At 51.0% G+C, this 114,088-nt stretch carries 115 protein-coding genes, 1 tRNA gene, 1 other RNA gene and 1 riboswitch (1 of these 118 only partly in view); of the genes, 65 read left to right on the forward strand and 52 right to left on the reverse strand.

What is annotated here, in order from left to right; translation table 11 throughout:
• Nucleotides 1-704 carry the 5' portion of a LysR family transcriptional regulator gene (locus DVH26_RS09200; protein ID WP_239633399.1) on the reverse strand. The gene continues 193 nt to the left of window position 1, outside the view, so only the first 704 of its 897 coding nucleotides appear in the window; its start codon is at nt 702-704; its stop codon lies beyond the left edge, outside the window.
• Between the two features lie 150 nt (nt 705-854).
• On the opposite strand from DVH26_RS09200, the gene thrC reads away from it, so the two are divergent.
• The 6 genes from thrC (at nt 855) to DVH26_RS09230 (ending at nt 5,785) form a co-directional block, all read left to right on the forward strand.
• Nucleotides 855-2,141 carry a threonine synthase gene (gene thrC, locus DVH26_RS09205; RefSeq protein ID WP_239633400.1) on the forward strand — a complete coding sequence of 429 codons (1,287 nt, stop codon included), beginning with the start codon at nt 855-857 and terminating at the stop codon, nt 2,139-2,141.
• A gap of 78 nt (nt 2,142-2,219) precedes the next feature.
• Nucleotides 2,220-2,522, forward strand: coding sequence for an iron-sulfur cluster assembly accessory protein (locus DVH26_RS09210; RefSeq protein ID WP_239633401.1), 303 nt, complete (start codon nt 2,220-2,222; stop codon nt 2,520-2,522).
• Between the two features lie 33 nt (nt 2,523-2,555).
• Complete coding sequence (locus DVH26_RS09215; protein ID WP_239633402.1) at nt 2,556-2,783, forward strand: YuzB family protein; 228 nt, start codon at nt 2,556-2,558, stop codon at nt 2,781-2,783.
• Nucleotides 2,784-2,991: 208 nt separating this feature from the next.
• Complete coding sequence (locus DVH26_RS09220) at nt 2,992-4,215, forward strand: MDR family MFS transporter (RefSeq protein WP_239633403.1); 1,224 nt, start codon at nt 2,992-2,994, stop codon at nt 4,213-4,215.
• 82 nt (nt 4,216-4,297) lie between these two features.
• A riboswitch (cyclic di-GMP riboswitch) is annotated at nt 4,298-4,390 on the forward strand.
• Nucleotides 4,391-4,487: 97 nt separating this feature from the next.
• Nucleotides 4,488-4,787 (forward strand): hypothetical protein, encoded by a 300-nt coding sequence (locus DVH26_RS09225; protein ID WP_239633404.1) that lies wholly within the window; start codon nt 4,488-4,490, stop codon nt 4,785-4,787.
• Nucleotides 4,788-4,972: 185 nt separating this feature from the next.
• Entirely contained in the window at nt 4,973-5,785 is an 813-nt protein-coding gene (locus tag DVH26_RS09230) for a DUF2935 domain-containing protein (RefSeq protein ID WP_239633405.1), read from the forward strand.
• Between the two features lie 121 nt (nt 5,786-5,906).
• Here the strand turns inward: DVH26_RS09230 and DVH26_RS09235 are convergent, their stop codons facing one another.
• The gene (locus DVH26_RS09235) at nt 5,907-6,791 is read right to left on the reverse strand and encodes a LysR family transcriptional regulator (RefSeq protein ID WP_239633406.1); all 885 of its coding nucleotides are present in this window, start codon (nt 6,789-6,791) and stop codon (nt 5,907-5,909) included.
• A 182-nt stretch (nt 6,792-6,973) separates the two neighbouring features.
• Here DVH26_RS09235 and DVH26_RS09240 point away from each other — a divergent pair, with 182 nt between their 5' ends.
• Nucleotides 6,974-8,254: an adenylosuccinate synthase gene (locus DVH26_RS09240; RefSeq protein ID WP_239633407.1), complete on the forward strand. Its 1,281-nt coding sequence runs from the start codon at nt 6,974-6,976 to the stop codon at nt 8,252-8,254.
• Nucleotides 8,255-8,506: 252 nt separating this feature from the next.
• Here DVH26_RS09240 and DVH26_RS09245 read toward each other — a convergent pair whose 3' ends face one another.
• A complete protein-coding gene (locus tag DVH26_RS09245) occupies nt 8,507-9,685 on the reverse strand; it encodes a THUMP domain-containing class I SAM-dependent RNA methyltransferase (protein WP_239633408.1) in 1,179 nt (392 codons plus the stop codon).
• A 586-nt stretch (nt 9,686-10,271) separates the two neighbouring features.
• Here DVH26_RS09245 and DVH26_RS09250 point away from each other — a divergent pair.
• Nucleotides 10,272-10,907 (forward strand): O-methyltransferase, encoded by a 636-nt coding sequence (locus DVH26_RS09250; protein ID WP_239633409.1) that lies wholly within the window; start codon nt 10,272-10,274, stop codon nt 10,905-10,907.
• Between the two features lie 828 nt (nt 10,908-11,735).
• Here DVH26_RS09250 and DVH26_RS09255 read toward each other — a convergent pair.
• From DVH26_RS09255 to DVH26_RS09265, 3 genes are all read right to left on the reverse strand, one after another.
• Nucleotides 11,736-11,918, reverse strand: coding sequence for a hypothetical protein (locus DVH26_RS09255; RefSeq protein ID WP_239633410.1), 183 nt, complete (start codon nt 11,916-11,918; stop codon nt 11,736-11,738).
• A 40-nt stretch (nt 11,919-11,958) separates the two neighbouring features.
• Entirely contained in the window at nt 11,959-13,173 is a 1,215-nt protein-coding gene (locus tag DVH26_RS09260) for an MFS transporter (protein WP_239633411.1), read from the reverse strand.
• Nucleotides 13,174-13,305: 132 nt separating this feature from the next.
• Nucleotides 13,306-14,064, reverse strand: a complete 759-nt coding sequence (locus DVH26_RS09265) for a metallophosphoesterase family protein (protein ID WP_239633412.1) — start codon at nt 14,062-14,064, stop codon at nt 13,306-13,308.
• A gap of 549 nt (nt 14,065-14,613) precedes the next feature.
• Here DVH26_RS09265 and DVH26_RS09270 point away from each other — a divergent pair.
• From DVH26_RS09270 to DVH26_RS09280, 3 genes are all read left to right on the forward strand, one after another.
• Complete coding sequence (locus DVH26_RS09270) at nt 14,614-16,098, forward strand: CapA family protein (protein ID WP_239635325.1); 1,485 nt, start codon at nt 14,614-14,616, stop codon at nt 16,096-16,098.
• 80 nt (nt 16,099-16,178) lie between these two features.
• Nucleotides 16,179-16,802, forward strand: coding sequence for a fumarylacetoacetate hydrolase family protein (locus tag DVH26_RS09275; RefSeq protein ID WP_239635326.1), 624 nt, complete (start codon nt 16,179-16,181; stop codon nt 16,800-16,802).
• A 210-nt stretch (nt 16,803-17,012) separates the two neighbouring features.
• Entirely contained in the window at nt 17,013-18,998 is a 1,986-nt protein-coding gene (locus DVH26_RS09280; protein ID WP_239633413.1) for an ATP-dependent DNA helicase, read from the forward strand.
• Between the two features lie 99 nt (nt 18,999-19,097).
• Here DVH26_RS09280 and DVH26_RS09285 read toward each other — a convergent pair whose 3' ends face one another.
• On the reverse strand, nt 19,098-20,270 hold the full coding sequence (locus tag DVH26_RS09285) for an HD domain-containing phosphohydrolase (RefSeq protein ID WP_239633414.1): 1,173 nt from the start codon (nt 20,268-20,270) through the stop codon (nt 19,098-19,100).
• 101 nt (nt 20,271-20,371) lie between these two features.
• Here DVH26_RS09285 and DVH26_RS09290 point away from each other — a divergent pair, with 101 nt between their 5' ends.
• A complete protein-coding gene (locus DVH26_RS09290; protein ID WP_239633415.1) occupies nt 20,372-21,184 on the forward strand; it encodes a DUF92 domain-containing protein in 813 nt (270 codons plus the stop codon).
• 364 nt (nt 21,185-21,548) lie between these two features.
• Here the strand turns inward: DVH26_RS09290 and DVH26_RS09295 are convergent, their stop codons facing one another.
• The 6 genes from DVH26_RS09295 to DVH26_RS09320 all read right to left on the reverse strand — a co-directional run bounded on the left by DVH26_RS09295 (nt 21,549) and on the right by DVH26_RS09320 (nt 29,810).
• Nucleotides 21,549-24,032, reverse strand: a complete 2,484-nt coding sequence (locus DVH26_RS09295) for a beta-propeller domain-containing protein (RefSeq protein ID WP_239633416.1) — start codon at nt 24,030-24,032, stop codon at nt 21,549-21,551.
• Between the two features lie 123 nt (nt 24,033-24,155).
• Nucleotides 24,156-25,487: a sensor domain-containing diguanylate cyclase gene (locus tag DVH26_RS09300; RefSeq protein ID WP_239633417.1), complete on the reverse strand. Its 1,332-nt coding sequence runs from the start codon at nt 25,485-25,487 to the stop codon at nt 24,156-24,158.
• Between the two features lie 405 nt (nt 25,488-25,892).
• The gene (gene pepF / locus DVH26_RS09305) at nt 25,893-27,683 is read right to left on the reverse strand and encodes an oligoendopeptidase F (RefSeq protein WP_239633418.1); all 1,791 of its coding nucleotides are present in this window, start codon (nt 27,681-27,683) and stop codon (nt 25,893-25,895) included.
• A gap of 393 nt (nt 27,684-28,076) precedes the next feature.
• On the reverse strand, nt 28,077-28,268 hold the full coding sequence (locus DVH26_RS09310; RefSeq protein ID WP_239633419.1) for a hypothetical protein: 192 nt from the start codon (nt 28,266-28,268) through the stop codon (nt 28,077-28,079).
• Nucleotides 28,269-28,485: 217 nt separating this feature from the next.
• On the reverse strand, nt 28,486-29,283 hold the full coding sequence (locus tag DVH26_RS09315; RefSeq protein WP_239633420.1) for a TerC family protein: 798 nt from the start codon (nt 29,281-29,283) through the stop codon (nt 28,486-28,488).
• 293 nt (nt 29,284-29,576) lie between these two features.
• Nucleotides 29,577-29,810, reverse strand: a complete 234-nt coding sequence (locus DVH26_RS09320) for a hypothetical protein (RefSeq protein WP_239633421.1) — start codon at nt 29,808-29,810, stop codon at nt 29,577-29,579.
• Between the two features lie 206 nt (nt 29,811-30,016).
• Between DVH26_RS09320 and DVH26_RS09325 the strand changes: the two genes are divergently transcribed.
• Together DVH26_RS09325 and DVH26_RS09330 are read left to right on the forward strand one after the other, a co-directional pair.
• Nucleotides 30,017-30,718, forward strand: coding sequence for a class I SAM-dependent methyltransferase (locus tag DVH26_RS09325; RefSeq protein WP_239633422.1), 702 nt, complete (start codon nt 30,017-30,019; stop codon nt 30,716-30,718).
• A 109-nt stretch (nt 30,719-30,827) separates the two neighbouring features.
• Nucleotides 30,828-31,025 carry a cold shock domain-containing protein gene (locus DVH26_RS09330; RefSeq protein ID WP_028547888.1) on the forward strand — a complete coding sequence of 66 codons (198 nt, stop codon included), beginning with the start codon at nt 30,828-30,830 and terminating at the stop codon, nt 31,023-31,025.
• Nucleotides 31,026-31,268: 243 nt separating this feature from the next.
• On the opposite strand, the gene DVH26_RS09335 is transcribed toward DVH26_RS09330, so the two are convergent.
• From DVH26_RS09335 to DVH26_RS09360, 6 genes are all read right to left on the reverse strand, one after another.
• On the reverse strand, nt 31,269-31,916 hold the full coding sequence (locus DVH26_RS09335) for a nitroreductase family protein (RefSeq protein WP_239633423.1): 648 nt from the start codon (nt 31,914-31,916) through the stop codon (nt 31,269-31,271).
• 105 nt (nt 31,917-32,021) lie between these two features.
• On the reverse strand, nt 32,022-33,128 hold the full coding sequence (locus DVH26_RS09340) for an efflux RND transporter periplasmic adaptor subunit (RefSeq protein WP_239633424.1): 1,107 nt from the start codon (nt 33,126-33,128) through the stop codon (nt 32,022-32,024).
• A gap of 14 nt (nt 33,129-33,142) precedes the next feature.
• On the reverse strand, nt 33,143-34,534 hold the full coding sequence (locus tag DVH26_RS09345) for an ABC transporter permease (RefSeq protein WP_239633425.1): 1,392 nt from the start codon (nt 34,532-34,534) through the stop codon (nt 33,143-33,145).
• On the reverse strand, nt 34,531-35,223 hold the full coding sequence (locus DVH26_RS09350; protein WP_239633426.1) for an ABC transporter ATP-binding protein: 693 nt from the start codon (nt 35,221-35,223) through the stop codon (nt 34,531-34,533). Before DVH26_RS09350 ends, DVH26_RS09345 begins: the two co-directional genes overlap by 4 nt.
• Nucleotides 35,224-35,460: 237 nt before the next feature.
• Complete coding sequence (locus DVH26_RS09355; RefSeq protein ID WP_239633427.1) at nt 35,461-36,627, reverse strand: MFS transporter; 1,167 nt, start codon at nt 36,625-36,627, stop codon at nt 35,461-35,463.
• 14 nt (nt 36,628-36,641) lie between these two features.
• Nucleotides 36,642-37,976, reverse strand: coding sequence for a multi antimicrobial extrusion protein MatE (locus tag DVH26_RS09360; protein WP_239633428.1), 1,335 nt, complete (start codon nt 37,974-37,976; stop codon nt 36,642-36,644).
• 238 nt (nt 37,977-38,214) lie between these two features.
• Between DVH26_RS09360 and DVH26_RS09365 the strand changes: the two genes are divergently transcribed.
• The 4 genes from DVH26_RS09365 to pfkA all read left to right on the forward strand — a co-directional run bounded on the left by DVH26_RS09365 (nt 38,215) and on the right by pfkA (nt 41,404).
• Nucleotides 38,215-38,532, forward strand: a complete 318-nt coding sequence (locus DVH26_RS09365; RefSeq protein ID WP_239633429.1) for a hypothetical protein — start codon at nt 38,215-38,217, stop codon at nt 38,530-38,532.
• A gap of 198 nt (nt 38,533-38,730) precedes the next feature.
• The gene (locus tag DVH26_RS09370) at nt 38,731-39,327 is read left to right on the forward strand and encodes a hypothetical protein (protein ID WP_239633430.1); all 597 of its coding nucleotides are present in this window, start codon (nt 38,731-38,733) and stop codon (nt 39,325-39,327) included.
• A gap of 43 nt (nt 39,328-39,370) precedes the next feature.
• Nucleotides 39,371-40,396: a tetraprenyl-beta-curcumene synthase family protein gene (locus DVH26_RS09375; RefSeq protein ID WP_239635327.1), complete on the forward strand. Its 1,026-nt coding sequence runs from the start codon at nt 39,371-39,373 to the stop codon at nt 40,394-40,396.
• Between the two features lie 42 nt (nt 40,397-40,438).
• Nucleotides 40,439-41,404, forward strand: coding sequence for a 6-phosphofructokinase (gene pfkA, locus DVH26_RS09380; protein ID WP_239633431.1), 966 nt, complete (start codon nt 40,439-40,441; stop codon nt 41,402-41,404).
• Nucleotides 41,405-41,521: 117 nt separating this feature from the next.
• Here the strand turns inward: pfkA and DVH26_RS09385 are convergent, their stop codons facing one another.
• On the reverse strand, nt 41,522-41,968 hold the full coding sequence (locus DVH26_RS09385; RefSeq protein ID WP_239633432.1) for a peroxiredoxin: 447 nt from the start codon (nt 41,966-41,968) through the stop codon (nt 41,522-41,524).
• 217 nt (nt 41,969-42,185) lie between these two features.
• On the opposite strand from DVH26_RS09385, the gene DVH26_RS09390 reads away from it, so the two are divergent.
• Together DVH26_RS09390 and DVH26_RS09395 are read left to right on the forward strand one after the other, a co-directional pair.
• Nucleotides 42,186-42,719 (forward strand): NADPH-dependent FMN reductase, encoded by a 534-nt coding sequence (locus DVH26_RS09390; protein ID WP_239633433.1) that lies wholly within the window; start codon nt 42,186-42,188, stop codon nt 42,717-42,719.
• A 29-nt stretch (nt 42,720-42,748) separates the two neighbouring features.
• Nucleotides 42,749-43,423 (forward strand): uracil-DNA glycosylase, encoded by a 675-nt coding sequence (locus DVH26_RS09395; protein WP_239633434.1) that lies wholly within the window; start codon nt 42,749-42,751, stop codon nt 43,421-43,423.
• 66 nt (nt 43,424-43,489) lie between these two features.
• Here DVH26_RS09395 and DVH26_RS09400 read toward each other — a convergent pair whose 3' ends face one another.
• Nucleotides 43,490-44,668, reverse strand: coding sequence for a putative glycoside hydrolase (locus tag DVH26_RS09400; RefSeq protein WP_239633435.1), 1,179 nt, complete (start codon nt 44,666-44,668; stop codon nt 43,490-43,492).
• Nucleotides 44,669-44,802: 134 nt separating this feature from the next.
• On the opposite strand from DVH26_RS09400, the gene DVH26_RS09405 reads away from it, so the two are divergent.
• Nucleotides 44,803-45,963 carry an MFS transporter gene (locus DVH26_RS09405; protein ID WP_239633436.1) on the forward strand — a complete coding sequence of 387 codons (1,161 nt, stop codon included), beginning with the start codon at nt 44,803-44,805 and terminating at the stop codon, nt 45,961-45,963.
• A gap of 66 nt (nt 45,964-46,029) precedes the next feature.
• On the opposite strand, the gene tatA is transcribed toward DVH26_RS09405, so the two are convergent.
• The 5 genes from tatA to DVH26_RS09430 all read right to left on the reverse strand — a co-directional run bounded on the left by tatA (nt 46,030) and on the right by DVH26_RS09430 (nt 49,133).
• On the reverse strand, nt 46,030-46,275 hold the full coding sequence (gene tatA, locus DVH26_RS09410) for a twin-arginine translocase TatA/TatE family subunit (protein ID WP_239633437.1): 246 nt from the start codon (nt 46,273-46,275) through the stop codon (nt 46,030-46,032).
• A 115-nt stretch (nt 46,276-46,390) separates the two neighbouring features.
• Nucleotides 46,391-46,585 carry a hypothetical protein gene (locus DVH26_RS09415; RefSeq protein ID WP_028547871.1) on the reverse strand — a complete coding sequence of 65 codons (195 nt, stop codon included), beginning with the start codon at nt 46,583-46,585 and terminating at the stop codon, nt 46,391-46,393.
• Nucleotides 46,586-46,755: 170 nt separating this feature from the next.
• Entirely contained in the window at nt 46,756-47,580 is an 825-nt protein-coding gene (locus DVH26_RS09420; protein ID WP_239633438.1) for a YitT family protein, read from the reverse strand.
• A 182-nt stretch (nt 47,581-47,762) separates the two neighbouring features.
• The gene (locus tag DVH26_RS09425; RefSeq protein ID WP_239633439.1) at nt 47,763-48,560 is read right to left on the reverse strand and encodes a DUF4247 domain-containing protein; all 798 of its coding nucleotides are present in this window, start codon (nt 48,558-48,560) and stop codon (nt 47,763-47,765) included.
• A 39-nt stretch (nt 48,561-48,599) separates the two neighbouring features.
• Nucleotides 48,600-49,133 (reverse strand): DUF4178 domain-containing protein, encoded by a 534-nt coding sequence (locus DVH26_RS09430; protein ID WP_239633440.1) that lies wholly within the window; start codon nt 49,131-49,133, stop codon nt 48,600-48,602.
• Nucleotides 49,134-49,409: 276 nt separating this feature from the next.
• On the opposite strand from DVH26_RS09430, the gene cshA reads away from it, so the two are divergent.
• From cshA to ssrS, 3 genes are all read left to right on the forward strand, one after another.
• A complete protein-coding gene (cshA, locus tag DVH26_RS09435; protein ID WP_275590463.1) occupies nt 49,410-51,014 on the forward strand; it encodes a degradosome RNA helicase CshA in 1,605 nt (534 codons plus the stop codon).
• A 337-nt stretch (nt 51,015-51,351) separates the two neighbouring features.
• A complete protein-coding gene (locus DVH26_RS09440) occupies nt 51,352-52,248 on the forward strand; it encodes a YesL family protein (protein ID WP_239633441.1) in 897 nt (298 codons plus the stop codon).
• Nucleotides 52,249-52,325: 77 nt separating this feature from the next.
• A non-coding RNA gene (ssrS, locus tag DVH26_RS09445) (6S RNA) lies at nt 52,326-52,506 on the forward strand.
• 139 nt (nt 52,507-52,645) lie between these two features.
• On the opposite strand, the gene xylB is transcribed toward ssrS, so the two are convergent.
• The gene (gene xylB, locus DVH26_RS09450) at nt 52,646-54,175 is read right to left on the reverse strand and encodes a xylulokinase (protein ID WP_239633442.1); all 1,530 of its coding nucleotides are present in this window, start codon (nt 54,173-54,175) and stop codon (nt 52,646-52,648) included.
• A 163-nt stretch (nt 54,176-54,338) separates the two neighbouring features.
• Between xylB and DVH26_RS09455 the strand changes: the two genes are divergently transcribed.
• Both DVH26_RS09455 and DVH26_RS09460 read left to right on the forward strand, forming a co-directional pair.
• Entirely contained in the window at nt 54,339-55,526 is a 1,188-nt protein-coding gene (locus DVH26_RS09455; protein WP_239633443.1) for an ROK family transcriptional regulator, read from the forward strand.
• A 397-nt stretch (nt 55,527-55,923) separates the two neighbouring features.
• The gene (locus DVH26_RS09460; RefSeq protein WP_239633444.1) at nt 55,924-56,313 is read left to right on the forward strand and encodes a DUF1499 domain-containing protein; all 390 of its coding nucleotides are present in this window, start codon (nt 55,924-55,926) and stop codon (nt 56,311-56,313) included.
• Between the two features lie 72 nt (nt 56,314-56,385).
• On the opposite strand, the gene tpx is transcribed toward DVH26_RS09460, so the two are convergent.
• Nucleotides 56,386-56,901 (reverse strand): thiol peroxidase, encoded by a 516-nt coding sequence (gene tpx, locus DVH26_RS09465; protein WP_239633445.1) that lies wholly within the window; start codon nt 56,899-56,901, stop codon nt 56,386-56,388.
• Nucleotides 56,902-57,001: 100 nt separating this feature from the next.
• On the opposite strand from tpx, the gene gltC reads away from it, so the two are divergent.
• Complete coding sequence (gltC, locus tag DVH26_RS09470) at nt 57,002-57,895, forward strand: glutamate biosynthesis transcriptional regulator GltC (protein WP_239633446.1); 894 nt, start codon at nt 57,002-57,004, stop codon at nt 57,893-57,895.
• A gap of 66 nt (nt 57,896-57,961) precedes the next feature.
• On the opposite strand, the gene DVH26_RS09475 is transcribed toward gltC, so the two are convergent.
• Both DVH26_RS09475 and DVH26_RS09480 read right to left on the reverse strand, forming a co-directional pair.
• Nucleotides 57,962-58,648 carry a zinc metallopeptidase gene (locus tag DVH26_RS09475; protein ID WP_239633447.1) on the reverse strand — a complete coding sequence of 229 codons (687 nt, stop codon included), beginning with the start codon at nt 58,646-58,648 and terminating at the stop codon, nt 57,962-57,964.
• A gap of 20 nt (nt 58,649-58,668) precedes the next feature.
• Nucleotides 58,669-59,100, reverse strand: a complete 432-nt coding sequence (locus DVH26_RS09480; protein WP_239633448.1) for a MerR family transcriptional regulator — start codon at nt 59,098-59,100, stop codon at nt 58,669-58,671.
• Nucleotides 59,101-59,543: 443 nt separating this feature from the next.
• On the opposite strand from DVH26_RS09480, the gene DVH26_RS09485 reads away from it, so the two are divergent.
• Genes DVH26_RS09485 through DVH26_RS09495 form a run of 3 tightly spaced genes read left to right on the forward strand, consistent with a single transcriptional unit; the run spans nt 59,544 to nt 62,854 of the window.
• Nucleotides 59,544-60,941 carry an ammonium transporter gene (locus DVH26_RS09485; RefSeq protein ID WP_239633449.1) on the forward strand — a complete coding sequence of 466 codons (1,398 nt, stop codon included), beginning with the start codon at nt 59,544-59,546 and terminating at the stop codon, nt 60,939-60,941.
• Nucleotides 60,942-60,987: 46 nt separating this feature from the next.
• Nucleotides 60,988-62,067, forward strand: a complete 1,080-nt coding sequence (locus tag DVH26_RS09490) for a DUF294 nucleotidyltransferase-like domain-containing protein (RefSeq protein WP_239633450.1) — start codon at nt 60,988-60,990, stop codon at nt 62,065-62,067.
• 49 nt (nt 62,068-62,116) lie between these two features.
• On the forward strand, nt 62,117-62,854 hold the full coding sequence (locus tag DVH26_RS09495) for an exonuclease domain-containing protein (protein ID WP_239633451.1): 738 nt from the start codon (nt 62,117-62,119) through the stop codon (nt 62,852-62,854).
• A gap of 27 nt (nt 62,855-62,881) precedes the next feature.
• On the opposite strand, the gene DVH26_RS09500 is transcribed toward DVH26_RS09495, so the two are convergent.
• Together DVH26_RS09500 and DVH26_RS09505 are read right to left on the reverse strand one after the other, a co-directional pair.
• Nucleotides 62,882-63,352, reverse strand: coding sequence for a M67 family metallopeptidase (locus DVH26_RS09500; protein WP_239633452.1), 471 nt, complete (start codon nt 63,350-63,352; stop codon nt 62,882-62,884).
• A gap of 62 nt (nt 63,353-63,414) precedes the next feature.
• Complete coding sequence (locus DVH26_RS09505) at nt 63,415-64,725, reverse strand: MFS transporter (protein WP_239633453.1); 1,311 nt, start codon at nt 64,723-64,725, stop codon at nt 63,415-63,417.
• A 182-nt stretch (nt 64,726-64,907) separates the two neighbouring features.
• Between DVH26_RS09505 and DVH26_RS09510 the strand changes: the two genes are divergently transcribed.
• Nucleotides 64,908-65,444, forward strand: a complete 537-nt coding sequence (locus DVH26_RS09510) for a TlpA family protein disulfide reductase (protein WP_239633454.1) — start codon at nt 64,908-64,910, stop codon at nt 65,442-65,444.
• Between the two features lie 85 nt (nt 65,445-65,529).
• Here DVH26_RS09510 and cimA read toward each other — a convergent pair whose 3' ends face one another.
• Entirely contained in the window at nt 65,530-67,149 is a 1,620-nt protein-coding gene (cimA, locus tag DVH26_RS09515) for a citramalate synthase (protein ID WP_239633455.1), read from the reverse strand.
• 253 nt (nt 67,150-67,402) lie between these two features.
• Between cimA and DVH26_RS09520 the strand changes: the two genes are divergently transcribed.
• The 8 genes from DVH26_RS09520 (at nt 67,403) to DVH26_RS09555 (ending at nt 78,127) form a co-directional block, all read left to right on the forward strand.
• The gene (locus DVH26_RS09520) at nt 67,403-68,698 is read left to right on the forward strand and encodes a DNA polymerase IV (protein WP_239633456.1); all 1,296 of its coding nucleotides are present in this window, start codon (nt 67,403-67,405) and stop codon (nt 68,696-68,698) included.
• Nucleotides 68,695-69,207: a molybdopterin-guanine dinucleotide biosynthesis protein B gene (gene mobB / locus DVH26_RS09525; protein WP_239633457.1), complete on the forward strand. Its 513-nt coding sequence runs from the start codon at nt 68,695-68,697 to the stop codon at nt 69,205-69,207. The genes DVH26_RS09520 and mobB overlap by 4 nt, the downstream gene beginning before the upstream one ends.
• A gap of 104 nt (nt 69,208-69,311) precedes the next feature.
• On the forward strand, nt 69,312-69,545 hold the full coding sequence (locus DVH26_RS09530) for a ferredoxin (RefSeq protein WP_126141398.1): 234 nt from the start codon (nt 69,312-69,314) through the stop codon (nt 69,543-69,545).
• Nucleotides 69,546-69,772: 227 nt separating this feature from the next.
• Nucleotides 69,773-71,605, forward strand: coding sequence for a CHASE2 domain-containing protein (locus tag DVH26_RS09535; protein ID WP_239633458.1), 1,833 nt, complete (start codon nt 69,773-69,775; stop codon nt 71,603-71,605).
• Between the two features lie 84 nt (nt 71,606-71,689).
• Entirely contained in the window at nt 71,690-74,050 is a 2,361-nt protein-coding gene (locus DVH26_RS09540) for a FecR family protein (RefSeq protein WP_239633459.1), read from the forward strand.
• A gap of 28 nt (nt 74,051-74,078) precedes the next feature.
• Complete coding sequence (locus DVH26_RS09545; RefSeq protein ID WP_239633460.1) at nt 74,079-75,698, forward strand: stalk domain-containing protein; 1,620 nt, start codon at nt 74,079-74,081, stop codon at nt 75,696-75,698.
• A 141-nt stretch (nt 75,699-75,839) separates the two neighbouring features.
• Complete coding sequence (locus DVH26_RS09550; RefSeq protein WP_239633461.1) at nt 75,840-76,577, forward strand: HD-GYP domain-containing protein; 738 nt, start codon at nt 75,840-75,842, stop codon at nt 76,575-76,577.
• Nucleotides 76,578-76,675: 98 nt separating this feature from the next.
• Nucleotides 76,676-78,127 (forward strand): L,D-transpeptidase family protein, encoded by a 1,452-nt coding sequence (locus DVH26_RS09555; RefSeq protein ID WP_239633462.1) that lies wholly within the window; start codon nt 76,676-76,678, stop codon nt 78,125-78,127.
• A gap of 74 nt (nt 78,128-78,201) precedes the next feature.
• Here DVH26_RS09555 and DVH26_RS09560 read toward each other — a convergent pair whose 3' ends face one another.
• A complete protein-coding gene (locus DVH26_RS09560; RefSeq protein WP_239633463.1) occupies nt 78,202-78,339 on the reverse strand; it encodes a hypothetical protein in 138 nt (45 codons plus the stop codon).
• A 161-nt stretch (nt 78,340-78,500) separates the two neighbouring features.
• Here DVH26_RS09560 and DVH26_RS09565 point away from each other — a divergent pair, with 161 nt between their 5' ends.
• From DVH26_RS09565 to DVH26_RS09580, 4 genes are all read left to right on the forward strand, one after another.
• A complete protein-coding gene (locus DVH26_RS09565; RefSeq protein ID WP_239633464.1) occupies nt 78,501-79,601 on the forward strand; it encodes a quinone-dependent dihydroorotate dehydrogenase in 1,101 nt (366 codons plus the stop codon).
• A gap of 19 nt (nt 79,602-79,620) precedes the next feature.
• Nucleotides 79,621-80,424, forward strand: coding sequence for a GTP diphosphokinase (yjbM, locus tag DVH26_RS09570; RefSeq protein ID WP_239633465.1), 804 nt, complete (start codon nt 79,621-79,623; stop codon nt 80,422-80,424).
• Nucleotides 80,425-80,436: 12 nt separating this feature from the next.
• Entirely contained in the window at nt 80,437-80,868 is a 432-nt protein-coding gene (locus DVH26_RS09575; protein WP_239633466.1) for a DUF309 domain-containing protein, read from the forward strand.
• Nucleotides 80,869-81,058: 190 nt separating this feature from the next.
• A complete protein-coding gene (locus DVH26_RS09580) occupies nt 81,059-82,387 on the forward strand; it encodes an ABC transporter substrate-binding protein (RefSeq protein ID WP_239633467.1) in 1,329 nt (442 codons plus the stop codon).
• 75 nt (nt 82,388-82,462) lie between these two features.
• Here the strand turns inward: DVH26_RS09580 and DVH26_RS09585 are convergent, their stop codons facing one another.
• Entirely contained in the window at nt 82,463-82,972 is a 510-nt protein-coding gene (locus DVH26_RS09585; protein WP_239633468.1) for a thioredoxin family protein, read from the reverse strand.
• 183 nt (nt 82,973-83,155) lie between these two features.
• On the opposite strand from DVH26_RS09585, the gene DVH26_RS09590 reads away from it, so the two are divergent.
• The 3 genes from DVH26_RS09590 to DVH26_RS09600 all read left to right on the forward strand — a co-directional run bounded on the left by DVH26_RS09590 (nt 83,156) and on the right by DVH26_RS09600 (nt 87,038).
• Nucleotides 83,156-84,778, forward strand: coding sequence for a hypothetical protein (locus DVH26_RS09590; RefSeq protein WP_239633469.1), 1,623 nt, complete (start codon nt 83,156-83,158; stop codon nt 84,776-84,778).
• A 66-nt stretch (nt 84,779-84,844) separates the two neighbouring features.
• On the forward strand, nt 84,845-86,296 hold the full coding sequence (locus tag DVH26_RS09595; RefSeq protein WP_481857581.1) for an RsmB/NOP family class I SAM-dependent RNA methyltransferase: 1,452 nt from the start codon (nt 84,845-84,847) through the stop codon (nt 86,294-86,296).
• Nucleotide 86,297: 1 nt separating this feature from the next.
• A complete protein-coding gene (locus DVH26_RS09600; RefSeq protein WP_239633471.1) occupies nt 86,298-87,038 on the forward strand; it encodes a pseudouridine synthase in 741 nt (246 codons plus the stop codon).
• 119 nt (nt 87,039-87,157) lie between these two features.
• Here DVH26_RS09600 and DVH26_RS09605 read toward each other — a convergent pair whose 3' ends face one another.
• A complete protein-coding gene (locus DVH26_RS09605) occupies nt 87,158-87,256 on the reverse strand; it encodes a YjcZ family sporulation protein (RefSeq protein WP_345774046.1) in 99 nt (32 codons plus the stop codon).
• A gap of 242 nt (nt 87,257-87,498) precedes the next feature.
• On the opposite strand from DVH26_RS09605, the gene DVH26_RS09610 reads away from it, so the two are divergent.
• The gene (locus DVH26_RS09610; RefSeq protein ID WP_239633473.1) at nt 87,499-88,593 is read left to right on the forward strand and encodes a hypothetical protein; all 1,095 of its coding nucleotides are present in this window, start codon (nt 87,499-87,501) and stop codon (nt 88,591-88,593) included.
• A 124-nt stretch (nt 88,594-88,717) separates the two neighbouring features.
• Here DVH26_RS09610 and DVH26_RS09615 read toward each other — a convergent pair whose 3' ends face one another.
• Complete coding sequence (locus tag DVH26_RS09615) at nt 88,718-90,103, reverse strand: RsmF rRNA methyltransferase first C-terminal domain-containing protein (RefSeq protein ID WP_239633474.1); 1,386 nt, start codon at nt 90,101-90,103, stop codon at nt 88,718-88,720.
• 144 nt (nt 90,104-90,247) lie between these two features.
• Here DVH26_RS09615 and queD point away from each other — a divergent pair, with 144 nt between their 5' ends.
• Genes queD through queC form a run of 3 tightly spaced genes read left to right on the forward strand, consistent with a single transcriptional unit; the run spans nt 90,248 to nt 92,158 of the window.
• The gene (gene queD, locus DVH26_RS09620) at nt 90,248-90,727 is read left to right on the forward strand and encodes a 6-carboxytetrahydropterin synthase QueD (protein WP_239633475.1); all 480 of its coding nucleotides are present in this window, start codon (nt 90,248-90,250) and stop codon (nt 90,725-90,727) included.
• Nucleotides 90,711-91,400 carry a 7-carboxy-7-deazaguanine synthase QueE gene (locus DVH26_RS09625; protein ID WP_239633476.1) on the forward strand — a complete coding sequence of 230 codons (690 nt, stop codon included), beginning with the start codon at nt 90,711-90,713 and terminating at the stop codon, nt 91,398-91,400. Before queD ends, DVH26_RS09625 begins: the two co-directional genes overlap by 17 nt.
• Before the next feature lie 50 nt (nt 91,401-91,450).
• Nucleotides 91,451-92,158, forward strand: a complete 708-nt coding sequence (queC, locus tag DVH26_RS09630) for a 7-cyano-7-deazaguanine synthase QueC (protein ID WP_239633477.1) — start codon at nt 91,451-91,453, stop codon at nt 92,156-92,158.
• Nucleotides 92,159-92,402: 244 nt separating this feature from the next.
• On the opposite strand, the gene DVH26_RS09635 is transcribed toward queC, so the two are convergent.
• On the reverse strand, nt 92,403-92,837 hold the full coding sequence (locus DVH26_RS09635) for a helix-turn-helix domain-containing protein (RefSeq protein WP_239633478.1): 435 nt from the start codon (nt 92,835-92,837) through the stop codon (nt 92,403-92,405).
• Between the two features lie 173 nt (nt 92,838-93,010).
• On the opposite strand from DVH26_RS09635, the gene DVH26_RS09640 reads away from it, so the two are divergent.
• On the forward strand, nt 93,011-93,217 hold the full coding sequence (locus DVH26_RS09640; RefSeq protein ID WP_239633479.1) for a helix-turn-helix domain-containing protein: 207 nt from the start codon (nt 93,011-93,013) through the stop codon (nt 93,215-93,217).
• Between the two features lie 97 nt (nt 93,218-93,314).
• Here the strand turns inward: DVH26_RS09640 and DVH26_RS09645 are convergent, their stop codons facing one another.
• A complete protein-coding gene (locus tag DVH26_RS09645; RefSeq protein ID WP_239633480.1) occupies nt 93,315-94,460 on the reverse strand; it encodes a GGDEF domain-containing protein in 1,146 nt (381 codons plus the stop codon).
• Nucleotides 94,461-94,739: 279 nt separating this feature from the next.
• The gene (locus tag DVH26_RS09650; protein WP_239633481.1) at nt 94,740-95,021 is read right to left on the reverse strand and encodes a hypothetical protein; all 282 of its coding nucleotides are present in this window, start codon (nt 95,019-95,021) and stop codon (nt 94,740-94,742) included.
• Between the two features lie 57 nt (nt 95,022-95,078).
• On the opposite strand from DVH26_RS09650, the gene DVH26_RS09655 reads away from it, so the two are divergent.
• From DVH26_RS09655 to DVH26_RS09665, 3 genes are all read left to right on the forward strand, one after another.
• Nucleotides 95,079-95,864 carry an alpha/beta fold hydrolase gene (locus tag DVH26_RS09655; protein WP_239633482.1) on the forward strand — a complete coding sequence of 262 codons (786 nt, stop codon included), beginning with the start codon at nt 95,079-95,081 and terminating at the stop codon, nt 95,862-95,864.
• Nucleotides 95,839-96,429, forward strand: a complete 591-nt coding sequence (locus tag DVH26_RS09660) for a TetR/AcrR family transcriptional regulator (protein WP_239633483.1) — start codon at nt 95,839-95,841, stop codon at nt 96,427-96,429. The genes DVH26_RS09655 and DVH26_RS09660 overlap by 26 nt, the downstream gene beginning before the upstream one ends.
• A 335-nt stretch (nt 96,430-96,764) precedes the next feature.
• Nucleotides 96,765-97,895: a glycosyltransferase family 4 protein gene (locus DVH26_RS09665; RefSeq protein ID WP_239633484.1), complete on the forward strand. Its 1,131-nt coding sequence runs from the start codon at nt 96,765-96,767 to the stop codon at nt 97,893-97,895.
• Between the two features lie 135 nt (nt 97,896-98,030).
• Here DVH26_RS09665 and DVH26_RS09670 read toward each other — a convergent pair whose 3' ends face one another.
• Both DVH26_RS09670 and DVH26_RS09675 read right to left on the reverse strand, forming a co-directional pair.
• Nucleotides 98,031-98,966 carry a DMT family transporter gene (locus DVH26_RS09670; protein ID WP_239633485.1) on the reverse strand — a complete coding sequence of 312 codons (936 nt, stop codon included), beginning with the start codon at nt 98,964-98,966 and terminating at the stop codon, nt 98,031-98,033.
• A 182-nt stretch (nt 98,967-99,148) separates the two neighbouring features.
• Nucleotides 99,149-99,910, reverse strand: coding sequence for a glucose 1-dehydrogenase (locus DVH26_RS09675; RefSeq protein ID WP_239633486.1), 762 nt, complete (start codon nt 99,908-99,910; stop codon nt 99,149-99,151).
• A gap of 87 nt (nt 99,911-99,997) precedes the next feature.
• Between DVH26_RS09675 and DVH26_RS09680 the strand changes: the two genes are divergently transcribed.
• Nucleotides 99,998-100,285: a hypothetical protein gene (locus DVH26_RS09680; RefSeq protein ID WP_239633487.1), complete on the forward strand. Its 288-nt coding sequence runs from the start codon at nt 99,998-100,000 to the stop codon at nt 100,283-100,285.
• A gap of 31 nt (nt 100,286-100,316) precedes the next feature.
• Entirely contained in the window at nt 100,317-100,745 is a 429-nt protein-coding gene (locus DVH26_RS09685) for a hypothetical protein (RefSeq protein WP_239633488.1), read from the forward strand.
• Here the strand turns inward: DVH26_RS09685 and DVH26_RS09690 are convergent.
• On the reverse strand, nt 100,656-101,708 hold the full coding sequence (locus DVH26_RS09690) for a YkvI family membrane protein (RefSeq protein WP_239635329.1): 1,053 nt from the start codon (nt 101,706-101,708) through the stop codon (nt 100,656-100,658). The genes DVH26_RS09685 and DVH26_RS09690 overlap by 90 nt on opposite strands.
• 169 nt (nt 101,709-101,877) lie before the next feature.
• On the opposite strand from DVH26_RS09690, the gene DVH26_RS09695 reads away from it, so the two are divergent.
• Entirely contained in the window at nt 101,878-102,498 is a 621-nt protein-coding gene (locus DVH26_RS09695) for a DedA family protein (protein WP_239635330.1), read from the forward strand.
• Nucleotides 102,499-102,580: 82 nt separating this feature from the next.
• Here DVH26_RS09695 and DVH26_RS09700 read toward each other — a convergent pair whose 3' ends face one another.
• A complete protein-coding gene (locus tag DVH26_RS09700; RefSeq protein ID WP_239633489.1) occupies nt 102,581-103,288 on the reverse strand; it encodes a DUF4309 domain-containing protein in 708 nt (235 codons plus the stop codon).
• A gap of 333 nt (nt 103,289-103,621) precedes the next feature.
• Here DVH26_RS09700 and DVH26_RS09705 point away from each other — a divergent pair, with 333 nt between their 5' ends.
• Entirely contained in the window at nt 103,622-104,194 is a 573-nt protein-coding gene (locus tag DVH26_RS09705; protein ID WP_239633490.1) for a xanthine phosphoribosyltransferase, read from the forward strand.
• Between the two features lie 94 nt (nt 104,195-104,288).
• On the forward strand, nt 104,289-104,612 hold the full coding sequence (locus DVH26_RS09710; protein WP_239633491.1) for a hypothetical protein: 324 nt from the start codon (nt 104,289-104,291) through the stop codon (nt 104,610-104,612).
• A gap of 113 nt (nt 104,613-104,725) precedes the next feature.
• Here DVH26_RS09710 and DVH26_RS09715 read toward each other — a convergent pair whose 3' ends face one another.
• Nucleotides 104,726-105,037, reverse strand: coding sequence for a hypothetical protein (locus DVH26_RS09715; protein ID WP_239633492.1), 312 nt, complete (start codon nt 105,035-105,037; stop codon nt 104,726-104,728).
• 182 nt (nt 105,038-105,219) lie between these two features.
• On the opposite strand from DVH26_RS09715, the gene DVH26_RS09720 reads away from it, so the two are divergent.
• Both DVH26_RS09720 and DVH26_RS09725 read left to right on the forward strand, forming a co-directional pair.
• Nucleotides 105,220-105,447 (forward strand): hypothetical protein, encoded by a 228-nt coding sequence (locus DVH26_RS09720; RefSeq protein WP_239633493.1) that lies wholly within the window; start codon nt 105,220-105,222, stop codon nt 105,445-105,447.
• Nucleotides 105,444-106,169 (forward strand): adenosylcobinamide amidohydrolase, encoded by a 726-nt coding sequence (locus tag DVH26_RS09725; protein WP_239633494.1) that lies wholly within the window; start codon nt 105,444-105,446, stop codon nt 106,167-106,169. The genes DVH26_RS09720 and DVH26_RS09725 overlap by 4 nt, the downstream gene beginning before the upstream one ends.
• Here the strand turns inward: DVH26_RS09725 and DVH26_RS09730 are convergent.
• The 3 genes from DVH26_RS09730 to DVH26_RS09740 all read right to left on the reverse strand — a co-directional run bounded on the left by DVH26_RS09730 (nt 106,152) and on the right by DVH26_RS09740 (nt 106,923).
• Nucleotides 106,152-106,454: a hypothetical protein gene (locus DVH26_RS09730; RefSeq protein WP_239633495.1), complete on the reverse strand. Its 303-nt coding sequence runs from the start codon at nt 106,452-106,454 to the stop codon at nt 106,152-106,154. The two genes, DVH26_RS09725 and DVH26_RS09730, sit on opposite strands and share 18 nt — an antisense overlap.
• Before the next feature lie 21 nt (nt 106,455-106,475).
• Nucleotides 106,476-106,622 carry a hypothetical protein gene (locus DVH26_RS09735; RefSeq protein WP_239633496.1) on the reverse strand — a complete coding sequence of 49 codons (147 nt, stop codon included), beginning with the start codon at nt 106,620-106,622 and terminating at the stop codon, nt 106,476-106,478.
• 154 nt (nt 106,623-106,776) lie between these two features.
• Nucleotides 106,777-106,923, reverse strand: coding sequence for a hypothetical protein (locus tag DVH26_RS09740; RefSeq protein ID WP_239633497.1), 147 nt, complete (start codon nt 106,921-106,923; stop codon nt 106,777-106,779).
• A gap of 142 nt (nt 106,924-107,065) precedes the next feature.
• On the opposite strand from DVH26_RS09740, the gene DVH26_RS09745 reads away from it, so the two are divergent.
• Nucleotides 107,066-107,275 carry a hypothetical protein gene (locus tag DVH26_RS09745; protein ID WP_239633498.1) on the forward strand — a complete coding sequence of 70 codons (210 nt, stop codon included), beginning with the start codon at nt 107,066-107,068 and terminating at the stop codon, nt 107,273-107,275.
• Between the two features lie 19 nt (nt 107,276-107,294).
• Here DVH26_RS09745 and DVH26_RS09750 read toward each other — a convergent pair whose 3' ends face one another.
• Nucleotides 107,295-107,516: a hypothetical protein gene (locus DVH26_RS09750; RefSeq protein ID WP_239633499.1), complete on the reverse strand. Its 222-nt coding sequence runs from the start codon at nt 107,514-107,516 to the stop codon at nt 107,295-107,297.
• A gap of 331 nt (nt 107,517-107,847) precedes the next feature.
• Between DVH26_RS09750 and DVH26_RS09755 the strand changes: the two genes are divergently transcribed.
• Nucleotides 107,848-107,935 (forward strand) — tRNA-Leu (locus DVH26_RS09755).
• Between the two features lie 79 nt (nt 107,936-108,014).
• Entirely contained in the window at nt 108,015-108,500 is a 486-nt protein-coding gene (locus DVH26_RS09760; RefSeq protein ID WP_239633500.1) for a GNAT family N-acetyltransferase, read from the forward strand.
• A 293-nt stretch (nt 108,501-108,793) separates the two neighbouring features.
• Here the strand turns inward: DVH26_RS09760 and DVH26_RS09765 are convergent, their stop codons facing one another.
• From DVH26_RS09765 to DVH26_RS09775, 3 genes are read right to left on the reverse strand one after another with little or no spacing between them, the layout of a single operon-like run.
• On the reverse strand, nt 108,794-110,197 hold the full coding sequence (locus tag DVH26_RS09765) for a sensor histidine kinase (RefSeq protein WP_239633501.1): 1,404 nt from the start codon (nt 110,195-110,197) through the stop codon (nt 108,794-108,796).
• Nucleotides 110,194-110,898 carry a response regulator transcription factor gene (locus DVH26_RS09770; protein ID WP_239633502.1) on the reverse strand — a complete coding sequence of 235 codons (705 nt, stop codon included), beginning with the start codon at nt 110,896-110,898 and terminating at the stop codon, nt 110,194-110,196. The genes DVH26_RS09765 and DVH26_RS09770 overlap by 4 nt, the downstream gene beginning before the upstream one ends.
• Nucleotides 110,891-112,165 (reverse strand): FG-GAP repeat domain-containing protein, encoded by a 1,275-nt coding sequence (locus DVH26_RS09775; RefSeq protein ID WP_239633503.1) that lies wholly within the window; start codon nt 112,163-112,165, stop codon nt 110,891-110,893. The genes DVH26_RS09770 and DVH26_RS09775 overlap by 8 nt, the downstream gene beginning before the upstream one ends.
• A 215-nt stretch (nt 112,166-112,380) precedes the next feature.
• Here DVH26_RS09775 and DVH26_RS09780 point away from each other — a divergent pair, with 215 nt between their 5' ends.
• Nucleotides 112,381-114,078: a methyl-accepting chemotaxis protein gene (locus DVH26_RS09780; RefSeq protein ID WP_239633504.1), complete on the forward strand. Its 1,698-nt coding sequence runs from the start codon at nt 112,381-112,383 to the stop codon at nt 114,076-114,078.
• The last annotated feature ends 10 nt before the right edge of the window (nt 114,079-114,088 follow it).

Raw genomic sequence — 114,088 nt, forward strand, 5'->3', positions numbered from 1 at the left:
CCCGCCATCACGGCCCGAATCGTCTCGTTCAGCCCGTTAAACTGCAGACCGACGCGCGGAGGCTCCAAATGATGGAGCTGGCATAGCGCGAACAGCATGTCCCGGGAGGAGCTCCCCTCCTCGCGCAAAATGAAGGGCTCCCGCATCATCTCGGGAAGTCCGATATGGGCTCCGGCAAGCCGGTGACCGGCAGGTACGACGAACCACAGCTCATCCTCCAGAAGCTCCTCGCGGACGATGCCTCGCGGAGCTTCCTTGCTTCCTCCCATAAAAGCAAGATCCGCTTCGTAATGCAGCAGCTTGTCATAAGCGGAGGCGGAGTTCACCGTCATGACGGTAGGCATGGTTTGCTCATTCCGCTGCTTGAAGGCGGCCAGCCATACGGGCAGCAAATGGTTGGCAGGGAGATACGTCGCGGCAAGGGTCAGTCGGCCGTGGATCCCGTCCCTGTAGTCGATAAGTCTTCGGTCCATTTCCTTCTCCAGAGCGAACATGCGCTCGGCGTAACCGTACAGCAGCTCGCCGGCATCGGTTAAATGGAGGCTTCTTCCCTGCGACGCGAACAGCGTTAAGCCGAGCTCCTGCTCCAGGTTACGGATTTGCGCCGTTACAGCCGGCTGGCTGATGTGCAGCGCCTCGGCCGCCCGGGTGACTCCGCCACGGGTCGCGGTCTCATAAAACAATTTCAATGCATGCAAATTCATGAACCCACACCACCTTCGTTCTCATGGAAACATAAATTTAATTTATATAAATCAAAAATATATATATTTGTTTGATGTATCGTTGTCTTTTATTGTAAGGGGTAAGCAGAACGTATTCAAATGACTTTCTAGCAAGGATGGTGCTTACTCATGAAATTTCAATGCACGGAATGCGGTACCGAGATACCGATGGATCAAGCAAGAAACCCTTTCCTCTGCACATGCGGCGGATTATTGGACATCGTGCACGACTTTCGCGCGTTGGACGGCGAACGGCTTAGAAGGCTGTTCGACAGCAGGCTGTCCGAACGGATGACGCCGTATGCCAGCGGGGTTTGGCGCTATAAGGAGCTCATTCATCCCCTTCTTCCCGAAGAGGATATGACGACAAAGTTCGAAGGAAATACCGGTTTGTACGATTCCGCACCGGCCGCCAGATATACCGGCATTCGCCGGCTGCTGCTCAAAGCGCAAAGCGAAAATCCGAGCGGCTCTTTCAAGGATAACGGCATGGCCGTCGCCGTATCCCATGGCCGTTCTCTCGGCTACACGAAATTTACGTGCACGTCGACCGGCAACACATCCTCGTCGCTCGCGATGTATGCGGCTCTTGCCGGATGTGCATCTTACGTATTCTTGCCGAGCCGCAGCATCTCGATGAACAAAGTGCTGCAAACCTTGGCCTACGGTGCCAAGCTCATCTCTTTTGACGGTACGTACGATGCCGGTATCCGGTTCAGTGAACGCCATAGCGAAGCCCTCGGTCTCTATGTATGCAATTCGATCAATCCGTTTCGGATCGAGGGCCAGAAAAGCATCGTTTACGAAATCGCCCATCAGCTGCGCTGGCGGCTGCCGGATTGGATTGTTGTGCCTGGCGGGGCATTGAGCAATGCAACGGCTCTAGGGAAGGGGCTGCGGGACTTGTTGGAGCTCGGATTCATTGACAAGCTGCCGCGGGTCGCCATAGTTCAAGCGGAGGGAGCAAGCCCGTTTCACCGGATGGTATCGTCAGGCCGTCAAGAGCTGATTCCCGAGCCGAATCCGTCAACGGTCGCCTCGGCGCTCAATATCGGCAACCCGCCCAGCTGGAAAAAGGCGCTCTTATACACAATAGAGCAAACGAACGGGGTTACGATATCCGTCTCGGATGAGGAGATCATGGATGCCAAAGCGTGCGTCGACCAGTGCGGCATCGGCTGCGAGCCTGCTTCCGCGGCTTCGGTTGCAGGGTTGCGGAAGCTGGTTGACCAAGGGGTAATAGATCGCGAGGAGACAGCTGTATGCGTATTGACGGGCAATATGCTCAAGGACACGACATCGATTCACGACTACCACCTGGGGCCGGATACGAAGGGCCGCTGGGCGAATCCGATTGTAACGGGCGAGTTGGATTTGAATATCGTCGAGCGTCTAGTACATCACAATTCTTATTAACGGCGGCTTGCGGGTTGCTTTCCCGGACAGGTTTCTTTACAATAAGGAGAAAACCTACAGTGGGAGATGTCACCGACAATGAACTGCAAAATTTCGCGCAATGCGGCCAAAATGCTGTTGGCTGAACTGGAAAAAGAAGAGAACAAAGAATTGAAGCTCCGCGTTTATATTACACACAGCCACGGAGACCACGCCCACTATGGCATGAGCTTGGACACTCCGACGGAAGAGGATGAAGTGGTAAGCACGGACAAAGGCATCGACGTGATTTTGAAAAAAGACGAGCCGCTGCTGGACGGAGTACGCATCGACTATTTCTATACGCCGGAAGAAGGCTTCGCCGTAACCAATCCTAGCAAGGGCAATCACGGGGACCACTAAGCCGTTTTGCGATAGGAAAGGATTTGGTTTACTATGGCGAACGATATTCGCGTCTGCGATAAATGCAAGCATATGAAAATGAAGACGGCTGTACCGAAGCTTCAGAAGCTGGCTCCCGGTACGGAGATCAAGATCGGCTGCAAATCGTACTGCGGACCTTGCTCGCGGTTTGCATTTATCTTCATTAACGGAAGGTATGTAACCGGAGCTACGGAAGACGAAGCTATCGAGAAAGCGGCGAAATATATCAAAAAATCGTGATTCAGCGTTGATACGACGAATCCACGACAGAAACCGAGAAGCCTGGCGCAAGCAGCCGGGCTTTTTTTTGTGTAAAGATAAGGGAAGCGGCTAACTTTTTTGTAAAGACAAAAGCAGCGGTATGCAGTATAATGGGGAAATCTTTTTATTTATTTACCTATGGTAAATAAAACGGACGTACTAGATTTACCGTAAAGGGGCACACCGTATGCAGCGTTTACTCCGCTTTTTGCAAGACTATCATCCTATCGTTCATGTTCTTCTGCTAGGCACGATCCTCGCCCGAACCGCTTCATCCATGAGTATGCCTTTTCTGGCCATTTACTTATCGAAACAATCGCATATAAACCCCGTCCTTATAGGCTTGATCGTTGGCCTGGGCCCATTGGCGGCTACCGTCGGCGGATTTGTCGGCGGCGCTTTGTCGGACAGGCTGGGGCGCAAAACGATCATGCTGTTCGCCTTGTCCGGCTGGGTCGTCGTTTTTGGAGGATTCGCGATGGTCAAGTCTCCGCTTGCCTTCATGCTGCTGAATATGCTGAACGGACTATGCCGCTCCTTGTATGAGCCGGTATCTCAAGCACTGATGGCCGATGTAACGGAGCGTGAAAAAAGGCTGAAGGTATTTTCCTTGCGCTACATTGCCATCAACGTTGGTGTGGCGGTGGGTCCACTGCTTGGCGCTTTTTTCAGCACAATGGAGGTTTGGCTTCCATTCATGGCTACAGGCTTGATTTACTTGCTGTATGCGATCGGATTGTACGTGCTGCTGCAGCGATTCGGAATCAAGCGGATTGAGGGGGAGAAACGGAGCGAGATAACGATAAAGTCCTCCTGGAATGTCGTACGTGCGGACCGGGTGTTCCGTTATTATATCGGAGGATCGATCATGGGGGCTATCGGGTATGCCCAAATGACGGTGACTTTATCGCAATATGTGGAGCAAAATGTAGCAGGCGGCGCGGCGCTGTTCGCCATGCTGATGAGCTTGAATGCGGTTGTCGTCGTCTTGTTTCAAGTGCCGCTGTCGCGGATGTTCGAACGCTGGGGTCCTATGATCGCTATTACCGCAGGCAATGTATTGTTCGCCGTCGGAGATATCGGCTTTGCCGTATCCGCAGGCTGGTTCGGCTTTATGGTATCCATGTTCTTTTTCACGTTGGGTGAAATTCTCAATTACCCTCAAGCGAACGTGCTCGTCGACCAATTGGCCCCGGAGGGGATGAGAGGAACCTATTTCGGGGCTCAGTCGTTTAACAATGTCGGGCATTTTGTAGGTCCGTTGGTGGGGGGCGTTCTTCTCACTCATTGGGGCGGTCCGTCCTTATTTACGACTATGGCTGTTATTACGCTGGCGGGTACATGGTTTTACTACAGAGGACAAATTTTATACAAAATGAGTCTTAAGTCCGTAGAAACGGCACAAAAATAGGAAATTTGAATTATGTATTCCATTGGTCCTATCTTATATGCTATTCTTGTCGTATTTCATTACACGAATTGACAAATTTCGAACTCGAAAAAGGCAAAACAGGCGAAAGCCTGCGACGCAAAGCTAAAGGGGCTAAGGATCTTCTCAGGAGCAAACCTGCCAGCCAGCTGCCGAAGGAACGGTGATACGCATATATAGCGGACTCCCGCCTAGGTGACGAGGAGTTTTTTCTCATGTTTCGAGTACACACAATCAAAGGAAGGAGAGAGATCATGTCGAACGAAGAACGGGAGTTTATGACCAGACAAGGCTTTTTCACAAAAATCGGCAGCAATCTGATCGGAGTCTATTTGTCGAATGAAGGCCCTAAAATGTTTATAAACCAGGAAGTGTTCGATCTGCACAATCCATGCTGGGATGTAGAGATGGTAATGGGCAAAAACAGCCATTTGCTGACGTTTTACTGGCGCGGCGAAGTGAAATTTTCGTTCCGGTGCGATTTTGTCAATGACTTGTTCTTAAGTCTGTATGACTACTTGAGCTGTCGTGCCGAAGCAAGACGTTTAGCCTAATAAAAGCGATGATAGCGCTCGTTGCTCAAACGACGTGGGGATCAAGGATTAGCGGTTATGCACCGACCCGGATGATTGAGCATACCTTGCATAGGAGTAGAAATCATGACAAATGCCTATGATCCGGAAACACGCCAAGTAACTAGGTATGCCGGATACAAGCTGCCTATGGGAGGAGTGCAACCGTGGACCAGTCCGACTATGGCTCGGCCGCCTTGTTCGAACATCGGTTTTGGCTTCAAGTGCTTGGCGATCATGCCCGCTTCATCTTCAATGCGCTCGCCCCGAACGAACAGGAAGAAATAGAGCGCACAAGCTGCTTTATAGCCGCTTTCGATCGATTGCTGGAGCGGGCAAGGCAGCATGATGGTGTATCCCAAATGATGGAACTGAATCAGGCGGCATTTCAAAAAGCCCAGGAGATCCGGCTCTTCAAGCTTCATCTGCTGGAACGCTCGCTTGCAGGCCGCATAGGCATTCAGCTTTCCCCCACTTTCTTGAACCATATGGTGAATGAGGTTGAGGAATATTTGAGGGTGCTGCCCTTCTTGCTGGAAGGGGAAACGCCGCCCGTGTTTGATAAAGTGCACCATCATTTGATCTGGCTCTCGGATACGTCAGGTCATGCCGGTATCATTGCAGCAGAGCTTGATATAACGGAAAAACGGCTGATTGAGATGAGCAGGACGTTCGAGGCGCATTTTACCGATTTTTATGTAAAAGCTATCGAGCTGGCAGGATATATGAGAACGAATCTGCATGATTTTCCGGCATTGTCCCGTTTTCATAAGGAAGTTGAGCTGGAGTCGGCGCTGTTCCGCGAGTTTTTGCGGGAGCTGGAGGAGCTGGCTCTGAGCAAAGAAATGCTAGGTACGGTACAGCCTCTAATAGCGGACCATATGGCCCGCGAGCTGTGCTATTATTTGACGAAGCTGGCGCAGACGGCAGGAGTCAAACGACCGAATTGCGATCCCGCCAAGCCTCGAACCGGAGCATAACGATAGGTCTTCTAACCACGATAGAATCTTCGAATAAAGCATGCTTTACTGCACGAACGGGCAGTAAAGCATGCTTTTTTTATGGAGAAAAAAGCGCTGGACCTGCTTTGTCGGACTGCGCTTACTGCTGCAGACAAAGATCGAGCATCGTTCTGGCTGCAAAAGATAGCGGGACGTCCTTTAACGTCACGATCCCGATATGCCGGGGCGGTATGGGCGGCTCCAGCTGCAGGGCGAACAGCTCGCCGGAGGAAAGCTCATCCTCGGCGAATTGCGCCGTAACGCAGGAAATGCCTAGGCCGGTTATGGCGAATTGGATGAGCAAATCCATGCTGCCCAGCTCGAACTCGGGAACGAGCCGCACCTGCTGGCTATGAAAATACCGGTCGATATAGCTGCGCATGCTGCTGTCTTTTTCCAGCATGATGATTGGGTAGGCAGCCAGTTCGGCGGCGGAGACCGGCTGGTCCTTTAAATGCCTGAAGCTTGCTCCTGCGATAAAGATATCGTGCAGCGGCTTCCATGGACGAATGGTCAGCTGCGGGTCCTCTGCCGGTAAATTGATGATGCCGAAATCGATCTTGCCTTCTTTTAGCAGCTTGATCGTCTCATGGGAGGTCCGGTTCGTAATATGCAGCTTTACATCGGGGTATTGCTTGTGGAACCGCTCGAGGTAAGGAAGCAAAATATGCTTGCACAACGTATCGTTGGCTCCGATATGGACGACGCCTCCCAGCATTTGGTGCATCTCGGTCAATTTCCGCTCCGCTTCCGTCAGCAGGCTGAACGCCTGATCGACATAGCGCAGCAGCACCTCTCCTTCCACCGTCAGCTTCACCCCGCGAGATGTGCGGAAGAACAGCGGCCCTCCCAGCTTTTCCTCGAGCTGCTTCATCGAATGGCTTACCGCCGGCTGAGTAATATACAACGCTTCCGCCGCACGGGAGAAGCTGCCTGTCTTGGCGATGGCGAGAAATACCCGGTACCCGTCCAGATGATGCTCCATTACCTATTACCTCCACTTATATAAGCTATCTATATTATTCATTATTCTAATATCATATCACAGAATATAATGAGATCGTAAAAGAAACCTCAGCTGAATGAATCAAATGGAGCTTAAGAGGTTGTTACGGATGGAGTAGCCGAGGTTTTTTGTCAAAACAATGAGAGAGGAAGCGGTGCGAAATGAAAGGAACGGTAACGGCTGTCGTGGGAGCTAACTGGGGAGATGAAGGCAAGGGCAAGGTGACGGACCGAATGGGGGCGGCCGCCGATGCGGTGATCCGGTTTCAAGGCGGCAACAATGCAGGCCATACGATCATTAACGAGTACGGGAAATTTGTGCTGCATATGCTTCCTTCAGGCGTGTTTCACGAACATGTAGTGAATGTGCTGGGTCCCGGGGTAGCGCTTAATATGAGCGGGCTGATCCATGAGTACAATCAGCTGATGTCAAGGAATGTGCCGAAGCCGCAGCTGCGAATATCGGACCGGTGCCAGGTGGTGGTTCCCTATCATATTCTATTCGATGAGCTGGAGGAGGAGAGGCTGGGAAGCAGGCAGTTCGGTTCGACCAAATCCGGTATTGCTCCGTTTTATGCCGATAAATATGCAAAGCTGGGTATCCAAGTGGCGGATTTGTACGATCAAGACCGGCTGAGCGCCAAGCTGAACCATGCATTGGAAGCGAAAAATACGCTGCTCGAGCATCTGTACGGGCGCAGCGCGATGGCTTCGGACCAGCTGGTAGAGCAGCTGATGCAGGAAGGGGAAATCATTCGACCCTTTGTCTGCGACACGACGGTACTAATGCACACAATGCTTCGTGAAGGGAAATCACTGCTCGTGGAAGGTCAGCTTGGATCGCTGCGCGATCCGGATCACGGCATTTACCCGTACTCGACGTCTTCTTCGACCTTGGCCGGCTTTGCTGCCGTTGGAGCGGGGATACCGCCATATGCAATCGGGCGCATTATTGCCGTAGCCAAAGCTTACTCCAGCTGTGTCGGCGCAGGGCCGTTCGTCACGGAGCTTCATGGAGCCGAAGCGGATGAGCTGCGTAATCGGGGCGGCGAATTCGGCGCCAAGACCGGACGGCCGCGCCGGACGGGCTGGTTCGACGCTGTTGCGACACGCTATGGCTGCATGCTGCAGGGGGCTACCGAGGTAGCGCTGTCAATGCTGGACGTGCTGAGCTATTTGGATCGAATCCCTGTATGTACGGCGTATGAAATTGATGGAGTAAGAACGGAACAATTCCCTACTACGGGGCTTCTGGAGCGTGCTGTTCCGGTCTACGAATGGCTGCCCGGCTGGAAATGCGACATTACTGGAATCGAAATATATGATGAGCTTCCGGAGGAAGCGAAGCAGTATGTCCGTTATCTCGAGCGGCAGATCGGCGTTCCGATTCGCGCTGTCTCTAATGGACCGAGACGGGAGCAATACATGGAGCGGACGGAATAATCCGAACTGGCAGCGGAGTTCCTGTATCTGATGGATGGACGGAGCTTGGAAGGCTAGTGCTAGTAGCGACCCTTACCGGATGGCTGCAGCCGGAATGGCTGATCAGACCGGAACCTGCAGCGCATCCGTTTGATCAAGCTTTATAAAGGTAAACCCCGCCGATGGACAGGTTCATCCATCTTTATAGTAGATGGTAGGGAGAACGTCGTCCTTCGCACGGGGTTTCTTTATTTGTTATGAGGAGAGCGGATATTAACGCTCCCGTTGTTCATTATCCGATGGCTTGTCCTGCCGCCAGCCGTACAGTCCGCCTTCGCCCATGTACTGGTACAGGTTACACTCAATCCGGCCGTTGAACAGCTTGCGTTTCTTGTCGGCAGGTCGTCCCATATAATGCTCCAGCTGCTTGCTCGGGCTCATTATAAAGACCGACCATGTCGGCATCTGCGAGGTGATGCCGCCCAACTGGCGCAGCACCTTCTCGACCTCGCCCCGGTCGCCGAGACGTTCTCCGTAAGGCGGGTTCGTAATGATGCAGCCGTAATTGCCGGCGGGCTGGGCTTTGGCCACCGGCAGCACCTTCAGCGTCAGCTCCTTCGCGAGCCCGGCCGACTTCGCTGCCGCAAGCGCTACATCGATCGCCTCCGGATCGATGTCCGAGCCTGCGATCTCCAGCGGGACATCGTCCCGCACAAGATCGTAGGCTTCTTCCCGTGCCTCGGCCCATAGGGCCTCTGGCACGACGGGCCACGCCTCGGCTGCGAACGTTCTTCGCAGCCCCGGCGCCAGGTTCCACCCGATCATCGCCGCCTCGATCGGAATCGTTCCCGACCCGCAGAACGGGTCGTACAGCGGGCGTTCCGCCCGCCAGCGGCTCAGCAGCACCAGTGCTGCTGCCATCGTCTCCTTCAGCGGGGCTTCCGTAACGAGCTTACGGTAGCCTCGCTTGTGCAGCCCCACCCCGGTCGTGTCGAGCGTCAGCGTCGCCACGTCGTTCAGCAGCGCGACTTCGATCACGTAGCGCGCGCCGGTCTCGCGGAACCATTCGGTTTGGTACCGCTGCTTCATGCTTTCCACAATCGCTTTCTTCACAATGCCTTGGCAGGCAGGCACGCTGGACAGCTGCGACTTGTGGGAACGTCCCTCAACCGGGAACTCGGCGTTCTCAGGAATCCAGTCCGGCCACGGGAGCGCCTTGGTCCCTTCGAACAGCTCGTCGAACGTGCGGGCCTCGAACTGGCCCATCTTCACCAGCACGCGATCCGCCGTGCGCAGCCACAGGTTTGCCCTCGCGATGGCCAACTCGTCACCAATGAAGCTAACGCGCCCATTCTCGACGGTTACTTTATCATAGCCCAAATCGCGCACCTCACGGGCGACTACAGCCTCCAGCCCCATCGGAGCCGTGGCTATTAATTGAATTTCCGACATTCTCTTCACTCCATATCTTCATAACGTCTGAACCAGACCGTATAGTTAACAATCCCATTTTGCGCTTTTTTCACCACAATAAAATTTATAAAAGCCCGAGGCGATCGGAGGCAAAATTCGAATTGGCCGTAAAAACAACCTTGCTCACAAAGCGAGTTTTGCTACTGTAAAACTCAGATTGTTGAAAAGTGTTATTTTTTCGAAATGATCGTTATAGGCAGGTGAGGGCATGTCTGCTTACGATGCCAATTTTTCAGCAGAAACCTCTTTGTTCACGTCCGCCTTTGAAGCCTGTTCAAATACTTTATTTCTTATCGGAATCACGGGGTTCGATATTAAGAGCATAACGCGGCAAAGCCTGCTACGTAAGCCTGGCAGGAGGTGCATACCTCAATCTGAGTATCTAACCACATTTCAATTTCCTTAGATTTAGATTTCTCAACAAGCTCACTTTAAGGCCGATTAACTTCGGAATACGTCGATAAGACGGTATTCTCACCGGTTGAAGTCTCTTTGGAAAAGCCATACAATAGTCTAGTATAGGATAAACGATGCGTTTATACAAATGAAACGGAGGAATTCGGGCATGACGCAAATGAGCGCCGAGGAATATGTGGAGTCGCTGTTGGAGGAAGACGAGCAGCTGAACAAAGTCATTGAGGGAATCCGCGCCAATGGAATGCCTGAAATCTCGATCGCCCGGGGCTACGGCAAGCTGCTGACGCTGCTAGTCAAGATGACCGGAGCGAAGCAGATTCTCGAGATCGGGGCGCTTGGCGGATACAGCGGCATTTGTTTGGCACGCGGACTTGAGGAGCAGGGCAAGCTTGTTTCGCTGGAGCTTAAGCAGGAGTATGCGGATGTAGCGTTGCGACACCTAAGCGAAGCAGGGCTGGGAGATAAGGTGGAGTACCGAGTGGGCGAGGCGCTGGACAGTCTGGGGCAGCTGCAAGCTGAGGGGCGGAAGTTCGACCTGTTCTTCATCGACGCCGATAAGGGCAACTATCCGAATTACCTGGAGTGGGCGATCAAACTAGCCAACCCTGGAGCAATCATTCTTGGCGACAATACTTTGATGCACGGAAGCAGCATGAATCCTGAGGAGAAGGGTAACCGGGTAGTCAAAATGCGCGAGTTCAACGAAAAAATGGCTCGTGATCCTCGTCTCGAAGGCGTCATACTGCCGGCCTACGATGGCTTGGCTATCGCACGAGTACGATAAAAAAAGCGCCTCCGGAAAACAACCGACTGGTTGTTCCTCGGAGGCTTTTAATATTGTTGGCGCAAAGATAGACTTAACGCGGAAAAACCGCGTTACAGCCCAGTGCCCGACGCTAACTCGCTCTGTAAAGCGGAAAAACCGCTTTACAGCAAGCATTCGCGTCCCAAGTGCACTGCAGCCACCGCCTTAACGCGGAAAAACCGCGTTACAGCTGAGCGCCCGGCGCTAACTCGCTCTGTAAAGCGGAAAAACCGCTTTACAGCATGCATTGGTGTCCTAAGCACGCCGCAGCCATCGCCTTAACGCGGAAAAACCGCGTTACAGCCTCGCGCTCGGCGCCTCCTCGCTTCCGTAAAGCGGAAAAACCGCTTTACAGCACGCATTCGCGCACCCAAGCACGCCGCAGCCATCGCCTTAACGCGTAAAAACCGCGTTACAGATAAGCGCCCGGCGCCAACTCGCTCTGTAAAGCGGAAAAACCGCTTTACAGCACGCATTCACACACCAAGCGCGCCGCAGCCACCGCCTTAACGCGGAAAAACCGCGTTACAGTCCAGCACCCGGCGCCAACTCGCTCTGTAAAGCGGAAAAACCACTTTACAGCATGCATTCGCACACCAAGCACGCCGCAGCTATCAGCTTAACGCGGAAAAACCGCGTTACAGCCTCGCGCTCGGCGCCTCCTCGCTTCCGTAAAGCGGAAAAACCGCTTTACAGCACGCATTCGCGCACCAAGCACGCCGCAGCCATCGCCTTAACGCGTAAAAACCGCGTTACAGCCTGGCGCGTCGGCGCCTCCCCGCTTTACAGCACTTATCCCTGCACCGGTCAGGACGCCTTCTTAAACACGACGGCTCCTTCCTTCGAATGCGGAGGCGCTTCCTGCTCGTCGTAGGTTTGCTGGTAGACGACTTGCCCAGGCTGATCCAACGTGTCCAACGTGGCCCAGTACCATATCATCAGCTCTACGCAAACGAGGATGAACAAAACCTTTTTCACGTTCACTTTCATTAACAGAAGCACCTCCGATTCGTTGTTCCATTGATCAAGCTCAGCCGGACTTTTCGCTGGGGCGAGCCTTGCTGTGAAACAGCGCTTTGCGCACCCATAGGGCGTTGGCAAACAGCAATACCGCGGACATGATAAACAGTCCTTGAATGTGCATCCATCCCGAGAGCAGTCCGCCAATGACAGGACCAAGCATATTGCCCAAGCTTAGCGAGCTGGTGTTAAAGCTGTAAGCGCGGCTTTCCATTCCTTTGGGTGCGAAGCTGCTGATGAGCGTTTGTACACAGGGCAGCATGCCGCCCATAAAGATGCCGAGCATGAAGCGGCAGGCGAACAGCTGCCAAATGTTCGTCACAAAGGCCTGCGGGATGAACGAGACCGCCGCCCCAACCAGGCACACCGCCAATATTTTGACGGAGCCGATCCGGTCGCTAAGCCTTCCTAACAGCGGCGAAGCTATCATATTGGAGAAGCCGGTAATCGATCCGACGAGACCGGCGTAAAATGCCAGCAATTCGCCCTTGCCGTGCAATTCCTGTACAAAGAGCGGAATCAGCGTCATCGAGCTCAGCATGGAAAACTGGATGACGAAAGTAACGGCGTAAAGAGCGGGCAGCTCTTTCGTTTTTTTCAATTCCTTAAAGCCTTCGATGGTTGAGATGGCCGGCTTTTTCTTGGCCGCCGCCGCATCGAAGTTTTCTTTGACGAGGAACAGCGCCAATAAGGAAGCGCAGAACAAGAGCGGTCCGGTTATGTAGAAGATCGGACGGAAACCAACCCATTCCGCTAGCAATCCCCCGATGAAAGGCCCAAGAATCGACCCGGCTACGCCCCCCGACTGAAGGGTACCCATCGCGAAGCCGATTTTCTCCTTCGGTGTATTCGTCGACATGAGCGCCACCGCGGCAGGCATAAATCCGCTGATAACCCCGTTAACAATACGAAGGCCCAGCAGCTGCAACGGGCTTGTGGCGAAGCCCATCAGCGTCATGACAATCGCCATCCCGAATCCGGAGCGAAGCAGCATCACCTTGCGGCCGTAACGGTCGGATAAGCCGCCCCAAATCGGTTGAAACAGGAACGAGGTGACAAAGTTACCTGCAAAAATCACTCCCGACCAAATCGCAATCTCGTGCTGATCCTGCAGGCCCATTTCCTGAATGTACAGGGGCAAAAAGGGAGTGATCATCGTCATCCCGCTCATGACCAGAAACTGGCCGAGCCATAGCACGGTCAAATTGATTTTCCATCTTGCCAAAACGATTCTCCTCTTTTCCTGCTGTGTGCGTACTATGTCTTGAGTTGAAATAGTTTATTTGTTTAACTAACTATCTTTCATTGTACCATAGGATTGGGAAATACTCACATTCTGCGCACGCTGCTGAGGCTATCACTGCTCCAGACCCGTCGTAAGCTCATAGCGAAGCCGTTCGAGGCCCGGCATGTTTTCCTGCTCTGCGGCGGCAATCGCTTTGTCCACGTCGTAAGGGACACGAACAAGCTGGATGGAATAAGGCTCGTCGCCTGCTGCATCCGGCGTTCCCTCCAAAATCCCGTAGCTTGCCTGCGGAATCCCGTCGTAAGGTGCGCCCACACTGCCTACATTATAGAGGAGAAGCCCTTTTTTCTCCTTCGATTTGATCATTTGCATGTAAGGAACGTGAATATCTCCATAAACGACGATATCCGGAATGCGTTCATCCGACCCGGCGAAGTCAGGCCTCGCAGTCATTTCGGTGTGCTGGAACATGGCAAGCTTTTCCTTTTTGGATGCTTTCCGGTTAACCCGGGTATTGACGCTCTGAGGTGACGCATGGAACAACCGGATCCATTTGCCGCTCAAGCTCAAGTCGATCGAAAACGGAAGCGTATTTAAATATTCCAGCCGTTCGGCTCCGAGCTTCTCCTGCTGCCAGATGCCGCCTTCTTTATCCTGCGGAAGGTTGATTCCCAGATCCCAGTTGCCTTGAACGACGGATTCGCATACTTCCCGAATACGATCGACGGCTTCCGCGGGCTGAGGACCCTTGCCTGCCAAATCTCCGAGACAAATAATCCGCTTGATGCGTCTTCGCCGGATATCTTTTATTACTGCTTCCAGAGCCGTTGCATTCCCATGGATGTCGGAGATGACCGCTATTCTTTCCATCGTTTCCACTCCCATTCTATTTTCCCGGATTGTTTCTTTCCATTATAAGGCTTTTCAAGATTCTGGTACAACAGCAACCGTTCCGAAGCGTGCAGCATTAAGGAGCAAAGGATATATAGGTTTTTCGTTCCATGACCCTCGGGACAAGATTTGGTATAATGAGAAAAACTTCTATCGAAGTACTCCGAGGTGGAGCGACCGCGTTCAGAGGTAGTTTTTATCGCCAATAGGAAAGATATCCGATGCGCTTATTGCTTTACCGGACTTAAACATTCCTATGTGGTGAGGAAAACTTCTATCGAAGTACTCCGAGGTGGAGCGACCGCGTTCAGAGGTAGTTTTTATCGCCAATAGGAAAGATCTCCGATCTCTTTATTGCTTTACCGGACTTTTACATTCCTATGTGGTGACAAAGGGTGTGTAAAAATTGCGTATTTTTGGAAGTAAAAGGGGTAGATCGTTATAGAAACACGTACCAAAAAACACCAGGACGAAAATAAAAACAACCGGAAAACATGGATTACACTCGGCATTCTTGCGATAGTGACAATGGCCTCATTCAGCTATTTGATGAACTGGCTGAACGCCAAGGATAAGCCGGACTCGTCCGGACCCTTGGTGGAAGCATCTCCAAAGGGCGGAACCGGTGCGGTAGTGCCCGATCCGTCAACCCCAACGAATCCGAATACACCTCCGGGAGCGCAGGATGGAGCGCAAGCTCCAGTGGAGCAAGGCCAGCAGCAATCAGGTACAGAGGGCGGCACACCCCGGGTACATCTTTCGTTCGTGGGAGATGTGATGTTTGCCAGCAAGGTAGAGGATTTGTTAAAAAAGAACGGATGGGATTATCCGTATCGTTATGTAAAGGATTATTTGTCCAAGGCGGATATAACGGTAGCCAATCTCGAGACGCCTTTTACGACCAGAGGTGATGCCCAATCCAAAGACTATGTATACCGCTCCTCGCCGGAAGCACTGCCTGCGCTTCAAGCAGCGGGGATTGATTTGGTGAACACTGCCAATAACCATATTCTGGACTATGGGACCGACGGGCTGCTGGATACGCTCGATGTGCTCGACAAGGCCGGCATGAAGCGGGTCGGTACGGGGCGCAATATCGATGAAGCATACCAGCCGGTCATTATGGAGCGCAATGGAATCAAAATCGCCTTTCTCGGATTTAGCCGCGTCGCGGAAAATGCAGATTGGTATGCGCGCCAAAATATTCCCGGCGTAGCGGAAACCTACAGCACCAAGCTTCCATTGGAGGCTATTTCGGCGGCACGCGAGAAAGCTGACCTTGTCGTCGTAATCGCTCATTGGGGAGTTGAGCGCAAAGACCGTCCCGTCAAGGAGCAAACGGATCTGGCGCACAAATATATCGATCAGGGAGCCGATCTCGTTGTTGCCAGCCACCCTCATGTCGTGCAGGGATTTGAGAAATATAAGGGCAAATGGATTGCCTACAGCATGGGCAATTTTATATTCACGACCAATGAAGAGCCGGCGACATGGGAGAGCATGATTCTGAACGCGGAATGCACGAAAGAGCGCGATTGCGAGCTGCAAATGATCCCGGTCTTGACCAAATGGGCGCAGCCGGTCCGGATGACGGAGGAAGACGGGGGCAAGCTGTTCGATAAGCTGGGGCGAATTTCGATCAATGCGAAGGTGAATAAGGACGGGACTATTGAGGAAGGCCCGCGCGTTCCACAGCCTACCCCTACGCCAACCACAACTCCGCCGCCGAAGAAGCAGACGGATACCAAGAAGGACTCCGATCCAAAAACGGAGACGAATAACGGTACATCGTCAGGGATTGTTCCAGGGAACGGATCGAAGGGAAAGGGAAGCAGCTCCGGCACAACGACTAAGCCGACACCGACACCCAAGCCGTCGTCGAGTCCTTCTACCAAAGCTACACCGACGCCGAAGCCAACGACGAAGCCTTCAGCGACACCGAAGCCAACACCAAAGTCCTCGGCTACGCCGAAGCCGACTCCCAAGCCGACCCCGGACTCTGATTCGGAATAGTAGCGAGGGCATTGAGATTTCCGGAGCATTCGATTATGCTTACTATAGTAAACTATTTTGATGCAAAGGAAGGAACAACGATGCAATCCATTCGCAACATCTACTGCGTAGGACGTAACTATGGTCTGCATGCTGCCGAGCTGGGCAACGAGGTGCCTGATGAGCCGATGATTTTTATTAAACCAACCCATGCTCTGGTGACGATACAAGGGCAGGCAATAACCCTTCCTGGCGATCGCGGAGAAGTTCATTATGAAACGGAGCTTGTGCTGCATGTAGGCGAAGATTACAAGCCTGGCATGGCCGTAGATCAATTGATAGACCAAATGGCACTCGGCATCGATTTCACGCTGCGTGACGTTCAATCGGTGATCAAGAAGAAAGGCCAGCCTTGGCTGCCGGCCAAAGGCTTCTTAAATTCAGCGGCAGTCACCGAGTTCCGTCCGTTTCCGGGGTCCGATGCGGTAAGCCGGACGGAGTTCTCGCTGCGCAAAAACGGTGCAGAGGCTCAACGAGGCAACAGCAATGACATGATCTTCAACCTGCAGGTCATCGTTGATTACATTGCTAAGCATTACGGCTTGGGCAAAGGCGACATTATTTATACAGGAACGCCTGCCGGTGTAGGTCCGCTTCACAACGGCGACCGGATGGAGCTTCTGTGGGGCGAAGAAGTGTTAGGCGCGTTTTCGGTGCAAATGTAATTCCAATAGAAGATTAGCAATGTAGGAAGGATACCTGTCGTGAGGGCGGGTATCTTTTTTCCTGTTCCTATAACCAATGGTTACAAGGGAAGCAAATTGTCTTTGCTTTTTAGGTTCATGTCGTGGCATAATAAGCTTTCATGTATAATTTGGAATGAGAAGAATCGGATCGTATTTTGAACTGAACGATGTAAACGGGGGCACGAGACAGTGGAACGGTATCCTTTTGCGTATGATCATGCACAACCATTCGTTAAGCAGGCCGGAGACTGGATAGCGGACGTATTTTATGACATTTTGCCTGAAGCCGGTTTTGAGGTGCGCGATGAGCAGATTTACATGGCGTTTCAGCTGGAGCGGGCTTTTGCCGAGAAGAAGACGATTTTTGCGGAAGCGGGAGTAGGAACGGGCAAAACGTTGGTGTATTTGCTTTATGCGATCTGTTATGCCCGGTACACGAGAAAACCGGCTATCATTGCGTGTGCGGACGAATCGTTGATTGAGCAGCTGGTAAAGCCGCAAGGCGATATTGCGAAGCTGGCCAACCATTTGAACATGAAGATCGATGCGAGGCTCGGCAAGTCACCGGACCAATATGTTTGCCTGGCCAAGCTCGATGAGGCGAGGATGGGGCATGAAGATGTTCCTCTGTATTCGGACATTTATGAGCAGCTGCCTGATTTTGTCCATTCCTATGAAGCTCTCCAGTCGTTTCACGCTTATGGGGACCGGAAGGAATACCCGTCTTTGAACGATGCCCAATGGAGCCGGATGAATTGGGACAGCTTCCAGGATTGCTTCGTATGCGAACAACGGCACCGGTGCGGGCAGACGTTATCGCGTGATCATTACCGGCGGGCGACGGATCTCATTATTTGCTCCCATGATTTTTACATGGAGCATATTTGGACGTTGGAAGGAAGAAAGAGGGAAGGGCAGCTGCCGCTGCTGCCTGAGCATTGCGCCGTTGTTTTTGACGAAGGGCATTTGCTGGAGGCTGCAGCTCAGAAGGCACTGACCTACAAGCTGAAGCATGTCGTATTCGAAGAGCTGATTACCCGGCTGCTCAAAGGGGAGGTGCGGGAATCGCTCGCAGTGTTGATCGACACGGCGATCGAGCAGAGTGAAACGATGTTTGATGTGCTGGAAAGCAGGTGCCGTACCATTGCAGGCTCGGATCGCAAGCAAATCGATATCAACGAGCAGCTGCTCAAGGAAGTAAAGCAGCTTCAGGACATTTTAACGGTCATCGAGGATGAGCTTGTCTTCGAAAGCGAGCTGTTCACCTTGAACGAGTATGAGCTCCGTATCGTCGAAGAGCATCTCGAAATGATGCAAAAAGCGCTAAGCTTATTCCATACATCGGATAACCTGATATGCTGGGCAACTGAGAGCATAACTGGACTCACTCTGGTCATTATGCCGAGAACGGTCAAAGAAGTGCTCCGGGAAGGCGTATTTTCCGCCAAAATGCCTGTTGTCTTCTCATCCGCCACCTTGTCGGTCGAAGGTTCTTTCGATTATATGGCTGACAGCTTGGGGATTGAAAACTATTTATCCTTCTCCGTAGATTCATCCTACGATTATGAACGGCAGATGGAAGTCATCGTGCCCAAATGGTCCTATAACGGTACGTTCTCTGAGAAAATGAAGGCTGCGGTGAGCCTGCTGGAACGATCGGACGGGCGGGCGCTGATCTTGTTTCCAGCTAAGGAAGAGCTGCAGCGGTTTAAACAGGAGATTTCCAATTATAAAGAAACAGCGGGCCTGACATTTCTATATGAAGGCGACGGGGAGATCAGCCATCTGATTGCTTCGTTTCAAACGGAGGAGACCAGCGTTTTATGCGCGGTGAGCTTGTGGGAGGGACTCGATGTTCCCGGTCCATCGCTGTCCAATGTGATTGTATGGTCGCTGCCTTACCCTCCGAAGGATCCGGTCTATATGGCCAAAAGGCTGGCGTCCAAGGCGCCTTTCGAAGAAGTGGATTTGCCATATATGCTGCTTCGCTTAAAGCAGGGTATGGGGAGGCTGATCCGCTCGCGCGAAGACAGCGGATTGGTAGCCATCTTCAGCGAGAAGCTGGAGGATTTGCTGCAAAAGCATCTGGAGGGCATTATGCCGCCGGGAGTACAGATGACCTTTGTAGAGGCAGGCAACACGGAAGCCGCCTCGCCGCAGCTGCATCAGCAATGAGAGAAAGAAGCCGTGCTTTCGCACCGGCTTCTTTTTGCTTTGCCTGGCAGCCTAGGCTAGGCAGATTATACGATTCGCTAGGCGCATTGGTCATTTCGCTTAGGTATGGATATCCTCCGAGTACGCTTCACGGATGTCGAGCAGCTGAAGCAGATGCTCCATGAAGGCATCTACGATGCGCGGATCGAAATGCCGGCCGCGTTCTTCGCGGAACAAATCGATGATACGCTCGAGCTCCCAAGCTTTTTTATACACCCGGTCGCTTCCCAGCGCATCGAATACATCGGCTACAGCTGTAATCCGAGCATAGATATGGATTTCCTCGCCCTTTAACCCTTGCGGATAACCGGTGCCGTTCCATTTCTCGTGATGCTGATACGCAACGATAGCGGCTGCCTTCAGAATACGGCGGGACGAGTTTTTCAGCAATCCATAACCTATCGTAGTATGGGCTTTCATCATCTCGAATTCTTCTTCCGTCAGCTTCCCCGGTTTGTTCAGAACCTCGTCGGGGATAGCCACTTTCCCGATGTCGTGCATGGGAGAGGCGATTTTGAGCAGCTCCGCTTCCTCTTGACTTAAGCCCGCACCGAGTGCAAGAATGTAGGAGTACTCCGCCACGCGTTTGACGTGATTGCCGGTTTCTTTGGACCGGATTTCCCCGATTTCCCCCATCGTGAAAATGATCTCTTTTTGCGTTTCTTCAATTTCATACGATAAGAGAGCCGATTCCAGCGATTTGCCGGCATAGGCAGCGACAAGCGTCAATTGCTCAAGATCCTTGACCGAGAACTGTCCCTCTGCGGTAAGCTTGTTGATAGCCTGATAGGCTCCCATAATGTCCCCATCCGTATTATAAAACGGAATCACCATAAGCGCCTTGGTACGATAACCGGTTTGCCGGTCCATAGCGATGGCTCCGCTCTCAAGCACATGCTTGAACTCATCGTTATGATAAGCATCATCGATGAATATCGGCTTACCTGTAGCGATACAATGACCGACGAGACCCGCACCTGCCGGCAGCCGCAGAGGAGGAACGCCGTGGGCCACTTTGGAGTACAGCTCGTTGGTCTCCTTGTCCAGCAACCATACGGTACAGCGGTCGGAGAGCACCATTTGTCTTCCCATATCGGCCATGAGCAGCAGAAGCTGATCCAATCTGCGTTCGTCGGCAATTTTCGAGGCGTAATCAAAAATGATCCGGAGGAGCGCTTGCGGCTCATGGTCTTTCAGTAGAGTTACCGGTTCGATCTGTCGTTCATCGTGCACGTGCGCATCCTCCCGAGGGGACTCTATTTTTTCACTATGCAAATCATATTATAATAACAAGAGGTCTGTAAATCATTTGTTGTTAAAGGGTGTGACGTTTTATGGTGGAATGGGTCATTGGCTTGGTTTGCAGCCTTATCATTGCGGGAGCGGCTTATGCCAAAAGATCATTATCGGCATCGGGAGCCGCAATGGCGGTAGTGGTAGGAACCTTGTTGTATGCGTTCGGCAGCTTGGCATGGTTCGGAACGCTGATCGTCTTCTTCGTCACCTCCTCGCTGTTGTCCAAATGGAAGCAGCGGCTCAAAGCAGCTGCAGAGAGCGGATATGTGAAGTCGGGCAGGAGAGATGCCGGGCAAGTGTTTGCAAATGGCGGAATCGCCGTCCTGCTGTGCGTAGGCCACTATGTATGGCCTCATCCGTTATGGTGGCCGGCATTTATCGGTGTTCTTGCCTCCGTCAACGCAGATACATGGGCGACGGAAATCGGCGGTCTTAGCCGGTCTCAGCCCCGGTCCATTGTAAGCGGACGCAAGGTCCCAGCTGGAACGTCAGGGGGCGTAACGTGGCTTGGCATCGCAGCTTCTTTTGCCGGGGGGTTGACCATAGGGGTATCGGCATGGTTATTGTCGCTAGGGGAACCGGCAGGGACGGAGTCGGTTTCTCCCTGGATGCTGCTTTTGCTCGGTATCTGCGGGGGCTTGGCCGGTTCTTTGTCCGACTCCTGGATGGGGGCGGTCTGGCAGGTAATGTACCGCTGTCCGGTATGCGGGAAGGAAATAGAAAAAAGCCGCCATTGCGATACCGCTGCGGTGCGGTTTCGAGGGGCTTCTTTCATGACGAACGATACGGTGAACATGATCAGTTCCTTGGTTGGCGGGGCGGTATGTATCGTATTGTACAAGCTTTTTTAAGCAGCCTATCAATTGGGGCGGCAATCAGGGCTACTCGCCTTTGCTTCTCGAGCCGGCTCTGCTCCACAAACGGATGATCAGGCCGATTACGGCAAATACGATGATCGTCACGATGACCATTACGCTCGTCGTTATCACGGCAATCTCTCCTTATAAAAAGGCTATTTGTCTATTGTTGACATAATCGCGCCGAAATAACAGTAAATCCGCCCCTGTTGTTTAGGGGCGGATTTAAGTCGCCAAGAAGCTGGATATACTCATTAAAGCTAAAAAGGAATAGGCTGCGGATCTCCTGGGGGAAGTACGTCACCGGAATGCCCCAGCAGCATTTTCAGTTATAAAGGTTTTCTTGCAGGCTACGGAGCTACGGAAGCTGAACGCTTCCGAGCTCGGTGAGCGTAGCTTTATCCGTTGCTTTGATCATTTGCTGGGAGGCTGTATACAGTGTGCTGCCAATATACAGTATACGTTCAATATTCTTTTCATAGATTCCGCTGTAATACCCGGCCTTGCTGTAATCATCGGCGGTCAGGTGAGTGATCCTCCCCTGTAAGCGGAAGCCGCTGTTCAGATCAAGCTTGTATACATAAGCTCCCTGGAACGTAAATTCTCCGTAACGACTCGCCTCATTGAACGAGGAACCGTTCGCTTTCCTATCTTTGATCTCCATCACTTTGACCGGGAAGGCAAGCAATCCGTCTTCTTTCGAGAACAGCAGCGCTTTATGATTGCGGAGCAGCTCGGAATCGGTACCGCGGTCTCCAATCGTTTCCTGAAACAGCTCTTTCGGATTCGCAACATCGGTTACGTCGAACAACGCCATTTTCATTCCCTGATACAAACCGACGGTTTCCCCGGAGCTGTTCCCGTTTACGCCGCTTGATACTTCAACCGTGTCTTTGCCGAACCCGATAAGATGATTGTCGTCATAAGGATGCAGGTAATTGCTGTAGCCGGGAATTTTCAGCTTGCCCAATAGGGCCGGAGCTTGAGGCGCCGTCAAATCGATCACAAATAAGGGATCGACGGTGCGGAAGGTGACCATGTAGGCCCGGTTATCGGCATAGCGCACGGAATAGATTTGCTCGCCCGGTGCAATATCCTCAATTTTTCCGACCGTTTGCATGGCCGCATCCAGAACGTACATATTGTTTTTGGACGTATGCTCATCGGTACGGCCGATATTCCCTTTGGTTGTTGCTATACGGAAGTAGCCCTGATGCTCATCCATGGCAAACTGATTCAGTACGCGTCCCGGTACTTTGCCGCGTCCAGAGTATGTGACCTTGCCGGAGCCCATGGCGAATTTATAAATGACGGTGCTCGACTCCCCGGGCTGGATGACTGCACGGGTACGATCCGACGGCAGCTTCTCTCTGCTAACCGGTTCGAACTGCTGCGAAGCTACGTATAGATGCTCGAGGGACGCATACACCTGATTTCCCGATCCAAGGTAGCTAGTCACGTTCATAGGCTGAGCAGGATCACCGATGGATAGGCCGGCAACCATCAAATAATTAGGCGCTTGCGAGTTGGGGAAGTACCGTATATCTTCATATCCTATGGATACGTAGCTGCCGCTGACCGCTGAATCCCGATAGGAAGGGAGCGATCCGGCTATGGCGGCTTCCTTCTCGGGCAGACTTAAGGAGTCCCGGAGCACCGGGGCAATGGAGATGCCTCTGTTCGAGATCAAATATAGCGAATCTCCGATTTTTCTCGAGGACGTATACTGACCGTCCAGCTCCACTTCCCGGACTTTGGCCATTGTGCTGCGATCTCCCAGCTCATAGATCACGGCTTTGGTAGTTGTGCGGCCCGCTGGAAGCCTCACAATCATTTTTTCTTTCACGACCGAAGGCTCCGCAGATGGAACCGCAGCGCTGCTTGTCGCGGTGTCCGGCCCCGCTTGCTGAGGCTCCGGCTTGGAGTCCGTCCTATACAACGTAGTTCCAATGACGACCATGCGCTTCTCATCAATGTAGAGCTCTCTGGCGTGAAAATGGGGATCGTCAAAGGTAACGGTGCTAACCACTTTCATTTGATCCGTAGGAGCAGCCTTAGTTACAATCACCCGGTTCCGGTTCACCTGGTAAATAAAATCGCCGTCCGTTTTTATAATGTCCGCTTCGTCTACACCCTCCACTTGTACATTCGTCGTGGAGTAGGCCGGTTTGGATTCCGCCGCACCCGACGATGGGACGCTTGCCGCCGCTTTTTGCTTAGCCGTTGGCTGAACGGCAACCAAGCCTTCGCCTGCCATCGCTGTCACGCTAATACTGCCGTCAAAATTGACCCCGTATGGAACGGATTGCTCAAGCAGCTGCCGCATACGCTCAAAGGAACCTACCGTTGGCAGGCTTTGATCCGCATCCCATATGGAAGCTGTCTGGGAGGCAGCGTCCCAATATACATGAAAATCAAACGATTCGCTGAAAAATCGTAACGGAACCAGCAGTTCCCCTTGCTCCAGCATGGGAGCTGCATCCAATGTGACGGATTCGCTCTGGCGTAACGCTTCCTTATTTCCCGGCTCCAGCTTGACGGTATAGCCCGATTTGGTTGCGGTAGCTGTGTCGGCAGGGGAGCTTGAATCCCACTGTACCTGTACGCCGAGCGATTCGGACAGATCGTTCAGCGGAACCATAAGTGTGCTGTTGACGAGCCTGGGCGATGTCTGATACCGTACTGGCTGTCCGTTCAAGCTCAAGCCGAATGCAGAATTATCGGTGCTTGAGTCCGAGGGAGGCGAGGATCCGGTAGCGATCACGGTGCAAGTAAGCAGAGTGGCTAACGGTATTAACATTTTCATAGCGTTGTGGAGCATTCGCCTGGGCGATACCTTCATAGATTATCCCTCCAGCTTGCCGTAATTTTCCATCCTACCTATCTAACGAGGCAAGCCGGCTATTTGTTCCAGTCGGAAAAAAAGAAAAAACCGCACGGTTCGTTTCGAACGGCGGCTTGTCTTTCAATCATTGCCATAATAGAGTCGCACGAGATTGCGTCCTTCTTGCTTAGCCTGATACAATGCCTTGTCCGCCCGCAGGAACAGCTCTTTCGGGTCGGAATCGCGCGTAGGAATCATTGTCGCTGTGCCCAGGCTGATCGTAATATAAGAACAGCCTTCGGAGCGTGTCAACGGGATTTGCAAGGCCTCTACTTGCATTCGCAAATGTTCGGCTACGGTTTGGGCGCCTGACGCATCCGTCGAAGGAAGGATGATGACGAATTCCTCTCCGCCGTAGCGGGCGATGAAATCGATCGAGCGCTTGGCGGCTTTTTTCAACGATTCCGCTACGAGCCGGAGGCAAATATCTCCTTCGACATGGCCGTACGTATCATTGTAATGCTTGAAGTAATCGATATCGATCAAAATAAGCGACAGGGGGACGGCCATCCGGCTGCACTGCTTCCATTCCTTTTTCAAATACTCATCAAATCCGCGGCGGTTGGACACCCCGGTCAACGCGTCGACTGTAGACATTTTTTGCAGCAATTCGTTCGCTTCCAGCAGCTGCTTTTCCACATGCTTACGGGTCGATACATCCCTCGATACCGATATGATTTCCTTACGCAGGCCGTATGGATCGAGAATGGTACGGGCGGTAGTTTCGAACCAGATGTACGTTCCGTCCTTGCGGCGAATGCGGTATTCGGTCAGCATCGTCTTCGAGTCGATGAGCTCCTTGATGCTCGCATTATCTTCGTTGGGGAAATCCTCCGGATGGAGCAAATCGTACATATTTAGCCCCAGCAGTTCCTCCGGTTCATAGCCGAGCAGCGTCTTGGAAGCGGGGGAGACGTATAAGTAAATACCGTCCATCGACACTCTGGAAATCATGTCCGTTGAATTGTCGGCGATCATCTTATACATTTGCTCGCTTTCCTTGCGGAGCTTCTCGTTGTTTTTGCGGATGGTTATATCACGAAACAAAATGGTGAACAGGTCCTTGCCGGGGTAAGCATGAAATTTGAACCACCGGTTTATGGCAGAGTAATAAAAATCAAACGAATGAGTACGCTGGGTCGCCATAGAGGCCAAATAGTTGTCGTACAGCGGAGTGCCGACAGCGGTCGGAAAGCTTGTCCACACCGACATGCCGAGCAAATCGGTCCGTGGGCGTTCCAGCATCTTCTCCGCGGCTTTATTCATGTAGGTAATTCGTCCAAAGGCGTCCAGATTCATGATGCCGTCGGTTATGTTCTCAAGTATGGCTTGCGGAAGCGCGAAAGAGTCATCCTCTGTCTCTTCAAAGGTGAAGGGCTGCCGCTTTTCGATTTCTTTTAATGGATCAAGCATAGAGTAATCCTTCCTGGATATTGTGCTATGTTTGTTTATAACCGTACCGCACCATGCCTGGTTAGGAGGTTACTATCCCTTGGAATGTACAGAAAGCGACAATCGGATCCATTGCTGCCGAATCATTCTGACTTGTCAACAAAGCAAGCCGGGGTGCTCTTATGCTCTGCGGTAGATATTCAGTCGCCGAAAAGCCCCATTAGAGGCAATCCGGTAACTATGTATCGATAGTTTTATTGTAATGAATGCGGGACTAGAGTTCAATGTAAAAATGGAAAAAAAGGGACATTTTCGAAAAAATAAATGTTATATTATGTTCCATTGGCAGTTCGATTATATGTCAAAAACGATGTTGAGAACAAAGAAAGGCTGCAACACCTTGATGTCTGCAGCCTTGTTGTGTAATTATTTTGCCAATTGCTCCATTTGGACGAGCAAATCTTTGAATACATCCATAGCTTGCTTAATCGGCTCCGGTGTCGACATATCTACGCCGGCGCGCTTCAAAATATTGATCGAATAATCGCTGCCTCCGCTTTTCAGGAAACCAAGATAGCGATCGACGGCCGGCTGTCCTTCTTCAAGGATTTGCTTGGCAAAGCTGGTTGCCGCCGAGAAGCCGGTTGCGTATTTGTACACATAGAAGCTGTTGTAGAAGTGGGGGATACGCGCCCATTCCATTTCAATATCCTTATCCACAACCATATCTTTACCGTAGTACAGAACGTTTAGGTCGTAATAGATTTTGCTGAAGTCTTGAGGCGTCAGCGATTCGCCTTGCTCCGCCTTCTCGTGAGTGATTTTCTCGAATTCGGCGAACATTGTCTGACGGAATACTGTGGTACGGAACTGATCCATATAGTAGGTCAGCAGGTACATTTTTTCTTTCGGATCCGTCGACTTCTTGAGCATGTAATCCATCAGAAGCGCTTCGTTAAGTGTAGAAGCCACTTCCGCAAGGAAAATCGTATACTGAGCGTCGCGGTACTTCTGGTTAGCATCGGACAAATACGAATGAATCGCATGGCCCATTTCATGGGTGAGCGTGAACATGCTGTTCAAATTGTCCTTGTGATTCAGAAGCACGTACGGATGGGTGCCGAAAGCTCCCCAGCTGTAAGCGCCGTTGCGCTTGCCTTCATTCTCATAAATGTCGATCCAGCGGTTATCGAAGCCTTCCTGCAGGATGTTGAGATAATCTTGGCCTAGCGGCTTCAAGCTTTCCTTAACGGTAGCTTGCGCTTGCTCGTACGTAATATCCATTTTGTATTCGTCTACCAGCGGGGCGAACAGGTCGTACATGTGCAGGTCGTCGACCTTAAGCAGCTTTTTGCGCAGATCCATGTACCGGTGCATCAAAGGCAGCGACTGATGGATCGTATCGATCAGATTCGTGTACACTTCTTTCGGGATGTTGTCGCCGTACAGGGACATCTCCAGCGTAGAAGGATATTTCCGAACCTTGGAATAAAAAATATTTTTGTTTATATTGGCAGCCAAAGTAGCGCCGATCGTGTTTTTATTCTTCGCATAGGTCGCGTACATCGCTTGAAAGGCTTCCTTGCGCACTTCGCGATTGCGGCTCTCCAAAAACTGAATGTAACGCCCATGGGTCAGCTCGACTTCTTCACCCTGCTCGTTTTTCACCTTGGGGAATTTCAGGTCGGCGTTGTTGAGCATGCTGTAAATCGTGCTTGGCGCTTGAGAAAGGTTGCCTACTTGCGCAAGAAGAGCTTCCTCGGTTTTGGACAAAATATGCTGCTTCTCCCGGATCATTTCCTCCAGCGTCCGCTTATAAGAGCTAAGCGCAGGATCGTTGACGAGCTTATTCAGCTCCTCGTCGGATAAGCTTAATATTTCAGGAGAAATGAAGGACAAGGCCTCGCCGGTCTCCACGCTTAATTTTTTCGCCTTTTCGGATAATGCCTGGTATGTAGATTCTGCTGTATCCTCATGATGCTTCATGTTGGAGTACACATAAAGCCGTTCCATATGTAACGAGATGGAGTCTTCCAACTCAAAGCACTGCTTGATGGAGGATGGATCCTTCAACTTTCCTTGAAAAGCTCCTACCTTTTTCAAAAGTTCCTTGACTTCTTGGTACTCTTTGTCCCATGCTTGCTGGTTTGGAAACAGATCCTCCAAATTCCATGTATGCTCAGCAGGCACATCAGTTCGTTTAAGTACTTGATTCATCGGAGCCCTCCTCGTATTTTTGGTTGTAGGTTTGGTAAAGCCGTTTGCCGACATAGGAGCTGAAAGCACCGTTCCGGCGAACAGCAAGCCCGTCATTACCAACGGAAAAAAACGCATAGTGCTCACACTCCTGCAATTTTTTTCCTAGTATGACCGGATTGTAGATATATTATAAGGAAATTACCGATCGATGTAAAACAATGATGAGCGACCGCGATTTAAAGGTAAATTTCCTTGCTGATGAACGTATGTATTTCAGGGAGAGTACGCTCTCATCATAATAGGAATTCTTTTAGTGATGTCTAACCTTAGAAGCGGGACCACTTTTAGAGGTAGAATTCCTTGCTGATGAACGAATGTATTTCAGGAAGGGATGCTCTCATCCCGCTCGCCTTATACTCCGGCCTTGGTCATGGTGAAGAAGCTGTAGACGATCAGGGTGAAGGAGAAGGCCACCATAATAAGCGCCAATATGGCAAGAGGACGTTTCACATTGGAAGGAAGCGTATCTTTTTTCATAATTAAAATAAGTGCAAAGCAAAAAGAGATGATGATAAACGTAAGAAGAGTTGTAGAATTATTCATAAAATAGCTCCTCGTTCAGATTGCCGTGTATGCGTAGTATGCCCAAATTCCAACAGCGCCTTTTGTACAAAGGTATTCGACGCGGCCGTATTAATTCCTTGTTTTCGCCAATAGACTTCCTCTTATAAAAAAACGCCCTCATCCGATTCTTCCTTCCTAAGGAGTGCGGCTCCTTACAAAAGAGAAACGGAACAGGGCGTTTGTTTCGATAAGCGCTTTAGCCGTTGGATTTTACGAGGACTAAATGGCCTTTTTCATCCGTTCTTGCCTGGAAGCTGTCATCCGGACGAATGTTCGCTTCATCAACAAGCTCTTGAGGAATTTTCAAATGACCGTTGTCGTTAACCGATACGTTGAAACCGAACAGCTTGTTCCACAAGCCTGTTACCAGGACTCCGGCAACAATGAGTACCACCAATGCCCACTTAATAACCGGATTCGCAGCAAACCAGTCATGCACCAGCAGATCTTCCGTCAGCATTTTACCAGCCGTCAAGGCAAGCACGCCTGCACCTACATAAATGATCCATGGGAATTTCTCCATCCAGCGAATAAACAACGAGCTGCCCCATACCATGATAGGTACGCTGATAAGCAGACCGACAATGACGAGCAAGAAGCTTCCGTGCGATGCGCCGGCTACCGCCATTACATTATCGAAGCCCATCAAAGCGTCGGCGATAATAATGGTCTGAATAGCGGGCCACAGCTTATTCTGCGCCTGAATGTCATGATCCTTCTTGTCAACGAGCAGCTTGTAGGCGATCCAGATCAGCAGGATGCCTCCGATGAGCAGCAATGCAGGGAGCTTGAGCAGCCATACCACCAGCAAGGTTGCAACGGCACGAATTACAATCGCTCCGACAGTCCCCCAAAGGATAGCTTTTTTCTGATGTTCTTTAGGCAAGTTTCTGGCTGCGAGTCCGATGACGATCGCATTGTCTCCCGCGAGAACCAAGTCGATTAAGATGATGCTGAGTAGTGCACTAAAAAATGTCGGGTCTAGCCATTCCATGTCCTATCCGCTCCTTCTTTCTTATTGTTTACATAAAAAAGACCTCTACCGAACTCGGTAAAGGTCTCATTAAACAATAAAAGACCTCTACCGATAGGCAAAGGTCTTGCTAACAACGTTTCGTTGCCAATAAAGCCGGGGCTTGCACCCGAACTGACGACTTTACTGTGACAGCTACTCCCCTTTGGAGGACATCTTATGTAATTGACTTCATTATATGAGCGGGACAGGCTTTTAGTCAAGCCCCTTATTCATGGAATGATTTGTAATCCTTCCGTGTAATGTCAGGTTCATTACACTTCTTTAAACGCCTGCATGATCGCTGACCATTCTTCTTCATTGTCAGCATAGCGCTCCTTTGGAAAGCGCTCCTCCGCCCACTGCATCATCGCGGGTCTGCTAAGGAACGTATGGCATTCTTCGCCCCACTGATCGGAAATCTCGCGCAAAATAAGGGTTTTGCCGTTCACTTCGACGGTGAGCATGTTCCATTTGTCTTTTTTATAAATTAAATGCTTTTTAATCATTCAATACGGCTCCATTTCTTGTACAGGATATCGGCTGAATCATACCGCAATCATAGCAGGAAATCAAGAGCGGGGAAGGGAAAGAGGCTCTTGCCAGCATTTGTAAGACTGTGATAAAATCTCTTCTAAGTTCGCATAGGCGGACTTCGGGCATGCCCGAGCCGAGATGAGATGAGTCAGGTTCAATTAGAAGAGGAGAGATGAGCATGAGCGAGAAAGTGTATGAACAGACCGGAGTGGCGATGACATGCCGGTCGTATGCCGAGTATGAGCGGATGTTCGCTTTGCGGCATATCGATTTGAATGAAGGGCCGATATTGGATGTAGCCGCAGGCGCATCTTCCTTCGTTGCCGAAGCTAGCGCGAGAGGATTTCGTGCGCAGGCAGCGGACCCGTTATACGGGATGGACCCGGATGCGATTCAGGCACACGGGCAATCGGAGATTGAGAGCTCGACGCAGAAGCTGGCAGGAATCCGGGAGGTGTTCGACTGGTCCTATTATGGCAGCCTGGAGCGTCACCGTGAGCTGCGCGAGCAGTCTTTGCGATTGTTCATGGATGACTTCCGGAAGTCCGCCGGCGCAGGCAAATATACACCGGCCGGGTTACCTGAGCTTCCTTTTGATAATGATTCGTTTTCATTAGTGCTGTGCAGTCATTTTTTATTTTTATATAACGATATGCTCGGGGAATCATTTCACTTGCAGGCGATTCGCGAGCTGCTCAGAGTGGGTAAAAGAGGGGGAAGGGTTCTCATTTATCCGCTGCATTCGCTGCGCTGGGTTCGTTATCCGCAGCTGGATAGCTTACTGTCGGAACTCCGCCATGATGGGGTAGCTGCAGAGATGGGCAAGTCTGAATTGCCGTTTATACCGGGATCAACCGAATTTTTATGTCTTAGGAAATAAGAGAAAAATGGAAGCTTGATTCTTTTTTGCAGGTTGATTTATAATTATTCTGGTGATATAATTAACGTATTCGCTCTCAGATGGCGATACTTCTAGGAGGTTGTTTTCATTGAAAGGTACAGTTAAATGGTTTAACGCAGAAAAAGGCTACGGATTCATTCAAGTAGAAGGCGGCGACGATGTATTCGTTCACTTCTCCGCAATCCAAGGCGACGGTTTCAAAACTCTTGAAGAAGGCCAATCCGTTGAGTTCGAAATCACTCAAGGAAACCGTGGTCCTCAAGCAGCTAACGTCATTAAGCTATAAGATCAAAAAAACAGCGGCGTAAGACAAGAATAATCCATCTCTTGCAGATGGCTCTACATCATGGCATACGTCGGTTTTTCTTATATATTAGTGTCATAGCAAGCAGGAAGAAAGCAGCTCTCGATCATTCGGGAGACTGCTTTTTTTTGGCTCATCCAATCATTATGGGGTATGGACTTGAATCGACACAACAATAGAGCCGTGAGCTCTCCAAGGAGTCACGGCTTTACTGCTTTATTTCGGCTAGTTCACGATACGTAAAATTTCATCGACTTCCTTGCGGGGAAGCTTGCCGGGACGCTCAGAAGGATAACCAAGCGAAATGACCATGTTGATCTGGGAATGTTCCGGAATCTCCAAATACTCGCGAAGCTGCTCGGATGCAAGAAGAACAGGACCGGTCATCGGGCAAGTGGCAAGACCGCGAGCGTGTGCGGCCAGCATCAGATTTTGTGCGGCAAGGCAGCTGCTCTTGATGCCTTCCTCGGCCCAGACGGCATCGTCAACGAGCTGAACCGGATCGAAAATACGGTCTCTGAACTTGGACATATATGGCGTAGCCAGGCAGACGATCAAGACAGGCGCATCGGAGAAGGCGGTTGCGTACGGTCCGAAAGACTTGACCAGCAGGCGCGCTTCTTTGCTCAGGCCGCGCTGCTCGGCTTCGGCTGCTCTCTTATGGAGCTGATCCCACGTCATTTGCTCAATCTCTTTAATCTTCTCGCGGTTCACGATGGCGATGAATTCCCAGGTTTGCGAGTTCGTATCGCTAGGCGCGTAGCGGGCGCAATCGATAAGCTCTTTTATATCCTCAACGGCTACTTCTTGCTCGGTGAAACGACGTACGCTTCTGCGTTCGTGCAGTATTGTTTTAAAATCGTTATATTCCATTGGTACTCCATCCCTTCAAACATGCAAACATGATTATGACTTGGTACTAAAAGCCACCATTCATTATATCCGGTTTGGAGGGGGATGACAACCTTTGCGTTGCCCTTATTGAATCACCACGGTGTCTCCTTCGTTCAAGCCCTTCACAATCTCCGTTTTTTCTGGAGTTTCCAATCCGATTTCAATTTCTTTCTTTTCCAAACCGTTAGGCCCGTTTTGAACCATGACGTAATATTGATCCTTGTCGCGCTGAATGGCGAGAGTGGAGACGACCAGAGTACCCGGCTTCTTGTCGGTCATCACCGTAGCGGTCAGGCTCAAGCCGGCGATGAGCTGCTCATTTTGCTCCAGGGAGATGGTGACCTCGAATTCGGCTGCCGCCGTTTTACTGGCAGAATCACTGCTGTCCCCTGTATTTTTGGCGAATTTGGAGATACGCTCGATTTTTCCTTGAAGCTTGGTATTTTTGAGAGCATCGACCTTGACCTCCACCGGCATGCCGACCTTCAGCTTGAACAGATCGTATTCTCCCACCGTGCAGATGAGCTGCAGCTTGGTCAAATCGACGATTTTTCCTACCCGTTCGTTTTCCTTCAAAGATTGCGGCTGCTTGGTGCTGTCGAACAAAAATATGCCGTTCACAGGGGCCGTGAATTGAGCCGCTTGGCGCTTCTCCAGCTTTTGCGCGAGCTGGGATTGCATGTGCTCGAGATTCAGCCTCGAAATCTCCTCCTGTATTTCTTGGCTTTTCGACTGCGCATAGCGCTGCTTCGCCGCACTCTCGTTGATGCCTTCCGCACTGACGGCTGCTTCTTGTGCTCCCGTATCGCGCTGAAATTCGGCCAGCTTGAGCTCCAGCTCCTGTTTTTTCTTATTGGCCTGAAGCTGCGCTATTTCATCGTCGAGCGCTGCGCTGTCCAGCTGGAACAAGGAGTCTCCCTTGCCGACCTGTGCGCCGTCGGTGACGGTCCACGCTTTGACATCCGCAGAGAAGGGGGCGTTGATGTAGGTTTCATTTTGATAGGACGTTTTCCCTTTCACTTCGACGGAGCTGATCAAATCCTCCCGGGTTACTTTGAATGACAGAGCGGACATTCCTTGATTGATCTGCTGCTGCGGCGCCGGCTTGGAATGGCTTTGCAAATAGAGGAAAGCGGTTATTCCGATTACTGCGGCTCCGGCTATAGCCGATATCCATGTTTTCTTTTTCATCGCTTAGTTGTCTCCTAGTCTCGTTTGATAGCGGTCAATGCGTCGGTGCGGGATGCTTTGATGGCGGGGTAGATTCCCGACAAAACACCGGTCAGTACGGCAAAGAACAATCCTACAGGCAATATCCACGGGCTGATGAACAAGATTTCCTGCTCGGCTCCCGGACGCGGAGGGGAAAATTTCATGACGACGATGTTGATCCCCCAAATAACCCAGTACGATAATAAAATGCCGCAGCCGCCTCCCAGTACTCCAAGCAGAGCGGATTCGACCATAAACATATGCCGGATCTGCTTCAAGTTGGCTCCCAGCACCTTCATAATGCCGATCTGCCGTCTTCTCTGATACGTGGACATGGTCATAGCAACGATGATCGAGATGGAAGCGACGAACAGAATGAACAAACCGACGCCGCCGAACACCAGGCGCAATATAACCAATTCCCCTTGCATTCGTTCCTCTCGGAACAGGTTCGTCTCGGTAGACAGCTTCAGCTTCTTGATCCACTCATCCAATTCCCGGACGTGGGAGCTTTCATCGACTTTAATTTTGACTTCATTATACTCCGGCTCCGGCTGTGCCGCTTTCGTACTCGAACCGGATTTGCTGCTCGCGTTCGAGTTGGCTTCGGCCATGGCGTCGCGGATCTTTTTGCCGAGAGCGGGGGAGATGAACGCCGTCTTCATGTTGCTAACCATATCGTCGGAGACACCTTCCGGCTTCTTCAAAATGCCGACGACACGAAGCGGGAACTGAATGCTCGAGATCTGCTGCCCGTTCGGCATGAAAATTTGCGGCTTCAAAATAATCTGCTTTTGATAGACGGGATACGCAATAATGCGCTGGTTAAGATAGTTGTCGAGCTGCTCGCTTTCGGACTGCTCCTCCTGGCTTCCGGAACGGGAGAGCTGTTCGTCGAACAGTCCCATCGTGGCACCGTAGCTCAAGATGATCGTATTGTCCATATCGGAGGCTCCTCCCTGATGCAGCTCGGAGCCGAAAGCCTCCAGTGTGTCCAGCTCGGTAGCGTATACGTTGTAGAGCTGACCTCTCTTATTATCTACCTCGAACTCGAATTGATTGAACGTCTGGTAGGTGGCCAATGCTTTGACATAGGGAAGGCTGCGCATAATGTCTATTTTGGCCTTGTTCAGCTCGTACGCCTTGGAGGCATTGGTATCCTTGGCGTCGGCGCCTTTGGCAATTCCGTTCCGCACGGTTATTTCGTCCGATTTCATATAGAAGCTCATCTGCGTCTTGCTGTAATGGTTGATCGATTCGCCGAACGACAAGGCAACGATGATCGAGGCGGAGCCTATGGCGATCCCCATGGCGCACAGCGCGGTGACGACCATTCTCCGTCTCAGCTGCTCCCAGCCCAGCTTCAAGTAATCGCGGAGCCTCATTCGTCCTCACCCGCCTCAAGTGGTTCCTCCACCAAATAACCGTCCCGCAGCTGGATTACTCTACGGGTTCGTTTGGCCACTTCAATCTCGTGGGTGACAATGACAAACGTGATCTGCGATGTTTTATTAAGCTCGAGAAGCAGATCGATGATTTCTTTCTCGGTCTTGGTATCCAAATTCCCCGTAGGTTCGTCTGCGAACACGATCGCCGGCTCGGTAATCAGGGAGCGGGCGATACTGACGCGCTGCTGCTGGCCGCCCGATAATTGGGAGGGGAACATTTCCGTTTTCTCTCCCAGCCCTACTTTCGTCAGCAGCGCTACCGCCTTCTCCTTGCGGATTTTGGCTTTGATGCCCTGAAATACAAGCGGCAGCTCGACATTTTCACGAACCGTCAAGTGCGGAATCAGCTCATAGGATTGAAAAATAAAGCCGATATGCGTCCGTCGGAACTCCGCCAGCTGGTTTTCGGACATTTTCTCAATCGGATGCCCGTTAATAAGAATGCTTCCTTGCGACGGCTTCATTAAACCGGCCATCAGGTTAAGAAGCGTCGATTTGCCGGATCCAGAGCTTCCGAGAAGCGAGACAATCTCCCCTTTGGACACGGTAAAATGAATATCGTGAAGGACCGGCGTCTCTTCGTTTCCGTTACGGAACCGATGTGATAAATGATCTACTGCAAGCACGTAACCCCTCCGTCTTCCGTTCGTTAATTTAAAGATGGCACCGAATGCGTCATGTACAGCATTGAAAAAAGAATGCGAAAAAGCCCTGTTGCAGGTCTGCAGCAGGGCGGATTGCTCACTCGCGCCATTTCCTCGCAGCATGCCTATACTATAGACGACGGAAATGGACATTTTCTTGCGTAGCGGAACGATTTTCTGAGCGAAAATTTGAACATTTCTTGACTAACTTGGCAAACATTAGTCGTGCTTGTAAGCATAATGCAAAAACAGGAAGCCGAATACGGCAATCAAGGATAGCGCTGCGCCAATACCGTACATGACGTGCGGACCGAAATCGCGGAACAGCCAGCCGCCCAAAGTACCGCTGACGAGCCCGGCAACTCCCGACCAGCAGACGGCGAAGATCGCTTGGCCGGTAGCCCGGAACTCATCGGGGACATTCCTCTGGATATAACGGATGACGGTAAAGAAGAAGATGCCGAACGAAATGCTGTGCATGGCCTGAATGACGATAACCCACAACGGATTCTCGACCTGGCTCATCAGCAGAAACCGGACGACATATACGATAGCGCAAACGGCCAGAAGAGGCAGCTCCTTGTACTTGTGACCGTATTTGCTGAGCAGGAAAAAAATCGGGATTTCGCTCACGGCCGAAACCATCCACGACCAGCCGACGATGGAGGGGTCCGCCCCCAGCTGCTTCAAGAACAGGGCTAGAAACCCGTCGTTAAACCGGTGAGCTACCGAAACAACCGTAATGGTCAGCAAAAAGAGCACCATTTGCCGGGAAGCGACGATTTGCACCATGCCGGAAAACTGGATTTTTTTGCCCGATTGACTGCGACCGTCCGTAAGCAGCGTCGACAAAACGAGGGATAGGCCAATTGTAAACAAGCATAGGATAGCCGTTAGGCCGGAGCCGCGCTGCTGAAGCAGCAAACCGAAGAAGAGAGAGGCTGCTGCAAACCCGATAGAGCCCCAAATACGGAAGGAGGCGTAGCTTTTGTTCGTTCCGCTAATATTCAGCAGCGTCAAGCTGTCGTTTAACGAGGTCGTCGGCGACTGGAAGAAAAAGAACACCGCCATAAAGACCATGAGCCACCCAAAATTCGCCGTCTGAAAAACGACGAACGACGTGACGAGCTGAGCGGCAAGGATGACGAGCAGAATCTTTTTGACGGTTTGAAGCTTATCGCTGATTATGCCCCAGAACAGATTCGACACGATGCCGATCAACGGTCCGATGGAGTAGAGCAGTCCGATTTGAATCGTCGAATATCCAACCGATTGAAAATATAAAGGAAAATACGAGACAATGACGGCCGTTGTCATAAAAAATGAAAATGTAAAGGCGCGCTGCGCACCGTAATGAGGCTTGCGCTGTTGAATTCCGCTTTCCACGTAATCACTCGATTCTATGTTTTAAAAGTCATTCGTTCCGGCAGCTTGTCGGACGTCTTCCACAATTCCCTAAGGACGAACCAGACGACGGCCGCTTCGGCGGCAAGACCGAGCGATTGCGCCAAAGCTCCGATCATTCCGTTCCAGCCCGGACTCCACATCACGCCGAGCACGAGGGAAATCAGCGTCACTGTGACGTTCGCCGCCTGGGACCAAACCATTACCTTCGTTTGTCCGCGCAGCATGATCATTCCATTGCCGAAATCAAGCCAAGGAAATACAAGCGTCGTAATCATAAACACTCGCAGCGTATCGAGGCTGGCGTGCATAAGCCGTTCGTTCACACCCATGACATTCTGCATGAATAGCGGTCCGAGCGGAGTATAAGCAAGCATGGCAATCAGCAGACCCGGAATGAACGCAAGCATGAGCGTGAAGCGCATGACCGTCTGCGAATCTTTGCGGTAAAAGTTCAGCACGATCTGATGAATGTAGGAGAAAAAGCTTTGCACCAGGTTCGTCAAGCTTCCCGCAATGGCGAATGCCGCTACAGCCAGCTGGAAATCCATCGTTTTGCCCAAAAATGCATTAATTGCAGGCCCGACGATAACGGCGATGACCGATGAGTAGAGCAGCGGGCGGTAAAATTGAAATATCTGCTTGGGCTTTTCGATCGGATGGTCCGGTTTTTTCTCGGGAATTTGCTTCAATAGCGAACGGCCCTCCCAGACACTGACCGCAGCCTCGACCACCATTCCTGTCAGAAAAATAATAGCCCCGACTTTACCGCTGTCAACCTGGTTCGTATGAATGAAGTAGAGCGACAGCACGTACATCGCAATAAGCCGGATTACCATCCCGATCGTCAGCCATTTGGTTCGCATATTAAAAATGATAATTCCGTGATACAAACAGCGCAGTCCCGAAAAAATACTGACGAACATTAAAATCTTATATACATCGACCATGGGCTGAAGCAGCGATTCCTCGACGCCGAAAAAATGCAAAAACACCCATTTGCCTACTGGAGTGTAGCAAATCAGGGCGCCTAACAGCATAATTGCCGCCAATATATACCAGCTGATGATGGACATGGCCCGGAAGGAGACGCGGTCGCGAACCAGAGCCGAGCAAGTTTGCCGCATAAGAACGGCGGGTCTTTCGGTGATGCCCAGAATACTGAGAGGCAGCGCGTAGCTTGCGATAATAATCTCCGGATTGGCGGAGCGGGCAAGCGTACTGTTAATGATGACGTGAGAGATCGTGACGAGGCTGGACGCTATTCCGAGCGGGATGAAAAAGGTCAGCAGCTGCTTATACGTCACTCTGGGTTGTTCGATGCTACTCATAAAGTCAAGGCTCCTAGGTATGTTTAACGTTAACAATCATTCTTCCTAGTATAGCATAGAAATTCCCGAGTGGAGCGGAAAATTTACATACCTACTGGCAGAGGGTTGCGGCTTCGTGGTACATTTATGTAGATAAAGAAAGTGCAGAAAAATAACCCCGCAAAGTGGCGCTTTGACTTCGAAGCCAAAGCGGATACTTTGCCGGGAGCCCCGAAAATTAAGAAAGGCGGAACCATTTATGACATGGACTTTCGTACAAGATGAACGACTTGGTATACCGCTGCCTCATTTGGACAAAGAATGGGAAGAGTACTCCGATCAAGAGCGGTCTGATATATTGCTGCGCTGGGAAGAAATCCGGGGAACGATACCGGATCAGATCAAACGTCTCGAGAAAATCATTATCCGCAAGCAAAATCAATTGAATGTGGAGGATAATTTCAAGCTGTCCTGCGAGCTGAACAGCGAGATTGCCGAGCTGGCGGGCACCATTAACGAGCTTCACCTTTGGTTCCGGGTCAATCAGGACGTGTCGGCCTCCGCTGCGCATCATTGAGATAAACCTCTATCCAGGTCTTTCGAAGAGGAGTGATCTCGTTCAGATGTAGGTCTATTCGCCAACAGAAAAGTTTGTTAAGCACTTTAATGCTTTAACGAAGTTAAACTTTCCTATGTGGTAAGAAATAGATGGGCATTGTCTTTACTTTGTAATATAATTAAGGTTACGAGTTTTATTGTGATGAGGTGATTGGTTTTGGCATGGACGGAAGCGGTCGAGAAGTTATGGAATATGTTAAGAGATCACCGGCCTTCCCTCTACCCCATGGAGGAATGGGATGATTTGCACGATATCCGGATTTCGAAGCTGCCGCAGGAGGGCCTGGATTCCCGTGCGCTTTCTAATGCGAAGGCGGTCAAGGCGGGATTGCACCTGCTGAATGAAAGCCTGGAGGCTTCGCATAAGCTGTCCCAGGAATTGCACACCCCGTTAGGCAGCTATTGGCATGCAATCATGCACAGGATGGAAGGCGACTACGGCAACTCCAAGTATTGGTTCCGGCAAGGAGGGGCGCATCCCGTTGGCGATGCCTTGCAGGCTGCGGCCAAAGCGCGGGTGCAAAGCTATGCTGCGGAAGCCTTCGGCAGCGACTCGTTAAAGAATCGGCTGGATAAGCTGGTGTCGGGGCCGTCCTGGGATCCGTACTTGTTCGTGGATATAGTGGAGCAGCAGGTTACCGTCGTTCAGAACGAACTGGCGGAGGAGCTGCTGACAGAGCTGCAATGGGTGGAAATCAAGCTTCTCGTGCAATACTCGTTCCAGCAGACCGGAGGACATTCCCTTGAGCTCTGATCTGCGCCGCATGTCGCTTGTCCCAGGCAACTCTATTCATCTGATGCTCCGAGTATACCGGTATGTGCTGCCCGAGGTAAGGGAGCAGTTGAAGTTTTGGCGCTCCAAGGCGGAATCCATTCCGGATCTGGAGCTTCAGAAGCAGGCAATTGACAGCATGACGAGCAAGCAGTTTCACTGTGAAGGCGGGGCTGTATATGCTGCCGCTAATTTGCCGATGCGTCATGTGCTTATTCCGTTAATTGTCGCTTTCCAAACGATCAGCGATTACTTGGACAACCTGTGCGACCGCAGCACGTCGATGGACCCGGACGACTTCCGCATGCTGCACCAATCGATGCTCGATGCCGTCGATCCGGCGGAGCCGCTGCACGATTATTACGCACTCCGGCAGGAGAAGGAAGACGCCGGGTACTTGAATGAGCTTGTCAAAACATGCCAGGCTAGCATCAGGCTCCTGCCGTCCTATTCTTTGGTAGCGGACAACGTACGCAAGCTTGTAGGGCTTTATTGCGACCTGCAGGTGTACAAGCATATTCGCCATGAGCTGAGAGAGGACGCGCTGCAAGCCTGGTGGAGCAAGCACGAGGCGAGCTTTCCGGCCATAAGCTGGAATGAGTTCGCGGCGGCGACGGGGTCGACGCTGGGCGTATTCATGCTGTTTCTGGCAGCCTCGGATTCCCAATTGAAGCCGGCTGCCGTAGAAACGATTCACGATGCTTATTTTCCGTATATTTGCGGATTGCATATATTGCTGGATTACTTGATTGACCAGGAAGAAGACGAAATCGGCGGCGATTTGAACTTTTGCAGCTATTACGACAACATGGATCAGACGGTAGAGCGGATTGCGGCTATCGTGCTGGAAGCGCGCAACAAAGCGAACCGGCTGGAGCATCCGGCGTTTCATCGCATGATTATTGAAGGTTTACTCGCATTGTATTTGTCCGATCCGAAAGTAAGCAAGCAGAAGCAGGTCAAGCAAATTTCACGGGAATTAATGAAAGGCAGCCCGTTGACGCGCCTTTTTTTCTTCGTCAACAGTGTTTGGATTCGTAAAACATCATAATTTCCCGAGCACCTGAGTGCAAGGAATAGGAGGAAACCATACATGTCTATTAAAAAAATAGCCGTTTTGACCAGCGGCGGGGATTCGCAAGGAATGAACGCCGCAGTGCGCGCGGTTGTGCGCAGCGGGCTGTTTCACGGGTTGGAAGTTTATGCGGTGCAGCGCGGCTATGCCGGTTTGATCAACGACGACATCCGCGAGATGGACTTGCGAAGCGTGGGCGACATCATTCAACGCGGCGGCACCATTTTGCAAACGGCTCGCTGTAAGGAGTTTATGACACCTGAAGGGCAGCAGCTCGGCGCGGACAACCTGCGGAAGCGGGGCATCGACGGTTTGGTAGTTATCGGCGGCGACGGCTCTTACCAAGGCGCCAACAAGCTGAGCAAGCTGGGCATCAAAACGATGGGCTTACCGGGAACGATCGATAACGACATTCCGTTCACAGACTTTACAATCGGTTTCGATACGGCCGTCAGCATTGTAGTTGACGCGATCAATAAGCTGCGCGACACCATGAGCTCCCATGAGCGTTCTTCCGTTGTTGAAGTTATGGGACGCCACTGCGGCGATATTGCGCTGTATGCCGGACTGGCCAGCGGTGCGGAAACGATCCTCGTACCGGAAGTGCCGTTCGATCTCGATGAAGTAGCACAACGGATGGCGGGCAACTTCGACCAAGGGAAGCGCCATAGTATCGTCGTCGTAGCGGAAGGCGTGTGCAAGGGCGAAGAAATCGCCAACGAAATCACGAAGCGCAACGGCATTGAGCCGCGCGTTACGGTGTTGGGCCATATCCAACGCGGTGGAGCTCCGACTCACAATGACCGTATTCTCGGAGGGAAGCTGGGCGATTTTGCCGTCCGCAAGCTGATTGAAGGCGAATCCGGCAAATCATGCGGCGTCATCAAAGGGGAATTGGTTACGACTGACATCGATAAAGTAGTCAACTCGAAGAAAGAGTTTAATATGGAACTGTACGAACTGACCAAGCGCTTGTCCCAATAAGGCTTCATTGCGAAACAAGAACACCCCGTGGAACGGCCCGCTTAAGGCGAGACGGTTCCATGGGGTGTTCTTTTTACGGCTTAAGCGGCCAAGAACAGGTAAAGCGAATGACGGATCTTAGTTCGTTGTAAGCAGATGCTCCAGAACGGCCATGATCTCGGAGGTAGGGCGGTTCCCTTTTTTGGCGTACACGATTGTTCCGTCAGAGGCTATCACATAGACGACACGCTGCTGGCCTAGAAGAAACACTTTCCCGACGTCGTACAACTGGCGGATCCGTTCCTCGTGATCGGAAACGAGAGGGAAGTCATACATAAACTTTTGGGAAAATTTCCGATGCTCCTCGACGGATGCAGGATTTATACCCAGTACCAGCGCATCATATTTGGCATATTCCGCTTTGGAGTCACGGACGGCACACAGCTGCTTCGTACAAATAGGCGTTTCGTCCTTCGGGTAAAAGATTAAGACAATCGGCTGTTTACCGAGATAATCGTTCAATCGGATCGGACCGAGCGTAGAGTCGGCTTCGAAGGCGGGAGCTTGTTCGCCTATCATCAGCATGCATCATCATCTCCTTTATAGATTGTCCGTTAGTTTCATTGTAGCTAATATTAGAAAAAACATGCAACAATGACCGGATTCTGATACGATAGAAAGCATGGCCTATAGAAACGGATCCTTGTAGCTTTTGGACAGAAAAATAGGCGTTTCCATAAGTTGACTTAGTATACATTGTATACTACTATGTGTATAAAGTTAAGCGAAGGAGCCAAATGTGATGAAAATAACCATTTTAGCAGGCAGTAATCGCAAGCAATCGACTAGCACCCAATTATGCCGATATATCCAAACCGTTCTGGAAGGCAAGGAATGCGAAGTTACGCTGATTGATCTGAATCAATCGCCTGTACCGATTTACAGCCCGGATGTCGAAGCGAATGACACTAACCTGCTGTTCATGAAACAGCAATTGAAGGATGCGGACGGCATCGTTCTGGCAACACCCGAATACCACGGCGCTCCAAGCGGCGTATTGAAAAACGCACTGGACCATGTCGGCTTTGAGCAGTTCGACGGGAAAGTCGTGCTCTCCGTCAGCTCTACGGGAGGCGCTGTTGGCGTAAGCTCCTTGCAGCAGCTGCAAACGATCGTCCGCAACGTGCACGGCATTAATTGCCCCGAGTGGATTTCGATCGGAGGCGATCAGCGCGTGTTTACACCGGAAGGAGAACCGGCGGACACGAAGGTGAAGGACCGGGTTCATCGCACGGTAAATTATTTTGTACACATGGTAACGACGTTTCGAGGTTAATCAACGAAATTTTGGAGTGAATAATTGATATGCCCATCTTGAATAACGATTGGGAAGACTTGCTGGCACAGGAATTCGAGCAGTCCTACTACAAAGAGCTGCGGCAGTTTCTTAAGGAAGAATACGGATCGCGGACCATCTATCCCGATATGTATGATATTTTCAACGCGCTGCGCTTAACGCCTTATGCGGATACGAAGGTCGTTATCCTAGGACAGGACCCGTATCATGGCCCGGGGCAAGCCCATGGGTTGAGCTTCTCCGTGAAGCCGGGAGTCCCTGCGCCGCCGTCATTGCAAAACATGTTCAAGGAGCTGCGAGACGACCTTGGGTGCAAAATCCCGAATAACGGCTATTTGGTCCGTTGGGCGGAGCAGGGCGTATTGCTGCTCAATACGGTAATGACCGTACGGGAGGCTACGCCGAATTCCCATAAGGGTAAAGGCTGGGAACGATTTACGGACTGCGTGATTTCTCAATTGAACCAGCGCGAGCAGCCGGTCCTCTTCATCCTGTGGGGCAGCCACGCACAGCAAAAGATGCAGCTGATTACAAACAAGCATCATAAGGTGCTGCGTTCCGTTCATCCAAGCCCCTTGTCGGCGCACCGCGGATTTTTTGGCAGCAAGCCGTATTCCCAAACCAACGATTTCCTGAGAAGCATCGGCACGGAAGCCATCGACTGGCAAATACCGGACTTATAACTTGATAAGAATAACAAAATCCCCGCTGGATAAATTCCAACGGGGATTTTTACATCCACGGATGCTTTATTTATATTCGACATTTGGAGTGTACGTATTCACTGCGTTCCACAGTAAAAATTCCTCTACGCCGTTATCCTTCAATGCACGGATCTGCTCTTCGATTTCATGTTTGCCGTACTTGATATAGCCTTGCACCCAGGAGGCGGTGAAGTCTTGTATCCATGGACGAATAATGGGCTGTATATCGTTGATCGGAGCCAGCTTTTTGTGTGTATCCTTCATCGCTCCGTTGATCGTGACGTACGGCTCGGCATCAGGAATTTTGGCTCCGAACCATCCGGTAGAGTAATGGCTTGGATAGATCATCGGGCTGATGACGTCGACATTTTCCGAAATCTTCTCGAAATCCTGTCCGATCCCTTCCGCGGCGGGAACCGAGGCTGCATAGCCGAAGATGTCCACGGAGACTCGGACGCCTAACGGAGCCAGCTGCTCTCTGGCATACTTTACGAACTCAGCAACCGCCTGGATTCTAGTCCGTTCGTCTTTGTCATACTTTAATGTATCCGCCCGTTTCTCGAACCCTTCCGGGAATCGCACGTAGTCGAACTGAATTTCCTTAAAGCCGGCTTTGGCCGCTTCTTTGGCTATGGCGATGTTGTAATCCCATACTTCTTTTTTATAAGGATTGACGAAGCTGTCGGGATTGGACTTATTGTTGCCCCACAGGGTGCCGTCCGGATTGATGAATGATAGCTCGGGCTGCTTCTTGGCAAGAACGGTATCTTTGAATACGACGATCCGCGCGATAGGATAGATGTCATGCTCCTGCATTGTGCTTATCAGCTTAGGCATATCGGAAATGATTTTTTGGGTCGTTCCCATAGCCTCCAGCTCGGGATTGCCCGTATTGTAAGTAATGTATCCCCAATCATCTTTAATGTCGACAACCATGGAGTTGAGCTCCGTATCGTCGAGCAGCTTCAGCAGCGTGTTCATTCTTGCACCGGCTGCGCTGTGCGCCGTTACATAGACCCCTTTGATTTTAGGGGCGTCTTTTTGCGGATCCTTCTTGTTAAGAGGTCTTAAATAATCGTTATTGCCCGTACCGGAGTCGGCTTGCCGGACGACCGCGTTCTTGGAATCGAGCGAAGCCTGAACGAGCTGGTCGAAGCTTACGTTAGGGTGATCGGCTCCGACTTGGCCTGCGACCATCAACAGCGATGCTAGTAAAAGTTCCATATGCTTGTCAATCTCTCCTTGCCAGAATGATATCTACCATTATAATAAAAGAGTCGATAGGTAAATAGAGAACTTTGACGCATTTTGTTGAATTTTTGGTGTTTAGGTTAACTTGTCAAAGAAGGACCGGTGCTATGAAAAATCAAATTTGGACTTTGCGTGGGCTCAATTTTTTTTACTATGCGACAACGGCTGTCCTCATGCCTTTTTTGCCGATTTATTTTGAATTGAAAGGGTATTCTTCCGCGCAAATCGGGCTCTTAATGATGTTCGGCCCGTTCGTAGCCATTTTCGCTCAACCGCTATGGGGGTATTTGAGCGACCGGTACCACACGTTGAAATTGATCATTTTCCTTCTTTGGACTTGTACGCTGCTCTCCAGTACAGGAATTTTCGTCACGGAGGGCTATGGATGGTCATTTTTGTTCATGCTGCTGCTTTACTTTTTCATGCTTTCTTCCGTTCCGCTATTGGACAGTGTGACGATCAAAGCGACGATCCATGCCGGCTTGCCCTACGGCTCCGTGCGGATGTGGGGATCACTCGGCTTCACATTGATGGCGATGACGGCAGGCTCGGTTCTCAGCCTGATTGGGGGACTGCAGAGCATTCCATGGCTGTATTGGTCCATATGGGTTTTTCCTCTCGTGCTGCTGTTGTTTCTTAAGGACGAAAAGGGAGGCGGTCCGGGCATTTCCATTACCGCCCTTACTAGTGTTCTCAAAAACCGTCCTTTTTTATGGTTTTTGCTTCTGATTTTTTTGCTAATGATTCCGCACCGGATGAATGACGGATTGCTGGTGCTGTATTTGAAGGATTTGGGGGCACCCGATTCGATGGCCGGTTGGGCTTGGGCGCTCGCAGCATTAAGCGAAGTACCGACCTTCGCATTGCTGGGCAGGTATATGCACCGGTTTCATGAGCTGGCGCTGCTTGGAATGGTAGCGGTATTGTATACGGTCCGTTGGGCATTGTATGCATGGATCACGGATCCGTCAATCCTCATTGCGCTGCAGCTCACGCATTCCGTAACCTTTGCCGTGTTCTGGATTGTTGCCGTACAGTACGCCGTGAGGCTTGTACCGGAAGAGCTGCGCTCGACGGGGCAGGCGATGCTTGCGGCCGTGTTTCTTGGACTCGCAGGGATTACCGGTGGCTTCGTTGGAGGCTATATTAAAGATCTGTGGGGCGGCCAGGCCATGTACGGCTTCGGAGCCTGCTTGACTGCTATAGCTGCCGTTCTGCTGCTAGGCACCCATGCGGTTTCCCGCAAGGAGCGGAGCCTTCAAAAGTAACTGTTTTCTATATCAAACAAAAAAAGCCATCGGCCTTAAATAGGCGGATGGCTCGTTATTTTGTCCTCACCCTTGTTTGGTTTGGCTTGGAACTACATTGTCCTGCTTCGGAGCTTCAGCGGATATTAGTTCTTTCTTCTGAACCGGGGGTTCATCATTAGATCCGGAGTTGTTGTTGCCCGTTGTGGCATCCTTGAACTCGCGGAACATTTTACCGAAACCGCGGCCGAGCTCCGGCAATTTATTCGGGCCGAACAGCAGCAATGCGACAAGAGCAATTAATATGATATGCCATGGTGAAAGTGCGCCCATGCGATCTACCTCCGTTATATAGTATTAACTCTATCATACCATTATTTTAAGGAAATATAACGAAAAATTTATTACGAAACACGAAATTTTTCGCGAATCCAAAATAAAGACGCCCTCAATGGAGCAAGGCGTCTTTTTGATGTTCGGAAATACTGTATTGAATAATTTCCATTGCATCCTCGGCTTCCAATGCTTCAAGCCCGTTACGCAGAACGATCTCAAAATCGAGCTCGGACCGCTTCAGGAAAGGATACAACTCGGGAGTCAATCTCATTACAATCGTCGATAACTTTACTGTTTCCACAAGCATCACCCTTTCTCGTCATCTCTTGGAGAGGATCAGGCTAGACTTACGTGTAGCAGCACAGGTAAAGCATGAGGAGTTGTATGAAATTACTTCTTTCATTATAACACAAATGACGCAAGAATGTATGGGATTTTATTCTAATCTTTTCTTAATATTAAATCCTTGTCCACTGCTTACCCACGCCGGAATTGCCCCATAATGCCTACCGTTTCGACTATGTTGACGAACGCATCCGGCGCCGTTTCACGGATCATGATCTGCAAATCGGCCAGCTCGTAGCGGGTGGTTACCGTCATCAGCATATGCTGAGGATGCTTCGTATAAGCTCCTTCGGTAGAGAGCACCGTCACGCCGCGCTGTATTTTCATCAGCTGCTCAAGCAGCGCGTCCTTGTTCTTCGTTACGATGAATACGGTAACCTTCAAATGGCGGGTATGGATCGTGTCGATGATCTTGCCCGTAACAAATATGGACAGCATCGAGTACAGCGCCAAGTCCCAATTGTTTTTAAAATAACCAAGCGCTACAATAACCAATCCGTTTAATATAAACAGCAACGTGCCGAGCGGAAAGTCTTTCTTTTGAGTGATGATCGAGCCGATAATGTCGAAGCCGCCGGTGGAGCCGCCTACACGCATGCTGATGCCCGTACCTATTCCTATAAGCACACCGCCGGTAACCGCTGCCAAAATTTCATTTTGCGCAACAGGATGCAGCGGAATCAGCTCCATAAACCAGCTGGTCATAATGACGGAGACGACGCTCAGAATAATAAACTTGCGGCCGATCTTTAACAGTCCCCATATCAGGATGGGCAGGTTGCTGATAAAGTACAGAATGGCGATGTTCCATCCGGTTAAATAACCGACGATCATCGATATCCCCGAGAAGCCTCCGCTCAGCAGCTGGTGCGGAATCAAGAACAGGTTAAAGCTAGCCGATACGATAGCGCTGCCTAGAATAACGATGAGCAGTGATTTTGACCATTGGTAAAACATAGGTAGTTCCTCCAAGGTGTAAGTGAAGTTATCCTTAGTATCGGAATCATTACAAGGTTTCAATCATCTGCTTAACAATAGCGGGGATTGGGTTAGTTTTTTGTCTTATAAACGAATGGAAGTCATATAAAAAAAGCCCCGCGATACGAAGTGTATGCGAGACTTTTTGTGGTAATAAATGTTTATTTTCTCTTGAAGGAGCCGGAGCGCGTACTGGTGCTCGGTTTCGATTTGGAGCTCGAGCTAGGCGCCTTGTAAGTAGGAGTGGAGCCGTCGTTTTTACGAAGGTTGCTGCTACTGCTACTACTGTTGCTGCTGCTAGAGCTTCCCGAGCTGCTCTTCGGCGGAGTCGTGGTGCTAGAACCGGAAGAAGACGGTGGAGTAGTCGTCCCGGTGCTGAAGCTGCCCTTTCTGTCCGTTGTAGACGGACTCGTCTGGGAAGGCGCCGTCGCGCTGCCCGAAGAGCTCTTGGACGAAGAGGGGAAAGGTACCGACTGGTATTTCCCGTAATCGTTATACCGTTTGCTCGACGTGTATCCGCGGTAATCTTGACCGCTCGAATGGCTGCTGAACCAGCCGCCTCCGAACAGGGATTGCAGCAATGACGCCGTTATATAGCCCTGCAAAAAGGACGAGCCGTAGTTTTCCTTGGCATATTCAATGGAATCCAGCTCGACGAGCGTATTCCCTTCGTTCTCAGGGTCCTTCTGAATGTTAACGATTTTATTGTCATAAACAAGGAACATCTGATCAGCCGATTCCTTGCTGGTTTCCTTCGGCGGTTCCTGACCGGCCAATTCTTTGGCGACGGTGGGCACATCCTTACCTTCGACGGAGTAAATTTTGGCAGTCGTTTTGCCTTGGCCCTGCACATCGATTAAGGAGTAATTATCTTTGATATAATTGCCGGCGTTGCCGCAACCTGCTAGCAGAGCAAAGACCAGGATGATCGAAAGCCACTGCAGCGAACGCTTCTTCATAGCGGAATCACCTCCATAGGGGTCTTCCCATTATAGCACTTATCGGGAGCCTTTCATAAACTTGATTTGTCCGGCCGGCGTCTTCGTGCCTTCCATCGCAACGAATTTGCCGTCCTGCCATTGCAGGAAGAAATAGCGGCCTTCCGGACCGAAATAACGCCAGATCATCACATCGTCATTGCCGCGAAAATCAGTATTTCCATCGGCGCGAACCGTATCGCTCCGGTGATTGTCCAAATGGTACGTCACATCGCCGTCTACGTCCAGCTCCGTAGGAACATCGTGCGGGCTGTCCAGAGATCCCTCCACAAAATGGCATACGAAGCATTCATAAGTGCGGCCTTTCTCGATCAGCAGGCAGGCCATGTCATTGCCGTTCTGCAAATAGTAAGCGTAGCGGTGAGGTGCAAAGCCTCTGTCGAAATAAGTCAATTTTCCCGAAACGACATACTCTTCCAAATCTACGTTAATGATGTCTCCCACCTGGGAATCTTCGATAGGATTCGTCGCTTTGACAGGCGCCTCTTCTTTATTGCTCTTGATGATAGCACCGACTCTTTTCCAAATCGACATGGCGAACTCTCCTTTGTATATACAATAAATACTTGCTCGTTTCCTTTGTATTATACATATAATATACGACAATACGGAAGTGAAGGTTTCACTCTGAAATTTCTGGAATATCATTTTCATTTGTGGTACAATACTAAAGATATTCTTAAGTACGGCCTTGCGTATTTAAATACGAATGCTTCGGACGCATTTTGCAGATACAATATAAGGATATAGGAGTCGCACTTAAGGGTAAATAAAAACAAGAACCCTATGTTAAAAGGAGATTGAAATCATTTGAAAAACTTCAACGAATTCGGCTTAGAGCCAAAGGTACTTCGCGCCATTACGGAAATGGGCTTTGAAGAGTCGACACCGATTCAGGAGAAAGCAATTCCGATTGCTATGGAGAATCGCGACTTGATCGGGCAAGCCCAAACCGGTACGGGGAAAACGGCTGCGTTCGGTATCCCGCTCGTTAACAAGATCGACGTTAAAGAAGAGAAAATCGTGGCATTGATCATGTGCCCGACACGCGAGCTGGCCATTCAGGTCGCAGAAGAAATCGAGAAGCTGGGAAGATTCAAGGGAATCCGCTCGCTGCCGATTTATGGCGGTCAAGATATCGTGAAGCAAATTCGCGCATTGAAAAAGAGACCGCAAATCATCATCGGTACGCCTGGACGCTTGCTCGACCACATTAACCGTAAAACGATCAAGCTGGACGACGTCCAAACCGTTATCCTTGATGAAGCGGACGAAATGCTGGATATGGGCTTTATGGATGACATCCAGTCCATCCTGAAGCTTGTTCCTGAAGAGCGTCATACGATGCTGTTCTCGGCAACGATGCCGGCTAACATTCAAAAGCTGGCTCATCAGTTCCTGAAAAACCCTGAGCATGTATCCGTTATTCCTAAGCAAGTCAGCGCGCCATTGATCGACCAATCGTACATCGAGCTTCACGAAAGACAAAAATTCGAAGCTTTGTGCCGTTTGATCGACATGGAAGCTCCGGAATTGGCGATTATTTTCGGCCGCACGAAGCGTCGCGTCGACGAGCTGGCGGAAGCATTGCAAAAACGCGGCTACACGGCGGAAGGCTTGCACGGCGACTTGTCCCAGAACCAACGCGATAACGTTATGCGCAAATTCCGCGATGGCAGCATCGATGTGCTGGTAGCTACCGACGTAGCGGCACGCGGCTTGGACGTATCCGGCGTTACTCACGTTATTAACTTCGACCTGCCGCAGGATCCGGAGAGCTATGTACACCGTATCGGCCGTACAGGACGTGCAGGCAAAGAAGGGGCGGCTTACACCTTCGTTACGCCTAGAGAGATCGACCACTTGCATTTCATCGAGAAAATTACTCGTCATAAAATTGCAAGAAAGCCAATGCCTAGCCTTGCAGAAGCTATTGAAGGCAAGCAAAAGGTTACGGCTGAACGCATCTTGGAAGTATTGCAAAAAGACGAGCATAACGAATACAAAGGATTGGCAATTCAATTGCTGGAGCAGCACGATTCCGTGCATTTGCTTGCTTCCGCTTTGAAGCTGCTGACCGGAGACAAGAAGGAAATCGAGATCGAGCTGACTCCGGAAGAACCGCTTCGCGCTAAGAAGAGAAGACCGGACGTTCGCAGCTCCGGCCGCAGACCATCCGGTCCTTACGGAACGGCAGGCGGCGCTCGCCGCAGCGACGGCGGCAGACCTTACGGCGATCGTGACCGCTCTGGCTCCAGACCTCCACGCAGAGATGGCGGCGGAAGAGATTACTCCCGCGACCGCGATAGCCGCGGCGGACGTGGAGAAGGCCAAAGCCGCGATTATGGACGCGACCGCGGATTTAACCGTTCTACCTCTTCCCGTTCCAACAATGAAGAATTGGTGAAAAACTAATTGAGAGGGCATCACGCCCTGTCATGAAATAAAAAGGTGAAGCTTTCTATTTAAGAAAGCTTCACCTTTTTTAGTTACCATCTATTAATAAAAAGATCCTTGAAGTACGATAACCAACAGGATGAACAGTACCAGAATAATTGCGGAAGAAGTAAAAAGTCCTCCTACAGACATGTCGTCAGCCTCCTTTACTTGTGTGATTGCCGGGTGTTGATATATCATATGTCTATGGACTTTTGCTGCATAGACTGCTACCTAGATGGATGAAAATAGGCTATAATAGAGCTAGTCACCTAAAGGTAAGCCAAGCATTGTATTCGCTAAGGAGGGTTTTGTATTGGAGTTTAAAGGAGTAATGGGGGGATTTTACCGCATTTCAGAATGGATTATGCGGTTATCCGTTATAAATGTGTTATGGATTTTATGCGGCTTGCCTTTTTTCCTCATCGCATTCTTCGGATTGTTCACGATTCAGGTGGATGAAACCCTGATGCAGTTTTACTCGATGTTGATCGTATGCGGGATCTTAGCGCCGTTCACCTTGTTTCCGTCGACAGCAGCCATGTTTGCTGTAGCTCGCAAATGGTTGACCGGCGAAGAGGACGTACCGTTGTTCAAAACGTTTTTCCGCGGGTACAAGGAAAATTTCAAGCAAGCCATGCTCGGCGGACTGATTTACTTTGTATTCGGAATCGTAATTGCGGCGAATTTGTATTACTATAACTCGGTTGGCGGCGGATGGAGCGTCTTGAAGTATTTGGTGTTGACGCTTACAGTTCTTCTGTCCGTATCCTTTTTTCACTTTTTCTCCATCTTGTCGCATCTTCATATGAAGCTGCTGCAAATTATTAAAAACTCCATTCTCATTACGATCGGTCATCCGGCGCGCTCCATTTCGATGATCGTACTGAACGGGGTTGTCGTATATTTCAGCTTGGCGAAGTTTACGTTCTTAATTCCGTTTTTTATGGGCAGTATTATTGCGGTCATCTCGTTCTGGCACTTTAATACGATATTCGGCAAGCTTCAGACGAAGCAGCAGGAATTGGCAGAGAAGGAAGCGGAAGCCCAGGCCGAAGCTGAAGGACAAAAGGAAGAGGATCCGCTGCAGCTGAATGCGGGTGACGGGGACGATAAGGACGTGCGCAAGGATGTCGTTCCGGCAGACAAGTCTTTTTCAGCTTCCGTGAATCAACAAGAGCCGGATGGGAAACCTAAGACAAGCGATCAATAAATTGCATCACATGGCAAGAAGTTGATACGCCCCGAGGTTTACTTTTCCGGAGCAAACGAATATAATGAGTGTACAACAAAATCCTGCGATGTACGTTTCGGTTTTAAGTTGTTTTGAACCAATGACTGTTTCTTGGGAGACCTACATTGAATCGTTGCTGACATGCCCTCGAAAAGGGACTTCAAACGCGGTTCTGCGGACACCCACCTGCGAGAGCGGGTTTGAAACGCTAAATCGGACGGCATATGCGGGTTTTTTTGTGCCATTTTCTGAACATACAATCATGCGAAAAGCCTGTTACGGATACGAAATCCGGACAGGCTTTTTTTGGGTGTGCAGATAAGACAGTGCTAAAAAAGCCGGACGAAGCGTTCCTTCGTTCCGGCTCTTGGTATGGCTATAACGATGCGAGATCGGATAACTGATGCAGCGTTGTTTTTAAAGTCGGATATAGGGTCTTGTAAACCTCATAATACCGCTCGTATTGCTTCTGATTGTCCGCATTCGGCTCCACGCGGTCAACCACTTGAATCCATCGCTCGCATAAATCCTCAATGTTCTGATTTAACACGCCGGAGGCAGCCATCACAGCAGCTCCATAGGCGGGGCCGTCCGTCGAGTTGACCGTTACGACGGGGTAGCCGAAGATGTCGGCGATCATTTGCCGCCAGAAGCCGCTACGGGCTCCGCCGCCGTTAACCCGCAGCTCTTTGATCTCGATGCCGGAGGCTTTGACCAGCTCCAGGGAGTCGCGGAGTCCGAATGTGATGCCTTCCAGGACGGCACGGGTCAAGTGAGCCTTTGAGTGGCGCAGGTTCAAACCGATGAATCCGCCCCGTGCTTGCGGGTCCGGATGCGGCGTGCGCTCGCCGGTCAAGTAAGGCATGAACAGCAAGCCTTCGCTGCCCAGCGGAGCGGTAGACGCCAGCTCGGTAAGGTACTCGTACACGTCGCGTCCTTCTTCCTCAGCCCGCTTAAGCTCCTCGTAAGCGAAGTGGTTCTTCCACCACTGGAACGAGCCTCCGGCCGCCAGCATGACGCCCATACGGTGCCACTTGCCCGGCACCCCATGGCAGAAGGAGTGCAGTCTGCACTCCGCGTCGGCTTGATACGTGTCGTCGTGGACGAAGACGACACCGGACGTACCCAGGGCAACCGAAGCGATGCCCTGCTGCACGACCCCGACGCCGACCGCGCCGCAGGCTTGGTCGCCGCCGCCGGCAACGACTGGCGTGCCCGCAGCCAGTCCGGTCAGCTCCGCCGCCGCCGGAAGCAGGTGCCCGGCTATGGCGTTGCTCTCGTAGAGCGGCGGCAGGCATTCCATAGGAATGCCTAGGCGCTCTACGACTTCAGGCGACCAGCGCCGGTTCGCCACGTCGAGCAGCAGCGTCCCGCTGGCGTCGGCCATGTCCATGCCGAAGGCTCCCGTCAGCTGCAGCCTAACATAATCCTTGGGCAGCATCAAATGCGCTGTCCGGGCGTAATGCTCCGGCTCGGCATTGCGGAGCCAGATGACCTTCGGCGCGGTAAAGCCGGTCAGCGCCTTGTTGCCGGTCAGCCGGCCCAGCTCCTTCGCGCCGATCGTGCTCTCGATCCATTCGCATTCCGCGGCGGTCCGCTGATCGCACCAGAGCAGGGCGGGGCGGATGACCCGCAGCTCACGGTCGAGAAAAACCGATCCGTGCATCTGCCCGGATAAGCCGATGCCGGCCACCTGGCTGCCGCTTACGGCTGCTTTATCGAGCAGCTGGCGAATGCAGGCGGCCGTTCCGTTCCACCAGTCCTCCGGATGCTGCTCCGCCCACCCGGGCTGCGGCTGCAGCAGCGGATACTCTACGCTGTGGCTTGCTTTCACATTACCTTGATCGTCTACAAGGATACATTTTACAGCGGAAGTCCCCAGATCAATACCAAGAAAATAAGACATTATGCTTCACCTCGAACGAATATCATTTACTTTGTTTATTAGATAAACAAATTCATGTTATACTATATTCGCATGCAAAAGCAAAAATCCTGCTGACTTTTGGGACGATGTTCTATAAAATAAATACTTGCACAACGGTTCAGTGAAACGGATGGTGGAAAGAGTGAAACGAGAGACGATGTCGGGAGACAGCTCGTTATTAAAAGCAATTAACAAATCGACACTTCTTCAGCTTACGAAGCTGCACGCGCCTATTTCCAGGGCGGAGCTGGCCAAGCAGACGAAGCTGACCCGGGCGACGGTATCCGCATTGGTGGAGGAATTGATCGCCGAGCATTGGATAACGGAGACGGGGATAGGGCAATCGAGCGGCGGACGCAAGCCGATGATGCTGGAGATGAACAACACAGCGGGGTACGTTATCGGAGTCGATATGAGAGCAACGAACATGCTGTGCGTCGTTACCGATCTGGGCGGCCGTGTCGTCCGAAAATCGCAGTATCCTTATGAGGCGGCGAGTGACGCCGAGCTTGTTTTTCAGCAGCTGGGCTCCTTAATTGGCAAAGAACGCGAGCTTTTGCCCGGCAGCCCCTTAGGACTCATTGGGGCGGGAATCGGGATTCACGGATACGTCGAATACCCGTCGAGCCGTATTTTATTCGTCCCCCATATAGGGTGGAAGCAATTGCAGTGGAAGGAAAGGCTCGAAGAGCAGCTGGGCATCCCGGTTATTATCGATAACGAAGCGAATCTGGCTGCTCTTGGCGAGTTCGAATACGGGGCGGCGGCAGACTGCCCGGACATGCTCTATTTGAGCGTTGCTGCGGGAATCGGCGCAGGACTTATCTTGCACGGCGAATTGTTTAGGGGAAACGGCGGCTTCGCAGGAGAAGTCGGGCATACGACGCTGGAGTTGAACGGGCGGGCATGCTCTTGCGGCAATAAAGGCTGCTGGGAGACGTACGCATCCGAGCGGGCCATTGCGAATGATTTGCATAGGGAGTATTCGCCGGACTTTACGGAATGGCTTCTCGCGCAGCTTAAAGCGCAGAAGCCGGATGCACTGGCAGCTGTCCGTACAGCGGGGCAATATCTTGGTGTCGGGATAGGCAATATGATGCAGACTCTGAATCCGCAAATGATTGTGATTGGCAGTGCAGCGGGGAGATATGCGGATTGGATCGATGAGAGCGTCCATCAATCGTTGTCGGAACGATTCTCCTATATGAGTTCTTTTCGCGTGGAAGTGAAATATTCCCGCCTGGGTGAGGATGGCTGCGCGCTGGGCGCTATATCTTCCGTAATCCGGGACCGGATGAGTCTCCAGCCTGGCAGTTCGAATTTGAGCTGACCGAGGGAATGAAAGGCGACCGATATTGTACAAGCTGAGAGCCTGGAGACTGCAGCAGGCATGTAAGGAGTCCGTCGGGCAGTTCAAGCGAAGCTTACAAAGGCTCACGGCGCTCGCTGCTCATCAGGCTGGATCGTTTGCCTTCTGAATTAAGTTTTGCTTAGGAAGCGGCCTTTACAGCCTTGTGGCGGCGCCCTGCGATACGCGGATTGACGCGGGATGCATGGCTGCAAACTACATAAAGAAAGCGATGTCATGGAAATGTAATATATCTTCATCAAAAAAACATAATGTTGTCAAAAATGTGAAATAACACTTTATCAACTAGGCAAACAATGATATGATAAAGATTAGTGTATACCGGATTTGTATTGTACTTCTATGAGGAGGGAAAGCTTTGTTAAAGCGCACCTTAATCGGCCTAATTCGCAGCCATGAAACAACTGGGGAGAGAGCGAAAGATCCGGCTTTGAAAACCCGATACTATAAACTGAATATGGATCAGGTTTGGGATGAAGTCACCAACATGTTTAAGAAAATGAATGGTTACAAGCTTCTTCATGAAGTAAGGAATGTTGGAGAGATCGTGGTAGAGAAGAAAACGGTAACCGGGCGGACTCAAGACATTACGCTGACTTTATTCAGCATCAATCCTTTAAAAACTGCCATCGACATCTACTCGGCCTCCAGAGGATCCTTGGGCGACTTGGGCTCCAATTACAGAACGATTCTGGAAATATACAGACAACTCGATAAACGACTTGCCGCTTATAAAGATGACAAGTAACAAGGAATGGCAGAAAAAACAGCGGGGGAAGCGTTGGCTTCTCTCGCTGTTTTTTCTTGAGATGCTATGTAATTAAACGAGCTTTTTTACAGCTTCTACAGCAGCTTCGTAGTTTGGATGCTCTGTCATTTCTTGCAGGTATTCAACGTATTGAACGGTGTCGTTAGCGTCGATAACGAAGATGGATCTCATCAGAAGTTGAATTTCTTTGATCAATACGCCATAAGCTTCACCGAAGGAATGGTTCTTGTAGTCGGACAATGTAATGACTTTATCAATGCCGGCAGCACCGCACCAGCGGGATTGCGCGAAAGGAAGATCCACACTGATTGTCAGCACAACTACGTTATCGCCAAGCTTGGCTGCTTCTTCGTTGAAACGGCGAGTTTGAGCATCACAAACGCCGGTGTCAAGAGAAGGAACAACGCTGATCAGCTTGATTTTGCCTGCATAGTCAGCAAGGGTTGCTTGTTCCATCAGGTTTTTGTTAACTTGGAAGTTAGGAGCTTTGTCCCCTACCTTGATTTCTTGTCCTACTAAGGTAATCGGGTTGCCTTTAAGTGTTGCTCCGGAACGTTCTTGTGCCATGGAATGGGCCTCCTTAATATTCTTAAGAATGATTGGTATTTCACCACAGATTATTATAAACTTTTTAAAAGGAACTTGTCCAATCGGAGGAGACGCGAGAGTGGAATTAAGACAGCTCCAATACTTTGTAAAAGTGGCCAAAAAACAACATGTGACCCAGGCGGCGGAAGAGCTGCATGTAGCCCAATCGGCGGTCAGCAGACAAATTCATCAGCTGGAAGAGGAGCTGGGCGTTTCCTTGTTCGTCCAAAAAGGACGCAATCTGCAGCTAACTCCGGTTGGCAAGCTGTTCTTGCATCGAGCGGAAGGAATATTGGCGGAACTGGAAAGGGCCGTCATAGAAGTACGGGAATTTCTTGATCCGGAAGCGGGTGAAATCCGCATCGGTTTTCCGCATAGCTTGGGTATTTATCTGCTGCCTACGGTAGTAGCCAATTTTCGCCGCACCCATCCGAATGTAAAATTCAGATTGCGGCAGGGAACGTATAACAGCTTGATTCGCGACGTCAAAAACGGCGAGATCGATCTGGCTTTCATTTCGCCGCTTCCGGACAGTCACGAGCATGTTATCGGGGAGCTGCTCCTTCAAGAGGAACTGTATGCCATCGTGCCCCAAGGTCATGTGCTTGCCGATCAACAATCCATTTTTCTCGAACAGCTGAAGGATGAGCCGTTCGTTATGTTCAGTGAAGAATACTCGCTGCGCAACATTGTACTGGAAGCCTGTGCCAAGGCGGGGTTCGTGCCCCGCATCGGGTTTGAGGGCGAAGAGACGGATACGATACGCGGTCTGGTCGCGGCGGGAATGGGTGTCAGTCTTCTGCCGGAGATGGCGTTGACGGAGATCAGCCAGCTTCAGCCGGCGAAGGTGCGCGTCATTGAACCTCAAGTAACGCGAAGCGTCGGATTAATTCATAGATCGGGAGAGAAGCTGCCGCTAGTCGCGGAAGTGTTTCAGCAATATTTGCTCGAATTTTTTGATTGCAAAAAATAGAGCGGCGCAGCCGAAAAAAAGATCGCCCCGCCTGGCCTTGCGGCCGGGTGGGGCGATCTTTCGTAATTAATCTTCATTGCGGTTGGTGAAGATCATGATGTATTTAACAAGCTCGAGCAGCGAGATCAGAGCCGCTGCCACATAGGTTAATGCAGCGGCATTAAGAACTTTGGCTACGCCGCGCTCCTCGTCGTTGGTAATGAAGCCTTCGGCTACCATCAAGTCTCTGGCGCGGTTGCTGGCGTTGAATTCCACCGGCAGCGTAACAAGCTGGAACGCTACAGCGGCGGAGAAGAAGATGATGCCGAGACCGAGCAGGAAGTTAAACTGCTGGAAGAACAAGCCGGCAAGAATAAGGAACGGCGCTACACCCGATGTGATGTTGACCAGCGGGAACATCCGATGGCGCAATGTAAGCATTGGATAGTGTACCTTATGCTGAATGGCATGGCCTACTTCGTGGCAAGCTACGGAAACAGCGGCAATCGAGTTTTCATAGTATACCGGTTCGGACAATCTGACCACACGGTGAATCGGGTCGTAATGGTCGGACAAGCGGCCGGGTACCGGCTCGATCGGTACATCATACAGCCCGTTGGCATCCAGCATGCGTCTAGCTGCCTCGTACCCTGTCATTCCGGAATGTGTCGGGACTTCCGCCCATTTGTTGAACGTCCCTTTCACTCGGAATTGAGCCCACAACGAGAGGGCAAATGCAATGATAATCAAGAAATCCATGGGATGAAAAAACATGGCGGCGACCTCCTTATATATTAGGAAAAGGGACCTTTACCCAATAGCAGCAGCAAGGCTTCAATACACGCAGCGGTATGAGGCGTAAGCATTTTATTAAAATTTTTCAGTTGGGAAGGCTTCAGCTTCTCAAGAATGGGGCTGATCTCCTGAACTTCCTTCTGCAGCTGCTGCAGATGGAGTTGAAGACTGTTCAGTTTGTCCGTTACCATCTCGTCGTGACTTACTTTCGTCCACAACTTTAAATTCGCCTTGATTTCCTCTAAGGTATACTTCTCCCTTTTCATCTTTTCAATACGTTTGAGTCTAGTTAAGGTTTCATCGTTATACAATCGATAATTTGTATCGGACCGCATCTCCGGTTCAATGAGTCCCATCTTCGTATAGTAGTCGATTGTTCTGGGACTGACATTCGTTATGCGAGCCAACTCCCCGATTTTATAAAGCTTCATATCCCCATCGATATCCCCTCCTGTTCTGTAGTACTTCCTTCATAGTATGTATGACCTGAAGGCGTTCTTTAGTCTTTAGTAACAATGATAACTGAAATCAAACCGTACAGTCAAACGTTATGCTTTTAGTAATTGATATAGAAGAGAAAAGGTTGACCAAATATTGAACGGAAGAAAACATGACACGAACGATAACTTTTAAGCTTTAGAGGGAAATGGACAGTTCGTCCGGTTTCGTTAGGTAAAATGACATTGTTTTTAAAGGGATAATCATTATATTGAATTAAAAAACGAATTATGCCTGTTTCATGTCAGGTTATTTTTCGTTTTTTATGAAATTTTAACGAAAATCATATTGTCAAATTTCAAAGCGCTGTATATAATGACATTAAGATTTTCAAATTATGTTATATAATCTAACATTAAGAAGGAAGTGGTCAACCATGTTTAAGAAGTTGCTCCTTTCAACCGGTTTTCTATCTCTGGTCGCACCTGCAATGGCATTTGCGGCGGATGAGAAAACACCTGCCCAGCTGGCTAGTGCTATCGACTCTGTTTGGGTGATGCTCGCAGCTATTCTGGTCATCTTCATGCAAGCCGGTTTTGCCCTTCTTGAGGCGGGATCCACCCGAATGAAAAACGCAGGGCACGTAGCGGGTAAGACCATCTTGACCTTCGGAATTTGTGCAATAGCATTTTGGGCTGTAGGCTTCGGCTTCGCCTTTGGTGACGGAAACAGCTTTATTGGTACAGGAGGGTTCTTCCTTGACGGAACGCAGGAGCAAACGGCTGCTTCCATTAGCTTATTTGCCGAATCGCCGATTCCTATAGGCATCTTGTTCTTGTTCCAGCTGGCGTTTTGCGGTGTATCGCTGGCTATCGCGTGGGGCGGCTTCGCGGAACGCGGCAAGCTTCCGGTGTACTTCATCTTCGGTATTTTGTTCACGGTTCTGATTTATCCGATCGTTGCTCACTGGGTATGGGGCGGCGGCTGGCTCGGTCAATTGGGGATGCAGGACTTTGCCGGTTCGACAGTCGTTCATCTTCAAGGCGCAACGGCAGCTTTGGTGGCCACGCTATTGCTTAAACCGCGGATCGGCAAATACAATAAGGATAAAACGCCTAATTTGATCCCGGGTCACAACCAGGTTTTATCGGTACTCGGCGTTATCATCCTGTGGGTAGGCTGGTTCGGATTCAACGCAGGCTCGACCTTAAGCGCAACAGGAGACGGCTTCTTCGGATATATTGCTTTGACAACGAATTTGGCGGCGGCAGCCGGTGCGGTAGCGGCGCTAATCGTTTCGTGGATGTACTTCGGCAAGGCGGATATTCCTAGTATGCTTAACGGTGTATTGGCCGCACTGGTAGCAATAACGGCAGCATGCGCATTCGTGACTCCAAGAGATGCAATCATTATCGGTGCACTAGCTGGAATCATCACTTTCTTTACGGCTCAATGGTTTGAAAAAGCTGGAATCGACGATCCGATCTACGCATTCTCCGTTCACGGTATTGCCGGTATTTGGGGAACGCTGTCCACAGGTATTTTTGCAACACCGGAGTTAGCGGAAAAAGTTGGAGTCGGTAAAGCTGGCCTATTATACGGCGGCGGCTTGGAGCAATTGGGTGTGCAAGCGCTAGGCGTATTCGGAGCTTTCATCTTCGTACTGGTGCTTTCCTTCATTATTCTCGGTTTGATCAAAGCGACGATCGGGCTGCGGGTTACCGAAGAAGAAGAAATAATCGGTCTGGACCTTTCCGAGCACGGAACGTACGGTTATCCCGAGCAAATGAAGAAATCGGCTCAACAAGGCACGGCCAGCACACAATCGGTATAAGATTCGCAGCTTGGAATGAACCTCATTAGTTTAAAGGAGATGCCCTATGGAACGCCTCGATATGGACATAATTCGAACTGAAATTCAATCGGCCGGAGACATTCATCGGCTCAGGCAATTTCGGGATCAACTGCACGAGGAGTTCGAGCGGCGTCTCCTTCTCTCCAATACATTGGACTGGAATCGTGAACTGAATCTCGTGCATGACTGGTTTATCGCGCAAGCGGTGAAGCTGGCGGAGCACAGCGTTCAGTTGGAAGAAGGGACCGGTGCTCCCGTACCTTATGCTTTTGTCGTATTTGGAAGCGGAGGGCGGGGCGAGCAAACATTGTGGAGCGATCAGGATAACGGTCTGATTTATGATGATATCCCCGATGAAGAGTCAGCTGAAGCGGCTGAGCGATATTTTGCCCTCTTGTCGGAACGAATCAGCACAAGCTTATTGGAGCTAGGCTATCCGCTTTGTGTAGGAGGCGTCATCTGCACGAATCCGAAATGGCGCAAGTCCTCCTCCGGTTACCGGAGTATGATGTTGGATTGGCTTCAGGAGCCGAACTGGGAGCATATCCGCTATCTGCTGATTATGGCCGATATGCGTGCGGTGTACGGCGAGAAGCGCCTCGTCACCCGATTGATGAACGAAATGCTGCAATATGTCGATGTGCATCCGTCTATTCTGGAGCATTTGCTGCACAATACGCTGCATCATAAAATTTCGCTCGGTGTGTTCGGGCAGCTGATAAAAGAAAGATATGGGGAAGATGCCGGAGGCGTAGATATCAAGTACGGCGCTTATATTCCCATCGTGAACGGAATCCGGCTGCTCACCATCGAAGCGGGAGTGGAAGCAACCTCGACGGAAGGCAGAATCGCTGCTCTGCTCGAAGGCGGCTTCGTTGAAGAGGAAATCGCTCACGATTGGCTGGAAGCCCTATCCATCGCCTTGAAGCTGCGTTCCTTGACGCCATTTCAATTGGAAGACGGGCATTACACGACGCGCGGCAAGCTTCCTGGGGACCGGTTGACGAAGGAGCGAACGAGTGAGCTGAAGCTGTGTCTTCGGATAGGGAACGATCTGCAAAAGTATGTTAAAAAAAGCGTACACAAAGAGATAGAGCAAGGTTAGATGAACCCGGGGAGAAACGTTTTCGAAAACTTTAAGGTGGTAATGCGCAATGAAGGACTTGGGACCTGCAGGTAGAATGTGGCATCTGTACCGAACGGGAGGGATTACTTCGGCAATAACCTCCATGTTCGATGTTCAGAGCGCCCAGCAGATGGCTTTCATTAGATCCATGATGAAAGAGCAGCGAAAAAATTCATTGTATGACATCCCGTTAAAGACGGTGGAACTGGTTGTTTTCGACTTGGAAACGACCGGTTTTTCGCCGTATAACGGAGATGAGATCTTGTCATTCGGTGCCGTAGCCGTTTGTGGCGAGCAGCTGATGGAGGATCAGCAATTTTACAGTCTGGTCAACCCTAAACGGCCGATTCCCGACGAGATCGTCCAGCTGACGGGTATCACCAACGAGATGGTGCTGCAAGCTCAGGAGCTGATCGCCGGGCTGCGGGCGTTTCTCGAATTTGCCCAGCAAAAAATATTGGTAGCGCATGGAACCGGTCATGACAAGCATTTTCTGAACGCGGCTTTATGGCGCACTTCCAAGGTGAATTTGTCCCACCGGATGCTCGATACGATGATGATAGCGAAATGGCTGCATCCGAAGTTGGGGCAGTACGATCTCGATACGCTGCTCGAGATGTACGGTATTCCGATAGCCAACAGACATCACGCCCTCGAGGACGCTAAGATGACGGCCCGGCTGTGGGGGATGTTCATGCTGGAAATCCAGGCTCGGGATATTCATACCTTAGGCGATTTGTACGCACATTTAAGCCATCATCAATAACCCCTCTGAATGCGAATAATTCACATTCTAGGGGTTATTTTTTTGCTGCGGTTCATTGTCTGCCAGTTCCCATTCCAGAGGGATGAAACGGGTTCCGGCAGACTTGTCAGCAACGTAACGGTAAGCCTGAAGGTCAGGCTTTTCTAAATCGAGCAGCGACAGGATCCAATGACTCGGCATCTGGTGCCAGGCGGTTAGCAAATCTTCGTTGGACGGAATTGCCGGCGCCAGGGGATGGGAATGGATGATGCCGACGATAATTTCATTATTATTGTCGTTTCTTCTGCTTGCTAAAGGTATCAAGGACGCCGGATCCATCTCAAAGCGTACGGCCGGTTCTTTTGCGACATTGGGCACAGGAGCAAACCTTTTTACCATTATCGTATTCCCATATGCCGCGCCAAATAAAAAGCCGCATGCTTCATGCGGCAGAGTCTGCAAGCAATGATCGACCATAGAAGATCGTACTGCAGGTGTAATGAGTATTTTATCGAACATGATAGCTCTATAACCTCGATTGATTATCTTAAGCTTATTATAACCCGGTTAGAGGGGACGGTTCAACTGACTTTCCCCTCCGGCTTAATAAGGAAGAAGACAAGCCCCAATGTGATAAAAGCCAGAATCGTCACAGTTATAAATACAATCTGGTGAGACATATCCATCATCCAGCTGAACAGAGGCGGGCCGAAGGCAACCCCTAGAAAGCGCAAGCTGTTGTAGATCGAGGTGATCATGCCGCGCTCCTCTTTCTCGACGGAGCCTGTAATCATCGTGTTGAGACAAGGGAGCAAAAGCCCCGTCCCGATACTGCTTAAGGTAAGTAAACCGATCAATACATACAGATTTTTACCCAGAAAGAAGATGCATGTTCCTAACGAAATGACCATAAGTGTCATTCCGATATTCATCAGCCACCTCATCAAAGTGCCGTTTTTCTTGATATTGGAACCTGTCGTGTAGGACGTGACAACCATTCCGAGAAGCGGAATCGCCAGTACCAGACCCTTCATTACTCCGTCGATTTGATATGGGGGCTCCTCCAAAATATCCGATAAATAGAACAGAACGCCGAATAAAATGAAAAGGGCGAGCGAACCGGTGAAAAAGGCGGTAATAAGCCAGCGTCCTTTTTCCTTGAGAATTGTGCCGATTTTATGCAAGTAGGGCTTGAGCTTGGGAGCCGGCTGTTCTTTCTTAGGCTCTTTGAGCAGGAACATCACGGCGAGCAGGGACAACAGACAAAAGGCTGGAAAAGCAAAAAAAGCGGCATACCAGACGATCAGCGCCAATAATGAACCGATTATCGGGCTGACGACTTTTCCTGTTCCGTTGGAAGCCTCGGTTAAGCCGAGCACTTTGCTCTCGGTTCCGCCTTTATACAAGTCTCCGGCGAGAGCCATGGCGATTGAAGCTGTACCGGCTGCCCCCAGGCCTTGAATGGCTCTGGCGATAATGACGATCGTATAGGATTTCCAAACAGCGCCAAAGCCGGCCAGAATGCCAGCCGCTCCGTAAACGATCAATGAGGGAATCATGATTCCTTTACGGGAAAACCGGTCGGACAAATACCCGGACACAGGAATGAATATTCCGGCAGTGAATGAAAAGAGCGTAATGATCAGGCTGCTTTGAAATTTGCTGACGCCAAGCTGTTCCTGCAGCTCAGGAAGAATCGGGACGAGCATGGAGTTGCCTAGTACCAACACAAGTGGTACGCTGGCTATGGCAATAAACTCCCATATAGACCCTTTGGAGCCTCCGGACGTGGTGCCGGTGTCGTCCTTTTTCGTTTTGGACCGCTGAGGCTGCTGATCGTCAATTTCACTTTCGAAGGTGATGTTCAACCTCCGCGATTTTGTCTTTTGCATCTGCAGAAATTCTCCTCTTCAGCTGCGTTATCGTAAATCTAATGTACCCCTTCATGAGAGATGTCATTCTTTCCTTTTCGTTTCCATGGAATTGACGAACTAAGGAGCAAGCTTTTTGGTTACAATGAAATAGATGAGATCAGAGTGCACGTTGAAGACGACTATAGAAAGGGGAGGCAAGTATGAAAAAGAACGTTACGGCCATGCTGCTGGCATTAGGCTTGGTTGCCCTGGCCGTATTTCAATTGGTTGAAACCAATAAGGAAGCGGAAGCCAGTGCTGGATATGCCAAAGAAATGGTATACAATAAGCCGGTTCCCTCATTTACTTTGCAGGGTCTGGACGGGAAGCAATATGCAATTGGCGGAGAGAGAGAGAAGCCCGTAATGATTAATTTCTGGGCATCCTGGTGCGGGCCGTGCCAAGAGGAGGCGCCGGCTCTGAAGAGCGTATATGACAAGTATGGTGACCGGTTCGACCTGTATGCCGTTAATGTCACACGTCAGGACCGTATGGCTGACGTCCAGGCATTTGTCAAGCAGAACGGGTTCTCGTTCCCGATTCTTCTGGATAAAGAGGGGAAAACGGCGGAGATGTACCGGATCTTGTTCGTGCCGACCAGCTTCCTGATCGACCGCCACGGCAAGCTGCAGGAGGTCATTCACGTGCTGCCTCCGGATCAGCTCGAGAAGCGTATCCAAAGGCTTATCCAAAGCTGAATAAAATGAAAAAAGCCGCTTCATCAGGAAGGCTCCTGCTTGAAGCGGCGTCTTTGTTTTTGAACGCTAACTCTCGCTGCTTAGATTAATGATTTACAAGTCCGACGCGTTCCTTGTGATCATCGGAATGCACGATAGCTCTGGCTTTGCCGATTAACGCGTACCGGATACTGTCGATAAGCGCATCCCAGCTCGCTTCGATGACGTTGCCGGAAACGCCGACCGTGCTCCACGAGCCGGAAGAATCCGTCGTTTCGATCAAGACGCGTACCTTCGCCGCGGTAGTGTCCTTCTCATCGAGTACGCGAACTTTGTAATCGCTGAGGTACATAGACTGCAGAGCAGGGTAATACTGCTGCAGGCATTTGCGCAGAGCGTTATCGAGCGCGTTGACCGGACCGTTGCCTTCGGCTGCGTTATATACGGTCTCTCCGTTAATCGTAAGCTTGACGATCGCTTCCGTAATAACCGGCTGATTCGCGTTTTTGACGACCATAATTTTGAACGAATCCAGCGTGAACGCTTCTTCCAGCTTCCCGTATGCATTACGGATCAACAGCTCCAGGGTGGCGTCGGCGCCTTCGAACTGGAAGCCTTGATGCTCCATTTCCTTGATCTGTTCAATAAGCTGCTTGGTCTGCTGATTGTTCGTATCGAAATCAAGACCCAGCTCTTGCGCCTTGAAAACGAGGTTGCTCTGCCCGGCAAGCTCGGACACAAGGACGCGCTGCTTGTTGCCTACAAGCTCCGGCTCGATGTGCTCGTACGTGCTGGAGTTGCGAAGGATGGCGGACACATGGATTCCGCCTTTGTGCGCGAATGCGGCGGAGCCGACATACGGCTGATTGACAGGCAGATGCATGTTGGCGATCTCGCTGACATAGCGGGCGACGCTGCTCAGGCTGGCGAGCTGCTCTGCGCTGACACACTCATAATCAAGCTTTAATTGAAGATTCGGGATGATGGACACCAGATTCGCGTTGCCGCATCTTTCGCCGAATCCGTTGATCGTGCCTTGCACTTGCGTGGCGCCGGCCATTACTGCCGCGAGGCTGTTGGCGACACCGAGCTCACAGTCGTTATGGGCGTGAATGCCGATCGGAGTGGAAATCGCCTGTCTCACGGTCGTTACGATCTGAGTGACCTCATGCGGCAGCGAACCGCCGTTCGTATCGCACAGAACGATCCAGTCCGCTCCGGCTTCCTCCGCTTTTTTGATCGTTTGCAGAGCGTATTCGGAATTGTTCTTGTAGCCGTCAAAAAAATGCTCCGCATCATAGATGACTTCCAATCCGTGGCTCTTCAAATATTTGACCGAATCGTAGATCATGGCCAGATTCTCTTCAAGCGTCGTTTGAATGGCTTGATGCACGTGGAAGTCCCACGATTTGCCGAAAATCGTTGCGACCGGAACGCCAACCTCCAGAATCCGGTTTAGGTTCATATCGTTCTCCGGAAGCGTGTCTTTGCGGCGCGTGCTGCCGAAAGCCGTTACTTTGGCATTTTTCAAATCAAGCTCTTTCACGCGGGTGAAAAATTCAATATCCTTGTTGTTGCTGCCTGGCCAGCCGCCTTCAATATAGTGAATCCCAAGAGAGTCGAGCTTGCGGGCAATTTTCATTTTGTCTTCGACGGATAAGCTGATGCCTTCGCCTTGCGTGCCGTCTCTTAGAGTAGTGTCAAAGATTTTTACGGAAGTAGCCATGGATAGTCCTCCTGAATCATACTAAGCTTGCTCAAAATATAATTAATTATTATATCACACTCATCCGGAAGAAGGATAATATTTTCAAAAATGAATGGATTGTGAAGGCTTCGGCTTGACCCTCCTTCTATGCAATTGTATGCTGAATTTATATCTTTCAAAACGGGATTCTGTATCGAAAGAAGAATAGAGTACCTGAATTCGGGGGATGCGCTATGCAGAATCGAAGCGACATTATCGGATCGGTGGGCTTATGAACCAAGATAATACAAATGCATATCCTGTGAAGGGAAGAGTGATTCTTCATATCGATATGAACGCATTTTATTGCTCTGTTCACGAAGCGGTCGAGCCCGAGATCTATAAAGGGAAGCCAACGGCTGTAGCGGGCAGCGTCGAGCTGAGAAAAGGCATCATCGTAACTTGCTCCTACGCAGCAAGAGCCCGAGGCATTAAGACCGGCATGCTCGTCGGTCAAGCGCTGAAGCAGTGTCCCGAGCTGCTGCTGATCCGGCCTGATTTTGATCTGTACTGGCAGTTTTCCAGGCGTTTCATGAACATTGCTTATGAGTTTTCGCCGCTGGTGGAAGCAATGTCCATCGATGAATGCTATGTCGACATCACCGGCTCGAAGCAGTTCGGCACTCCAGTCCATATTGCTGAGACTATTCAGAGACGCATTCGCGAGGAGCTGCTGCTTCCGTGCTCGATCGGGATTGCTCCCAATAAGCTGCTGGCCAAAATGGCGTCGGATATGAAGAAGCCAAACGGCATATCGATTTTGCGGAAAAGAGATGTACCGAATGTGCTGTGGAACCGCCCTTGTGCTGAATTGTACGGAATCGGAGCCAAAACGGCTGATAAGCTGAAGCGGTTGAACATTCATACGCTCGGGCAGCTGGCCCATGCGAACGAGAAGCTGCTGACAGAGCAGTTCGGGGTTATGGGGGCCACGTTGAAGCGCTCGGCTAACGGGGAGGACGAATCTCCAGTACAGACGGAGCATGAGCAGAGCAAATCCATTGGCCACACAACGACTTTGCCGACGAATTTTACGGAGCGATCCGACATTCATCGAGTGTTTCTGAATTTGGCCGACCAGGTGGGAAGACGGCTGCGCAGGCAAAAGCTTATCGCCCATACGGTACAAATCACGATTCGTGATCCGGACATGAAGACGATAACGAGAGCATCCAAGCTCAATGCGCCGACGGAAAACCGGGAGGACATTTACCATGCCGCCTGCAAGCTGTTCGAAGACCATTGGCCTTCGGGCAAGCCCGTCCGTCTGCTCGGCATCACGCTGCAGCATTTGCTGGCCAAGGACGAGGTGCCTGTTCAACTGGACCTGTTTGACTACAAGAAGCAGCCGGCCAAGGAAAAGCTGAATCAAGCAATGGATGCGCTGAGAGACAAATTCGGAGAGCACGCGATTCTGACGGCGGGTATGCTCGGAGACGACCCGTCGACCTTGATTCGCAATCATAAGGCGCGGGGGACATCGCTTCAGATGGACCATTTGAAACGCAAACCGTTGGGGGATGAATGACATTGACACCTGTGATAGGCTTTGCCGGCTATTCGGACAGCGGCAAAACAACGCTAATAGCCAAGCTGGTTCATTGCTTCCAGCTTCAAGGCCTTCGTACCGGGGTAATTAAACATGACGGTCATGGGCATTATAAAGAGGTCGCGGGGACGGATTCCTCGAAGTACAAGGAAGCGGGGGCGGGAGTGACTGTCGTCCTTTCACCGGATGGCTATACGTCGTTCGTCAGAAAGCCGCTCACCCTTGAACGGATGATAACCGAGCTGCAGATGCATGAGCTCGACATCGTTTTGGTAGAAGGCTTTAAGCAAGGAATGCATGATCAGATTGCCTTGTACCGAAGCTCTGAGCAGAGCGGTATTTTATCGGTATTACCAAAGCCTCCCATCGCAGTGGTAGCTCCAAGTCAATTTCACGACAGCGTTATCGGGTCCATCCCGTTTTTCGAACCTGATGATGTCGATTTGATCGCTGAATTTATCGCTCGGCATGTAAGAGAAAAAGGCTGAATGTTCCGGCAGGACAGACTTTCTATTTGAACTTTTGCCGGTTTTATATTATATTTTAGGATGAGATCACAATTGAGTAACAACTCTAGGGAGGAAAATTAAAAATGGCAAAATACACTTTTGTTGACAAAGACACCTGTATCGCATGTGGAGCCTGTGGCGCAACCGCTCCTGACATTTATGACTACGACGATGAGGGCTTGGCTGAAGTTATTTTCGACGGCGACGGCAACAAAGGCGTAACCGAAATTCCTGAAGACCTGTACGACGATCTTCAAGATGCACAAGACGGCTGCCCTACGGATTCCATCAAAGTGGCTGACAGCCCGTTCAACTAATAGCTTCATTGTCATCCGGCATCCGGCTATTATACAGATAACAACAGAAAGCTTCATTATTAGGTATTTAGGCCTAGTAATGGAGTTTTTTTGCGTCTGCAGACACTTTCTCGTTTTATCATGCTGTTGCATAGGCCAATAGGTGTGTGTTTACAAAAAACTTTATGTAGTTAATAAAATAATGTGGTAATATTAGGTACGAAAACGTGGGGGCCGGAGGGACGAGGATGATGAAAAATGTCAGGAAATCTGCCGTTATCGCAATCGGAAATGCGATTATCGTATTGTTATGCTTCATTTTTATAACAGTAGGTCTTTGGAAGGTATTGTCGAATAGTGCTTTTGACTTTAATTTGAAGCAATCTATGTCAGGCGAACCGCATGAGGACATCGTAGTTGTCGGAATCGATACGGAATCGATCAAATCCGTAGGCCCGTATCCTTGGGACCGTAAGGTTTACGCCGAGCTGATCCGCAAGCTGGAGCAAGCCGGAGCTAAGGTGATAGGCTTCGATATCGAGTTTTACTCGGAAAGCAGCAATCCGCAAAGCGATAAGCTGTTCGCCGAGGAGATGTCTAAATATAAAAATATCGTTCTGCCATCGCACGCGAACGTTGAAGGTGACTTCAGCCGTTCCACTACAGTAAAGGAAGGCGAGCTGATAACGGCGCGCAGCATCGAGCAGCCTATTTCGGCATTGCGCCAGTATGCCAACAGAGCTCATATCAACGCGGCTATCGACTCGGATGGAGTCATAAGGACGAATTGGCTGCAGATCAACACGCCCGAAGGCGTGTTCCCGACGCTTGGATTGGCGATGGCTCAGCTGGCTGGCGTCAATGTAGATAAATACATCCACAGCGAGCCTTTACCCAACCGGCCCCGGTCGGAAATGTACATTAAATGGGATGCCAAGGAATTGAACTTTGAAACGGTTCCTTTCGCCCGTGTGCTTAACGGTTCGATTCCTCCCGATACGTTCAAGGACCGGCTCGTATTGGTAGGCTATACGGCACCCGGCTCCGATGAAGGCAGCACTTCGGTCGAGCGTCATATGCACCTGGTTTATGCACATGCCAACATATTGAATCAAATCTTGAAGCAGCAGTGGATTCAGCCGACGAGCAGCCTAGTAACCCTTTCCATAGCGATCGTCATGATCCTGTTGTTCGGATTCCTTACCTGGAGATTGAAGCCGATTATCGGGATTGTGACCGTGTTCATCGTATCGGCGCTGATGATCCTGCTGCAATATATGACGTTTGCCTATAGCGATATCTACATAGATACCATCGGCGCAGTCGCAAGCGGTCTCATCTCGTATTTGGGCAATATTGCCATGAAAACGTATTTTGAAACGAAGCAAAAAAATTACATCACGAAGCAGTTCGGACGTTATATTTCACCGGATCTTGTCAAGGAGATCGCCAAAAACGACTCGGAAATCAAGCTGGGGGGCATATCTAAGGACTTGTCCATTTTGTTCCTCGATGTCCGCGGCTTCACTCCGCTGTCGGAGAAGCTCAAGCCCGAGGAAGTGGTTGATTTTCTGAACATGATGTTCAACTTGATCACCGAGAGGGCGCTGCACAATCACGGAACGATCGACAAGTTCATAGGGGATGCGGCCATGATCCTGTACAACGCGCCGCTGGACGTCCCTAACCATCCTTATTATGCGGTTAAGACGGCGTTCGAGATTCAGAAGGGGATGGAGAAAGTGCGTAAGGACGTGCTGGACAAATACGGCGTGACGATTAGCGTAGGGATCGGCATCAACACGGGGAACGTCGTTGTCGGTAACATCGGCTCCTACCTGCGTGTCGATTATACGGCCATCGGAGATAACGTCAATACGGCGGCGAGAATCGAATCCAGTACAAGCGCTAACCAGATCCTCGTATCCGAATCGACCTATGAGCTGACGAAAGACGATTTTGATTACGAATATGCCGGAGAAAAGCTTATGAAAGGGAAAAGCGTTCCTTTGAAGCTGTTCGAGGTGAAAGGCATCAAGCAAGCCCCGGCCAGCCAAAAGAATCGGGGAAAGGTGTCATAAATCGCCAATTTTTGCATTGCCATCCTAAGGCTGCCCTTTTACAATAAATAGTATATAGAATGATAGATTGAGAGGAGATTGTTCGTGGGTGCTGTGATACGGAAAGGAAGGCGCGGGAGACGATCTAATGCATCGTTGTTTGTCGTTTTTTGCATGTTATTTTCCATGATCTTTACGGTAGGCGCTCCAGCCGCAATGGCCAAATCGACCCGTGCCGCCATCGTTGTCGAGGTCAACGGGGACGTGAGCGTACGCAAGGCGGGGGGCTCGAAGTCCTACACCGCTTATGAGGATATGAGCTTGAACCAGGGGGATTACATCGTTACGGGGGCTTCCTCATCCGTAGTTCTGAGAACGGCGGACCAGGACGATGAAATTACTGTCGGGGAGCACTCCGAAGTATCTCTATCCGAGCTGGCGAATCAAGGCGGCGGCAAAACCTCCAAGTTCAAAATGTGGGCCGGTTCGGCGTGGATGAAAGTAAAAAGCCTCGTCAGCTCGGAGGATGATTTCGAGATTGAAACGCCGACGGCGGTTATGGGCGTGAGAGGAACTTCCTTGTTTACAATGGTAAACAAGGATACCGGGACGACAACAATGCTTGTGACTGCAGGCATCGTTAGAGTGCAGTCCAACGTTGCAGCGGGGAACGGGGGAACTCAAGGCAGCCATACGACGTTGTACCCTTCTCAGCAAATTAATCTGGACTCCAGAACGCAAACGCCGGATTTAAGAGCAGCTGTTAATTATGCCAATGTAGATCAAATAGTAAATCTCGCGTCTCCAAGAGTTCTGGAATCCATCCTTCGCGGAACGCAAGAAATTCAAAAAGAAAATGATGATATAAAAAAGAAGCTGAGCGAAGGTTTGCAAAATTCAGATTCCAAGCCCGGCGATAACGGGATCTTGAAAATTCAGTCTGTGGATGATTTGAACAAGATATCGGGTAACTTCGATAAATTAATTGCATTGATTGCTAAAGAAGCGATCGACGCAAAGAAAATCGACCAAAAGCTGCTCGATCAGGTGAATCAAGCGATTTCCGACCCGCTCAAAAAGATCGATCTAACCAAAGTGGAAGGGCTCGACATGACGGCGGGAGTAGATCCTGAGGTTGAAAAGCTTAAGCAAACGCTGCAGCAGCAACAGCAACAAAGCATTGCGGCAAAGGAAAATGCCGAGCTCGCTCGTTTGATGCAGTCGATTTTGTCTTTGCTTGCCAAGATCAAGGAACAAAAAGCTGCCATGGATGCTGCTAACAAAAAGGCGCTGCAGGAAGCGAATGAACAAGCGATTTCTTCTTTTATAGCTACATTGTCGGCTGAACAGCTCAAACAATTCCAGGCGAACCAGTCGAAGAATGAGTCCGGTACGGGTTCGCAGCCTGCAACACCGCCTGCAGCTGGCGGGGGAGGAGGCGGAGGTTCAAGCTCCGGCTCGAGAAACGAACGGCCTGCGGCTCCGGCCTTGATCAGCCCGTCTACGGCAACGACTTCGTTTAATCCTGCAGCCGTAACGCTGCGAGCGCCTGCCGACACTACCATCCAAGTATTCCATGGCAGTGAACTTGTAGGCTCGGCTCCGGGAAACGGTGGCCAGGACGTGCGAATACCGTTGAAGCTTTTATCTGAAGGAAGCTATGATTTAACGGCGCAAACGCTGCGGATGGGAAGAACTAGTGACACCATCCCGATCCCTTCCATCACGATTTCGGACGCACCCATCCTGATCAGCCCGGCATCGGAGCTCGTTACGAATTCTCCGGCCATCGTAGTGAAAGCTCCGCTCAATACCGACGTGGTTGTGTTGAACGGGGGAACGCAGATTGCCAAAGCGGCCGGAAAAGGAGCCCAAGAGGAAGTAACGATTCCGCTTCCGCAGTTAGGTACGGACGGAGTGGCCGTGTACGATAAATTAACGGTCGTGACGGAACGAACCGGCTGGAGATCAAAGGAAGTATCCATTCCGAAGATAACGGTGGATCGTTCCATGGGAATCCAGCTGAAGTCGGCTACCCGCCAAAACGATACGGTGAATGTGCAGCTGACGATGAAAAACTTCGTGGACGCCAAATCGATATATGCGGCTGAAGTGCACCTGGGTTATGATAACCGGTTAAGCTATATGGGCGACGGCACCGTTGCCCGCAACAAGGATGCCGTATTCGGCTCGCAGCCTGAAAGCGTTGAGGTGTTGAAGCAATCGGCCGCTAGTGCCGGCACGGAGCTGGTGTATGCTGCGACTAACTTTGCCGCGAACGGTTCCGCCGGAGCTATTTCCGTGAGAGGGGAACAGCCGCTCGTTACTATTCCGTTAATCTTTACAGGCTCGGATTGGAATCAATTGAAGATGAAATTGTTCTATTATAAAGTCGTAGACAAGAACGGGAATGTCATTGCGGAACTCAAATTGACGGATAACCCTATTGAAATTCCGGTCCAATAATCGATCATAGAGGAGATCATGAAGGAGTATGAAAACATCGGTAAAACTGTTCGCCGCGTCCATCATGGCAGCTAGCTTGCTTGGAGGAGCGACGAGCTCTTGGGCGGCTTCCGCCCTATCCCAAGACAGCTTAAAAGCGGACAACGGTCAAATCATGACGGACATCTCCACATTTGCCGGGATTGGCGATAACGGCAGCTTGAATGAGGAGAAGCTGAAAGCAACCTTCCGCAGCCCATATGGACTGCTGCTTTTGCAGGACGGAACGCTCCTCGTTTCCGATTCCAGGAATCATTTGCTCCGAAGCGTTTCCGGTAATAAAGTTACCAAGGCAGCCGGTCTTGTGATAGGAAAAGACGAGAAAGGGTTCCCGATGGGAGGCCTTCTCGACGGGACACCGGACAGGTCTGTCTTTGATGCGCCGGCCGGACTTGCAGCCGATGCCAAGGGCAACGTCTATGTGGCGGATAGCGCCAATCATGCGATTCGTAAGCTCGATAGCGCCGGGAATGTGACGACATTGGCCGGCAGCGGCCTCATCGGAAGCAAGGATGCTGCCGGATCGGAGGCGTCGTTCTACAGCCCGCAGGATGTAGCGGTTGCCCCTAACGGGACCGTGTATGTTGCCGATACGCTGAACCATACGATACGCAGTATAAGTCCCGAGGGGAAAGTAACTACGCTTACAGCCCCGTCCAAACGTGCTGTGGAGGTCACTCCGGGGCAAGTCGTATGGGGTGGCGATTACTTGGATGGAACGATCGCCGAATCCAAATTTAACGAGCCGTCCGGATTGGTTATCGATGCCAAGGGTAATCTATATATAAGCGATTCAGGAAATCAGCGTATCCGCTATATGGATTTTGGCACTGGGAAAGTGACGACGGTGGCCGGAGGCGGCTCATCCGAAAGCGGTACGCCTTACGGCAAAACCGATTTGTACGTTCCCGGCGATTTTTCCGACGGTGCCGCTCTGACAGCGAGATTCGATTATCCGATGGGTATTGCACTGACGGACGAAGGCGGGCTGCTCATTGCCGATAGTATGAACCATTCCATTCGTTACTTATATAATGACAATGTCGTTACACTGGCCGGGGATGCCAATCAAAGACCGGGAGAGCTGGACGGCATCGAACGGTCGGCTCAGTTCCAAAAACCGAGGGATGTCGCCGTATCACCGGATGGAACGATATATATTGCCGATGCTTATAACAACAAAATTCGTCAAATGAAGCTGTTCCGCTTGCCGGAGAGTTTGCCTAAGGACGATCAGGTGAAGGTCGTTATCGGATCCAACGTCGTCGAGTTTGACGCTCAGCCCGAGATCGCCAACGGTCGGACGATGGTGCCGGTTCGGATCATTGCCGAAGCGCTCGGCTACAAAGTAGGCTTTGAGGAAGCGAACCGCAGCGTTCAATTATCCAAAGGCGATGTTACCATCGAGCTGTACCTCGACAAGACCGGAATCAAGACCATGGAGAATCAGAAGCAGGCTGTAACCAAGGAAACCGATGCGGCGCCTTATTTGAAGCAAGAACGCACCTATGTACCGGTTCGTTTTTTTGCAGAGGAAATCGGTCTGGATGTACAATGGGATCAGGACTCACGAACGGCGATTTTACGGGAGAAAGCAATCGTCCGATAATTTTATCGGGAATATGATGGACGCTCGGACCTATTCTGGGATGGAGGCACTGCACTCTTTCGCCGAATAGGTCCTTTTCTTGAATAGAGGAGAGACTAATGCAAGAACATTAGATGCCCTAGAGGCGGGAGGCGAAACCCGGTGTCCGACTTACAGCAGCTGCTCAGCAAAATAGCGGAATTGGAGAAACGGAATCATGAGCTTTCACTCATGTTGGAATCGGCATATGAGCTGCGAAGCGAAATGACCGAACAGCAGCATCCTGTATCTATGAGCGTTATTTACTCTCTTGTGCTGGCACTTGACTCCAGAGATCCTTACACAGCTGGGCATTCGTCCAGAGTCGCCCTGTACTCCTTATGGATTGCCAGAGAGCTGGGGCTTCCTGAAGAGGAATGCAGACACTTCCATCGGGCGGCTATCATGCATGATATCGGCAAAATCGGCGTGCCCGACAGGGTGCTGTTGAAATCGGACAGCTTGAATGACGAAGAATTCGAGATCATGATTTCCCATACCGTGATCGGTGCGAGAATTTTATCCCGGATGGAACCGGAGGAGCGCATGCTTCAAGCAACCGAGGTGGCCAAATACCATCATGAGAAAATGGACGGCACCGGCTATCCGGAAGGACTCCGCGGTGATAACATCCCATTCTTTGCCCGGATCGTAGCGGTTGCGGACGCCTTCGACGCCATGACTACAGATAGGCCGTATGCCAAAGGGCGCAGCTATCGTGAGGGAGTGGATGAAATCATCCGCTGCAAAGGGTCTCATTTTGACCCGGTGGTCGTGGAAGCATTCGAATCCGTAATGAAGAAGCGCGGCTACTTGGAAGGACACCATCATCGTCATCTGCAGGAAGCCGACGTCGATTGAGGCTAAGCCTACAGCTGGATCCGCACTCGTTCACTTCCCCTTTAAAAAAACGGCTCGGCTGCCGATATTAGTGGGAGAAGGTGGAAGAAGGGATCGGCGTGAAACCGAAGGACCATGACGAGCAGCTGCGTCAATTTTTTCAACACTCGATGGACAACCCGCTCTATTTGAAAAAATATGTTCGGGAGCATCCTGCCAATAAAATGGCCTGGTACTTGCTCGGGAGAGAGTATGAAGCTCAAGGCAAGAAGGGTAAAGCTCTCTATTGCTATACCCAGGCCGGGGAAATATATGAAGCGTTCGAAAATCAGACGATTCAGGTTTCGCCTGAATCGGAACAATCGCTGCGGCAATGGGAGAGGCAAGGCAAGCGGAATCAAAGGCGTCAGCGCGGCCGTTTGGCTGCTATTGGGCTGCTGCTGTTAGCGGGAGTGCTGTATGCGCCCGAGTTCCATGATCCTCATCTGCCGAAGGCGGAGAGCCGAATCACCGAGCTGCCGGACGGAGTAACGCCTGCCCAGGTGCAGGAGACGAAGGTATATTATATTGCAGGCCCGAAAAGCAAGGAGAACGCGGCCGCAGCGCTCCAGGAGATGCTGCTGAAGGAGCGGGTGAACAGCTACGCGATTTTGGCGCACGGTCAATCGATGGGCGATGCGCGATGGATATCGTGGCTCCGCTCGCCGGACATTCTCTTGTCTGTGGAAGGGAAGCAGGATGCCGCGCTGCAGCAAATCCAATATCATGACGCGGAGAGCTGCTCCTGTCAGCCTACGGAAGCGAGCAAGCCGAAGGCGATCTACGGCGCTTGGGCTGCTCAAAGGGAGCAGGAGCTGGTGCTCCGGTCCGCTTTAGCCGCCTACGAAGCCAAGCACGGGAAGCCGCCGGAATCATTGCGGAAGCTGAATGAGCCTTATCCGGGCAATATGCTGCCTGGAGTCACTCCGTATATGGAGCAGCTGTATGAGGAGCTCGCAGGAAGTCCGGAGAAAGCCGGGCTGCCGGAGACTTCTGCACCAGCATCCAATCCTGCATCCGCTCCAGGCGCGGCGCCTGCATCGGCTGACCAGCCGTCTGTTAGCACCGGCGGTTTGATCAAACCATTGACGGAGCCGCTTCGAATCGTCGTTGATAAACAAAATCATCGACTGGCGGTAGTCAGCGGACAGGTTATCGTCAGAAATTATCCGGTAGGTCTGGGGGCCGAACGAACGCCCGAGGGCACGTTCCAAATATCGGAGAAAGTAAGGAACCCGAACGGCAAATCCAACGGCGAGTTCGGCAGCAGAGGGATGACCTTGTCCGATACGCTGTACGCGATTCACGGGACGAATCAGCCGGCAAGCATTGAAAAAGACAAATCGCTCGGCTGCATCCGGATGCTGAAGGAGGATGTGGAGGAGCTGTTCGATATGGTGCCGATGGGAACGTCCGTGACGATAGGCAAGAGACTTCTCCCCGTAGACATCCAGCGAAGCGAGCCGGTATTCCGGCTGCCCGCCTCAACGGAGGAAACGAATCCGGGTAAAGTATACAAATGGCTGAACTAATAGGAGAAGCAGCACCTGGCGTTATGCGGGGGCTGCTTTTTTATCAACCATTCGATTACATTGTAATAAAGCGCTTACGAATTAAAAATGAGCAGAACGATCATAAGAATTACGACAACGCCGAAGATGGAGCTTACCCAAATAATCCGCTTTTTATTTACCGTATCGTTCGGCTTGCGCTGCTGCAAATACGTAGGTTTTTTTCTCTGCATAGGAACCCGCCCTGCCTTTTTCATAGATTTATGAATATTCTATCATATTGCAGCCGGTTGAGAACATCATTTTGCCTGGCTTGTCCTCTTTATTTTTCGGGCATAAAACGATAAACTGTTCAAGTAGAGCAACTTTAGAGAACGGTTAGGGGAGAGCAGGCATGTTGTATAAGAAGATAGCAAAACCGGTGCTTTTTCGGATGGATCCGGAGAAAGCGCACCATTTGACCATAGACGGGCTACATACGGTAGGCAAGCTGCCGGGCGGCAAGGCGTTGTTGAATGGAATGTACGGGGTTCCGAATTACTCCGAGCTGGAGACGACTCTATGGGGCATCCGTTTCCGTAATCCGGTCGGCTTGGCGGCAGGACTTGATAAAAATGCGAAGGCGGTTCCTGGGTTTTCCAGTATCGGTCTCGGCTTTATGGAGGTAGGTACCGTGACTCCGAAGCCGCAGCCGGGCAACGAGCTTCCAAGGTTGTTCCGCTTGCCGGAGGACGGGGCGCTGATCAACCGGATGGGCTTCAACAATGTCGGCATCGAGACGATGGCCGAGCACTTGCGTGAAGCGGGAGCTCATACGATACCGGTGGCGGTGAATATCGGCAAAAACAAAGTAACGCCCAACGAACAAGCTGAGGAGGATTATCGGGCTTGCATTCGGGGCTTATATGCATATGGCGACTTCTTCGTTGTTAATATCAGCTCGCCGAACACGCCGGACCTGCGCAACCTTCAACACGGGGACGACTTGTCGCGACTTCTGGCGGCCGTAAAGGAAGAAATGAAGCTGCAGCAGCAAAAGCACGGAGGAGCCGAGAAGCCGATTTTAGTTAAAATCGCACCGGATCTTGAATCCGAGGAAGTCGCTTATATGGTGCAAACGATAGTGAACAGCGGCGTTTCCGGCATCATAGCATCGAATACTACGATTTCAAGAGCGGGGCTAACCCATAAGCATAAAGGAGAGACCGGCGGGTTGAGCGGCATGCCGCTTACGGAACGCTCCACGAAGCTTGTGCACGACATTTACGCAGCAACGCAGGGCAAGCTTCCGATTATTGGTTCCGGGGGTATATTTACCGCCGAGGACGCCTACGCCAAAATTTGTGCCGGTGCCAGTCTGGTAGAGGTTTATACTGCGCTGATCTATGAAGGACCCGGTTTGATCCGGAGCTTGAACGAAGGGTTGAGAGCATTGCTGCGCCGGGACGGCTTCAAGCATATAGCGGACGCGGTCGGTTCAGCCCACAGACGCTAGTAGGAATGGAGGATAACGGATGGATGGACGCGATTGGAAAAAGTTTCTGCTGCCTTATGAGCAAACGGTGGAGGAATTAAAGGTTAAATTCAAGACGCTTCGCGGCGAACTGAAAAGCCGCGATGAATATTCGCCGATCGAGTTCGTTACGGGACGTGTTAAAAAAATATCCAGTATTCTGGATAAAGCTAAACGGCTCAACGTCCCTATGGAACAGCTGGAGACGGGGATTGAAGATATCGCCGGCATACGGATTATGTGCCAGTTCGTAGAGGATATCGAAAAGCTCGCCGAGCTGATCCGCGAGCGGGAAGACATGACACTCGTCTACGAGAAGGATTATGTCCGGAATAAGAAGCCGAGCGGCTATAGAAGCTACCACATGATCGTGGAATATCCGGTGCAAACTGCCCTTGGCATGAAGCGGGTGCTTGCGGAAATCCAAATCCGCACGCTGGCCATGAACTTCTGGGCGACCATAGAGCATTCGCTCAACTATAAATACCGCGAAAGCCTGCCCGAGGATGTTATTAAACGGCTAACCAAAGCAGCGGAAGCGGCCTACCTTCTGGATGAAGAAATGAGCAGCATCCGCGAGGAAATCGTGGAATCGCAGCAGCTGTTCGAGGATAAGTCAAATATGGTATCGCGCGTGCTGAATGGGATTCAGGAGCTGTACTTTTACCGCCGCGTGCGCGAGGCGGCTCAGTTCCAGCTGAGGTTTAACGAGCATTGGGAAACGGACGACATGTGGTTTTTCAAGGAGCTGCTGAATGAGATCGAAGAAGCGATTGGGCGGGCCAAAAGAGGACACCAAGGATAGAGGTGTGCGGTGATGAGCGTGAATGGGAGCTATGACCGGCTGTATGTGGAATTCGTCTATTATTTTAATATAGAGCGAGATTACTTCGAGTGCCACGAGGTGATGGAGGAGCTGTGGCTGGAGGAAGGCAGAGCGCCGCTGTATCAAGGGCTTCTGCAGGTTGCTGTAGGACTCTACCATCACCGTAACGGCAACGTCAGCGGGGCGATCAAGCTGTTGACGGCGGCGCTGGAGAAGCTTGAGCCGCTTCGGAGTGACGGTCCCGGCATTGATCTCGTTAAGCTCGTGAGCGACAGCCGCACGTATTTGCAGCGGTTGGAACGGATTACCGTGGAGCCGTTCGATTCTTACGACCTGGATATTACGATTGTTGATCCGGAACTGTCGGCGCTTGTCGAATATTTGCGAAATCATCCTCCTAATCACGGAGAAGGTGAACTATAGAATGGAAAAAAATCCCTGGCAGATTGCGGTCCGCCGGGTTTTTTGCTGTTTTCGGATAATAATTAAGATCAGACACAAATACATGAGTTTGAGACATTAAGTTGGAAACGCTTCCGATATACAATGAAAGAGTCTTGTAACCGTTGTCATAAAGTTGTAATCATTTCATAACAAACCGAGGGGGATTTATGTGAAAAAGCTTTATGTAACTATGCTTGCATTATGTTGTACGGTGTCTTTAGCGGGCTGCAGCGGGAGTGCCAAGCCTGCAGACACGCCGGCCGTGTCAGAAACCAAGCCGAACGATGCGATACCCGAGCTGAGCAAGGACCCGGTCACGGTCAAAATTATGGCCAGCGGCGGCATGTTCTCGGATGATGAGGTTCAAAAATATATCGTAGAGCCGGTAAAGAAAAAATACCCACAAATTACAATTGAACGAATCAATGCATCGGCCTCCAAGCTCCCCGAGCTGATATCGGCAGGTGAAATTCCTGATATCGTAGCCAACTACCCGGGTCCGATGGGCAGCAATCTGGCGGAGTACAAGCTGATTTACAATATGGAGCCATTGATGAAGAAATACCGCTTCGATACGAGCCGGTTTGCTCCGGAAGCATTGGAAACGCTGAAAATTGCGGGCGGACAAGATTATTTGGCAGGGCTTCCTGCTTACACGAACTCGTTTGCGCTCTTTTATAACAAAGATGTTTTCGATAAATTCGGCATTCCTTATCCGAAGGAAGGCATGTATTGGGATGAAGTGGCCGAGCTGGCCAAGCAGCTTACCCGCACGGATAACGGCGTCGCCTACCGCGGTATTTTTCCGGACGGCATCGGACGGATCCAGCAGCAGCTGTCCATTCCTTTTGCCGATTTCAATACGAACAAGTCGCTGCTCGCGAATGATTCATGGAAGGAAGCGTTCACGATCTGGGGATCGCTGTTCAAAATTCCCGGCCTGACCGAAGGGGACTTCGCAGTGCCTAACGCCGGCAAAAACCAAACGGCATTCGCCTCAGGGACACTGGCTATGATCGCAAGCCACAGCAACCTGCTCAACACGCTCAAAACGTCCCCGATCAACTGGGATATGGTCACCTATCCGCAGCACCGCAAAGCGCCAGGCATCGGGCAGCGTCTTGACTCTCCGATCCTGTCCATTTCAGAGCAAAGCAAAGTGAAGGATGCGGCATTCCTTGTGCTGGATACCATCCTCTCCGATGAAGTGCAGAAGGAAATGATGCGAGGCGGACGATTGACGGTGCTCAAGGATGAGAAGCTGCGAGCGGAATTTGGCAAAGGGCTGAAGGAATTCGAAGGGAAAAATCTCGCGGCGATGACCAAGCTGAAGTTCGCAGTCATGACGCCGTTCAAATATTTGCCGGACGGCGAGGTGGATAAAGTGCTGTCCAAAGCATTTAATGCTTACATCATTGACCAGACGGATATGAATACGGCGCTTCGGACGGCCGACGAAGAAATGAACAAGCTTATTCAGGATAAGCTGCGCAAATAGCCGTTGTCAGACGGTACAACGTATGAAAGGACTGCCTTCTCGGGCAGTCCTTTTTGTCAGTTCAACAGGGCACAATCACTGCGCCTTATATTTTTGCAAAAACTGCTTAAACGTGTCCGATGTATGACCTTGCTCGCCAGGGGAAGCGATTCCGCCTTCGATGCGCTCCACTTCTTTGCCGCCTTTATAGTAGATGAGGGTCGGCGTATATTGAATCTTGTATTTGCCCCATCCGTCTTCGAATTCCTGCAGGTTAAACTGCTTGACGTCGACGTTCAGCTCTTTGGTTAACGGCGACAGGATGGGAGTCGTTTTTTTACAGTGCGGGCAGGTGGAGGAGAAGTAATAGAGGAAGAAATCCTCTTTATTGCTCAGCTTCTTGTCCAGATCCGCAGGCAATATGATGTTCTGATAGTTCGGGTCGTCAAGCAGCTTGACGGTTTCGGGGTTCAGCTTGTCCGGAGCGATCCCGTAGACGTTGTCCGCATGCTTACCGTATTTCGCTTTGTCCGACTGCATATTCACGACATACAGCGCCCCGAACAGCACAATGATGATAGATAAATAAATGACGAGCTTCTTCATAAAGTCCCTCTTTCTAATAAGAATAGTAAGCTATCTAGGGCTAAATTCGTCCTGGAAGGCTGATTTTCCTTCATTTATCATACATCAAAAATGAAGGATTTTCGACAAAAGCGTGGAATTATTGAACATGGCGTTTTGGGTACACGGCTTCAGGAATCGGTGAGGAATGCGGGGAATGGCGCTTTGCGGAATTGGGTCAAAAATATGAACTATTATGTATGGCTGCTGCTTGGAATCGGTTTGCTTGCAGCCTTGTTTTATTCGATGTATGCCATCCGGCTTCATGAAGTGTACCGGCCCGTCGCCATTAATGCGGCCAATGCACCTCAGGATCATGCGAAAGTGTTCGTGTCACCGGTTCCCTACGATGTAGTGGAAGATTATAAAACGAAATATCCGGAACTGCCGCAGTATGATTTTGGCGCATTGAACACAGTGAAGTCCAAAGTAAACCGAGGCTTTCTGCTTACGGTCAAGCAGGCTCATGTTATAGGACAATTGAGCGCTCCTGACAGTAAACGGATGGTCTATTTGGTTCGGCGCGAGCACAAGCAGGACGACGGCGCCTGGACTCAGACTGATATCGTAACCATGGAGCCGCAGAGCGGACAGATGGTGCAGCAGCCTGTCGGATTCGCCTATGGCCGTACAGTGGAGCCATTCAGCGAGTCGACGAAGCTATGCGGCTTTCTATCCGATCATGAGGTTGTTTATACTACCGTTGTGAATGCCGATCAGGAATGGGTATACCAGGCCAACGTGTTCGATCTGGAGCGCAAAACCGTGACTCCGCTGATCGAGCTGTTCCGTTATGAGCCGTTGGGAGGCAGCTGGAATCCTCCTGTCCTATATCATGCCGTACTGACCTCGGATAACAAGCATCTGTTCGTTCGCGACAGCATCGGCGGCATGACTCATTACAGCCTATCCACCGGAGCGAAAAAGCAGCTGATCAACGGAACGCAGGAAGTGCGTCCTGGCGAACGATTCGAGCTGCCTAACAGCAGTTTGGCGATATATGGCTTAAACCGGTATCAAAGCGATATGAGCTGGATCGATTTGAACGAAGGAGCGGTGAGACAGCCTTTTGCCGCGGAGCAAGGGTTCATCGATCCGGGAACGGATGCAAAAGGAAAAGTGATGTATTATAATTTTACATATGATCGGGCGCCGGAGCATCTGATGAGCTTCGACAACCGGACGCTGCTCGCTTCCAGCGGGGTGCAGCTTGCCGATTTTCAGGGCAAGAAGCTGCAGCGCTTCGCGTTATCTAAAGAATCGAAGGAGTGCCTGGAATTCGGAGGGTACAGCGAGAGCAAGAACAGCGTTCTGCTCCATAAGTACGTCACCGCAGTCAACAGCAAAGGACAGCCTTACAAAAAGACGCTGCAATGGCTTACCGGCGACATAGCGACAGGCGCGATGTCTGAATTGAGCAGAGTGGACGTCCCGGACGGCTGGGATCGAAGCGAGGTCGTATTCGGCACAATCAGTACAAGCCCTTCTACATCCGCATCGGAGGAGCAGGTTTTCGTCAATTTTGCCGATCGTCTCTATTACATGAGCCATTGGAAAACAAGACAAGTCGCCCTGAAGCAGGAAGACGATGTGATTACGTTTGTCGATGAGCCGAGCAAAAGAGTGTTCGTCAGCTCTTTTACGCGTCCGGATCTCCTGGTTGCAGCCTTCAGCTATAAGAAATATAATTGGGACAATCCGGAATTCGGCTGGCTGAGCGGCGGATGGATGGCCCGTCATCAGACGCTGCCTGAAGGGGACAAATTATTCTTTTTTCAAATCAATTAGTGCATAGTTGCGGAAAGTTGGACATCGAGTATGGGCAATCAGTTGCCTGAAGCATTTATGAGTAAAATGGAACAATTATTGGGAGCCGAGTATCCGGCGTTTCTTGCCTCTTATGATGAGGAACGCTGGTACGGGCTTCGTGTCAATACATTGAAATGCAGCGTGGAGCGGTTTCTCGAATTGACATCCATGCAGTTGGAGCCGGTACCTTGGGCTTCCACCGGCTTTTATTACCGCGAGGAGGATCGGCCCGGCAAGCATCCTTATTATCACGCAGGGCTGTACTATATTCAGGAGCCCAGTGCGATGGCACCCGTTGAACTGCTGGATGTACGTCCAGGCGACCGGGTGCTCGATTTATGTGCGGCGCCTGGAGGCAAATCGACGCAGCTGGCTTCCAAGCTGGAGGGGCAGGGAGTACTGGTAACTAACGACATTCATCCGGATCGGATCAAGGCGTTAGTGAAGAACATCGAGCTGAACGGAGTCCGCAATGCGGTAATTTTGAATGAACGTCCCGAGAAGCTGCAGGTTCCCTTTCGAGGCTTCTTCGACAAAATTTTGATCGATGCGCCTTGCTCCGGGGAAGGGATGTTCCGCAAGGAAGAGGAAATGGCCAAAGCATGGCAGCCGGCTTGGGTCGACCGCTACGCCGGAATGCAAAGAGACCTTCTGAAGCAGGCGGCTGCCATGCTGCGCCCCGGCGGAAGAATGGTCTATTCGACCTGTACGTTTTCACCCGAGGAGAACGAAGAGATGATAGCCGAGTTTCTGCGCGGCCATGCCCATTTTGAAGTCGTTCCGGTTCCTAAGGAGCACGGGCTTCGCCCGGGGAACCCGGAGTGGGTGGAATATGTTGAGTTTGGCTCCGCCCGAGCGGCGGAGGCTGCAAGGCAGGTAGGAGATTCCGTTAGATTGTGGCCTCACCATTTGCATGGGGAGGGACATTTCGTCGCGGTCCTGGAGCATCGGGGGGACAGCGTGCCAGCGCCTACCAAAAAAGAACGGATGCAGGAAGAATGGTTCCCGGGCAAAGGCAAATTCCTGGACAAAAAATCGTTCAAACGGCAAACCGTAGTCGATTTGGAGCCTTTTTACACCTTCATGAAGGAGATGGCGCCGTCCATCCCTATATCCAATATGATTTTGCACGGCGAGTACGTGTATGTTGCTCCTGAAGGTTTGCCTGACCTGAGCGGAATCCGCGTCATCCGTCCAGGCTGGTATATGGGAAGCATCCGGAAGCAGCGGTTCGAGCCGTCCCATGCATTGGCTATGGGATTGCAGAGAGAAGACGCGCAGCGATGGATTTCTTTATCCACTGCTGAAGGAGCCGCCATTCGTTATTTGAAGGGCGAGACGCTGGAAATGACCGAGGAGCAAGTAGAGCTAACCGGCGAGATCGCTAAGAAGAAGGGCTATTGTCTTGTTGGGATCGATGGATTCCCTGTAGGCTGGGGCAAGTGGCTCGACGGACTGCTCAAGAACGAATACCCCCCTGGCTGGAGGTGGACTTAAATTGAAACAAACCATGCGTCTGGACAAGCTGCTCTCGCATGCGGGACACGGTACACGAAGCGAGATCAAAATTCTCGTCAAAAAAGGGCTGGTGCGGGTGAACGATCGTCCAGCGAAAGATAGCGGCGTACAGGTCAATCCGCAAAGCGATGTGATAACGGTGAATGGGGAAGCCGTCCGTTACCGCGAGTTCATATACTTGATGCTGAATAAGCCGCAAGGAGTGATATCGGCTACGGAGGATACACGCGACCGGACGGTCATAGATTTGTTGGATGAGGAAGTTGTTCATTTCAATCCTTTTCCTGTCGGAAGACTCGACAAGGATACGGAAGGACTTCTGCTGCTGACCAATGACGGTAAGCTTGCGCATAATTTGCTGTCGCCCCGCAAGCATGTTCCCAAAACGTATTATGCCGAAGTGGAAGGGATCGTAACGGAGGAAGACGGACAGGCGTTTGAGCGCGGAGTTGCATTGGATGACGATTATGTAACGATGCCGGCGCAGCTCGTCATATTGAAGACGGACAGCTCGGGTTGGTCCAAAATCGAGCTGACCATCATGGAGGGAAAGTTCCATCAGGTGAAAAGGATGTTTCAGGCTGTAGGCAAAAAGGTTACCTTTTTGAAACGATTATCGATGGGACCCTTGCTTCTGGATGAGCATTTATTGCCCGGGGAATACAGAGAGCTGTCGGAGGAGGAGCTGCTTCAGCTGCAGCATGCGACAGCCGTACAGTGAGTTCATTGCAATAGTTAATAGGGTGAAAAAAGACCTGTGCCTTCGCTGCCCGGCAGCGTGTTAGGCACAGGTCTTCTATATTTCAAGGCTAAGAAGCCTTGACTTTGTTGTTTAATGGATTAAAACCAACTTGCGCGGAGAACGATGACCAACAGGATGAACAACACCAAAATGATAGCTGAGTTAGTATAAAGACCTCCAAGTCCGGACATGCTCATTCCTCCCACATTGTAGATTTATCAAATGATCAAGTTCTGCTAGTTAATGCTGCTGCTGCCTTCAGATTGAATTCGCTGCTCTAGGTCACTTGCCATCCGATACTTAATTGTATGTGCTCAGGGATGATTCGTATGGACTCCTGCCTTGGTGCATAGTTTTTGGGCTGAATAGGAAACGCTAGTAAAGGTGGGCATGTATTGGCATGAGCCCAACAATTCGAGGTCCCTTGGAGGCGAAACCATTGACGGATGTTATGCTTAGGCCGGATATGAAGACGGCAGGCGGCGAAGTAAACGATATTTTGTGGAATCATCAGTTTGTCGGCAGCATGACCCTGGTATACCGCGAGGCAGACCGCATTTGCGGAGCGATCCAACTGGAGCAGTCGATGCTTCCCCCTCATGCCAAGCAAGCTGTCATGTCAGCCTTGCAGGAACATGTTCAAGCTCTTATAGACGCTATGGGGGTTGAATCCTGCGATGTGCTGGTGACGTGCAGCGAATACGATCATGTCATATCGACGGACCGGCTGGAGGCCGGTTTCCAAGCGGTAGAGGAAGATTTTGACTACGATTATAACCGGGCGGATTTGGATCGGATTGAACACGAAGATCCCGGGATCATGGACGATTACCTCATGTATGTGGAAGAAGAGCATCCGGCATGGGACGGGTCTTTGCAAGAAGAGCCTGTCGTTACTACAGATCAGGAATTTGATCCGTATTTCGAGCTCGTCATCATGTCAGAGACACGCAATAAGGTCGAGTATCACATTTACGACCAGGAGCAGGAGCTGGTTGCGGAAGTGGACGTTCACGTCCACGGATCGGATGTCAGCGGGACGGTTCACTGGAATGTCGAGCCCGACGAGGACGAGATTGAAGCGGTAACGGAGCTGCTGGTGAGCGACTTCGACGAAGATGAGGTAGACACCTTTGTTCTTCATATGGAATGGGAGCAAGACATTATCGAAACGATTGAATTGACCCATGAGGACTTGTTGCCTGAAGATACGGCCGTGGATGAATGGAACGATCATGAAGATTACACGATCGTCCTAGCCCGCGATGACGGAGATATGCTGACCTATGAAATATATCAGCAGTCTCACGGAGGACTGCCGATCGGAACCGCCACCGTCGATATCAGTTACCGGCAAATTACCGGCTTCATCGATTTTCGCGAGCCCGGTAACGCCGATGACCGAGAAATGATAGCCGAGCTTCTGATGAAGGAGCTGGATAAGGAGAAAGATTACGAATCGTTCAATGTAACGATGCTGTATCAAAATAAGCCGTTCGAAGAACTGATGTTCGAGAGCGATCAGCTTCATTAAACATTGAAAAACACTCCTAGTGCTTTTTGGCAAGGAGTGTTTTTGCAGTTGCTTTGTGCTTGGATGAAGTATCACGTAATGGATTGCCGCTGCGGCTCCACGGATTTGACACGTTTGTTCAAAGTCAAGTGCCCAGCCGGCGCAGGCCTTTCGGGATATGGTTTTTCACCTGGCTGCCGGTGCGCTTGCCCCAGCCGAGAGCGAAGCCGTCGACGGTGACGAGCACCCAGCCGTTATCGCCAGGAGCCTGCTCCAGCGTTTCCCCACGGAGGAAACGGTCGATCTCCGGCGCCTCGGCGGGGAAATCCACCGTCCGCCGCGCGGCGCCCCGCGGCAAAGCCAGTGCCAGCGCATGAGAAGGCTCGATGCGCGCCTTCTTCACCTCGGCCAGGTGCAAGCCCGGCCGGAGCACTTTCAGTCCGTTCAGATAGCTCCTATCGAACGGACAGCCTTGAACCGCGGGCAGCCAGTACAGCTGCTCGCCGAACAGGACGGCTTCTCCCGCAGGGAGCTCGAAGCCGGGCAGCGCATCCGCGGCAAACGCGCGAAAGAGCCGCATCGCCTCCTCCTCGGGACGGGAGGCGGAGGCTCTTTTGCCGGCGGCTTTGCCGCGAGCCTTGACGGCGGCACGGTCGGGTGCCGTCGCGTCTTCGCCGCCCTTGCGCAGCAGGGCGACGAAATGCCCCTCGCCCGCGTGGCGATGGGGCCAGATTCGTTCGGTGCGCAGCAGCTCGAACGAAGGGAACCGCTCGAGCACCGCAGCGACGGTGCTCTCGTTCTCCGACGTGTTGAACGTACACGTCGAGTAAGCGAGCAGGCCGCCCGGCTTCAGCATGGCGACGGCGGCCTGGAGAATGTCCCACTGCCGCGCGGCGCACATCTTCACATGGTCAGGCGACCATTCATCGATGGCCTGCGGGTCTTTGCGGAACATGCCTTCGCCGGAGCAGGGCGCATCCACCATCATCTTGTCGAAAAACAGCGGGAACCGCTCCGCCAGCGGATCCGGCGCCATCTGCGTCACGATGGCGTTGGTCACGCCCATCCGCTCGATGTTTTCGGATAGTATTTTTGCACGGGCGGGGTGGATTTCGTTAGTAACGAGTAGCCCTTCCCCGCGCAGCTTGCCGGCGATTTGCGTCGACTTGCCGCCGGGCGCCGCCGCCAAATCGAGCACGATATCGCCGGGCTTTGGGTCGAGCAGCTCTACGGCGGACATCGCCGACGGCTCCTGAATGTAATACAAGCCGGCGGCATGATAAGGGTGCTTGCCGGGCTTGGACGTGGACGATTCCTTATAATAAAATCCGGTTTCACACCACGGAACAGGTGTCAGTCCGAACTCGTCGGTCATCTCCCGGAGACGCTCCGGTGTCGTCTTAAGCGGGTGGATACGAAGTCCTTGTGTGCGGGGCTGATCATAGCTTGCCAGAAATCGTCCGGCTTCCTCCGGTCCAAGCTGATCTATCATTTGTCGTGTGTACGACTCGGGTAATTGAATTTGTGTCATCCTGCCATTCATGCTCCTTATTAATTTCCTTGGTCCTATTATACAAGTTTCTCCTTATTGTGAGAAGTGAACCGCCCGTGGTATAATGGGGGGATGTTTTTTTTAGCATAATAGATAGGACTTCTGGGAAGAGGTGAAACGGCAGTGGAATACGAAATTCCAACCAAAGTACAAACGCTGGGCTCAGATATTCAGGAGCATCAGCTCAAATATCATGATAGAGAAGTGCTTGTTTCCAAAGAGTTTACGTTTGACAGTGCGCACCATCTGCATTGCTATGAAGGCAAGTGCAAAAGCCTGCACGGCCACACGTACAAGCTGCAGGTGATAATGCGGGGCAAGGTCGATTACCGGGGGATCACGATCGACTTCGGCGACATCAAAAGGATCGCGAAGGAACGGATTATGGACCGTCTCGATCACCGTTACTTGAATGAGGTGCTGCCTCCGATGAATACGACGGCTGAGAATATGGTTGTCTGGATGTACGAGCAGCTGGCCGATGCGTTACGTGCCGAAGGATGGTTCCCGAAGGTAAGACTTGAAGAGGTCAGATTATGGGAGACGCCGACCAGCTATGCAGCGGTCACTGCAGTCATGATGGGGGATGCGGCAAGTGAGTAACGTAAAAATTCCGATGGTCGAAATATTCGAAACGGTCGAGGGCGAAGGAACGCGCGCCGGCTTCCCGACGATCTTCGTCCGCTTGTTCGGCTGCAACCTTCGCTGCACCTGGTGCGATACGAAGTACAGCTATCCGCCGGAGGAGGCGGATCGGGTCATGACGATTGACGAAATCGTCGAGCAGGTTCGCACGTACCGGTCTACGCATCTGTGTCTTACGGGGGGCGAGCCGCTGTTGTACGGAGAGAAGTCGGCTGCCTTGATCGAAGCTCTGCTCGGAATCGAGACGTTGACGGATATTCATATCGAGACGAACGGAGCCATTGACTTGACCCTGTTCATGGAGCGGATTGCTTCGCCTAAGGTTCGTTATATTATGGATTACAAGCTCCCGGATTCCGGCGAGACCGAGGCGATGATCGTTGCCAATTTCGCGAAGCTGCGGAAGCAGGACGAGCTGAAGTTCGTGATTGGGAGCGATAAGGATTTTGACGAAGCCGTACGGGTGCTGGAGCAGTATCCGACCGAAGCGCTGCCGCTGTTCAGCCCGGTATGGGAGACGATGCCGCCGGCTAAGCTCGTACAGCGGATGCTGGATCACGGCTTGTCCCATGTGAAGCTCAATATGCAGCTGCACAAAATTATTTGGGATCCCGCGATGCGGGGCGTGTAGACGCGATCCGGAATGCGATTCATTTTAAGGAAAAAAGGTGTGAACGAACTATGGAAACCAAACCGTCCAAAAAAGCGGTCATCATATTAAGTGGTGGACTGGACAGCACCACATGTATGGGTATAGCCCAGGCAGAGGGGTACGAGCTGTATCCGATCACGTTCGACTACGGCCAGCGCCATAAGGTCGAGCTGGAAAATGCCCGTCAAGTCGCAGAGCACTACGGCGTATCGGCACGCCATAAGGTGATCTCGCTCGGCTTTTTGAAGGAATTCGGAGGCAGTGCGCTGACCGACGAGTCCCTCGAAATTCCGGACATGACCAAGCCAAAGGAGCAGGGTGAAGAAGAGTCCGAGGTGCCGATTACGTATGTGCCCGGCCGTAACCTGCTGTTTCTGTCGATCGCTACCTCTTATGCAGAGGTAACTGGTGCGGAAGCCGTCTACATCGGTGTCAATGCGCTCGACTACAGCGGCTATCCGGATTGCCGTCCGGAGTTTATCCGCAAGGTAGAGGAAGTGATGGCGCTTGCTACCCGGGTCGGAGTAGAAGGGGTGCCGATGCGGATCGAAACGCCTCTCAGCGAATGGACCAAGGCGGAAATTATCCGTGAAGGCATGCGCTTGAACGTTCCTTATCATTTGACGACCTCTTGCTATAACGGCGAAAAGGAAGCATGCGGAGTATGCGACAGCTGCCGCTTGCGTCTGAAAGGCTTTGCCGAAGCCGGAGAAAAGGATCCGATTCCGTACCGTTAACATGAGAAACCTCGATCGAGGCTTCTCAAAGATGTGCGACCTTAAAGTTTTGCTTGGGCAAAACTCGCTTCGTAAGCAAGGCAGGTTTTATCGACAATACGAAAGATCTTCGATAAGCTTTATCGCTTTACCGAACTTAAACTTTCCTATGTGGTAAACGAAAATCCCGCGAGGTAAGCAGCGCCTGATTTCAGCTGCTAGCCTTCGCGGGATTTTTTTTGCTGCAAGTTCATGAAGTTCAAAGTCAATCGTTGCCGAGCCCATCCTCCGTGCTCCCGGTTTCCGTGCCGGCGGCATCTTCCGCTTGCTTCTTATCCCGCCAAAACAGCACCGTTAGCATGCGCTCGATCCATTCCTTATCCTGATCCGTCAGTTCAATTCCGTCGAAGATCAGCTCATTCTCGCGTAAAAACCGGCGCAAATTCACCTTCGGCTTGCTATAAGCATCGGTGTAGCGGAGTTCGTTTTTTTCCAAATAGCCTGCGATCTCCATCAATTCGCCGTAAGGCGTATTCAGGCCTTCAGACAGCTTCATCAGCACATCGGGCGACGGAACCCCTCGGTTACCGTTCTCCAGCTGGGATATGTAGGCTGCCGATACGCCGGACCGGTCGGCGAGCTCCCGGATCGTGAAGCCTTTCAATTTGCGCATGTCGCGCAGCTGCTCGTAAAAATTCATTATCGACACCTGCATTTAGCAAAAGTAAACAAATGAGTAGCGTTATAATGATAACAGTAAACAAAAGTAATTTCAACGAAAGGAGTTATGGATACAAAAGTAAACAATTATCATTGCATAAGCAAACAATAGTGAGTATAATGGGAAATAACGGAAAGAGGAGGGGACACGCCTTGAAAATCAGAACGAAGTCTCAAGCTTTTGTAAGAGCCAGAATCATTAAGGGGATGTCGCAGCGGGATTTAGCCAGAGAGATGGGGCTGAGTCCGTCCTACATCAGTCTGCTGGAACGTTCCGTCAAGACGGTCGGACCGGCTACAGCCAAAAGGCTGTGCGATTTGCTCGAACAGCCTTTGGACGATTTGTTTGTAATTGAATAGCGGGAGGGAGCGGTCTCGCGTCATTTCATCCCTATTGCTTCAAGGAGGAGGCCGTCAATGGATGCAAATGGAGCGGAAGACCTCATAGCTTTAAGCTTTAGCTGAATGCGACAACTTTGTTTTTGCCGCTGGTCTTTGCCTTGTACATGGCTTCGTCCGCCTGCTTGATCAGCTCGTCGGCAGTAATATTTTTACGGAAATGACTGAAGCCCATGCTCACCGTCACGATCGTTTCGGCTTCTACTCTTGCCCGTATCCGCTCAGCAAGCTCCGCCGTATCGACCTCGGTATCCGTCACCAGCACAACCATCTCCTCGCCGCCGTAGCGGCCGCATACTCCGATAGGCTCCGCTTCCTCCTTGACGATTTGCGCTACCTGCTTCAGCACCAAGTCTCCCATATGATGGCCTTTCGTATCATTAAGCTTCTTGAAATTATCGATATCGCTGAAGATAACGGACACTTTCAATTGTTGGGCAATGTGTTGAGAAACCCGGTTGTAAAAATATTTGCGGTTGTACAGCTTGGTCAACCCATCCGTGATCGAAGAGTTGTATATCGCCTGCATGATCTCGATGATCCGCTCAAATATGAACAAAAACAAAACGAGATGAAACGCCATCGGAATGAGCTGCTCGAATTTGGTCAGCACGATTTGGCTGCTGCCGAACAAATACATATTGGCCATATGAATCATATGGGAGCAAAAGTACAGCGTCAGCATGAGCTGATATTTGCCGTTTTGTCCGATTCTGGGGTTGATTAAGATGAAGCTGACGAAAATAAGCAGAAATAAGAACAGCTCCATCCCGAGCGGCTGCATCAACAGCACTTGGTCTCCGCTGCCTTGAAGCCATACCGGTATATACCAATAGGATACGGCTACGAACACTGTTGCCGCCGAACAAACAATAAATACGATCGTGTCCTTCCACTTGGTCGGATTGTACAGCTGATAAATTCCGGTGTTCACGAGCAGGAACGATACGACCTTCAGCAGGAGCGCGATGAATGTTGACGTGTCGCTCTGTGTCTCTGTAAACTCGAACGCTATCAATTGGGCGTATTGTATGATCAAAATAATTAATGACAGCATAAGCGAAAAATACCCGATTTTGCGCCGGCTTAGGAGCAGCCTGACCGATGCGAGCAGCGTAACAAGTAAAATCGAAATAATCATCGTATAGCTGATGATGGTACCCAATGTACCGAGCCATAGGTCGGAAAAAGTAAGATCGTTCATCTAGGAATAGAGCCCCCGCAATCAACCGGAATATAGGTATATTATAGCAAACTGCCGTTCACATTTGTTATAAATCTAATAGAATCGGCAGAGAATGCAGCTAAAGTAATTTCTGTTTTTGAGGTGCCTTCTTTTTTCATTTTATCGGTAATGCAGAGTTAGATATGAAGAGCGGTTTTACATTTCATGTCAAATCAAAGATTTCTGTGCGCTTGCCGATAAACAGTCTATCATAGCTAACTTGTTCACAAGGAGTGGGGGTAGAGGAATGGATTATTTTTATTTCATGTCGAGGATGGCCGTGCCTTTCCTGGTCATATCTATAATTGTCTTTGTCGCCGGAGTCGGGTGTGCCGTTGCTGCATTGTCTTCGCTTCCGAAAGGAACCAAGCGAAACATCGTTTGCGTTATTTCTGTTGTTGCTATTTTTGCAGGGGGAATTGGTTCGTTGTATTTTGCATATTTTTTGTGGTTTCTTTTGAATACGTTCGGGGTCGTCGAATAAGTAACGGAAACTTTCGTGAAGAACTCCATTTTTATATTGACTGTACGTTCAGTCATAAAATATAATATTTCTCGAAAGCATTCATTTTCTTTTTTTGGGGAGGCGGAAATAGGATGGATCTATATTACGAAATTCAAGGAGAAGGCTCGCCTGTCGTACTGCTGCATAGTCCTGGCGTCGATTCGAGGGAATGGAAGTATGCCGCACCGTTGTTGGCACAATCCTGCAAGGTGATTACGTATGACGGCCGAGGGACGGGACGTTCGCCGGCACCGCAAACGCCAACCAGCTTGGTGGAGGACTTGCGGGATCTGCTCCAACATCTAAGGCTGGAGCGGGTCACTTTGGTCGGCCATTCAATGGGCGGGCAGGCGGCGACGGATTTTACGCTAACGTACCCCTCAATGGTTGAGCGGCTTGTCGTGATAGCCCCTTCGTTAACCGGGTTCGTGTTTTCCCAGGAGTTTACCGAATGGATGGCATCCGTAAATGCCGCTGCCCCCGACATCGATAAATTGGTTGAATTGTCCTTGTCGGGGCCGAATTATCGCGCTACGATGGCCGGACCGCATAGGGAGTTCCTTCGTGAAATGGCCGTACACTATATGACGAGAGTGTTTACCGAGTGGAAGAGCTTTGAAGTCCGTTGGCCCGAGCCGCCGGCGATCGAACGTTTGGAGGACATAGCGGTGAGCACGCTGTTTATTCGTGGTACAATAGAATGGCCGGACATGCTCAAGATCGCCGAACAGTTTCAACGTGTGCCAGCGATTCATTTTGCCGAAATGGAAGGCGGGGATCACATGCTCACATTGACTCACGCAGAAGAGCTTACCGAGCATATTCGGAACTTTATGTATGGAGAACTCGACAATGCCGCGAACAAGGGAAGAAAATGATCGAATTCGTCAAGCCGCCAAAGACAATATCCGCACGGCTGCAATGGAGATTTTTATCGAGCGGGGATATCATGACGCTTCAATAGATGATGTAGCGAAAAGGGCCGGCGTCTCCAAAGGCTTGATGTACAATTATTATAAGGGGAAGGAGCATCTCCTTGCCGAAATGGTACAAAACCGGATTGATGAGATCAAAGAAGTGATGCAGACGGCTTCCGCACTCAGCACTCCGATTGAACAGCTGAAATTTATCGTCGATGGTGCGCTCGATAATGTCAAGCAGCGCCATAAGGTATACCGTTTTTATTTACATCTGCAAACGCAGCCGGAAGAAAACCAGCTTCTCTCTAAGTACAGCCAAATGCTTAATGAAGCAATGGCCGAGCAATTCGAAGTGCAGTGCAGGATGTTCAAAGAGCTTGGGAATGCGGATGCACGGCTGCGATCGCTATATTTCTCTTCCACCCTCCATGGAGCGATGTTAATGATATCCACATACCCCGATCATTATCCGGTCGAGGAGATGAAGAAGCAGATTATCGAACAGTTTTGCACCGTTTCTTGACGGAGAAAAGGATGCTGGCTTTCAATACTGTATTCTTGACAAAAAAGGCTCATCCACCATTGATTACTGGGGGGATGGGCTTTTATTATGGAATCCGAATGCGAATATTCAATGATTTTATTTGCTTCGTCTATTTAATTTCGATACAAACATTTGTTCTATTCTATGACAAAAATCATCCCTTCTCATAAAGTTTTTCTATCGGTCCATACCCTTGTAGTGGCTCTGGAATACTGTTACGATGTAATCAGGGATAGTTCGGAGAGCATCCTTAATCCATCATACTTCTAGAGTTAGATTGGTTTTATAAGCGGGATCGATTACGGAGGGCTATCATGAATATTTTGCAAGCTTTATTTTTTCCCCCGGAGCAGCCGGGAGGAGTTTCCTCGATGGTTCCCTTTATGCTGGAACGTTTCAATAGACGCGGATGGGAGATGGAGCTGTTCTCCTTGCCGAAGCGGGTACGAAGCAAAGGCACGGAGCCGGTCCGCTTCTCAACGTTCGATTGGGAAGCCTATGCCGGCAACCCTATTGTGGATAAATACATTCAGACGTACAAGGATTACGTGTGGTGGACCAAACTGAGGCAGACGAAGAAGTATGATCTCATCCACGCGCATCACCCCATTGCGGGGCTTGTCATGAAGCAGGTGTTCCCGGATACTCCTGTGATCATGACGATCCATTCCAGCTACGAGAGAGAGCTTATCCTCAACGGGAAGATCAAGGAGAACGGGACGGAGCATGCCTTTCTGACCTCGATTTACCGGGAGCTGGAGGAGCGGCTTGATCAGCTTATTACAGTGTCCAACTCGTTCAAGCAGTATTTGTCGGAGTATGTGCAGGAGCCTGAGCGGATAGGCGTCATTCCGAACGGCTTCGATGAGAAACGTTTCCGATCGGTGCCCCACGAGAACAAAATTCCGCAGCTCATCACCGTATGCCGCCTCGTTCCGGCCAAAGGTCTGGATACGCTCCTGCTGGCATGTGCCGAGCTGAAGAAGCGGGGACATCCGTTCGTGCTTCATTTGATCGGAGACGGGCCGATACGTCCTGAGCTGGAGCAAATGGCGATTGAACTGAACATTTATGAGGAAATCATTTTTTACGGGTATATGCTTCATCCGGAAGACTTCATGCCGTTCTTCGATGTCTTCGTGCTGCCGTCTCGGGCAGAGGCGTTCGGTTCCGTATTCGCTGAAGCGGCATTGTGCGGATTGGCGTTGGTGGGAACGAATGTCGGCGGTATTGCCGAACAGATTGATCACGGACATAATGGGCTGCTTGTCCCGCCGGAGAACGTCTCTGCGCTGACGAGTGCGCTCGAGAAAGTGATCAGCGACCCGATCTATCGGCATAATCTGGGTCGTGTTGCATGGGATAAGGCGCAAAAGTCGTACTCGATGTCGAGAGTTGTGCAGCAGCTAAAAACCGTGTACCGGTCGTACCGGAACGAAGAATAGAGCAGGGCTGGAGGCGGTAATTCCGCAAGTCGTTTCACAGCAATCATATATCCTTAAAAAAGCAAAAAACCGCGGAACAACGTAAAAGACGTTTTCCGCGGTTTTTTGCTTTGTGTGAACCTTAGCAGGCTAGCTTCATGCCGCCAGGCGAAGAATGATAATGCCTATCAAGGCGCAGGTCAGGCCGCTAACCTCTAGACGGCTGAATCGTTCCTTCAGCACAAAGCGGGCATAGAGCAGAACGAAGACGACGTTCATCGCGATGACGACCGATACGAGCCCTGTTACGCCGAGCCTGAAGGCGGGCATGACGAGCATCATGCCTGAAATGTTGGTCAGACCGACGACCATGCCCCACAGCAGCGTTCGGCTGAAGCCCCAGACGGCGGGAATGCCTGTCGGCAGGGCGGGGCTGGAGCCGGGGCGGTCAGTTGAAGCACCCGGTTCCGCAGCCGCTGCGACCAACGCTTCTGTCGCCGCTTGCTTGCGCTTGCCGATATACCAGGACAGGCCGAACAGCAGGGTGCCAGTAACATACATCGCACACAGGGTAGGCAGCGTCTCGGCTCCCAGCATCGTCGCTTTCTTCGAGGATAAGTCCGTGATGCCGAAAGCAACCATCGTCAGCGCTCCCCATTGCGCGCCCTGCAGGTTGCGTAAGGAAATATCGTTGGAGTAACGGATCATAAGAATACCGAAAATAATGACGACGAACGACAGCAATTGCCAAGTGTTCAGCTTTTCGTTCCACAGGAAGTAGGCGAGAATTACGACTACGACCGGCGGAAGGCCTGTGAACATGGCGATCAGAGACGCTTTACCCACCGCAAAGCCCCGATACATGGATGCGTTCGAAATAAAAGAGAACAAGCCCATCAGAACGCCCACCCAGCAGCCGTCCGACCAGGGCTGGCCTACGATCATGTTGATAGCGGCGGCGATGACGGTTCCGGACAAATAGACGCCTAACAGCAGCAGATTGCGATCGATCGGCCGCTGTGACGTCCATTGATACAAAATGCCCCTCAAGCCGAAGCAAACGGCTGAGGCGGCGGCAAATGCAAACCACATGATGACGGGCTCCCTTGCTGATATGTTATTATATAGGAAAGTTTAAGTTTCGGTAATGCGATAGCGTGCGTACTGAAGATCTTTCCTATTGGCGATAAAACCTGCATGGCTTACGAAGGGAGTTTTGCTAAAGCAAAACTGTAAGGTCGCCAATCTCCCGCAGTACTCCGAATGAGGCTTTCTCATTCCTCGTAGATCATTTTGACGGTCATTCCGCCGTCAATGACGAGGTTTTGCCCGGTGATGAAGCCAGCCTGATCACCGGACAAATACAGGCAGGCCGAGGCGATATCCTCGGGCCTTCCGACTCTTCCGGCCGGGTGCTGCAGCCGGTCGAGTTCGCTGTGGCGGGGCTGCTCGCGGCGCGACGCCTTCTGCCAGTCCCGGGTCTCGATCCACCCGGGACTGACGGCGTTCACGCGGATGCCGTAGCCGCCGAGGCTTACGGCCATCGCGTGAGTAAGCGCGAGCAGCCCGCCTTTGGAAGCGGAATAGGCCTCGGTATCCGCTTCCGACATAAGAGCACGGGTGGAGGCAATGTTCACAATGCTGCCTCCGCCTTGGCGCTTCATCGCAGCGGCCGCCTGCTGCGAGCAGAGGAAGGCGCCGCGGAGGTTGACGCCGAGCACCTCGTCGAACTTATCGACGGGGAGCTTCAGCATGGAGCCGTTGCGGCTTATCCCCGCATTGTTCACCAGTACATCGATACGGCCGAGCTCGGTTAGCGTTACCTGCACCCACCGGGATACATCCTGCTCTTCAGCCACGTTTGTACACATAAACATGGATTTGCCGCCGGCTTGACGGATTTCCTGAACGATTTCCAGTCCGGCTTCCTTGTCCGTATCGGCTATGGAAACCTCATAGCCGGCCTTGGCAAATGCAAGCGATACCGCTTTGCCGATTCCTTGCGCTCCCCCTGTAACGGCGGCAACTTTATTCAATTCAGGAACCTCCTCTCAATAAACCCATTGCTTTTTTTGGAGTATATAAATACTATAGTATATAGTATTACGAACGGAGGCGCAAATATGGATCCCGAACAGCGGACGGAGCGTGAAATTACATATCAAGTAGGCTGGAAGCGGAGGAAAATCGCGCTTCAGCAAGACAAGGCACAGGCTTCAAACGATGAATCGGCGAAGCTTGTAGGGCATTCGGCGAAAGAACGTTTGCTCGTTTGGAGCTTCCGGTATGTTTGGAGAAAGGCGGTCTTTATTCCCGATAAAGCGCTTCTGGTGGTCCTGACCGTATTCCCGTTGATAGCGTTTGCCTTGTCGCTGTGGCTTGTGTACCAGCTGTCCATTCAGCCCTACTAAATGAATGAATAGAAGATAGGGGTTGACCATATTGAAACTGACTTTAGCGATCCTTGGCGGTGTCATAGGCTTGGTTATCACAGCCTCCGCCGTCATGCTCGTCTGGTATTTATTGCAGCAGCGCAGCAGGAAGGAGCAGGAGGCATCCGCTGACCGACAGGGAGGCGCATCCATGCTCCTGCAATGGACTTACTTCGATTATGCATTAATCGGTATCTTTATGATAGGTAGCTTGTTTTTGTTGACGGATGTGGTTGCCGTCATACGCGATGCCGATAGCTACCCTTTGTATCATTACGGCTATCTGTTGAGCGGGTTTGTATTTACATTGCTCGGCATGCTGTTCATGGTATTGCGCCTTGCCGTCGTATTATCCCTGGTTCGTTCGCGGGGGGCGGTCCCTGCGCATGATCATCATGATCATCCAGGCCATGCTGATCAGGCCGAAGAGCGGGTATAGCGTAGTCAACAGCGCCTTGAATCCAAGAAGGCTCACGAGGTAGCTGAGCGTGAGGACAAGCCACAAAATCCAGGTTCGGGGAAGCTTGGTGCGCTGCTCCAGCTGCAGAGATAAGCCATACACGTCGGCGATGAACGTTGTGAAGATTTCACCGTAAATGACGCATAGGAACAAGAGCTGCAAGACCGGCCCTACCTTTTGAATGAGTTGTCCCATCGGAATGTCGAATTGGGAAATGCCGGGCATATGAGCCGACAAGGCGAAGTGACCGGCCAGCAGCATAATCCCGATGGCTACTCCACCCCATATTCCTCCCCAGAAGAGAACGGAACGATCGCGGACTTGCGCGCCGAGCGGGACAAGAACTCCCTGCGCCATCGACAGATTGAAGGCGGCATATAGAAACGGCGCGAACCAGATCCGTTCCAGAGGATAATCGGAAGTCAAATGAAGCCAATTGCCCGAGCCGGGCAAGTCCCACGAATACCAGACGATAATGGAGCTGAAGCACAGCATCATCGGCACGACGATCGAGTTGACGGCTACGATGGCCTTCATTCCTTTGTTCAGTACGGCATAGGCAAGCAGCAGTGTGACCATCAGGCCCAATTGGTAAGGAAGATGGAACTGCTCCTTGAACACGGACCCTGCACCGGCCAGCATTACCGTAGTAACCCCGAATAAGGTGACGAGCGTAAACAGGCTAATCCATTCGCCAATCCGTTCCCCGAAGAGCACTTTGTTTAAGTCTTCATAGGACTGTGCCTTGACTTCATGGGCGAGAAACATTAACTTAATACCAAGCCATACAAAAAGCGCGCTGGCGATTCCTATAGTTAGTGTAGCAAGCCAGCCGTACCGGGTGAAAAATGTCAGTATCTCCTGGCCGGTTGCAAAGCCGGCGCCGACGACGGTGCCGACATAGGTGAAGCTTACTTGCATAATGCTGCCGAACTTTCTCAACATCCCAGGTCCACCTTTCGCACAGCTTGTTCCATATAGTACAAGGTATGAGTTTAAGGGTGTATACATGCCTCCAACTTGGGGAAACGTTCGGATTCTGTTAGAATAAGAGAGGCCTATTCATCCTTACTATTGTTTATATAATCATTTGCAGGAGCGTGTCTGTGTGCTGGATGATATTTTGCTGCTGATTGAAAATTACGGATATATCGCCCTGTTCGGCTTGTTGGCTGTAGGGATTGTCGGAATTCCGGTGCCGGATGAGATCTTGATGACAACCGTCGGCTCATTGACTACGAATGGAGGACCTCTCACGCTGGGCATGTCTTTTGTGGTCAGCTATGCGGGGACGATGACAGGAATGATCGTCAGCTATATGTTGGGGAAAACGGTAGGGAAGCCGTTCTTGTACCGTTACGGCAAATGGGTCAAGCTGACTCCGCAGCGGCTCGATTTGGCAGAAGGGTGGTTCAAGAAATACGGCCTTTGGACCGTTGCGTTCGGATATTACGTACCAGGCGTCCGACACTTTACCTGTTACTTAGCGGGGGTAAGCGCGGTCACGTTCTGGAAATACTTGTTGTATGCAGGCACCGGAGCACTTATATGGTGCGCTTCGTTTCTGACATTAGGGCATTTCATCGGCACCAACGCACCGAAGATCATGAATCTGGTGCATCACTATATGGGCATAAGCGTTGCCGTTATCATCGTTCTCGCCGCTATAGGGATTCTTATTTATATGAGGTACCGCAAGCGCGGGGCGTCCCGGCAAAAAACAACAAGCTGACCCGCATCCTGCGCAAAAAAAGCCTAGGCAAGGGAGATGAACTTCCTGCCAAGGCTTTTTCTTTTGTCGCAAGTGGGCCTTCTTATTCCGCAAACAGCTTGATCGAGTTGACCTTGTCGGTCTTCGGATCGATATCAAGCTTTAGTATGGCGCCTTTCGATTTGTACGTCATAACGTAGCTTGTGTTCGTATCCGGCTTGCCCAGCGCTTTGAAGACGGCGGCTGTTGATTGACCCAGCTTCAGTCCGTTTAAGCCCGGATTGATGTCGCTGCTGCGGATGTCGATGAACTGAAGCTGATTTTGCTTGTTGAAGCCTACCAGAAAATCCGTATAGTCATACACTGTGATCGGGTCGGTTTCGTCGTCCATCTGGAATTGCTCTTTCGGCTTGCCGTATTTCCCTGTCACTGCATCCGGTGCAGATTTCAAAGTCAGTCCGAGCAGAGTCGGCTTGGCCTGATTGTAGGGATCCTGGATGTCGATTTTCGGTTTCGTATGGGTCGGCTTGACAGGTTCCGTTTCTTCCTCTGGCTTGTGCGCTGAATCGACACTGGCCAATGAAACCTTGTCGTTCGGATTCGCAGTTGCCTGCGGCGTCGGTTCCGGATCAGCTGTTTCCGGTACAGTCTTGTTGACTTGATCGGACGAAGCTGCGACAGGCGGTTTGGCTGCGGAATCGGAAGGCGTAGACGGCTGCTGCGCTTTAGGCGTATTATTACATCCGGTAATCAGCATAATGAGGATGAAAGGAACGAGCCAACTTGCGACGTATGTAGTTGATTTCAGCATCTCTGACTTCCTTTCCTGTTATCTATGAAAACATGGAGACATGCCTCATGGAGCGCTCGCTTATAGCCTTATTAATCATACTCTGTCCGTTTTGAATCTACAAAGAGCATTTTTTAACAAAAATGAGGACAATTTTATGAAAACGATCGTTTCTTATTTTCAGTAATCCATTTTCATGGCGAAGGTCATTGTTTCTTGCTCTCTGTACTTGATAGACGTTGTAACGAAATGAAAAGTTGCACAAACTTTAGAAAAGATTATAAAGTTAGTACTTGAAACCCAGAATCGCCATGTGATAAGTTAACGGAAAAGGTTTTTCGGGAGGAATTAGGAATGGAATTGTTAAAACAAAGAATTAGAGAAGTAGGAGTAGTCATCTCTGACGATATTATTAAGCTTGACGCAATTTTGAACCATGCGGTCGACCCAGCACTGACCACAGCCATGGGCAAGGAGTTTGCCCGCTTGTTCCGTGAGGACGGTGTGACCAAGGTGCTGACGATCGAGTCCTCGGGTATCCCTATCGCCTTCGCGGCCGCGCAAGAGCTGAATGTGCCGATGGTGTTCGCCCGACGCAAAAAGTCGTTGAACTCCGATAACACGGAAGTGTACTGCGAGAGAGTGCCTTCTTTCACGAAAGGCTTCGTGACCGATATCATGGTATCCCGTGAGTGGCTGGGCGAGAACGACCGCATCGTGCTGATCGACGATTTTATCGCCAACGGGGATGCAGCCAGAGGGCTTATCCGCATTATCCGCCGTTCCGGGGCGGAGCTGGTCGGAGTGGGGATCGCAGTGGAAAAGTCGTTCCAGGCAGGCGGCCGCACCATCCGGGAGTCGGGTGTCCGGGTCGAATCGCTGGCCAAGATCTCGTCGCTTGCGAACGGGCGCATCGAGTTCGAGTAAGGGCCCGGCAAGAATTATTTTCAAGGTATTAAGCCTTCCCACTACAATGATTTTCCTTTATAATGGATTCAAGCAAAAGAGAGGAGGCATTGCTATGGGGAATGAAATACCGGCGGATTTTTTTGTTACCAAGTTGAACGAAGCTAAAATTCACTTCGAACGTGCCCTCGATTGTAAACATACAGAGTTTGATGACCTGTATCCCTATATGATTGAACATCCTCAATTTTTTTGGTACAAAAGGTACGTAGCTTGGTCTGAGCTGCTTACCATTGTCAAATTGAGCGAGGAGCTCGGAGTTGAATGGCAGCCGCAGTTCTCGCAGCAGCAGGTTGAGTATATCAACAAGAGAGTCATGTCCAGCAAAGTACTGGATTATTGGTTCGAGACCAATGACTCAAAGGAGCATGTAAGCTGACCGAGATCGAGCGGACATTGTTAATCGGCGGTTGATCCATAGATGTAAAAAAACCTACGAGCCTATACGGCAGTAGGTTTTTTTGCTTTTCTGCGCTTTGCCTGCGCTTGCTGCTAATTCAGAATGTTCATGCTCTCGATATGCTGCTTCGTTTCCGGTGTACCGAGTGCATGCAGCTTGCGGTAGATCTCTCTCAGCCAGTAGTCGGCTGCGTCGTTTTCTTTGTCGTTATGATACTCCCGGATAGGAATCATCGCTCTTGCCGCCGTATCATCGTGTGCCTCGGCCTGCTCCTCGAACAGCTCCTGAAGCTGATCGATATCTTCTTCGTTGGCCAATATTTCAAACTCGAAATTGCCGTTCATATCCTCAGGCTCGAGAATTTCACCGGACGCTACGGCAACATAGTACGTTTTTTTATCCATATCGGTAACATGACTCCTTTCGGAAAGCTTGTCCTGGAATGGAGATGCCGTCGGAAAGAGCATAGTCTTGTTCCGACAGTTCCGTTCTGTTTATTGTATACCGTGATTGGTGTATTCTATTCTTAGCTGCACAATAAATGAAAGCATTGTCTTGCTCCGCTCAGGAGCAAAGGAGGGTATATATGATTAGCGAGGAACAATTGGATCAGTACCGGATTGACGGCACAAAGCTTCGGGTGGTGAGGGATGCCGATCCCGTTAACGATGTGAAAGGAATTGTCGTCGCATGGGACGATACGACCGTCATGATCCGCAAGCAGAACCGGAGAATCGTTAAGCTCGATCGGAGATATCACTATCAGCCGTTTACCGAGGAGCGCAATACGGATTGGATTGGTGCTCTAGAATGACTCTTGCTCATAGCGACGCCATCCAAGCTTCCCTTATTCCAGGGATCCGACTTCTTGACTTCGAGGACGGGGTCAACAGCTTCTATATTATTGAAAGCGAACGAGGGCTGAAGACGCTGAACTCTTCGATGTGGGGAGAAGGCTTCGGGCGGCACTACCGACTCATGAACCGGCAGGTGGACCGTTCCTACTCCTGCGACGATCCAATGGCTGAAATGAACGATTTCATGCGTTTAAAAGGCCTTAAGGCAGAAGGGACTGCAGCTTTGCTAACCGCAGCCCGGGTGAAGGACCGCGGCTATACGGAGCTGTCGCTGCATACGGGGCTCAAAGTATGTACATGGGCAACGGCAGGGCTAAGCAATAGAGCGCGTGCCGGACAAGAGCAAAGGCCCGAGGAGCTGTTTCCCGGGACGATCAATATCATTACCGTCATCGATGGACAGCTGACGGATGCCGCGATGGTTAACGCCGTCATAACGGCGACGGAAGCGAAGACGGCAGCATTGCAGGATGCCGGGATCCGCATGGAGGATATTGATAAGCATGCAACCGGTACAACGACGGACGCGGTCATTATAGCCTCTACGCAGGAGGGGCCTCCGTTCCGATATGCCGGAACCGCTACACAGCTTGGCTATTTTGTGGGCAGAACGGTGTACGAGTCCGTCAAAAGCTCCATAGTACGGTATGAGCAATGGGTATTATCTTCGAATCAATGATTCGATCAGATCGCCGACGTTCATTTGGCTCACTTCGTCCACCAGGCGGTCCAGCTTGGTCTTGCGGCGGAGAGAGCCTACCAGAACGATTTCGATTTCCTGATCCTTGTCGATCAGAACGGAATCTACGCTTAAAGCGTTGGTAAGCAGTCCCGCAATCACTATAATTTGTTGAGGTGTCAGCTTGCCGAAGGATGCCAGCTTTTTCTCGATATCTTTTTGATTGAAGCCGTTGTTTTTTTTGCTGCCGTTTCCGTTTTTTCCTCTATTGTTTTGACCTGCCACGGCAGTCACCCTCCAACCGGGTTATTCAATAAGCACCGAAGGCGTCTCGGCTTCTGCCTCAATCCCATCTGCACGTCCGAGTCCCAACAAAAACGATATTACAATAACGCTGTATACGATGAATGTAATGTCCCGCTTAATATCGTCCGGATCCTTGCATTTTCCCATATGCCATCGCCCAGTCCCTTCGCAAAATCACGTTTAGTTTATTATAAGACGCGAATGGAGCGTTGGTGATAAAAATAGTCAAAAGAAAAAACCGGAGTACGGCCGGACACCTTGATTGCATAAAGGCGCCGGATCGTTTCCGGTTTTAACTTGCTTAAGATCGGTTCGCTTCGTTGTCGCAAGAAGAGCCTTTCATCGGTTTGGCGGACGTCGTTTCCGCGAGCTTGTCCCCGAATTGATCGAGACGGGACGGGGAGCTTGCAGGGCCGTTGTTATCCGGTTTGTTATTTCTGCCTGACATCGTAATCACCTCCCGAACCATAGGGTTTCTTGTGTGGCGATTTTTATCCCGTGCGGGCAGCGATTGTATAATCGAGTCGGATTTTGGGAAACTAGGATGGACATGCTTTGGACTGCATGAGGAAAAAGGAGGACCATTTTACGTGGAAGACGAGCAAGTGGTTATATTGGATCAATTTTATGCATTGAAGCTGGAGAAGGAAGGAGAAGGCGGGGTCCGCGGCGAAATCATTAGACTAAGTGCAGACCCGGAATTGCCTGCAACCCATTTGTTCGATACGCCCGTTCAAGCGGATGTGCCAGCATTGCGAGAATGGTCTCTGCGCGCCTTGCAAGCATACAGGGAAGGGTAGTGCGGTGCTGATGGATGAGTCAATGCCTGAACGCGCCGATGATGTACAAGACTCCTAGCGTAGCGAGCATTCCGATTGAGATGAACATGAGTCCGCTTAGGAACAGCAGCGCGCCGGGAATCAAGAAGCTCACTACCACAACGATTCCTATGAACCACAGCATGAGTTGAAATGTCAGTTTAATAAAGCCCCACAAGATCAAGGCAGCCAATACGCCGATAGCCAACTGAAGCAGAATCATCCCGATCCCTCCTTGCCCTATGTATATGGACGCAGCACAGAAACATGATAGGTCAAAAAAATGTCATAGCTCGAACGGTTTTCGCATATACTGTAATCCGGTATTTGTTTACTTTGCGAAATATGAATCGGGGAGGTAATTAGGATGTCCACGGAAGGTTCTGCATTGAAAGGAACGATGTACGGCATTTTGTTTACGCTTCCAATTTGGGGCGTCATCGCCTGGGTTGTGTATGAATGGATGACATAGGAAAAAATGATTTGACAGGCATGTCCATCCGGTGATATGATACTTCTTGTCCGCTTCACAAAGCTGAAGAGACACAATATATGCGGTCATGGCGGAATTGGCAGACGCGCACGGTTCAGGTCCGTGTGGGCTAACCCCCCGTGGAGGTTCGAGTCCTCTTGACCGCACCAACCTCTAAATATAACAGCCATCTGATATCCTACGATACCAGATGGTTTTTCATTTGTGGAAAGGCAGTGTGAATAGGCAATGATTATTCGTACGGCAGTGGAAGCAGACATCCATGCCATTCTAGCAATCTACAACGAGGCCGTTCTGCATACCGTCGCGACCTTCGATACGGTGCCGCGTACTTTGGAGCAGCAGCAGCAATGGTTTCAGCTGCACGGAACCCGTTATCCCGTCCTCGTAGCGGAGCTGGGGGGAATCGTGGTAGGCTGGGCTTCCTTGAATCCTTACTCCGACCGTCTTGCTTACGAGCGGACCTCGGAATTGTCCTTGTACATCCATCATGATTTCCGCGGGCAGGGCATAGGCAAGAAGCTGATGGATCAAGTCTTAAAAGCTGGCAAAGAAGCGGGACTTCATACCGTTTTATCGCGTATTACGGAAGGCAACGACAGCAGTATCTATATTCACCGGGAATTCGGCTTCGACTATATCGGCGTCATGCGCGAAGTCGGATTTAAGTTCGACCGGATGCTGGACGTTATTTTGATGCAGAAAATGTTATAGCGGAGTGAGAAAAAAGCCACCTTCGAAGGTGGCTTTTGGCTTGTCGGGAAGCCTATATCGCTGGAAGTGATGCAAGGTATCCCGGTGGAGTATCTCCTTCCGGCCGCTGTTGTTATCAGGAATTATTAATCTACTCCCTTTCAGTGGTGAATTCCTGATAACAAAGGCGGGCGCTAACGCTCCTGCAGGAGATACACCACCTACCACCTTTTGCATATTCCGCATAATCAGGCTGCACGACAGCCCGAAGCCACCCTCACGGTGGCTTTTTTTAGTAGGAGGGTAGGAGAAGATCAAGACAATGGAAGCCGAACCGTAACGGCAGTGCCTTCTGTATCCGAGCTGGAGACAGCAAGCTTGCCGCCATGCAGCTCAACGATCTCCTTGCAGATCGCAAGCCCGAGTCCGGTTCCTTCACCTTGCGGATTCACCTGATAAAATTTCTCCGTAATTTTGCTAAGATGTTCCATAGGAATGGAGGCCCCTATGTCGCGTATGCTGACGGCGAGGGCATCCGGCTCCACAGAAGCCGTTACGGTAATCGCCGTATCCGGATCAGCGAACTTGACCGCATTATCGGCTATGTTCAGAAAAACTTGCTTGAGCCGGTTAGGATCCCCGGGAATGGAGGGCGGACTTGCTTCGCCCTTCCGCACATATTGGAACGAAACGCGTTTGGAGCGGGCTTTGGCCGCCATCTGGAGCATGACTTCATTAAGTAAATATTCCATATCGACCTGTCCGATATCGAGCGACAGCTGCTTCTGCTCCAGACGGGAGAAGTCGAGCAGCTCTTCGACAAGCCCGACTAGCCGGTCGGTCTCCTTGGATATGATCCTGAGTCCCGTTTTCGTCTCGTCTTTATCCTCCAGATCGCCGGACAGTATCGTCTCGCTCCAGCCTTTTATACTCGTCAACGGCGTGCGGAGCTCGTGCGATATGGACGAAATAAAGTCGTTCTTCAGCTTGTCGCTCTTGACGATTTCCTGCGCCATAAAATTCAATGTTTTGGCCAGATCTCCAAGCTCGTACCGGTACGATTCGTCTACGCGAACATCGAAGCGGCCTTTGGCCATCAGAGCGGAAGCCGCCGTGATGCGGTTGACCGGGCGGACGATCGAATTGGCGAGAGCCAAGCTGACCAAGGATACGGCGCCGAGAATGGCGAAGCCGATCAGCAGGGCGATGCCGGATATGTTGCGGATCACCCGGTCGACCTCCTGCAGCGAGGTGATATAACGAAGCACGGCAATCGGCTGCCCGTTCCATAGCAGGGGCGTCGCTACAGCCATGATCCGCTCGCCGGTCGGATCGTTGGTCCCGATCCAGCGTCCGGAGGTCCCCTGCGCCGCTGCAGTCACGTCCCTGGTTTTGATTTGCTCGCGGACATCAAAGCCGCTTGTTGTAGCCAGCACGGTACCTTGCTTGGTAATGACCTGCAGCTCCGCGCTGGGATGGGCGAATGATTCGGTAACGTCCGGAAGCTGCTTGTCGAATGTAAGGACATTCAGATCGGAATGAAACTTGTTATAGAAGGACGCCGACACCTGAGCATGGTTGTTCAGGTTGTTGAAAATGCTGTTGTAATAAAAGGTGCGAACCGAGTAGATAAACACGCTTTCGACCAGGACCAGCGTCAGCAGCACGACGAGTACATAGTGAGATACGACAAGCCGCTTAATCCCCTTACGCATCATTGTTCGCAATCCTTCCACTTATAGCCGAAGCCCCAAACGGTCTCGATGTAAGCCGGCTTGGACGGGTCCTCCTCGACCTTTTGCCGCAAGCGCCGGATATTGACGTCGACCATCTTCGGATCGCCGACATAATTCTCGCCCCATACTTCATCGAGCAGGGTGTCACGGCTAAGCGGAATGCCGGGATGCAGCATAAAATGCTGTACCAGCGCCATTTCCGTCGGAGTCAGGTCGATGAGCTCGCCATATTTTCGAAACTCGCGCAAGGCGGTATGAAGCTCGAACGGACCCGACCGGTATACGGGATCGTGCTGCTGCCGGGAAGGAGATTGAAGCTGAACGCGGCGCAGGAGGGAATGTACCCTGGCCATGAGCTCGCCCGGGCTGAACGGTTTACTGATGTAATCGTCGGCTCCGAGGGACAAGCCCAGAATTTTGTCCTTCTCCTGTACCTTGGCCGTCAAAAAGATGATGCCGACCCGCTCGTTGCGCTCCCGGATCCGGCGGCATACCTCGAATCCGTCCCGCCCGGGCACCATGACGTCCAGCAGCGCAACACCCAGATCGGGATGCTCCTGAAATCGCTGGATGGCTTCATCTCCTGTAGCCGCTTCAATAATATGGAATCCTTCCCGTCTCAAATTGACGACGACAAAGCTGCGGATGGATTCTTCGTCCTCGAGAATGAGCACTTTACTCATCGGAATTCTCCTCTCTTTGAAGCTCCGTCACGGAATGGAAATTGTCCGCATACTTGCTGTTATCCGAAGGCAGGTGCAGCACGGTGACCGTCTTGTCTGTGCGTCCTATTACTTTGCCCTGGATATCGCCGGAATCCCAGCTTTCTTTCGGTATCGTTTCCCATTCGAATATCGTTGTGTCCGTATCCGTGAAATAAAAACGATGCGTATTCTCCGTACGCTTGACTCCGAATGCGTCTTTCCATTCCGCCGGGATTTCCAAATAGAAGCCGTTCAAATAATCATAGTATCGGCGGTATAACGGTGTCTTGCTCAGTCCCTCCTGACCGTCCCAGCGATAATATTCGGTAATCCAAGGCGTATACGCGTAAGCTTCGCTCTCCGAGCCTTTGGGAGCCATGTCGATGGAGATCTCCATAATCCCGTCCTGATTGATATCTCCGCTTAGGGCAGACCCCGACCTGAAGGGCAGCTTATTGTCCGGGAACGCCTTGACCAGCTGGCCCCCGTCAAAGCGGACGAGCTGCGTTGTGGAGGAATGGGCGCCTACCCCCGCATCCAGCAGCAAGCCGCGAATGGAGTCGGCAACATATCCTGCCGCTATATTGTAGTAGCCGTTCACATAAGGATCCAGAGGTACCGAACCAATCGGCTGAAAATCTTTGCCGTTATATTGGAAGGTAGTTATTTTGGACGATACATTCCGTTCCATAGTCACGAGCGTAATATCTTTTTGCTGATCCTGGTTCAAGTCGTCGATAATCATCTCGTTGTAAGGGCTTTGATACAGTGTAGTCAGCTTCCCGCCGTCCAAATGATAAATAACGAGACCCATGCTCAGCCTGATCCCTCCGGAGTAGCCGGCGACAATCTCCAGCCTGCCGTCATTCGTCAAGTCTTCGAACTGCAAGGAATCGAGCTCATAGCCGTCTCCTGTCATTTCGCTGACCAGTGTCCAGGTATCGCCGCTGCGCGTCCACAGCATGCCTTTGATCGCATCTTGGGTTTTATAAAAGACGACCGCCTCCGGATTGCCGTCGTTGTCCAAATCTTTAATATAAATCGAAGCGGGATCGTCCGATCGTTTGGGCCGAAGAATGGAAGCTCCTGCAGGAATCGCCTGCTCGATGACGTGATTCAGGCTCGCCTTGTCTTCCGGAAGCTTCGGCTTGCGCATATACGATTGCGGATCTTGAATAAGCGAGCATCCGCTGCAAAGCATCGTAAGCATGCAGAGCAAAGCGGGGGCCCAGCGGGTGAAGGTCAAGTGGAATCGCCTGCTTTCCGTGAATGCTGTTATAAGAAATTATCCCTCATTATATCAGTTCCCCCATAGGCAAAGAGTAACAAACTCATTACATTTTGTGTGGAAGGAGATGGGAAATATATCCTGGTGTGATATAAATCACAGTGACTAACCACCGTTAGCGATACTATGAAATCAAACGACATCAGTGGTTCTATGAAAAGAGGGGATCGTCCATGAAATTAGGTATTGTAGGGAAAGTGACCTGGCTCGTTGTGGTTGCCGTATTGGCAAGCGTTTTCTCCTTGCTGGTCATTGGTTATTATGTCAATTACAAGCAAATTGATCAATCGGCCGGAGATGAGCTCATCGGTTGTGCAAGTATCACCTCGGGACTTTTGACAGCATCGGAAATCAAAGATCTGGCCCAGGGTAAAGCCTCCAAAGAGCTGCAGGATAAAGTGAACTGGATTGTCGATCACAAGCCCATCTTCAAAAATGCCGCCATTATAAGCTTAAACGGTGTTCTGCTAGTACCCGACAAGCGGCTGCAGCAGGAAGGCTTTAAGGCGGGCGATAAATTTTACATAGATCGTAATGCGATGGATATGCTGGTGAACATGAAGCACCCGGAAGCATCGTCCGTCTATACGTTCGGCAGCGGAGAGAGAAAGACGGGGTACGCCCCGATCTTCGCCGACCATGATGCTTCCAAAGAAATTGTGGCGGTTATGGCGATCGATTTCGATGCGTCGATCTTAACGGACCGGACCTGGAACATGCTGCAATTTACGCTGCAAACGGGAGGCATCTTCCCGGTCATTGCGGCATTCGTGGCCTTCTTGTTGATCAGCCGGATGATTAAGCCGATCGAGGCGATAAGCGCGAGAGTCAAGCGGATTTCGGAAGGGGATTTGACCGGAGAGCCGATCGTAACCAAAAGCAAGGACGAGATCGGAAGCTTGGTTCATTCCGTCAATCAAATGACACAGCAGCTCAAGACTATGATTTATACTATCGAAGAAACATCGCGCGAGGTCAACAAAACGACAAAGATGTTGGCCCATGATGCGGATACGACAGTGACTGCGATTCATACGATGACTTCATCCATGCAGCAAATAGCCAGCGGTGCCGAAGCCCAGGAGAAAGGGACGGAGGAAAGCGCCCGCGCCATGGAGGAAATATCGGCAAGCATGGGGGAAATCGCAGATTCCTCAATGGCTATGTCGGAAATGATGTACGATACGCTTCGCGCCGCCGAGGAGGGGAGCCTCACTTTGGACAAGGTGCTGCTGCAAATGGAGGCGATTCACCAGTCTGTTGAAGTATCGTCCGGCGCGGTAAGGGAACTATCCACCCACTCCGAGGAAATCGGAGAGATTGTGAAGGTCATGAGCGATATTTCGGCGAGAACGAATTTGCTAGCGCTGAATGCCTCTATCGAAGCTTCGCGTGCGGGCGAGGAAGGGCGGGGCTTTGCCGTCGTAGCCGGTGAAATCCGCAAGCTCGCGGAGCAGTCCCGTCTGTCCTCGGAGCATATCGCCGAGCTGATTGAAGCGGTCCAGGCGAAGGTCGCCCGGATGGTTGCGGCAATGGACCGGGAAATACAGGAGATGGAAACGGGGAAAGCGTTCGTCAACCAGCTGGCGGGAGGCTTCCACCAAATCGTAGACAAGGCGCAGCAAACCAACGAGCAAATTACCGAAATATCGGCAATTTCCGAGCAAATCTCGGCAGGCTCGGAGGAAGTGTCCGCTTCGGTGCTGGAGACGGCGTCGATAGCAAAAAATTCCTCGCTGCAATCGGCACAGGCAGCTGGCTTATCCGTCAGCCAGCTGGAATCGATGAAGCAAATTACGAAGTCGGTTCACGCGATTGAAGGCTTGTGCGAGGAGCTGAACGGGCTGGTCCGCAAGTTTCGGATACAGTAGGGCGATATGG

Origin of the sequence: Paenibacillus sp. H1-7, from assembly GCF_022354825.1 — a bacterium.
Classification (GTDB): Bacteria; Bacillota; Bacilli; order Paenibacillales; family NBRC-103111; genus Paenibacillus_S.

Bases quoted from the DNA above. Each gene is read 5' to 3' on its own strand.
- thrC (WP_239633400.1), top strand. From the start codon at position 855: ATGAAATTTCAATGCACGGAATGCGGTACCGAGATACCGATGGATCAA.
- DVH26_RS09210 (WP_239633401.1), top strand. From the start codon at position 2,220: ATGAACTGCAAAATTTCGCGCAATGCGGCCAAAATGCTGTTGGCTGAA.
- DVH26_RS09215 (WP_239633402.1), top strand. From the start codon at position 2,556: ATGGCGAACGATATTCGCGTCTGCGATAAATGCAAGCATATGAAAATG.
- DVH26_RS09220 (WP_239633403.1), top strand. From the start codon at position 2,992: ATGCAGCGTTTACTCCGCTTTTTGCAAGACTATCATCCTATCGTTCAT.
- DVH26_RS09225 (WP_239633404.1), top strand. From the start codon at position 4,488: ATGTCGAACGAAGAACGGGAGTTTATGACCAGACAAGGCTTTTTCACA.
- DVH26_RS09235 (WP_239633406.1), bottom strand. From the start codon at position 6,791: ATGGAGCATCATCTGGACGGGTACCGGGTATTTCTCGCCATCGCCAAG.
- DVH26_RS09240 (WP_239633407.1), top strand. From the start codon at position 6,974: ATGAAAGGAACGGTAACGGCTGTCGTGGGAGCTAACTGGGGAGATGAA.
- DVH26_RS09245 (WP_239633408.1), bottom strand. From the start codon at position 9,685: ATGTCGGAAATTCAATTAATAGCCACGGCTCCGATGGGGCTGGAGGCT.
- DVH26_RS09250 (WP_239633409.1), top strand. From the start codon at position 10,272: ATGACGCAAATGAGCGCCGAGGAATATGTGGAGTCGCTGTTGGAGGAA.
- DVH26_RS09255 (WP_239633410.1), bottom strand. From the start codon at position 11,918: ATGAAAGTGAACGTGAAAAAGGTTTTGTTCATCCTCGTTTGCGTAGAG.
- DVH26_RS09265 (WP_239633412.1), bottom strand. From the start codon at position 14,064: ATGGAAAGAATAGCGGTCATCTCCGACATCCATGGGAATGCAACGGCT.
- DVH26_RS09270 (WP_239635325.1), top strand. From the start codon at position 14,614: ATGGCCTCATTCAGCTATTTGATGAACTGGCTGAACGCCAAGGATAAG.
- DVH26_RS09275 (WP_239635326.1), top strand. From the start codon at position 16,179: ATGCAATCCATTCGCAACATCTACTGCGTAGGACGTAACTATGGTCTG.
- DVH26_RS09290 (WP_239633415.1), top strand. From the start codon at position 20,372: ATGGTGGAATGGGTCATTGGCTTGGTTTGCAGCCTTATCATTGCGGGA.
- DVH26_RS09295 (WP_239633416.1), bottom strand. From the start codon at position 24,032: ATGAAGGTATCGCCCAGGCGAATGCTCCACAACGCTATGAAAATGTTA.
- DVH26_RS09300 (WP_239633417.1), bottom strand. From the start codon at position 25,487: ATGCTTGATCCATTAAAAGAAATCGAAAAGCGGCAGCCCTTCACCTTT.
- pepF (WP_239633418.1), bottom strand. From the start codon at position 27,683: ATGAATCAAGTACTTAAACGAACTGATGTGCCTGCTGAGCATACATGG.
- DVH26_RS09310 (WP_239633419.1), bottom strand. From the start codon at position 28,268: ATGAATAATTCTACAACTCTTCTTACGTTTATCATCATCTCTTTTTGC.
- DVH26_RS09315 (WP_239633420.1), bottom strand. From the start codon at position 29,283: ATGGAATGGCTAGACCCGACATTTTTTAGTGCACTACTCAGCATCATC.
- DVH26_RS09320 (WP_239633421.1), bottom strand. From the start codon at position 29,810: ATGATTAAAAAGCATTTAATTTATAAAAAAGACAAATGGAACATGCTC.
- DVH26_RS09325 (WP_239633422.1), top strand. From the start codon at position 30,017: ATGAGCGAGAAAGTGTATGAACAGACCGGAGTGGCGATGACATGCCGG.
- DVH26_RS09335 (WP_239633423.1), bottom strand. From the start codon at position 31,916: ATGGAATATAACGATTTTAAAACAATACTGCACGAACGCAGAAGCGTA.
- DVH26_RS09340 (WP_239633424.1), bottom strand. From the start codon at position 33,128: ATGAAAAAGAAAACATGGATATCGGCTATAGCCGGAGCCGCAGTAATC.
- DVH26_RS09345 (WP_239633425.1), bottom strand. From the start codon at position 34,534: ATGAGGCTCCGCGATTACTTGAAGCTGGGCTGGGAGCAGCTGAGACGG.
- DVH26_RS09360 (WP_239633428.1), bottom strand. From the start codon at position 37,976: ATGAGTAGCATCGAACAACCCAGAGTGACGTATAAGCAGCTGCTGACC.
- DVH26_RS09365 (WP_239633429.1), top strand. From the start codon at position 38,215: ATGACATGGACTTTCGTACAAGATGAACGACTTGGTATACCGCTGCCT.
- DVH26_RS09375 (WP_239635327.1), top strand. From the start codon at position 39,371: ATGCTCCGAGTATACCGGTATGTGCTGCCCGAGGTAAGGGAGCAGTTG.
- pfkA (WP_239633431.1), top strand. From the start codon at position 40,439: ATGTCTATTAAAAAAATAGCCGTTTTGACCAGCGGCGGGGATTCGCAA.
- DVH26_RS09385 (WP_239633432.1), bottom strand. From the start codon at position 41,968: ATGCTGATGATAGGCGAACAAGCTCCCGCCTTCGAAGCCGACTCTACG.
- DVH26_RS09390 (WP_239633433.1), top strand. From the start codon at position 42,186: ATGAAAATAACCATTTTAGCAGGCAGTAATCGCAAGCAATCGACTAGC.
- DVH26_RS09395 (WP_239633434.1), top strand. From the start codon at position 42,749: ATGCCCATCTTGAATAACGATTGGGAAGACTTGCTGGCACAGGAATTC.
- DVH26_RS09400 (WP_239633435.1), bottom strand. From the start codon at position 44,668: ATGGAACTTTTACTAGCATCGCTGTTGATGGTCGCAGGCCAAGTCGGA.
- DVH26_RS09405 (WP_239633436.1), top strand. From the start codon at position 44,803: ATGAAAAATCAAATTTGGACTTTGCGTGGGCTCAATTTTTTTTACTAT.
- tatA (WP_239633437.1), bottom strand. From the start codon at position 46,275: ATGGGCGCACTTTCACCATGGCATATCATATTAATTGCTCTTGTCGCA.
- DVH26_RS09415 (WP_028547871.1), bottom strand. From the start codon at position 46,585: ATGCTTGTGGAAACAGTAAAGTTATCGACGATTGTAATGAGATTGACT.
- DVH26_RS09420 (WP_239633438.1), bottom strand. From the start codon at position 47,580: ATGTTTTACCAATGGTCAAAATCACTGCTCATCGTTATTCTAGGCAGC.
- DVH26_RS09425 (WP_239633439.1), bottom strand. From the start codon at position 48,560: ATGAAGAAGCGTTCGCTGCAGTGGCTTTCGATCATCCTGGTCTTTGCT.
- DVH26_RS09430 (WP_239633440.1), bottom strand. From the start codon at position 49,133: ATGTCGATTTGGAAAAGAGTCGGTGCTATCATCAAGAGCAATAAAGAA.
- xylB (WP_239633442.1), bottom strand. From the start codon at position 54,175: ATGTCTTATTTTCTTGGTATTGATCTGGGGACTTCCGCTGTAAAATGT.
- tpx (WP_239633445.1), bottom strand. From the start codon at position 56,901: ATGGCACAAGAACGTTCCGGAGCAACACTTAAAGGCAACCCGATTACC.
- DVH26_RS09475 (WP_239633447.1), bottom strand. From the start codon at position 58,648: ATGTTTTTTCATCCCATGGATTTCTTGATTATCATTGCATTTGCCCTC.
- DVH26_RS09480 (WP_239633448.1), bottom strand. From the start codon at position 59,100: ATGAAGCTTTATAAAATCGGGGAGTTGGCTCGCATAACGAATGTCAGT.
- DVH26_RS09485 (WP_239633449.1), top strand. From the start codon at position 59,544: ATGTTTAAGAAGTTGCTCCTTTCAACCGGTTTTCTATCTCTGGTCGCA.
- DVH26_RS09490 (WP_239633450.1), top strand. From the start codon at position 60,988: ATGGAACGCCTCGATATGGACATAATTCGAACTGAAATTCAATCGGCC.
- DVH26_RS09495 (WP_239633451.1), top strand. From the start codon at position 62,117: ATGAAGGACTTGGGACCTGCAGGTAGAATGTGGCATCTGTACCGAACG.
- DVH26_RS09500 (WP_239633452.1), bottom strand. From the start codon at position 63,352: ATGTTCGATAAAATACTCATTACACCTGCAGTACGATCTTCTATGGTC.
- DVH26_RS09505 (WP_239633453.1), bottom strand. From the start codon at position 64,725: ATGCAAAAGACAAAATCGCGGAGGTTGAACATCACCTTCGAAAGTGAA.
- DVH26_RS09510 (WP_239633454.1), top strand. From the start codon at position 64,908: ATGAAAAAGAACGTTACGGCCATGCTGCTGGCATTAGGCTTGGTTGCC.
- cimA (WP_239633455.1), bottom strand. From the start codon at position 67,149: ATGGCTACTTCCGTAAAAATCTTTGACACTACTCTAAGAGACGGCACG.
- DVH26_RS09520 (WP_239633456.1), top strand. From the start codon at position 67,403: ATGAACCAAGATAATACAAATGCATATCCTGTGAAGGGAAGAGTGATT.
- mobB (WP_239633457.1), top strand. From the start codon at position 68,695: ATGACATTGACACCTGTGATAGGCTTTGCCGGCTATTCGGACAGCGGC.
- DVH26_RS09530 (WP_126141398.1), top strand. From the start codon at position 69,312: ATGGCAAAATACACTTTTGTTGACAAAGACACCTGTATCGCATGTGGA.
- DVH26_RS09535 (WP_239633458.1), top strand. From the start codon at position 69,773: ATGATGAAAAATGTCAGGAAATCTGCCGTTATCGCAATCGGAAATGCG.
- DVH26_RS09545 (WP_239633460.1), top strand. From the start codon at position 74,079: ATGAAAACATCGGTAAAACTGTTCGCCGCGTCCATCATGGCAGCTAGC.
- DVH26_RS09560 (WP_239633463.1), bottom strand. From the start codon at position 78,339: ATGCAGAGAAAAAAACCTACGTATTTGCAGCAGCGCAAGCCGAACGAT.
- DVH26_RS09565 (WP_239633464.1), top strand. From the start codon at position 78,501: ATGTTGTATAAGAAGATAGCAAAACCGGTGCTTTTTCGGATGGATCCG.
- yjbM (WP_239633465.1), top strand. From the start codon at position 79,621: ATGGATGGACGCGATTGGAAAAAGTTTCTGCTGCCTTATGAGCAAACG.
- DVH26_RS09575 (WP_239633466.1), top strand. From the start codon at position 80,437: ATGAGCGTGAATGGGAGCTATGACCGGCTGTATGTGGAATTCGTCTAT.
- DVH26_RS09585 (WP_239633468.1), bottom strand. From the start codon at position 82,972: ATGAAGAAGCTCGTCATTTATTTATCTATCATCATTGTGCTGTTCGGG.
- DVH26_RS09595 (WP_481857581.1), top strand. From the start codon at position 84,845: ATGGAACAATTATTGGGAGCCGAGTATCCGGCGTTTCTTGCCTCTTAT.
- DVH26_RS09605 (WP_345774046.1), bottom strand. From the start codon at position 87,256: ATGAGCATGTCCGGACTTGGAGGTCTTTATACTAACTCAGCTATCATT.
- DVH26_RS09615 (WP_239633474.1), bottom strand. From the start codon at position 90,103: ATGACACAAATTCAATTACCCGAGTCGTACACACGACAAATGATAGAT.
- DVH26_RS09625 (WP_239633476.1), top strand. From the start codon at position 90,711: ATGCGGCAAGTGAGTAACGTAAAAATTCCGATGGTCGAAATATTCGAA.
- queC (WP_239633477.1), top strand. From the start codon at position 91,451: ATGGAAACCAAACCGTCCAAAAAAGCGGTCATCATATTAAGTGGTGGA.
- DVH26_RS09635 (WP_239633478.1), bottom strand. From the start codon at position 92,837: ATGAATTTTTACGAGCAGCTGCGCGACATGCGCAAATTGAAAGGCTTC.
- DVH26_RS09645 (WP_239633480.1), bottom strand. From the start codon at position 94,460: ATGAACGATCTTACTTTTTCCGACCTATGGCTCGGTACATTGGGTACC.
- DVH26_RS09650 (WP_239633481.1), bottom strand. From the start codon at position 95,021: ATGACTGAACGTACAGTCAATATAAAAATGGAGTTCTTCACGAAAGTT.
- DVH26_RS09655 (WP_239633482.1), top strand. From the start codon at position 95,079: ATGGATCTATATTACGAAATTCAAGGAGAAGGCTCGCCTGTCGTACTG.
- DVH26_RS09660 (WP_239633483.1), top strand. From the start codon at position 95,839: ATGCCGCGAACAAGGGAAGAAAATGATCGAATTCGTCAAGCCGCCAAA.
- DVH26_RS09665 (WP_239633484.1), top strand. From the start codon at position 96,765: ATGAATATTTTGCAAGCTTTATTTTTTCCCCCGGAGCAGCCGGGAGGA.
- DVH26_RS09670 (WP_239633485.1), bottom strand. From the start codon at position 98,966: ATGTGGTTTGCATTTGCCGCCGCCTCAGCCGTTTGCTTCGGCTTGAGG.
- DVH26_RS09680 (WP_239633487.1), top strand. From the start codon at position 99,998: ATGGATCCCGAACAGCGGACGGAGCGTGAAATTACATATCAAGTAGGC.
- DVH26_RS09700 (WP_239633489.1), bottom strand. From the start codon at position 103,288: ATGCTGAAATCAACTACATACGTCGCAAGTTGGCTCGTTCCTTTCATC.
- DVH26_RS09705 (WP_239633490.1), top strand. From the start codon at position 103,622: ATGGAATTGTTAAAACAAAGAATTAGAGAAGTAGGAGTAGTCATCTCT.
- DVH26_RS09710 (WP_239633491.1), top strand. From the start codon at position 104,289: ATGGGGAATGAAATACCGGCGGATTTTTTTGTTACCAAGTTGAACGAA.
- DVH26_RS09715 (WP_239633492.1), bottom strand. From the start codon at position 105,037: ATGGATAAAAAAACGTACTATGTTGCCGTAGCGTCCGGTGAAATTCTC.
- DVH26_RS09720 (WP_239633493.1), top strand. From the start codon at position 105,220: ATGATTAGCGAGGAACAATTGGATCAGTACCGGATTGACGGCACAAAG.
- DVH26_RS09725 (WP_239633494.1), top strand. From the start codon at position 105,444: ATGACTCTTGCTCATAGCGACGCCATCCAAGCTTCCCTTATTCCAGGG.
- DVH26_RS09735 (WP_239633496.1), bottom strand. From the start codon at position 106,622: ATGGGAAAATGCAAGGATCCGGACGATATTAAGCGGGACATTACATTC.
- DVH26_RS09740 (WP_239633497.1), bottom strand. From the start codon at position 106,923: ATGTCAGGCAGAAATAACAAACCGGATAACAACGGCCCTGCAAGCTCC.
- DVH26_RS09750 (WP_239633499.1), bottom strand. From the start codon at position 107,516: ATGATTCTGCTTCAGTTGGCTATCGGCGTATTGGCTGCCTTGATCTTG.
- DVH26_RS09760 (WP_239633500.1), top strand. From the start codon at position 108,015: ATGATTATTCGTACGGCAGTGGAAGCAGACATCCATGCCATTCTAGCA.
- DVH26_RS09765 (WP_239633501.1), bottom strand. From the start codon at position 110,197: ATGATGCGTAAGGGGATTAAGCGGCTTGTCGTATCTCACTATGTACTC.
- DVH26_RS09770 (WP_239633502.1), bottom strand. From the start codon at position 110,898: ATGAGTAAAGTGCTCATTCTCGAGGACGAAGAATCCATCCGCAGCTTT.
- DVH26_RS09780 (WP_239633504.1), top strand. From the start codon at position 112,381: ATGAAATTAGGTATTGTAGGGAAAGTGACCTGGCTCGTTGTGGTTGCC.